Annotated in this window: 117 protein-coding genes, 5 tRNA genes and 5 pseudogenes (1 of these 127 cut by a window edge); 51 read left to right on the top strand and 76 right to left on the bottom strand. The window is 60.8% G+C overall.

The features are described 5' to 3' along the window. Positions 1-630 carry the 3' portion of a glutathione S-transferase family protein gene (locus tag G5V57_RS18910; protein WP_165169112.1) on the top strand. The gene continues 69 nt to the left of window position 1, outside the view, so only the last 630 of its 699 coding nucleotides appear in the window; its start codon lies beyond the left edge, outside the window; its stop codon occupies positions 628-630. Between the two features lie 167 nt (positions 631-797). After that, positions 798-2321, top strand: a complete 1524-nt coding sequence (locus G5V57_RS18905; RefSeq protein ID WP_206530072.1) for a class I adenylate-forming enzyme family protein — start codon at positions 798-800, stop codon at positions 2319-2321. Positions 2322-2338: 17 nt separating this feature from the next. Here the strand turns inward: G5V57_RS18905 and G5V57_RS18900 are convergent, their stop codons facing one another. Next, positions 2339-3811 carry a helicase HerA-like domain-containing protein gene (locus tag G5V57_RS18900; RefSeq protein ID WP_165169110.1) on the bottom strand — a complete coding sequence of 491 codons (1473 nt, stop codon included), beginning with the start codon at positions 3809-3811 and terminating at the stop codon, positions 2339-2341. A gap of 122 nt (positions 3812-3933) precedes the next feature. On the opposite strand from G5V57_RS18900, the gene G5V57_RS18895 reads away from it, so the two are divergent. Genes G5V57_RS18895 through scpA form a run of 3 tightly spaced genes read left to right on the top strand, consistent with a single transcriptional unit; the run spans position 3934 to position 7962 of the window. After that, positions 3934-4407, top strand: coding sequence for a DUF2780 domain-containing protein (locus tag G5V57_RS18895; protein WP_371744549.1), 474 nt, complete (start codon positions 3934-3936; stop codon positions 4405-4407). Beyond that, on the top strand, positions 4400-5818 hold the full coding sequence (locus G5V57_RS18890; RefSeq protein WP_165169108.1) for a methylmalonyl-CoA mutase family protein: 1419 nt from the start codon (positions 4400-4402) through the stop codon (positions 5816-5818). The genes G5V57_RS18895 and G5V57_RS18890 overlap by 8 nt, the downstream gene beginning before the upstream one ends. Then, complete coding sequence (scpA, locus tag G5V57_RS18885; RefSeq protein ID WP_165169107.1) at positions 5815-7962, top strand: methylmalonyl-CoA mutase; 2148 nt, start codon at positions 5815-5817, stop codon at positions 7960-7962. Before G5V57_RS18890 ends, scpA begins: the two co-directional genes overlap by 4 nt. Before the next feature lie 15 nt (positions 7963-7977). Here the strand turns inward: scpA and G5V57_RS18880 are convergent, their stop codons facing one another. Continuing rightward, positions 7978-8592: a M48 family metallopeptidase gene (locus G5V57_RS18880; RefSeq protein WP_165169106.1), complete on the bottom strand. Its 615-nt coding sequence runs from the start codon at positions 8590-8592 to the stop codon at positions 7978-7980. A gap of 106 nt (positions 8593-8698) precedes the next feature. Between G5V57_RS18880 and G5V57_RS18875 the strand changes: the two genes are divergently transcribed. Both G5V57_RS18875 and G5V57_RS18870 read left to right on the top strand, forming a co-directional pair. Then, complete coding sequence (locus tag G5V57_RS18875) at positions 8699-10036, top strand: TIGR03808 family TAT-translocated repetitive protein (protein ID WP_165169105.1); 1338 nt, start codon at positions 8699-8701, stop codon at positions 10034-10036. Between the two features lie 325 nt (positions 10037-10361). After that, positions 10362-11297: a transposase gene (locus G5V57_RS18870; protein WP_165169104.1), complete on the top strand. Its 936-nt coding sequence runs from the start codon at positions 10362-10364 to the stop codon at positions 11295-11297. 14 nt (positions 11298-11311) lie between these two features. On the opposite strand, the gene G5V57_RS18865 is transcribed toward G5V57_RS18870, so the two are convergent. Both G5V57_RS18865 and G5V57_RS18860 read right to left on the bottom strand, forming a co-directional pair. Beyond that, a complete protein-coding gene (locus G5V57_RS18865; protein ID WP_165169103.1) occupies positions 11312-12322 on the bottom strand; it encodes an asparaginase in 1011 nt (336 codons plus the stop codon). Further along, a pseudogene (locus tag G5V57_RS18860) lies at positions 12309-13550 on the bottom strand (MFS transporter). The gene G5V57_RS18865 and the pseudogene G5V57_RS18860 overlap by 14 nt, the downstream one beginning before the upstream one ends. 331 nt (positions 13551-13881) lie before the next feature. Between G5V57_RS18860 and G5V57_RS18850 the strand changes: the two are divergent. Continuing rightward, positions 13882-15108: a hypothetical protein gene (locus G5V57_RS18850; RefSeq protein WP_165169100.1), complete on the top strand. Its 1227-nt coding sequence runs from the start codon at positions 13882-13884 to the stop codon at positions 15106-15108. Between the two features lie 44 nt (positions 15109-15152). On the opposite strand, the gene G5V57_RS18845 is transcribed toward G5V57_RS18850, so the two are convergent. Then, positions 15153-15227 (bottom strand) — tRNA-Gln (locus G5V57_RS18845). 278 nt (positions 15228-15505) lie between these two features. Between G5V57_RS18845 and G5V57_RS18840 the strand changes: the two genes are divergently transcribed. Next, positions 15506-15582 (top strand) — tRNA-Pro (locus G5V57_RS18840). Between the two features lie 285 nt (positions 15583-15867). Here the strand turns inward: G5V57_RS18840 and G5V57_RS18835 are convergent. Further along, complete coding sequence (locus G5V57_RS18835) at positions 15868-17112, bottom strand: hypothetical protein (protein ID WP_165169099.1); 1245 nt, start codon at positions 17110-17112, stop codon at positions 15868-15870. 113 nt (positions 17113-17225) lie between these two features. Here G5V57_RS18835 and G5V57_RS18830 point away from each other — a divergent pair, with 113 nt between their 5' ends. After that, positions 17226-17375, top strand: coding sequence for a hypothetical protein (locus G5V57_RS18830; protein WP_165169098.1), 150 nt, complete (start codon positions 17226-17228; stop codon positions 17373-17375). 299 nt (positions 17376-17674) lie between these two features. On the opposite strand, the gene G5V57_RS18825 is transcribed toward G5V57_RS18830, so the two are convergent. Further along, a complete protein-coding gene (locus G5V57_RS18825) occupies positions 17675-18649 on the bottom strand; it encodes a PLP-dependent cysteine synthase family protein (RefSeq protein WP_165174182.1) in 975 nt (324 codons plus the stop codon). 31 nt (positions 18650-18680) lie between these two features. On the opposite strand from G5V57_RS18825, the gene G5V57_RS18820 reads away from it, so the two are divergent. Then, positions 18681-19136 carry a MarR family winged helix-turn-helix transcriptional regulator gene (locus G5V57_RS18820; protein ID WP_165169097.1) on the top strand — a complete coding sequence of 152 codons (456 nt, stop codon included), beginning with the start codon at positions 18681-18683 and terminating at the stop codon, positions 19134-19136. A 19-nt stretch (positions 19137-19155) separates the two neighbouring features. On the opposite strand, the gene G5V57_RS18815 is transcribed toward G5V57_RS18820, so the two are convergent. From G5V57_RS18815 to G5V57_RS18805, 3 genes are all read right to left on the bottom strand, one after another. Next, positions 19156-19995, bottom strand: a complete 840-nt coding sequence (locus G5V57_RS18815) for an imm11 family protein (RefSeq protein WP_165169096.1) — start codon at positions 19993-19995, stop codon at positions 19156-19158. 223 nt (positions 19996-20218) lie between these two features. After that, positions 20219-20527: a pyridoxamine 5'-phosphate oxidase family protein gene (locus G5V57_RS18810; RefSeq protein WP_246737288.1), complete on the bottom strand. Its 309-nt coding sequence runs from the start codon at positions 20525-20527 to the stop codon at positions 20219-20221. Between the two features lie 34 nt (positions 20528-20561). Next, entirely contained in the window at positions 20562-21512 is a 951-nt protein-coding gene (locus tag G5V57_RS18805) for a class I SAM-dependent methyltransferase (protein WP_165169095.1), read from the bottom strand. A 274-nt stretch (positions 21513-21786) separates the two neighbouring features. On the opposite strand from G5V57_RS18805, the gene G5V57_RS18800 reads away from it, so the two are divergent. From G5V57_RS18800 to G5V57_RS18790, 3 genes are all read left to right on the top strand, one after another. Beyond that, entirely contained in the window at positions 21787-22035 is a 249-nt protein-coding gene (locus tag G5V57_RS18800) for a hypothetical protein (RefSeq protein ID WP_165165508.1), read from the top strand. Between the two features lie 126 nt (positions 22036-22161). Beyond that, positions 22162-22238, top strand: a tRNA-Arg gene (locus G5V57_RS18795). A gap of 491 nt (positions 22239-22729) precedes the next feature. After that, positions 22730-23416 carry a hypothetical protein gene (locus tag G5V57_RS18790; RefSeq protein ID WP_165169094.1) on the top strand — a complete coding sequence of 229 codons (687 nt, stop codon included), beginning with the start codon at positions 22730-22732 and terminating at the stop codon, positions 23414-23416. 134 nt (positions 23417-23550) lie between these two features. On the opposite strand, the gene G5V57_RS18785 is transcribed toward G5V57_RS18790, so the two are convergent. The 7 genes from G5V57_RS18785 to G5V57_RS18755 form a co-directional block, all read right to left on the bottom strand. Beyond that, entirely contained in the window at positions 23551-23796 is a 246-nt protein-coding gene (locus tag G5V57_RS18785; RefSeq protein ID WP_165169093.1) for a hypothetical protein, read from the bottom strand. 3 nt (positions 23797-23799) lie between these two features. Beyond that, positions 23800-23940 (bottom strand): hypothetical protein, encoded by a 141-nt coding sequence (locus G5V57_RS18780; protein WP_165169092.1) that lies wholly within the window; start codon positions 23938-23940, stop codon positions 23800-23802. Between the two features lie 40 nt (positions 23941-23980). Further along, complete coding sequence (locus G5V57_RS18775) at positions 23981-24331, bottom strand: hypothetical protein (protein WP_165169091.1); 351 nt, start codon at positions 24329-24331, stop codon at positions 23981-23983. Beyond that, complete coding sequence (locus G5V57_RS18770; protein ID WP_165169090.1) at positions 24328-25047, bottom strand: N-acetylmuramoyl-L-alanine amidase; 720 nt, start codon at positions 25045-25047, stop codon at positions 24328-24330. Before G5V57_RS18770 ends, G5V57_RS18775 begins: the two co-directional genes overlap by 4 nt. Continuing rightward, on the bottom strand, positions 25047-25874 hold the full coding sequence (locus G5V57_RS18765; protein WP_165169089.1) for a trypsin-like peptidase domain-containing protein: 828 nt from the start codon (positions 25872-25874) through the stop codon (positions 25047-25049). Before G5V57_RS18765 ends, G5V57_RS18770 begins: the two co-directional genes overlap by 1 nt. Before the next feature lie 401 nt (positions 25875-26275). Beyond that, entirely contained in the window at positions 26276-27595 is a 1320-nt protein-coding gene (locus tag G5V57_RS18760; RefSeq protein ID WP_165169088.1) for a hypothetical protein, read from the bottom strand. Between the two features lie 202 nt (positions 27596-27797). Next, the gene (locus tag G5V57_RS18755; RefSeq protein ID WP_165169087.1) at positions 27798-27965 is read right to left on the bottom strand and encodes a hypothetical protein; all 168 of its coding nucleotides are present in this window, start codon (positions 27963-27965) and stop codon (positions 27798-27800) included. 318 nt (positions 27966-28283) lie between these two features. Here G5V57_RS18755 and G5V57_RS18750 point away from each other — a divergent pair, with 318 nt between their 5' ends. Next, positions 28284-28673: a hypothetical protein gene (locus G5V57_RS18750; RefSeq protein WP_165169086.1), complete on the top strand. Its 390-nt coding sequence runs from the start codon at positions 28284-28286 to the stop codon at positions 28671-28673. 25 nt (positions 28674-28698) lie between these two features. On the opposite strand, the gene G5V57_RS18745 is transcribed toward G5V57_RS18750, so the two are convergent. The 11 genes from G5V57_RS18745 to G5V57_RS18695 form a co-directional block, all read right to left on the bottom strand. Continuing rightward, entirely contained in the window at positions 28699-29193 is a 495-nt protein-coding gene (locus G5V57_RS18745; RefSeq protein ID WP_165169085.1) for a hypothetical protein, read from the bottom strand. 4 nt (positions 29194-29197) lie between these two features. Then, positions 29198-30175, bottom strand: a complete 978-nt coding sequence (locus tag G5V57_RS18740) for a tail fiber domain-containing protein (RefSeq protein ID WP_165169084.1) — start codon at positions 30173-30175, stop codon at positions 29198-29200. Next, the gene (locus G5V57_RS18735) at positions 30168-30611 is read right to left on the bottom strand and encodes an N-acetyltransferase (protein ID WP_165169083.1); all 444 of its coding nucleotides are present in this window, start codon (positions 30609-30611) and stop codon (positions 30168-30170) included. Before G5V57_RS18735 ends, G5V57_RS18740 begins: the two co-directional genes overlap by 8 nt. After that, complete coding sequence (locus G5V57_RS18730; RefSeq protein WP_165169082.1) at positions 30608-32131, bottom strand: hypothetical protein; 1524 nt, start codon at positions 32129-32131, stop codon at positions 30608-30610. The genes G5V57_RS18735 and G5V57_RS18730 overlap by 4 nt, the downstream gene beginning before the upstream one ends. A gap of 49 nt (positions 32132-32180) precedes the next feature. Then, a complete protein-coding gene (locus G5V57_RS18725) occupies positions 32181-32876 on the bottom strand; it encodes a hypothetical protein (protein WP_165169081.1) in 696 nt (231 codons plus the stop codon). 2 nt (positions 32877-32878) lie between these two features. After that, a complete protein-coding gene (locus tag G5V57_RS18720) occupies positions 32879-33622 on the bottom strand; it encodes a hypothetical protein (RefSeq protein ID WP_165169080.1) in 744 nt (247 codons plus the stop codon). 65 nt (positions 33623-33687) lie between these two features. Further along, positions 33688-33978: a hypothetical protein gene (locus tag G5V57_RS18715; protein WP_165169079.1), complete on the bottom strand. Its 291-nt coding sequence runs from the start codon at positions 33976-33978 to the stop codon at positions 33688-33690. 17 nt (positions 33979-33995) lie between these two features. Further along, positions 33996-34994 carry a phage major capsid protein gene (locus tag G5V57_RS18710; protein ID WP_165169078.1) on the bottom strand — a complete coding sequence of 333 codons (999 nt, stop codon included), beginning with the start codon at positions 34992-34994 and terminating at the stop codon, positions 33996-33998. A gap of 31 nt (positions 34995-35025) precedes the next feature. Next, positions 35026-36024, bottom strand: coding sequence for a hypothetical protein (locus G5V57_RS18705; RefSeq protein ID WP_165169077.1), 999 nt, complete (start codon positions 36022-36024; stop codon positions 35026-35028). A gap of 26 nt (positions 36025-36050) precedes the next feature. Continuing rightward, positions 36051-36455: a hypothetical protein gene (locus G5V57_RS18700; protein WP_165169076.1), complete on the bottom strand. Its 405-nt coding sequence runs from the start codon at positions 36453-36455 to the stop codon at positions 36051-36053. A gap of 17 nt (positions 36456-36472) precedes the next feature. Next, entirely contained in the window at positions 36473-36871 is a 399-nt protein-coding gene (locus tag G5V57_RS18695) for a hypothetical protein (protein ID WP_165169075.1), read from the bottom strand. A 384-nt stretch (positions 36872-37255) separates the two neighbouring features. Here G5V57_RS18695 and G5V57_RS18690 point away from each other — a divergent pair, with 384 nt between their 5' ends. Continuing rightward, positions 37256-38197, top strand: coding sequence for a RimK family alpha-L-glutamate ligase (locus G5V57_RS18690; RefSeq protein ID WP_165169074.1), 942 nt, complete (start codon positions 37256-37258; stop codon positions 38195-38197). Positions 38198-38199: 2 nt separating this feature from the next. On the opposite strand, the gene G5V57_RS18685 is transcribed toward G5V57_RS18690, so the two are convergent. The 7 genes from G5V57_RS18685 to G5V57_RS18655 form a co-directional block, all read right to left on the bottom strand. Beyond that, positions 38200-38880: a hypothetical protein gene (locus tag G5V57_RS18685; RefSeq protein ID WP_165169073.1), complete on the bottom strand. Its 681-nt coding sequence runs from the start codon at positions 38878-38880 to the stop codon at positions 38200-38202. Positions 38881-38891: 11 nt separating this feature from the next. Continuing rightward, a complete protein-coding gene (locus G5V57_RS18680; RefSeq protein ID WP_165169072.1) occupies positions 38892-39539 on the bottom strand; it encodes a hypothetical protein in 648 nt (215 codons plus the stop codon). Then, the gene (locus tag G5V57_RS18675; RefSeq protein WP_165169071.1) at positions 39539-39940 is read right to left on the bottom strand and encodes a hypothetical protein; all 402 of its coding nucleotides are present in this window, start codon (positions 39938-39940) and stop codon (positions 39539-39541) included. Before G5V57_RS18675 ends, G5V57_RS18680 begins: the two co-directional genes overlap by 1 nt. Before the next feature lie 7 nt (positions 39941-39947). Continuing rightward, positions 39948-42137 carry a hypothetical protein gene (locus tag G5V57_RS18670; protein ID WP_165169070.1) on the bottom strand — a complete coding sequence of 730 codons (2190 nt, stop codon included), beginning with the start codon at positions 42135-42137 and terminating at the stop codon, positions 39948-39950. 141 nt (positions 42138-42278) lie between these two features. Continuing rightward, positions 42279-42545 carry a hypothetical protein gene (locus G5V57_RS18665; RefSeq protein WP_165169069.1) on the bottom strand — a complete coding sequence of 89 codons (267 nt, stop codon included), beginning with the start codon at positions 42543-42545 and terminating at the stop codon, positions 42279-42281. A gap of 307 nt (positions 42546-42852) precedes the next feature. Beyond that, on the bottom strand, positions 42853-43350 hold the full coding sequence (locus G5V57_RS18660) for a hypothetical protein (protein ID WP_165169068.1): 498 nt from the start codon (positions 43348-43350) through the stop codon (positions 42853-42855). A 146-nt stretch (positions 43351-43496) separates the two neighbouring features. Then, positions 43497-43928, bottom strand: coding sequence for a hypothetical protein (locus tag G5V57_RS18655; RefSeq protein ID WP_165169067.1), 432 nt, complete (start codon positions 43926-43928; stop codon positions 43497-43499). A 147-nt stretch (positions 43929-44075) separates the two neighbouring features. Here G5V57_RS18655 and G5V57_RS18650 point away from each other — a divergent pair, with 147 nt between their 5' ends. After that, positions 44076-44705 carry a S24 family peptidase gene (locus G5V57_RS18650; protein ID WP_165169066.1) on the top strand — a complete coding sequence of 210 codons (630 nt, stop codon included), beginning with the start codon at positions 44076-44078 and terminating at the stop codon, positions 44703-44705. Between the two features lie 3 nt (positions 44706-44708). Here the strand turns inward: G5V57_RS18650 and G5V57_RS18645 are convergent, their stop codons facing one another. Then, complete coding sequence (locus tag G5V57_RS18645; RefSeq protein WP_165169065.1) at positions 44709-44960, bottom strand: hypothetical protein; 252 nt, start codon at positions 44958-44960, stop codon at positions 44709-44711. Positions 44961-45128: 168 nt separating this feature from the next. Between G5V57_RS18645 and G5V57_RS18640 the strand changes: the two genes are divergently transcribed. From G5V57_RS18640 to blaOXA, 3 genes are all read left to right on the top strand, one after another. Then, on the top strand, positions 45129-45326 hold the full coding sequence (locus tag G5V57_RS18640; protein ID WP_165169064.1) for a hypothetical protein: 198 nt from the start codon (positions 45129-45131) through the stop codon (positions 45324-45326). Beyond that, positions 45323-45583 (top strand): hypothetical protein, encoded by a 261-nt coding sequence (locus G5V57_RS18635; RefSeq protein WP_165169063.1) that lies wholly within the window; start codon positions 45323-45325, stop codon positions 45581-45583. Before G5V57_RS18640 ends, G5V57_RS18635 begins: the two co-directional genes overlap by 4 nt. Positions 45584-45663: 80 nt before the next feature. After that, positions 45664-46494 (top strand): class D beta-lactamase, encoded by an 831-nt coding sequence (gene blaOXA / locus G5V57_RS18630; protein ID WP_165169062.1) that lies wholly within the window; start codon positions 45664-45666, stop codon positions 46492-46494. Between the two features lie 21 nt (positions 46495-46515). Here the strand turns inward: blaOXA and G5V57_RS18625 are convergent, their stop codons facing one another. From G5V57_RS18625 to G5V57_RS18605, 5 genes are read right to left on the bottom strand one after another with little or no spacing between them, the layout of a single operon-like run. Further along, a complete protein-coding gene (locus G5V57_RS18625) occupies positions 46516-47313 on the bottom strand; it encodes an ABC transporter permease (RefSeq protein WP_165169061.1) in 798 nt (265 codons plus the stop codon). Then, positions 47310-48182 carry an ABC transporter permease gene (locus G5V57_RS18620; protein WP_165169060.1) on the bottom strand — a complete coding sequence of 291 codons (873 nt, stop codon included), beginning with the start codon at positions 48180-48182 and terminating at the stop codon, positions 47310-47312. The genes G5V57_RS18625 and G5V57_RS18620 overlap by 4 nt, the downstream gene beginning before the upstream one ends. A gap of 2 nt (positions 48183-48184) precedes the next feature. After that, a complete protein-coding gene (locus G5V57_RS18615; RefSeq protein WP_165169059.1) occupies positions 48185-49279 on the bottom strand; it encodes an ABC transporter ATP-binding protein in 1095 nt (364 codons plus the stop codon). Between the two features lie 10 nt (positions 49280-49289). Continuing rightward, positions 49290-50471: a PotD/PotF family extracellular solute-binding protein gene (locus G5V57_RS18610; protein WP_165169058.1), complete on the bottom strand. Its 1182-nt coding sequence runs from the start codon at positions 50469-50471 to the stop codon at positions 49290-49292. Between the two features lie 36 nt (positions 50472-50507). Further along, positions 50508-51374 carry a LuxR family transcriptional regulator gene (locus G5V57_RS18605; RefSeq protein WP_165169057.1) on the bottom strand — a complete coding sequence of 289 codons (867 nt, stop codon included), beginning with the start codon at positions 51372-51374 and terminating at the stop codon, positions 50508-50510. 161 nt (positions 51375-51535) lie between these two features. Here G5V57_RS18605 and G5V57_RS18600 point away from each other — a divergent pair, with 161 nt between their 5' ends. The 5 genes from G5V57_RS18600 to G5V57_RS18580 all read left to right on the top strand — a co-directional run bounded on the left by G5V57_RS18600 (position 51536) and on the right by G5V57_RS18580 (position 58198). After that, positions 51536-52582: a zinc-dependent alcohol dehydrogenase gene (locus G5V57_RS18600; protein ID WP_165169056.1), complete on the top strand. Its 1047-nt coding sequence runs from the start codon at positions 51536-51538 to the stop codon at positions 52580-52582. Positions 52583-52592: 10 nt separating this feature from the next. Continuing rightward, on the top strand, positions 52593-53018 hold the full coding sequence (locus tag G5V57_RS18595) for a GNAT family N-acetyltransferase (RefSeq protein ID WP_165169055.1): 426 nt from the start codon (positions 52593-52595) through the stop codon (positions 53016-53018). Between the two features lie 114 nt (positions 53019-53132). Continuing rightward, the gene (locus G5V57_RS18590) at positions 53133-56117 is read left to right on the top strand and encodes a caspase family protein (RefSeq protein ID WP_165169054.1); all 2985 of its coding nucleotides are present in this window, start codon (positions 53133-53135) and stop codon (positions 56115-56117) included. A gap of 59 nt (positions 56118-56176) precedes the next feature. Continuing rightward, the gene (locus G5V57_RS18585; RefSeq protein ID WP_165169053.1) at positions 56177-57511 is read left to right on the top strand and encodes a sensor histidine kinase; all 1335 of its coding nucleotides are present in this window, start codon (positions 56177-56179) and stop codon (positions 57509-57511) included. Between the two features lie 57 nt (positions 57512-57568). Beyond that, positions 57569-58198: a MarR family winged helix-turn-helix transcriptional regulator gene (locus G5V57_RS18580; protein ID WP_165169052.1), complete on the top strand. Its 630-nt coding sequence runs from the start codon at positions 57569-57571 to the stop codon at positions 58196-58198. Positions 58199-58271: 73 nt separating this feature from the next. On the opposite strand, the gene G5V57_RS18575 is transcribed toward G5V57_RS18580, so the two are convergent. Then, positions 58272-58574: a GYD domain-containing protein gene (locus tag G5V57_RS18575; RefSeq protein WP_165169051.1), complete on the bottom strand. Its 303-nt coding sequence runs from the start codon at positions 58572-58574 to the stop codon at positions 58272-58274. 20 nt (positions 58575-58594) lie between these two features. Next, complete coding sequence (locus G5V57_RS18570) at positions 58595-59263, bottom strand: cysteine hydrolase family protein (protein ID WP_165169050.1); 669 nt, start codon at positions 59261-59263, stop codon at positions 58595-58597. 107 nt (positions 59264-59370) lie between these two features. On the opposite strand from G5V57_RS18570, the gene G5V57_RS18565 reads away from it, so the two are divergent. After that, the gene (locus tag G5V57_RS18565; RefSeq protein ID WP_165169049.1) at positions 59371-60288 is read left to right on the top strand and encodes a LysR substrate-binding domain-containing protein; all 918 of its coding nucleotides are present in this window, start codon (positions 59371-59373) and stop codon (positions 60286-60288) included. On the opposite strand, the gene ureG is transcribed toward G5V57_RS18565, so the two are convergent. The 11 genes from ureG to G5V57_RS18510 form a co-directional block, all read right to left on the bottom strand. Continuing rightward, positions 60283-60903, bottom strand: a complete 621-nt coding sequence (gene ureG / locus G5V57_RS18560) for an urease accessory protein UreG (protein WP_165169048.1) — start codon at positions 60901-60903, stop codon at positions 60283-60285. The two genes, G5V57_RS18565 and ureG, sit on opposite strands and share 6 nt — an antisense overlap. After that, entirely contained in the window at positions 60900-61565 is a 666-nt protein-coding gene (locus G5V57_RS18555; protein WP_246737287.1) for an urease accessory protein UreF, read from the bottom strand. The genes ureG and G5V57_RS18555 overlap by 4 nt, the downstream gene beginning before the upstream one ends. Beyond that, positions 61555-62001, bottom strand: coding sequence for an urease accessory protein UreE (locus G5V57_RS18550; RefSeq protein ID WP_165169046.1), 447 nt, complete (start codon positions 61999-62001; stop codon positions 61555-61557). The genes G5V57_RS18555 and G5V57_RS18550 overlap by 11 nt, the downstream gene beginning before the upstream one ends. Before the next feature lie 2 nt (positions 62002-62003). Beyond that, complete coding sequence (gene ureC, locus G5V57_RS18545; protein WP_165169045.1) at positions 62004-63716, bottom strand: urease subunit alpha; 1713 nt, start codon at positions 63714-63716, stop codon at positions 62004-62006. Next, on the bottom strand, positions 63716-64021 hold the full coding sequence (locus tag G5V57_RS18540; RefSeq protein WP_165169044.1) for an urease subunit beta: 306 nt from the start codon (positions 64019-64021) through the stop codon (positions 63716-63718). The genes ureC and G5V57_RS18540 overlap by 1 nt, the downstream gene beginning before the upstream one ends. An 11-nt stretch (positions 64022-64032) precedes the next feature. Beyond that, entirely contained in the window at positions 64033-64335 is a 303-nt protein-coding gene (locus tag G5V57_RS18535; protein ID WP_165169043.1) for an urease subunit gamma, read from the bottom strand. A 17-nt stretch (positions 64336-64352) separates the two neighbouring features. Continuing rightward, on the bottom strand, positions 64353-65183 hold the full coding sequence (locus G5V57_RS18530) for an urease accessory protein UreD (RefSeq protein ID WP_165169042.1): 831 nt from the start codon (positions 65181-65183) through the stop codon (positions 64353-64355). A 142-nt stretch (positions 65184-65325) separates the two neighbouring features. Beyond that, entirely contained in the window at positions 65326-66003 is a 678-nt protein-coding gene (locus G5V57_RS18525; RefSeq protein ID WP_165169041.1) for a glutathione S-transferase family protein, read from the bottom strand. A 121-nt stretch (positions 66004-66124) separates the two neighbouring features. Further along, positions 66125-66544 (bottom strand): GNAT family acetyltransferase, encoded by a 420-nt coding sequence (locus G5V57_RS18520; RefSeq protein ID WP_165169040.1) that lies wholly within the window; start codon positions 66542-66544, stop codon positions 66125-66127. Beyond that, a complete protein-coding gene (locus G5V57_RS18515) occupies positions 66541-67956 on the bottom strand; it encodes an FAD-binding oxidoreductase (RefSeq protein ID WP_165169039.1) in 1416 nt (471 codons plus the stop codon). The genes G5V57_RS18520 and G5V57_RS18515 overlap by 4 nt, the downstream gene beginning before the upstream one ends. Next, on the bottom strand, positions 67953-68912 hold the full coding sequence (locus G5V57_RS18510; protein ID WP_165169038.1) for an L-threonylcarbamoyladenylate synthase: 960 nt from the start codon (positions 68910-68912) through the stop codon (positions 67953-67955). Before G5V57_RS18510 ends, G5V57_RS18515 begins: the two co-directional genes overlap by 4 nt. A gap of 28 nt (positions 68913-68940) precedes the next feature. Here G5V57_RS18510 and G5V57_RS18505 point away from each other — a divergent pair, with 28 nt between their 5' ends. From G5V57_RS18505 to G5V57_RS18485, 5 genes are read left to right on the top strand one after another with little or no spacing between them, the layout of a single operon-like run. Beyond that, on the top strand, positions 68941-69768 hold the full coding sequence (locus G5V57_RS18505) for an NAD(P)-dependent oxidoreductase (RefSeq protein WP_165169037.1): 828 nt from the start codon (positions 68941-68943) through the stop codon (positions 69766-69768). Further along, the gene (locus G5V57_RS18500) at positions 69765-70739 is read left to right on the top strand and encodes a histone deacetylase family protein (RefSeq protein WP_165169036.1); all 975 of its coding nucleotides are present in this window, start codon (positions 69765-69767) and stop codon (positions 70737-70739) included. Before G5V57_RS18505 ends, G5V57_RS18500 begins: the two co-directional genes overlap by 4 nt. Then, on the top strand, positions 70729-70977 hold the full coding sequence (locus tag G5V57_RS18495) for an exodeoxyribonuclease VII small subunit (RefSeq protein ID WP_371744545.1): 249 nt from the start codon (positions 70729-70731) through the stop codon (positions 70975-70977). The genes G5V57_RS18500 and G5V57_RS18495 overlap by 11 nt, the downstream gene beginning before the upstream one ends. Beyond that, entirely contained in the window at positions 70974-71711 is a 738-nt protein-coding gene (locus tag G5V57_RS18490; protein ID WP_165169034.1) for a TlyA family RNA methyltransferase, read from the top strand. Before G5V57_RS18495 ends, G5V57_RS18490 begins: the two co-directional genes overlap by 4 nt. Further along, the gene (locus tag G5V57_RS18485) at positions 71708-72766 is read left to right on the top strand and encodes a class I SAM-dependent methyltransferase (protein WP_165169033.1); all 1059 of its coding nucleotides are present in this window, start codon (positions 71708-71710) and stop codon (positions 72764-72766) included. The genes G5V57_RS18490 and G5V57_RS18485 overlap by 4 nt, the downstream gene beginning before the upstream one ends. A gap of 159 nt (positions 72767-72925) precedes the next feature. On the opposite strand, the gene G5V57_RS18480 is transcribed toward G5V57_RS18485, so the two are convergent. Continuing rightward, positions 72926-73498: a biotin transporter BioY gene (locus G5V57_RS18480; protein WP_165169032.1), complete on the bottom strand. Its 573-nt coding sequence runs from the start codon at positions 73496-73498 to the stop codon at positions 72926-72928. Positions 73499-73583: 85 nt separating this feature from the next. On the opposite strand from G5V57_RS18480, the gene G5V57_RS18475 reads away from it, so the two are divergent. The 5 genes from G5V57_RS18475 to G5V57_RS18455 all read left to right on the top strand — a co-directional run bounded on the left by G5V57_RS18475 (position 73584) and on the right by G5V57_RS18455 (position 77692). Next, on the top strand, positions 73584-74501 hold the full coding sequence (locus G5V57_RS18475; RefSeq protein ID WP_165169031.1) for an MBL fold metallo-hydrolase: 918 nt from the start codon (positions 73584-73586) through the stop codon (positions 74499-74501). Between the two features lie 95 nt (positions 74502-74596). Next, a complete protein-coding gene (fabI, locus tag G5V57_RS18470) occupies positions 74597-75421 on the top strand; it encodes an enoyl-ACP reductase FabI (protein WP_165169030.1) in 825 nt (274 codons plus the stop codon). Next, the gene (locus G5V57_RS18465; protein WP_165169029.1) at positions 75414-76043 is read left to right on the top strand and encodes a histidine phosphatase family protein; all 630 of its coding nucleotides are present in this window, start codon (positions 75414-75416) and stop codon (positions 76041-76043) included. The genes fabI and G5V57_RS18465 overlap by 8 nt, the downstream gene beginning before the upstream one ends. Before the next feature lie 33 nt (positions 76044-76076). Continuing rightward, on the top strand, positions 76077-77168 hold the full coding sequence (gene aroC / locus G5V57_RS18460; RefSeq protein WP_165169028.1) for a chorismate synthase: 1092 nt from the start codon (positions 76077-76079) through the stop codon (positions 77166-77168). Between the two features lie 146 nt (positions 77169-77314). Next, positions 77315-77692: a rhodanese-like domain-containing protein gene (locus G5V57_RS18455; protein WP_165169027.1), complete on the top strand. Its 378-nt coding sequence runs from the start codon at positions 77315-77317 to the stop codon at positions 77690-77692. A gap of 2 nt (positions 77693-77694) precedes the next feature. On the opposite strand, the gene G5V57_RS18450 is transcribed toward G5V57_RS18455, so the two are convergent. Both G5V57_RS18450 and G5V57_RS18445 read right to left on the bottom strand, forming a co-directional pair. Continuing rightward, complete coding sequence (locus tag G5V57_RS18450; protein WP_165169026.1) at positions 77695-78372, bottom strand: SOS response-associated peptidase; 678 nt, start codon at positions 78370-78372, stop codon at positions 77695-77697. Then, positions 78372-78974: a TetR/AcrR family transcriptional regulator gene (locus G5V57_RS18445; protein WP_165169025.1), complete on the bottom strand. Its 603-nt coding sequence runs from the start codon at positions 78972-78974 to the stop codon at positions 78372-78374. Before G5V57_RS18445 ends, G5V57_RS18450 begins: the two co-directional genes overlap by 1 nt. A gap of 119 nt (positions 78975-79093) precedes the next feature. Here G5V57_RS18445 and G5V57_RS18440 point away from each other — a divergent pair, with 119 nt between their 5' ends. Beyond that, positions 79094-80314: an MFS transporter gene (locus G5V57_RS18440; RefSeq protein ID WP_165169024.1), complete on the top strand. Its 1221-nt coding sequence runs from the start codon at positions 79094-79096 to the stop codon at positions 80312-80314. 13 nt (positions 80315-80327) lie between these two features. Here the strand turns inward: G5V57_RS18440 and G5V57_RS18435 are convergent, their stop codons facing one another. Beyond that, on the bottom strand, positions 80328-80525 hold the full coding sequence (locus G5V57_RS18435; RefSeq protein WP_165169023.1) for a DUF3606 domain-containing protein: 198 nt from the start codon (positions 80523-80525) through the stop codon (positions 80328-80330). Positions 80526-80625: 100 nt separating this feature from the next. Between G5V57_RS18435 and G5V57_RS18430 the strand changes: the two genes are divergently transcribed. The 3 genes from G5V57_RS18430 to truA all read left to right on the top strand — a co-directional run bounded on the left by G5V57_RS18430 (position 80626) and on the right by truA (position 82420). Continuing rightward, positions 80626-81054 carry an NUDIX hydrolase gene (locus G5V57_RS18430; RefSeq protein WP_165169022.1) on the top strand — a complete coding sequence of 143 codons (429 nt, stop codon included), beginning with the start codon at positions 80626-80628 and terminating at the stop codon, positions 81052-81054. A gap of 173 nt (positions 81055-81227) precedes the next feature. Beyond that, positions 81228-81488, top strand: coding sequence for a hypothetical protein (locus G5V57_RS18425; RefSeq protein WP_165169021.1), 261 nt, complete (start codon positions 81228-81230; stop codon positions 81486-81488). Positions 81489-81679: 191 nt separating this feature from the next. Next, complete coding sequence (gene truA / locus G5V57_RS18420; protein WP_165169020.1) at positions 81680-82420, top strand: tRNA pseudouridine(38-40) synthase TruA; 741 nt, start codon at positions 81680-81682, stop codon at positions 82418-82420. On the opposite strand, the gene G5V57_RS18415 is transcribed toward truA, so the two are convergent. The 4 genes from G5V57_RS18415 to G5V57_RS18400 form a co-directional block, all read right to left on the bottom strand. Next, positions 82414-83310, bottom strand: a complete 897-nt coding sequence (locus G5V57_RS18415) for a DMT family transporter (protein WP_165169019.1) — start codon at positions 83308-83310, stop codon at positions 82414-82416. The genes truA and G5V57_RS18415 overlap by 7 nt on opposite strands. A gap of 173 nt (positions 83311-83483) precedes the next feature. After that, on the bottom strand, positions 83484-84053 hold the full coding sequence (locus G5V57_RS18410; RefSeq protein WP_165169018.1) for a hypothetical protein: 570 nt from the start codon (positions 84051-84053) through the stop codon (positions 83484-83486). Beyond that, the gene (dapE, locus tag G5V57_RS18405) at positions 84050-85213 is read right to left on the bottom strand and encodes a succinyl-diaminopimelate desuccinylase (protein ID WP_165169017.1); all 1164 of its coding nucleotides are present in this window, start codon (positions 85211-85213) and stop codon (positions 84050-84052) included. Before dapE ends, G5V57_RS18410 begins: the two co-directional genes overlap by 4 nt. A 204-nt stretch (positions 85214-85417) precedes the next feature. Beyond that, positions 85418-85915 carry a DUF805 domain-containing protein gene (locus G5V57_RS18400; protein WP_165169016.1) on the bottom strand — a complete coding sequence of 166 codons (498 nt, stop codon included), beginning with the start codon at positions 85913-85915 and terminating at the stop codon, positions 85418-85420. Between the two features lie 221 nt (positions 85916-86136). Between G5V57_RS18400 and G5V57_RS18395 the strand changes: the two genes are divergently transcribed. After that, positions 86137-86607: an aminoacyl-tRNA deacylase gene (locus tag G5V57_RS18395; protein WP_165169015.1), complete on the top strand. Its 471-nt coding sequence runs from the start codon at positions 86137-86139 to the stop codon at positions 86605-86607. Positions 86608-86675: 68 nt separating this feature from the next. Here G5V57_RS18395 and dapD read toward each other — a convergent pair whose 3' ends face one another. The 7 genes from dapD to rpmH form a co-directional block, all read right to left on the bottom strand. Next, complete coding sequence (gene dapD / locus G5V57_RS18390; protein ID WP_165169014.1) at positions 86676-87512, bottom strand: 2,3,4,5-tetrahydropyridine-2,6-dicarboxylate N-succinyltransferase; 837 nt, start codon at positions 87510-87512, stop codon at positions 86676-86678. Positions 87513-87565: 53 nt separating this feature from the next. Beyond that, a complete protein-coding gene (locus G5V57_RS18385) occupies positions 87566-88267 on the bottom strand; it encodes a pyrimidine 5'-nucleotidase (protein WP_246737286.1) in 702 nt (233 codons plus the stop codon). Between the two features lie 188 nt (positions 88268-88455). After that, complete coding sequence (gene argB, locus G5V57_RS18380; protein ID WP_165169012.1) at positions 88456-89352, bottom strand: acetylglutamate kinase; 897 nt, start codon at positions 89350-89352, stop codon at positions 88456-88458. Positions 89353-89392: 40 nt separating this feature from the next. Beyond that, positions 89393-90040 carry a ribosome biogenesis GTP-binding protein YihA/YsxC gene (gene yihA / locus G5V57_RS18375; RefSeq protein WP_165169011.1) on the bottom strand — a complete coding sequence of 216 codons (648 nt, stop codon included), beginning with the start codon at positions 90038-90040 and terminating at the stop codon, positions 89393-89395. After that, positions 90037-91815: a membrane protein insertase YidC gene (yidC, locus tag G5V57_RS18370; protein ID WP_165169010.1), complete on the bottom strand. Its 1779-nt coding sequence runs from the start codon at positions 91813-91815 to the stop codon at positions 90037-90039. Before yidC ends, yihA begins: the two co-directional genes overlap by 4 nt. 12 nt (positions 91816-91827) lie before the next feature. Continuing rightward, positions 91828-92178 (bottom strand): ribonuclease P protein component, encoded by a 351-nt coding sequence (rnpA, locus tag G5V57_RS18365; protein ID WP_206530071.1) that lies wholly within the window; start codon positions 92176-92178, stop codon positions 91828-91830. Between the two features lie 13 nt (positions 92179-92191). Continuing rightward, complete coding sequence (gene rpmH, locus G5V57_RS18360) at positions 92192-92326, bottom strand: 50S ribosomal protein L34 (protein WP_137853823.1); 135 nt, start codon at positions 92324-92326, stop codon at positions 92192-92194. A gap of 264 nt (positions 92327-92590) precedes the next feature. Between rpmH and G5V57_RS18355 the strand changes: the two genes are divergently transcribed. The 4 genes from G5V57_RS18355 to G5V57_RS18340 all read left to right on the top strand — a co-directional run bounded on the left by G5V57_RS18355 (position 92591) and on the right by G5V57_RS18340 (position 95737). Beyond that, positions 92591-94081, top strand: a complete 1491-nt coding sequence (locus G5V57_RS18355; protein WP_165169009.1) for a sensor histidine kinase — start codon at positions 92591-92593, stop codon at positions 94079-94081. Further along, positions 94071-95099 carry a P1 family peptidase gene (locus tag G5V57_RS18350; protein ID WP_246737285.1) on the top strand — a complete coding sequence of 343 codons (1029 nt, stop codon included), beginning with the start codon at positions 94071-94073 and terminating at the stop codon, positions 95097-95099. The genes G5V57_RS18355 and G5V57_RS18350 overlap by 11 nt, the downstream gene beginning before the upstream one ends. A 312-nt stretch (positions 95100-95411) precedes the next feature. After that, positions 95412-95488, top strand: a tRNA-Arg gene (locus tag G5V57_RS18345). Between the two features lie 173 nt (positions 95489-95661). Beyond that, positions 95662-95737, top strand: a tRNA-Phe gene (locus G5V57_RS18340). Positions 95738-95842: 105 nt separating this feature from the next. On the opposite strand, the gene G5V57_RS18335 is transcribed toward G5V57_RS18340, so the two are convergent. The 3 genes from G5V57_RS18335 to G5V57_RS18325 form a co-directional block, all read right to left on the bottom strand. Further along, positions 95843-96792, bottom strand: a protein-coding gene (locus G5V57_RS18335; RefSeq protein ID WP_165173998.1) for an IS630 family transposase whose coding sequence is annotated in 2 segments (ribosomal slippage) — positions 95843-96456 and positions 96456-96792 — 951 coding nt in all. Because the reading frame shifts where the segments join, the coding sequence is not laid out codon by codon here. Between the two features lie 416 nt (positions 96793-97208). Continuing rightward, complete coding sequence (locus tag G5V57_RS18330) at positions 97209-98402, bottom strand: site-specific integrase (RefSeq protein ID WP_165169008.1); 1194 nt, start codon at positions 98400-98402, stop codon at positions 97209-97211. A 13-nt stretch (positions 98403-98415) separates the two neighbouring features. Continuing rightward, complete coding sequence (locus G5V57_RS18325) at positions 98416-98958, bottom strand: hypothetical protein (RefSeq protein WP_165169007.1); 543 nt, start codon at positions 98956-98958, stop codon at positions 98416-98418. 409 nt (positions 98959-99367) lie between these two features. Here G5V57_RS18325 and G5V57_RS18320 point away from each other — a divergent pair, with 409 nt between their 5' ends. The 4 genes and pseudogenes from G5V57_RS18320 to G5V57_RS35335 form a co-directional block, all read left to right on the top strand. Continuing rightward, on the top strand, positions 99368-100246 hold the full coding sequence (locus G5V57_RS18320) for a toprim domain-containing protein (protein ID WP_165169006.1): 879 nt from the start codon (positions 99368-99370) through the stop codon (positions 100244-100246). Further along, positions 100243-101760: a DUF3631 domain-containing protein gene (locus tag G5V57_RS18315; RefSeq protein WP_165169005.1), complete on the top strand. Its 1518-nt coding sequence runs from the start codon at positions 100243-100245 to the stop codon at positions 101758-101760. Before G5V57_RS18320 ends, G5V57_RS18315 begins: the two co-directional genes overlap by 4 nt. A 456-nt stretch (positions 101761-102216) precedes the next feature. Continuing rightward, positions 102217-102387: a hypothetical protein gene (locus G5V57_RS35340; RefSeq protein ID WP_371744544.1), complete on the top strand. Its 171-nt coding sequence runs from the start codon at positions 102217-102219 to the stop codon at positions 102385-102387. Next, positions 102372-102632 (top strand): annotated as a pseudogene (locus G5V57_RS35335) (hypothetical protein); the annotation flags it as partial. The gene G5V57_RS35340 and the pseudogene G5V57_RS35335, both read left to right, overlap by 16 nt. Here G5V57_RS35335 and G5V57_RS34465 read toward each other — a convergent pair. Then, positions 102602-102851, bottom strand: a pseudogene (locus G5V57_RS34465) (L,D-transpeptidase); the annotation flags it as partial. The pseudogenes G5V57_RS35335 and G5V57_RS34465 overlap by 31 nt on opposite strands. Before the next feature lie 330 nt (positions 102852-103181). Between G5V57_RS34465 and G5V57_RS18305 the strand changes: the two are divergent. Then, a complete protein-coding gene (locus tag G5V57_RS18305) occupies positions 103182-103346 on the top strand; it encodes a hypothetical protein (RefSeq protein ID WP_165169003.1) in 165 nt (54 codons plus the stop codon). Between the two features lie 70 nt (positions 103347-103416). Here G5V57_RS18305 and G5V57_RS18300 read toward each other — a convergent pair. Continuing rightward, positions 103417-104264 (bottom strand): annotated as a pseudogene (locus tag G5V57_RS18300) (PhzF family phenazine biosynthesis protein). After that, positions 104264-105931, bottom strand: a pseudogene (locus G5V57_RS18295) (IS66 family transposase). Before G5V57_RS18295 ends, G5V57_RS18300 begins: the two co-directional pseudogenes overlap by 1 nt. A 470-nt stretch (positions 105932-106401) precedes the next feature. On the opposite strand from G5V57_RS18295, the gene G5V57_RS18290 reads away from it, so the two are divergent. Continuing rightward, positions 106402-106884, top strand: a complete 483-nt coding sequence (locus G5V57_RS18290; protein WP_165169002.1) for a hypothetical protein — start codon at positions 106402-106404, stop codon at positions 106882-106884. 923 nt (positions 106885-107807) lie between these two features. On the opposite strand, the gene G5V57_RS18285 is transcribed toward G5V57_RS18290, so the two are convergent. Continuing rightward, positions 107808-109340 (bottom strand): hypothetical protein, encoded by a 1533-nt coding sequence (locus tag G5V57_RS18285; protein ID WP_165169001.1) that lies wholly within the window; start codon positions 109338-109340, stop codon positions 107808-107810. Between the last annotated feature and the right edge of the window lie 206 nt (positions 109341-109546).

Below are 109546 nucleotides of genomic sequence, written 5' to 3'. Positions count from 1 at the left end.
CTGGGCGAGCCCTACCGGCTGAGCCGCATCCAGATGCCGGAAGTGGTGCAGAGCGACGCCTTCCGCCGCATCAATCCGGTCGGCGAGACCCCGTCGCTCAAGACCGGCGACGGGAGGATCATCAGCGAGAGCCTGGCGATCATGAATCATCTCGGCGCTCGCGGCATCGGGAAGGGCCTGGGCTTCAAGCAGGGCACTATGGAGTTCGATGGACTCAATCAGCGGCTCGCTTATCTCAACACCAGCTTCTTCAATGCCTTCAGTCCGCTCTGGTACACGTTGGAGCATGAAACGCTGAAGCCCGAAGAGAAGCAGGCGCTCAGAGCCTACGGCGCGGCCGATGTCGCCAAGGTGCATCGCGAATTGGAAATGATGCTGGGCAAGAGCCCGTGGCTCCTAGGCAATGAGCGCACGCTGGCGGATGCCTATTTCATCGGCATCGCGCGGTGGACGAAATATCACGATGTGGTCGACCGCAAGGACTATCCGGCGGTGCAGGCCTTGTTCGAGCGGCTGGAGAACGATCCGGCGGTGAATTTCGCCCATGCGATCGAGCTCGGAGAAGATGTGAAGGGCGCAGGCGGCTTTGCCGGCCATGTCAGCCTGGAACAGGCGCTGAGCGAGATCTGACTCTTCGCTTGCGGAGAGAGGGGACTCAAGGCGGACAGCACTTTGGCTCGCCCCTCTTACCCAGCTCCGGCTCGTCTTTACCCCAGAAGAGTTGGAGAGTAGCCTAAGCAAAGATCTTGGCGAGAGCGGGCACCATGCGGCCAGAACCACGGCAGTCCGTCGAGCGTATGGCCAGCCTCCCCAATCGCATCAGCGATCTCCTCTGGGACTGGGCTGCCTGGACACCGCGCTCTCCCGCTCTCATCGACAGCGAGCACTTCTGGACCTACGGCGATCTTGCCACAGCGGTGAGGAGTGCGGAAGCGTTCCTGATAACCCTCTCTATCCGCGCCGGCGATCGCCTGATGGTTGTCAACGAGAATGGTCGGGCGACAATTTCCCTGTTCCTGGCCGCCTGTAATCTCGATGTGTGGATCGTTCTGGCGAACGCCCGCCTCTCGGCCGCTGAAATCGCTGCGATTGCCGGTCACTGCCAACCACGCCGCATTATCTTCACCGTCGAAGTTTCCGCCGAAGCCGCCGCACATGCTGAGATTTACGGTGCGAAGCTCCACGACCTTCCCTGGCTTGGCAAATTGGCGGCAGGACCTCTTCATGAAGTGGCAGAACCCGAGCCCGTGCACGCTTCATCCGAAGAGCAAGTTGCTGCCCTGCTGTATACATCCGGCACAACCGGCGCACCCAAGGGAGTCATGCTGACGCATCGCAATCTCCTGTTCAATGCCGCTATCGCGGGAGGTGTCCGCGGTTGTGTTTGCAACGATGTCGTGTATGGGGCCATGCCCATTTCGCACGTCTCGGCATTGGCCTCGATATTCCTGAGCTCCCTTTATGCCGGCGCCTGTTTTGTTTCATTTCCGCGCTTTGCTCCGGATCAATGCATGCGCGAAATCACTCGTGGACTAACGGTTCTGCAGGGCGTTCCGGCGATGTACAGCCGGCTGCTCGCGCACATCCACGAAACCGGAGCGAGTCTTGGCCCCCATCGCCTGCGCTTCACCTGGGCGGGCGGCTCTCCTCTCACCCAGGGCGTCAAGCAAGCCATTGAGAAACTGACCGGGCTCCCACTTCACAATGGCTATGGGACGAGCGAGACATCGCCATCTATCGCGACGACGAGATTCGGGGAGCCACGATCGGACTGCGCCGTGGGGCCGCCTATTCCCTTCGTCGAGGTCCGTATCGTCGGCAATGACGAGCAGCCTCTCGGTCCGGATGAAGTCGGCGAAATATGGTGCCGTGGGCCCAATGTAATGAAAGGCTACTACAAGGCATCCGACATGACCGCAAAAGCCATCACGGCGGACGGATGGCTGCGCACCGGCGACCTCGGCAAGCTCGACACAGAAGGCACCCTGCATCTCTGTGGGCGATCGAAGGAGTTGATCATTCGGTCAGGCTTTAATGTGTACCCCATCGATGTGGAGGCCGTTCTCATGACCCACCCCAAAGTGCAACAGGTGGCGGTCATCGGTATGCCCGCCGCGCATGGCAATGAAGAGGTCGTTGCCTTCATCCAGCCTGTCAAAGACAGGTCGCTCACGCAGGGCGAGCTTGCAGCCTTCTGCGCCGAAAGGCTCGCCCCATATAAGCGGCCGAGCCGCTACGTCTTCTGCGGAGCCTTACCCGCCAGCCCGACCGGCAAGATCCTCAAGCATCGCCTGGCAACCATCGCTTCCGCTCAGGCGTGAAACGATACGGGGCGCTTTCACCGTCGCGAGAAGCTGCCGAGAATCCCACGCACCAGTGAGCGCACCACCATGTTTCCGACCTGGCGTCCGACACTGCCGGCGACATTTTTGACGAAACGGTCCGTGGCGCTCTCGCGCGGCCGTGGCGCCGCGCGCGCCTCGCGCGCCGCCTGTTTCTCGGCCGTCGCTTGCTTCTGCGCCTCGGCCCGCTCGCCGGCGCGCTGGGTCAGCTTCTCATAGGCCGATTCACGGTCAATCGATTCATCATACTGGCCATACACGGGCGATGACTTGATGAGCTTGTCGCGCTCCTGTGGCGTGATCGGTCCCATGCGGCTCTCGGGCGGACGAATCATGGTGCGCTCGACCATGGTCGGCACGCCCTTGAGATCGAGAACAGAGACCAGCGCCTCGCCTTTGCCGAGCTCGGTGATGGCCTGGTCGGTCTTGAATTTCGGATTGGCGCGGAAGGTATCGGCCGCCGTTTTCACCGCCTTCTGCTCGCGCGGCGTGTAAGCGCGCAGCGCATGCTGGACGCGGTTGCCCATCTGCGCCAGAACGCTTTCCGGCACGTCCAGCGGATTCTGGGTCACGAAATAGACGCCCACCCCCTTCGAGCGAATGAGCTTCACGGTCTGTTCGATCTTTTGCAACAGACCGGGAGGCGCGTCGGTGAAGAGCAGATGCGCCTCGTCGAAGAAGAAGACGAGCTTCGGACGGTCGGGATCGCCCACTTCGGGAAGGTCCTCCAACAGCTCGGAAAGCAGCCAGAGCAGGAAAGTGGCATAGAGCTGCGGCGAGGACATCAGCCTGTCGGCAGCGAGGATGTTCATATAGCCACGACCATCGCGCGTCGTGCGCATTAAGTCCTTGATGTCGAGCGCCGGCTCGCCGAAGAACTTGTCGCCACCCTGCTCCTCGATCACCACCAGGCGGCGCTGGATCGAGCCGATGGTCATGGCGCTGAGATTACCGTATTCGGTGCGCAGATCCTTGCCGCGATCGGCGAGGTCGACGAGAAGGGCGCGCAGATCCTTCAGATCGAGCAGCGCAAGGCCCTCCTCATCGGCGATCTTAAAGGCGATGTTGAGGGCGCCTTCCTGCGCTTCCGAGAGGCCCATCAGGCGCGACAGGAGCAACGGTCCCATTTCCGAGACCGTGGTGCGGATAGGATGTCCCTGTTCGCCGAACAGATCCCAGAAGATGGTCGGCGTCGCCGCAAAGCCATAGTCCTCGAAACCGACCTTCTTGGCGCGCTCGAGGAGAAAATCCTGCGGCATGCCTTCTTGCGAGATGCCAGACAGGTCGCCTTTCACGTCGGCGGCAAAAACCGGAACACCGGCCTTGCAAAAACCCTCGGCCATGATCTGCAGCGTGACGGTCTTGCCCGTCCCGGTGGCGCCGGTCACGAGGCCGTGGCGATTGGCCATGGGGAGGTAGAGTTCCTCACGCTTGTCCGCCTTGCCCAGAAAGATCGTATCGTCAGCCATCGTCGCTCAGTTCCCCTAAAGCCTTGCCCCTTTTGATCGAATTCCTCGATTCGATCAAAAGGCGCAAAGGGCTCGATAACATCTAATCTCGAGCGCGTCCTCCTCGCCAAAGCCGAGGAACTTTGGCAGGAAGCGCCCTAGCAAGCGCCTTGCATGCGCGCCAATCTGCTATAAAAAGCGGGCGAGTTCAAACACCGGAGCCGCTCATGCAGGAGCTGATCGCCCGAATTGTGACCAAGACGGGGCTCGATCCCCAACGCGCCGAGAAGGCGCTGGGGATCATGCTTTCGCTGGTCAAATCGCAAGGCAATCAACAAAAGGTGGGCGAATTGTTCGCCAAGCTGCCAGGCGCTGAGGAGCTTGCCCGCAAATATGGAAGCGATGGCGCGCGCGGCGGCGGACTGCTCGGCATGCTGGGCGGTGGTCTGATGGGCGGGCCATTGGCGGCGATCACCAAATTGCAGGCCGCCGGCCTCAATATGGAGCAGATCAAGCAGCTCGGCAGTGAGACGCTCGGCTACGCTAAGGAAATTGCGGGCGAAGACCTGGTCAAGCAGGTGGCGGGCTCCATTCCGGGTCTCGGCAGTTATGTCTAGCGCCGGGTCATTGTCGCTCGCCTCCGAGTTTCCGGCGGCCAGCGAAGGTGACTGGCGCAGGCGCGTCGATGCAGTCCTGAAAGGCGCCGATTTCGAGAAGCGCCTCTTCTCCAGAACCCTGGATGGCATCGCCATCGCGCCTATTTATTCAGGCGGCGCGGCGGTCGAGGTCCGCCGTCCGGAGCAGACCCCCTGGACGGTGATGCAGCGGGCCGATCATCCGGATGCAGCCAAGGCCAATGCGCAGGCGCTCGACGATCTCAATCATGGCGCGAGCGGGCTTCACCTCGTCTTCGCCGACGCGCCGGGCGCTCGTGGATTCGGACTCGCCGCGCCGGAACGCAAGAGCATCGCACGGCTCATGAACGGCATCAGGATCGATGCGATTGACCTCCGCCTCGAAGCGGGGCCGCATGGCGATGGGGCGGCGATGGCGCTGGCGCAGTGGATCGCCGGCCAGCCAGTCGACCCGGAGCGACTGAAATTGAGCTTCGGCATCGACCCGATCGGCGGCGGCGCCGTTCAGGGCAAGGTCGACGCGGATTATTCCAGCACCCTGCGGCAATCGGTAACGGCGCTACGCCAAATGCATCTAATCGGCCCCTTCGCCGAGGCCTCGGGCGTCGTCTGGCATGATGCGGGCGCCAGCAGCGCACAGGAGCTTGCCTTCATGCTGGCGAGCGGAGTAGCCTATCTGCGCGCGCTGGATCACCTCGAAGATGGATATCTGAAACGCGCCGTGGCCCTCAGCCTGGCCGCCGGCCAGAACATGTTCCTCACGCTGGCGAAATTCCGCGCCGCGCGTCTGCTGTGGTCGCGCGTCCTCTCCGTTTCGGGGCTGGCAACAGACGCGATCATGGTCCAGGCCGAAACCTCCTGGCGGATGATGGCGGCGCGTGATCCGCATACGAATATCCTGCGCACGACAGCGGCCGTGTTCGCCGCCGCGCTGGGCGGTGCCGATCGGATCACCGTGCTGCCCTTCTCGCTGGCGCAAGGTCTTCCGGATGAATTCGCACGCCGCATCGCGCGGAACACGCAGACCATTCTGCAGGAGGAATCGCAGCTCTGGCGCGTCAGCGATCCGGCGGCGGGCTCGGGCTATGTCGCGCACCTGACGGCGAGCCTGTGCGGCAAGGCCTGGGCCCTGTTCCAGGAGATCGAGAAGCAAGGCGGCATCGTCCCCGCCATCGCCAGCGGCCGGGTCGCGGCGCTCATCGCGGCAAAGCGCGCGGAGCAGCTCGCCCGCATCGAAAGCAAAGCGGAAACCATCATCGGCGTCACCGCCTACCCGCCATCGAACGAGGCGGCGCCGTCGATCGAAGACTTGCCCCGCCGGGAAACGGCAAAAGGCCCCTTCGCCGCCATCCGTTTCGCCGAAGCCTTCGAGACGGCTGGAGCTGCCCCATGAGTCGCATCCCGGATTTCAGCAACATCGATTTCGCCGCGTCGTCTTCTGCCACGAAGCCCTCCAGCTGGCAGACGCCGGAAGGGCTTACGATCAAATCGGCCTATGATGCGGCCGATGTCGCGGGCCTCGATTTCCTTCACACCTGGCCCGGCATTGCTCCCTATCTGCGCGGCCCCTATCCCACCATGTATGTGGCGCAGCCCTGGACCATCCGGCAGTATGCCGGCTTCTCCACGGCGGAGGATTCCAATGCGTTCTACCGGCGCAATCTGGCGGCCGGTCAAATGGGATTGTCGATCGCCTTCGATCTCGCGACCCATCGCGGCTACGATTCCGATCATCCCCGCGTGGCGGGCGATGTCGGCATGGCAGGTGTCGCCATCGATTCCATCTATGACATGCGCACTCTTTTCGACGGCATCCCGCTCGACAAGATGAGCGTGTCGATGACGATGAACGGTGCGGTGCTGCCGGTGATGGCGCTCTATATCGTGGCGGGCGAGGAGCAAGGCGTTGCGCCCGAGAAGCTCTCAGGCACGATCCAGAACGACATCCTCAAGGAATTCATGGTGCGGAACACCTATATCTATCCGCCCAAGCAGTCGATGCGCATCGTCTCCGACATCTTCGCCTATACCAGCGAAAAGATGCCGAAGTTCAATTCCATCTCGATTTCCGGCTATCATATGCAGGAAGCGGGTGCCACGGCCGATCTGGAACTCGCCTATACGCTCGCCGACGGGCTCGACTATGTACGCGCCGGCATCGCCGCCGGCCTCGATATCGATCGCTTCGCGCCGCGTCTGTCCTTCTTCTGGGCGATCGGCATGAATTTCTTCATGGAAGTGGCGAAGATGCGCGCCGCCCGCATGCTGTGGGCCAAGCTCATCAAGCGATTCGACCCAAAGGACGAGCGCTCGCTGTCGCTGCGCACACATTGTCAGACATCGGGCTGGAGTCTTGCCGCCCAGGACGTCTTCAATAATGTCGTGCGCACCGGTATCGAAGCAATGGCTGCGACCCAGGGCGGAACGCAGTCGCTGCACACCAACTCGCTCGACGAGGCGCTGGCGCTGCCCACCGATTTTTCGGCCCGCATCGCGCGCAACACGCAGCTCTTCCTTCAACAGGAAGCGGGAACTTGCCGCGTCATCGATCCGTGGGGCGGCAGCTTCTTCGTCGAACGTCTTACCGGCGATCTCGCCGCCAAGGCTTGGCGCCATATCGAGGAAGTCGAGGCCATGGGGGGCATGGCGAAGGCCATCGAAGCCGGCATCCCGAAATTGCGCATCGAAGAGGCGGCGACCCGCACCCAGGCGCGCATCGACACGGGTGAGCAGACGGTCGTCGGCGTCAACAAATATATTCACGGCACCGACGCCGAGATCGACATCCTCAAGGTCGACAATTCGGCGGTCAGGGCCCGGCAGATCGAGAAGCTCACCCGCCTCAGGGCCGAGCGCGACGAGCGCGCCTGCCAGGCCACCCTCGATAAGTTGAGTCTCGTCGCCAGGAGCGGTGAAGGCAATCTTCTCGCCTCCGCGGTCGATGCGGCGCGCGCCAAGGCGACGGTCGGCGAGATCTCGTTCGCGCTCGAAAAGGCGTGGAGCCGGCACGCCGCCGAAAGCCGTGCCGTGAAGGGTATTTATGGAGCGGCCGCCAAGAACAATCAGAAACTGGAATCCGCCCGCCGTTCGGTCGAGGCGTTCCGCGAGGCTGATGGACGGCCGCCACGAATCCTCGTTGCCAAGATCGGCCAGGACGGCCACGACCGCGGCCAGAAGGTGATCGCGTCCGCCTTCGGCGACATGGGCTTCGACGTCAAGGTTGGCGCGCTGTTCTCGACACCGGAAGAAATCGCCGACCTCGCGGTCAAGAGCGATGTGCATGTCGTCGGCGTCTCGTCTCTCACCGCCGGGCATCTCACCCATGTGCCCCTGCTCAAGGCGGCACTCGAGGCTCTCGGGCGTCCCGACATCATGATTGTCGTCGGCGGCGTTATCCCGCCAGAGGATGTAGCGGCTCTGCTGGAAGCCGGCGCCGCGGCCGTATTCCCGCCCGGCACAGTTATCCCGGAGGCGGCGCAGAAGCTGCTCAATCGGCTCAATGAACGGCTCGGCTACGCGCAGAGAGCGGCGGAATAGCGCCGCGACGCGGATTTACCTCGTGCCTTGCTCTATGTGCTCGGAGAGTTCCTGGTACTCCTCGCAAGTCGTGCCGCAGCGATTGGCGATCTCTTTCAATTCGACCATCGCCAGATCGATGCGGCCGGCGGCCACGTAGCCTTCGCCGAGATATTCGCGGGCAAGCACGAAATTGGGATTGATAGCCAACGCCTTTCGGTAATGCTTGATCGCCTCGTCCAGCCGACCTGATTTGCGCAGGCTGTATCCGGTGTAGTTCAGGACATGCGGATCATCCTGGTTCCTGATCGCGCCCAATGCGCTCAGAGCCCACTCATACTCCCCTGCCTGCGCCAACTCAGCGCCTTGCTGATAGAGTTCCTCATCGGGAAGAATCCCGTAAGATAGTTTGACGCATTTATTGTTCCGCTTGTCGCGGACCTCGCCCTTCTTACATTTTTTGAGAATCTGCTCGGCCTTGCCGCCGCCTTTGCTGCTTCCGCCACTACTGCTGCTGCCGCCGCTGCTCGCGCCGCCGCTATTGCTGCCGCCACCGCCGCCGCTACTGCTGCCGCCTCCGCCCATTGCGAAGAGCGGTCCTGCGACCACCGTCAAAGCCAATATCGCTGTCAGAACCATGCGCGTTCTCATGGGAAACCTCCCGCATAGCGCCATGGACCGAATACGCTTTCGAAACGACCCGCATTCCCGGAAGATGGTATGGAGCTTGCGTAATCAGGCAGGGATTTGTGCCAAAATGGATTTCTCACGTCGTTTCTTCATATCTGCAGCACCGGCGCTAACCGCGGGGACGATCGCGGCCGGTTCCGCATCGGCAGCCGCCGCCACGGGCCTTATTTCGGCGACAGATCTGGGTCTCAAGCCCAATGTCAAAGGCGATCAATCAGCTGCGCTGCAGAAGGCCATCACCAAAGCGGGCGAGCGTGGGATGGCATTGCTGCTTTCAGGCGGGCGGTATGAGGTCTCCGCCATTCGTATCGATCGTCCTGTCGTCCTCCAGGGCATTCGCGGCCAGACACAGCTCGTGACACCGAATAGCGCCGGCATTTTTCTTCTCGAGACGGGTATGGCGACGCTCGACGGATTGAGCTTCGCGGGAGCGGACAAGTCCCTCGGTGAGGACGGCGCTCTTGTCACAGTTCACAACTGCGCAAGCTTGATGATATCCAATTGCGATTTCCGCGATTTTGCCGGTAGCGCGATCAGACTCGGCCAGTGCGCCGGACGTGTCACAGGCAACCGGATCGCGGAGATCGGCAAGACAGGCGTCTTCGCGCTCGATTCTGTCGGGCTCGAGATCGGCGCCAATCATGTCCTCGACATCGGCAATAATGGCATTCAGGTATGGACCAGCGAGCAGCGGCCGGACGGCACGATCGTTGCCGGCAACCGGATTGAGCGGGTTCGCGTCGACGATGGCGGCACCGGCCAGAATGGAAATGGCATCGTCGTGTTCCGCGCCGGCAATGTTCTGGTGAGCCATAACCGCGTGAGCGACTGCGCCTATAGCGCCATCCGGAACAATTCCGGACGCAACTCCCAGATCGTCAACAACGCCTGCTCGCGTCTCAGCGAAACGGCGATCTATGTGGAATTTGCCTTCGACGGCGCCGTAGTCTCGGGCAATATCGTCGAGACCGCGGCGGCCGGGATCTCGATCACCAATTTCAACGAAGGCGGCAGGCTGGCGGTCTGCGCCAACAATATTGTGCGCGAAATCACCGGCGGCGGATCGAACCCCCAGAAAAGGGGCACGGCCATCGGCGCCGAGGCCGACACGATCGTTACCGGCAACATCATAGAAAACGCCGCCGATATCGGCATTTCCGCGGGCTGGGGCGCCTATGCCCGCAATATCATGGTGAGCGGGAATCTCCTGCGCCAATGCCCCATCGCAATCGCGCCTTCGGTTAGCGCTGGCGCCGGCCCCATCAGCATCACGGGGAACATGATCGCGCAATCAGCCAAAGCCATTATCGGCATGAACTATCTCGACGAAGCGACGGGTGAGCTCGCCGACACCAAGGCAACGGTGCCGGCACACCTGACGGTCAGCGGCAACAGTGTAAGCTAGAGCATGATCCGGAAAGCTTGTGGTCGGGCTGGACCCGACCATGCGAAGCGATTTTCCGGAAAGATCATGCGCAAATAAGAAGATAAAGCGTGATGGCGACTCGTCCAAAGCCATCACGCTTGTCTTATGACTTTCTGTGCCCGATGGGCGACAAAGGAACCGCTGGGAGGGAGGTAACGCTCCCTCCTCAGCGGCGAGGGTCGGATCGTCATCACGCAGACCGTTCGACGGGTCGAGTTAAAGTTTGATCGGCCCTCGTCTTTTCCATTGGCCTGAACGGATACGCGCAGTGAAGCTGCGCATGACAAGCAGAGGCACGGAAAAGATGACAGACCATACCATCGGCATCGACATCTCGAAAGACCATCTCGACGCTCACCGGTTGATCGACGGCAAAAGCCGCCGTTTCGTCAACGACAGGAGCGGTCACAAAGCCCTCATCGCCTGGATCGGCTGTGATGCCGTGCGCATCGTCTATGAGCCGACCGGCCCCTATCACCGCAAGTTGGAACAGGCTCTGGCGGCGGCTGATCTGCCGCTCGTGAAGGTCAATCCGCGCCAGGCGCGCCGCTTCTTCGAGGGCGCCGGCCAGCTCGCCAAAACTGACCGGCTGGACGCCGCTATGTTGGCCACAATGGGATCGCTGCTGGCGATCGCACCGCGCCTGGCGCGCAGCCCGCTGCTCCACGAACTTAAGGATCTCCACATGGCCCGAACGGCCTTGGTGAAGGACAGGACCGCCGCGAAGAATAGAGCCAAGAGCCTTTCCATGCCTTTGCTCAAGCGCCACAATGGCGAGCGCCTCACGCAGATCGAGCGGCAGATGGAGGCCATCGAAGCTGAAATCATGCACCGCATCAAGGCCGACCCTGATCTGGCGCGCAGCTTCGCCATTCTCACCTCAATCCCGGGGGTCTCGGATATCACCGCCTTCCTCCTGATTATTGACATGCCCGAACTCGGTCGGCTCGAAGCCACAGAAGCTGCCGCCCTTGCAGGCCTCGCCCCCATCACACGCCAATCCGGCACGTGGCGCGGCCGCGCCTCCATTCGCGGCGGACGCGCCAATCTCCGTCAGGCCCTCTACATGCCGGCCCTCGTCGCAAGCCGCTTCAATCCCGATCTCAGCGCCAAATACCAACAACTACTAACCGCCGGGAAACCACCAAAAGTCGCCCTAACCGCGCTCATGCGGAAACTCATCGTCCTCGCCAACGCTCTGCTCAAAGCCAACCGAAAATGGACCTCTAAGCCTGCTTGACCAAAACGGATACTCTAGCTGGCGCCACCGATCGCGGCATGAACGTCGCCCACATGGACCTTGCGCCAATTGCTGAGGTCCGTCGCAGCGAAGCTCGCGAGCGCCCGGCGTTCCGCCTCGTTCCAAACCGGCAGTGATGCCATGAGCGCCGCCATTGCTGTTTCCGAAGCGCGATGGGCACCGTCATCGCACTTCAGCGCCAGTCCCAGGCCGGCATGCGGGACGGCGCCGCAGAAGACGCCCTCCGCCCCTGTCTTCACGAAAGCACGCGGCACTTCTTCCATGAGCCTCGTGCAGAAGCGGTTCGAGCCCGCCACCATGAAAGGATGAGCACGAACCGCCGCGACGATGCGCCGGCAAGCGGCGTCGCGCGCCTCTCCCAAGCCGGTCGCCGACCCGAAGCGCGCAAAGCCGAGCGCCAGATTACGCAAAGGTACGGCCCAGGTGGGCACCGAACAGCCGTCGATGCCATGCGGCTGGGCGTCGACAGTGATATCGCAGAACTCGCTCATCACCTTCGCGACTGCACGTTGAACCGGGTGATCGATCCGAGTGTAGCCTTCTGTCGGCGCATTCAGGTGGCGGGCGAGCGCCAGCATGCCGGCATGCTTACCGGAGCAGTTGTTATGGATAGCTCGGGGCTCCTCGTCGCGGCGCAGCATGTCGTGCTGGGTGCTCAGTTCATAAGGCCAATGCGCGCCACATTCATATTGCGCCTCGGTCATGCCTGCCTTGGCCAGCATGCCGCCAGCCACCCTGACGTGAGAGGCCTCGCCATTGTGCGACGAGCAGGCCAGCGCGATATCCTCTTCGGTAAAGCCGAAACGGTCGGCAGCACCGCTCTCGATCACGGGCAGGCATTGAAAGGCCTTTATCGCCGAACGCGGGAAGATTGCGCGATCGATATCGCCGGCCGATGCGACGAGTCGACCGTCCTTGTCCACCACCACAAAGGCGCCGGTATGCCGGCTTTCAACGATGCCGCCGCGGGTCACTTCAGCGATGACGGGGTTAGGGCTGGCCATAGGCAATCTCCGTGGATGGCAAGGGTCTCAAATACCAGGCAAGCGCCAGTATCTGCAAAACCAGGAAGAAACCGAAGGCCCAGCTGTAGGCTTCCGGCGCATAGCCGGTCGCCACCGGCGCAAACAGGCCAATGATCACGCCGATGATGCCCTGGGCAAGGAAAGCCGCCACGAACATGGCGACATTGAGCGAGGCGTTGGACCGGCCGGCCAGTTCGTGGCCGACACGCGCGGCGAACCAAGGAAAGGCGACAACGCCCGCCTGTCCTGTTGCCGCCAAAGTCAGCCACGCGAGGAAGCTGATATCGGTCAGGCGCAGGACAATGACGGCCTGGGCGACGAGATAGAGGAGAAGATAGACGAGCATGACGGCAAGGGGGCTGACACCACGCCGCCCCAGCCGGTCGACGGCAAGTCCGCTCGACAGGATGCCGGCCATGAACGCCACCGCCAGCCACAGAAGATGTCGCGCCACCTCGTCGCGCCCAAGCCCGAGGACATCGCGAAACCACGGTCCCGCCCACAATGTCTGTATGCCGATCTGCACGCCGGCGGTGAGCCCCAGAAGCGGCGCCATGCGCCAGTAGAGCGGCAACTTCAGCAGGCGCAGCAATTGCCCGATCTGATCGGCGAAACTTGCCGACACGCGCGCGCCGTCGCGGCGCGGCACGGCCGCGAAAATGAGGCAGGCGACGGCGAGAACAAGGCCCGCAAATAGGAGGAACGCGCCGCGCCAGCCGACCATCCGTAACAGATATTCGGTGGGCTCGGTCGCCGCGAGAATCCCCACCGCACCCGTCGACATGATGCAGGCATTGGCAAGCGCCTGCCGCTCCGGCGGAACTCACAGCGAGGTCGCCTTGAAGCCTGACATGAGACCGCCTGCAAAGCCAAGACCGATGACGGCGCGGGCGAGAAAGAGCGTGATGAAACCCGGCGCCAGCGCGAAGAGCACGCATCCCCCGGCGGCGAGCGTCAGCAGAGCGGCCTGAACGCGTCGTGGACCATAGCGATCAAAGAGAATGCCGAGCGGAAGCTGAAACAATGCAAATGAGAGGAGATAAGCGGAGGTCAGGAGGCCGAGTTGGGCCGGCGTCAGCGTGAAGTCGGCGACGAGATCCGGCGCCACGACCGCATTCACCGCGCGCAGGAGATAGGAGAGCAGATAGCCCAAGGCGAAGGGGGCGAGCGCCGTGGCGATGATGCGATGGGAGATCCCAGGCGTCATGGAAGGGGCCGAGGTAACCTAGAAACGCTTTGCGAGGTCATCACCACCCTCCAGTTGAGCGCAAACCACCAGCGGACCTCATAGCAGCATTCCGCCGGATATGGATAGCCTTGGATGCCGACTCCAGGCCCAGCAGAAAGTCATTGAAAGCCGGGTTCAATATCCGCAAAAGTCACGGCGGCGACCATGATCGGTTTTGGAAATGCGACGCATTCACTATCGTAGAGTGTTGAACCGCCACAAGCATGGGAGGCTTCTGATGCTCCGCAGCCTGCTGATCGCGATAGGTGCGGCTTTGATCCTGGTGACCATACTTTCGTGGGAGAGGATCATGTCGGCCGGCGTCAGCCAGATGTCGACCGGTTGGGACAGGTTGTTGGCCTATTATGATCAGACACCAGTCGTGGTTCCCGGTGTCGTCACCGACGAGTCGCAGATCGCGCCGCTGATCCCCAAGCTCGTCGATGCAAGTATCGGGCTGCTCAACTCTCCCTACCCGGAAACGCGGACGGATCATTCACGGCTGACCGAGCGCGTTGCGGAGTGCGAGACACCGCGGGCCAATCTCAATGAGACCGTTTTCTTTCTGCGCGCCAACCTGTTCGAGCCCCTGGCTCCCATCGCCATCCATCACCCGCGCGACGCCAAGCTGCCCGCCGAGCTGGCGACGTTCTTTCAGGACTATGGCGGGGCGGCACACAGTCTTACCACCAATGCGCGGGGCGAGCGCACCACACTGCCGATCTTGGACAGCCCCAGAAAGGTGCTCGTGACCGGCGATTCGGCCGCCTTCGGCACCTTGGTGGATGATGCGCGCACCCTCCCCTCCAGGCTGCAGGCCAGAGACCTCGCGCGCCAATATGTCAATCTGGGGATACCAGACGCATCAGCCCAGCAAATTCTCTGCAATCTGACGGAGGCAACGTCGCGATACCGGGGGCAGGTCGACGAGATCGTCTATTTCTTTTCCGAAGACGATTTCGCGCCCACCGAGAGATTCGGCTCGGCGAACGAAGCCGTGGCTGCGATCCGCGAGTTGGTCCAGAAGGAGTCGATCACCAAAGTCACGCTGGTCTATCTGCCGACGCTCTACAATATCGTGCCTGAGCTCACCCGTTACAGGGGGTATGCCGGCGAGCGGGCGCCCAATCCGCAGGGGGACAGAGAACTGCTGAAGAAGCTTGTCCTGGAGGCCGGCTTTAAATGGCTCGACATGGGCGAGATCGCAATGGAGCGCGCCAGGGCGCAGAGCAGTTCCTTCGCGGTGTTTGTCAATTTCGCGGATCCCAAGAATCTGTCGGCGCAGGGAATCGATAATCTCGTGGAGAACTTCACGCCGCCTGTTCAGCCGCTCGTCCCGACATCTCTCCCCACCGCCACAAACGTGGAGGATCAATCTATCGCGGAGGCAGGGCTGGAGGCCCAGTTCCGGAAACAGTCGGCTGCCCTGGACGATATCCGCGCTGCCACGGCTCGGGCTGCCAAGAATAATCGTCTGAAACGTGAAATCGGTGACATCCTGAGAACGCTTAAGGAAGAGCTCGCCGCTGGACCGTGATTTCCTTCTTGGGACCTATGTCTCCGGAATAGACCATCGAGGATTGGCTGGGGCGCCAGGATTCGAACCTGGGAATGGCGGAATCAAAATCCGCTGCCTTACCACTTGGCTACGCCCCATCGGCTGGCGGGGGACCATATACTGACTTGCCCGCCCCGCCGCAATGACGGCATTTCAGTTTTCCAAATTTGATTGTGAAAACCCACCCTTGGCCAGGACCGCGCGACCTCCGGATCGACCGCTGAAGGTGCCGCCTATGGGCGTAAACGTTGCAGGGCTTGAGACTGCCATTTTCCGGAAGCGAATTGGTGCATGTTCGGAAAATGTGGATGCCGGTTACATTCGAGGGCTTGACCGGGAGGCCTCAAAGCGGCAAAAGCCCTGGAAATTCAAATGTCGGAGTGTAGCGCAGTCTGGTAGCGCACCTGCTTCGGGAGCAGGGGGTCGGAGGTTCGAATCCTCTCACTCCGACCAATTTTCAAATCCCATTGATTTCATTAGGCTTTGTTCTGACTTGGCGGGAACAGAGGGGGAAATTCCCTTTATTTGCCCGCGCGTGCTGACGGGCCAGTGCCAGCCGCACCCGGCGGAGACGCAAGGAAGGGTCCAGGCCGCGCTGATGCCCAAAACACGCAAAGCCCGCCCCCTGGTTTCCCAAGGAGAGGGCCTAGGTCCGGCTAAACCTGATCGATCCAAAGCCCATCCGACCCCGCAAGCCGGGCTGAGCGGATCATTTCTCCCTGGATTGCTGCTCAGTTGTCATGCGTACACCCGCAGGAACATCCGCCAGTTCGCACCCGGATTAAAATTGCTGCTCGGAGATGTCTTCCACTTGACGACCACGAGGCCGACAAGAATCCATGCTTCCGTTGTCGAGGCTCCGCAGCAATGGCCGTATCCATTGCCGTTACCGTCGTTAGTATCAACGCCGCCGCTCCCCAGGGTGTAGATGCGATCGCCAACCGAGTAGCCTCCCTCGGCCGACAAGCATTGCATCACCGGCATGATCTGTGACGGATAGCGGCCGAGGCCATGGGTGACGGTACGGATAAGGGTGCTGCCCGCCAGGCCGGCGTCGAACTCCTTGAAGAACCCGATCGAGTCCCAACCAGTCGCATATGCGCGCTCCAATTGGATCTTCTTCGCCCCTGCGTCATCCTCAATCACCGAATAGGCGAAGACTGTCTGCGCGTTGGCGGTCTTGTCGAGATCAAGAACTGTTTGGCCGCCTGAGAAATCGAAGACGGCATTGGGCGTCAGGCCCCATCCCCCGGTCCCATCCTGTTGGATCACCAACTGGCCCCTCTGACCGGTATTGATATTGGTCGGCAGGCCTAGATTGCGCGAGGCGCTGAGGACGATCCGGACATCATTCGGTGCCGAATTCATATCCCAGGCGATCGTCGCGGCGTCGGCCAGCGTCGTCATCGAAGTTATGACGGGCTTTGAGAAAGTCACCTTGTCGACAAAAGTCGTTACCCAAGGATTGAGCAAGATGACGTCTGTCCCGCTGTAGACGCAGTCGCAGATGTGGCCGGCGCCGGAGATTTCTCCGGGTGCCAAAGTGGCGCCCGTCTGCTTCTTGATTATCTTTGCGCCGAGGCCGTCGATATTGATGGTTGGCGCCCCTACCGTGTTCGCCGCCGCTGCCGTGAAGCGGAATCGGATCTTGGCCGTCCAGGCCGTGAACGCCGGCGCGAATGTCGCCGTGATGGCATCGGCCGTACCGCCGACAGAGGCCGCATGTGCCACGATGGTGGACTGCACCTGCCCCAGATTTGCGCTGTCGCTGGCGGCGGAGCCGGCGCCCAGGCCGGTCAGCTTGTTCCCGCCCATCGGCTGGTTGGCCTGGAAAGGCGCCGTGCCCTGGACATTGACGCTATCGGTCAATGCCTGGGCCATATCGGCCACGACGGCGTTGTAATCGGCGCTTTCGATGGTCGTATTGGGCACAGCGGCGGTGCCAGCCGGCGAGCCGTAGACGCCTGAACCGTTTCTCGGCATGCGTAACTCCTGTTGTATCATTGCCAATGTGAATGCCCCGGCGACGGGTCGGGAGGACGGAAGGAGTGGATCGTGGGTGGCGCGACGGGCAACCAGGAAGTCAGCAAGCCGCGGTGGAAACGCTAAAGGGCGGCTATGACCACCACATGATTTTCAGCGGCGTCTATGCCAATTATGTCGGCGTCTTTGGCTATTGGCCTGCGATCAAGAACAACGACGGCTACGGCACAGTCTCGCGCCCATGGCCACAATGCCTATGTTAGCTGTCGATCCATAACCGGGCGCCTCAATATCTTCTGAATATCCGTGCCTCGGCGCACAGCAATTTCGCATCGGTCCATATGTCATTTCATTCCGCCCCAAGGCCAGAGTCGAAATGTAACACAATTGCAACAACTCGCCACAAAGCGCCATCGCAGCCGCGCGCTTCTCTGACTCTCGCGCGAATCTGTGATATTCGGCGCCGCAGTTCCAGACAAGGACATACGCATTACACCTTTCAGGCACGCAAGACCTTCGGCCTATGCGCCCTCACCGAAGGTCCTGCAAGCGACGGGCCGGCTTATGCCGGCCCGTTTACATTTGAGTTTGAGCTTTCGCCATAAAGCGCAGTGCTCAGATATTTGATGCCTGAATCGCACATGACGGTCGCCACTGTCGCATTGCGTCCCAAACGCATACCGATATCGATGGCCGCCAAAAGATTGGCGCCGGTCGACGTGCCGGCGAATAGCGCTTCCCTGTGCGCAAGGCGGCGCGACATGGCCATGGCATCCTCAGTCGTGACCTGAAAGATCTCGTCCACCAGATCCGGACGCCACAGGGGGACGACGAAGCCTGCGCCAACTCCCTCTATTCTATGAACACCGCTCCTGCCTCCCGAGAGAACGGCGGACTCCTTCGGTTCGACCGCTACGATCCGGACGCTCTTCTGGCGGCGACGAAATCCCTCGGCGATCCCGCGCAACGAAGCCGCCGTCCCGGTCGCCTGTACGAATGCGTCAATGCGGGCTCCGGTCTGTTCGAGAATTTCATCGGCCATGAGGTGGTAGGCCTTCAGTTGGTCTTCATTGTTGAGCTGATCCGTCCAGAAGCCTCCGGTCCGCTCAGTAATCTGGCGGGCGGCCGCAATCATGTTCCGGGTCAACGCCGCGTCCATGCCGCCACCATGGCTCGGAACGAGAGTCAATTCGGCACCAAGGGCGGCCATGTGGCGGCGCTTCTCGATACTGAAGGCATCGGAAGTCACGATGCTGAGTTCATAGCCTTTAGCGGCACAAACAAGGGCAAGGGAGACTCCCGTGCTGCCGCCGGTATATTCGACGACGCGTCCCTGCGGCCCCAGACGCCCAGAACGTTCCCCTGCTTCGATCATCGCCAAGGCCATGCGATCCTTCATGCTGGACGTCGGATTCTGGCCTTCGAGCTTAATCAGCAAACGCGCGCATCCGGGCGGCGCAATGCGCCGCAGTTCCAGCATGGGCGTGTCGCCTATGCGGTCGAGGATAGAGCTCGCGATCAAATTTTCATTTTCCATGTATATACATTTAATGTATATACATATAACTATGAGGAAGCACAGACAAGCCCCCAAGAAGACACTAATCAGCGATGCCCGCTGGGTCGCCAGACACTGTGCCGGGCTGAATATCAGGCTGGCGGCGCGCCAGATCACACGCTTCCTCGACAGGAAACTGGCCGAGACGGGCCTGAGCCTGGCGCAGTTCGGCCTTCTCACTCATATCGCCAGTGCGGCGGACGATACGATCGGCGCACTTGCCGAGCGTTCGGGCCTCGATCAATCCACCTTGTCGCGCAATCTGCGCATACTCGAGAAAGCCGGACTGATCGAGATTGCCGCCGTCGAGGCGGATCTCAGGCGCCGCGCCGTGTGGCTTACGGAGCGAGGTGCCCTCAGGCTGGAAGAAGCGATGCCGGCCTGGCGGGAGGCCGACCAGACGCTGTCGGAGATCATCACACCACAACGGATCGAAGAGCTCGCCGACAAGGCCAGCGCGCTTTGACCGCCAAGAAACGGGCCGCTCAAACTTGCTTGCGCACCGCTCCTACCTCAGCCAGATAGAGTCCGCGCGGCAGGAACTCGCCCAGCTTCATCATGAGCTCGGCCGATATGAAACAGCCGGACTTGGCCCGTCTGTCATGGAAGAAGTGACGCGTTCCGACCCGCTCCATGTCAAGGAACACCTTGTCGTCTCCAGAGGACCGCACCCAATAGGTCGAGCCGTCCTGGCGCATGCCCTTGCGAAAGCCGCCAAGCTCGGGAACCGTGCAATCGGTATGCTCCAGGAACTGCATGAAGTGGTAGCGATGGCAGACCGCGCCATCAGCCGAAACGACATCCAGGGGGTAAAATGCGTGGCGCCCCTTCTCGAGGCCGGCAATCACTTTCATCGCACGGTCGGAGACGACCGTGACATGGAGGATTTGCGAATAGTCTGGCAATGGTCCTGGCAGGTCGACCTTGAGCGTCACACTCTTGATCACGTGATCAGGATCAACGGCGCGATATGGCCAGAGATGAAAGACGTCATGCGGCTGGAAACCGGTGGCATTGCGCAGCTGGTAGGCTTCCACGCGCAATGCCTTCAGGCGCTTCTCTTCCTCAACATCCCATGTCACGTGGTCGTGAAGTGGGCGCAAACGGGCCTGATAGCTTTCGAGTATCTCAAAAAAGCGTCGATCTCTGCAGGCGACGAAGCCCGGTGCGATGATGGCTGTGCCGGGCGATGGCGGAGCCGCCACACCGGCGTTCACTACGGATGCCGGAACGGGTGACGGCATTTTTGTGCCGAAGAGTGTTTTCAGAAACCCCATCGTCAACCCCCGCGACAAGTGGTCAAAGGACGCCAAGGCGGCGCGCATCAGTTCCTGACGGCATTATCCTCCGCAATTTTTGACCAGGAGTTAACAGGCGATCCCCAGCACGATTTTCCAGAAATGCGGTGAGGCCCCTCAGCTGGCGAGATCAGGACCCGTCCTGAAATAGGACATATCCCTCGCGACCGTGCTCTCGGGTACGATCCGTATCATCAGATCGAGTGGTTCCACGACATTGATCTTGAACCAGGGATTCCATTTGTCAGGGTCAGGCCCCAGATAGCGCGCCAGCAGCCGACAGTCTGGCATGATCCATGGGGAGAACTTCGGCACGGCCTCTGATTCCAACATGACGAAGGATGCCGCGCGCCACATCGAAGTCGACGACACTGACCGCGCAACGCGGCTCGGCTCGAAGCCGCTTCGGGAAGCTGTCCTCCTCGTTTCCGATTAGCCACAGAGTACCGTTCTCCCATAGAAACCAGACTGGAGAAGAACGCGGCCCCTCCGGGCTGCCGGTGGCAAGATAGGCCAGCAGCGGTTTCGCAAGCATATCGACCGGATCGAATTCGATCATGGTACCCCGATGACAAGGGGGCTGATATTACCTCTCAAGTCGGAGCGGCAGCCACCTGAATTTCCGCGGGCGAACGAGCGCCCAGCGATAACGCCGAACCGACCGGGGCAGCGCCTTTAGGCTTGGACAAGACGGCCATCAGGTAGCTCTTAACGCCGGTCTGGAACTGCTCGCGCTCCTCATCGCGCCCGTCCGACAGTCCGGCAAAACCGCGCACAATGCCGCGCAGCGGCAAGGCAACATGGCGATCGATCAAATTGCGCTTGCGCTCGAAACCAAACTCCAGACCGCGCACGATACCGGGAGTGATGTCCTCGATGACCTCGATGTCGTAGGCCATCTCGATCAACGACCGGCGGAGCTTCGCGACCTTGTCGCTGCGGCGATAGTCGGCAAACAGAAACGATCCCCCCGGCTTGAGCACGCGATCCACTTCGCGCAGGAAGGCCGAGAAATTCGGGTAGTTGAGCGAGGATTCGACGTTGATCACGATATCGAAGCTTTGATCGGCGAAGGGCATGGCCTGGGCGTCACCGATTTCGAAGCGCAAGGACGATCCGCCAAAACGCCGCCGGCAGGCTGCGATCGACGCCGCCGAAATATCGAGACCAGTCATCGTACGCGGCCGGTAGCTGCGTTCCACATACATCATGCCGCCGCCAAGACCGCAGCTGATCTCGAGACCATCCTTGTCGTGCCAGTTTCTCAGCCTGGCAAGGAGATCATAGAGCTGAATGGCATAACGATGAGGTTCGAGATCGGGCGGCATGTCGACGATGCGCGACCCCGGCTCAGGCCCGGAATAGCCATGATTGAGAAAGAGCAGGTCGTCACCTGTATTCATCCTCGCCACAGTGTCGTACCAGTAGACCATTGCGCGTTGCTTGAGCGCACGCGGCAAATACCGCTTCCATAAACCGAACATGGATCCTGCTTTTTCCCGAAAGCCCCGTCCAACGTCCAGCCTGCTTGCTTGAGCGCGCATGCCCCGTCAATGGGAGAGATGTCGCAAAATGTAACAAACCTCCGTGGTGCGCGGACTTCCCTCCGGAAATTGACGGTGAAGTGATTGTTCGTAAAATGTCGAGAGCGTCGAAATCCGCGATGCGGGCGAATGTCGCGCCACCTTGATTCCAAAGCGTGCGTGACTCATTTTACTGAAGAACGGACACGCAACGGGTTTACCCATCATGGCGACAACAAAGATCTCGGAGCCTCCCGATTCCCCTTCCCGGCAACTTGCTCGCGAAAGAGGGCAATTGGATTTCCCGAAGGTCGCGGCCGGCACAGTGTTGCTCGCCGTTTTTACAGTTCTCGGGACCTATTTCTTCGGTGGGTTCACAGGATTGAGCACAGGCGGGGTGATCGCCCTCATTCTGGGCGTGACGCTTTCTTATGCTCTGGGCGTCGGATTGATGGCTGCCGTCTTCCACAGCAGCCGCTTCTACGACGACAACGCCCACGATGCCGCCTTGGACCAGTTCAAGGACCGACGGAAAGATACCTGAACCGGCCCCCCCGGGTGATCGGTCACATAATTAATCGACCAATCAATCAATTAAACTGAAAAAGAATTCTGATCCTGTTCCTCCCGCATTGCGGGAAGCAGGTGAGCGGATTAGATCAATGGTCGGGGCCCCGTAGCTCAATTGGATAGAGCATCAGACTTCGAATCTGAGGGTTGCGCGTTCAAATCGTGCCGGGGTCACCAACAATCCGGTTATTCAATCTGCTCCCATGCATCAGGGGATTCTTCCTTCCCGTCTTCGAATGCCCCTATCGCCTCGCCCTGAAGGGCGTCGATCATGCCAGTTCCGTCATCTCAGTTTCATGCGTTTTTTCCCAGCGCGCCAGATCGTTATAGCGAATTGTTGGGATGCGGGAACACTTTACGACCGGCCGACATCTCCAACACCGACCTCAGCCAAAGGCCATGACGGCGCGTTTTGCCTCATCTCCGCCGCCCGAATCAGTTAGACTGCTTGTCAGATATTCAGTGGAACATCAAGCCTGCGCGCCAAAGTTTCGCCACAGCGCCAATGGAAAGAGGCATCCGTGATTGATGTTTATTTGAGTTTCTCGTTGTTTTAGTAAGATTATATTCTTCCGCCTACTGACGAGCAGCGAGAATTCCCTGGCAGAGGGCTCGACACTGTGAAACTTGACAGGCCCGCAAGGCATCTATGGCTATCCTCCGCGGCGGTGGGTTTCGGCCTTTTCGGCTTGATAACAGCTGCCCATAGCGAATGTGTGAGTCCCTCGATAGAGTCGGGCATCGCCGCCACGACCGTTTACCGCTGCCCCGAGAATCAGGCGGTCGTCGCCCCTAAGCAGCCTCTTTTGGTCCCTCCAGACAAGACGACTGTCGTTGAGCGCGGTTCGGCCGATGTTCCGTGGTTCGAACCCAAACGAGCGGAAAGCCAAGTCGAACCCATAGCTGCGGCTGTTCCGCCTTCGCGGCCGAGCCACACAGTCAAACCAGTAGCTGCGGCCGATCCGCCTGCGCAGCCCGAGCGCCAACCCGAGTCAACAGCTGCGGCTGTTCCGCCTTCGCAGCCCGACCGCGAGGCCGTGCCGGTAGCTGCGGCCGCTCCGCCACCGCAGGTCGAAATACTGGACCAAAAGATCGAGAACAAGCCCCTCGCCAAGTCCAAGACTAAGCCGGTCCTCAAGAAGGTGGTAAAGGCGAAGCCTGCCAAGACGCCCCTCCCCAAGGTTACCGCCAAAACAAAAACACCGAAGGCCACGGCGTCGAAAGCGAAGGCGAAGCCAGATTCAACGGCGTCTGAAAGCAAGATTACGAGCCTGAAGCCTGACGAAAATACCGTCGTCTGGACCAAAGAGGATATGCCACTCGGAACTCGCATCGTGAATTGGCTCGGCTTCTAGAGCATGATCCGGAAAAGTGCGAAGCGGTTTTCCGAAAGGATCATGCGCAAATAAAATGATAAAACGTGATGGCGACTCGTCCTAAAGCCACCACGCTTTAGCGCGTGGATATTTCGCCCGGTTCGCGCTCTTGCTCATTGATGGATGCGCCGCAGACCTGCTCGCCAAAGAATGCGGGTTATGGTCCTTTCAGCCTTGGCGACCGATTTCTCGTCGGCATCCGGAAAGGCCATATGCACCGCCTCATGAACCAGCGTCGAGAGCCACTGGCGCGGTGCGAGTCGCGGATCGATCTCGATCAGCCCATCTTCGGGAAATGCCTGTCCCGCGGCACGTTCGCGACCTAGATTGCGCTCGGTGAGTATAAGTTTCTTCGGCATGCCCTATCTCTTTTCACGCAGGTAGCGGTAAAACTTCTGCCAGTCGCGACGCTTGCCCTCGCATGTCTTGAGCGCGGCCCGGCTTTGATAAAGAGCCATGACCGCATCCTGGCCGACCACGACATTCGGAAAGTCGCAACGCATTTGCAGTCTCGTCGGGGGATCTGGAAGCGGCACTCTCATGTCAGGGGGCCTGGTCGATCCGACGCAGGCCGTCAACATGCTCGCGAGTAAGAGGACATGACCTGACGTCCTGAAGCGCATCGATGAGTTCCTTTAGCTTGCGTTCCTCAGCTTCCGCGGCGCGAGCTTCGATCTCGGCCTGGCGGATTACGGTCTCATTTGCGACGAGTTCCTCTTTGATCCGAGCGATCGTCGCCTCGAGCGACTTGATCCGCTCGGCATGGAGACCGGCAACATAGAGCTTGGCCGCAAGACCTGCCGCCAAGAGCAATCCTGATAGGATGAGGATGAGGGCGGCCAGGCTCTTGAGCCCGATGCCACCCAGCCCCAAGCGGGCGAGAAGCGTCATCATCCGAACAGCCTGTCCCAGAGCTTCTCCCGTCGCTCATGCCCAATGGCGAGGAGAACACCGCAAGTGGCGGTGGTGAGACCCAGCATGAAGATGAGGAGACTGAGCCAGTCCATGCCATAGCCGACGCCGGCCAAAGAACCGACGCCGCCGGATCCTGCTATCGCCGTCAGCCATTTCCCCGGACCAGTTTTAGCGATTGCTTCCGTCTCGTCGGCCTCATCGCCGTCCTCGGTCTCGCGCCGGATGGCACGCAGCACGGAGGCCGAGACGGGGCGAAACCGCGGCGCGGCGCGGAATCCATTTTTCCCCGCCCACGCGATCGCGTCAAAACACGGGCATGCTTTGGCGACATCAGGAAAATCGCGATGGCCGATGACCAGACTATGCGGATAACGCGACTGAAGTTCAGCCAGAAGCCGCCGAAGCGCAGACCATTGTTCGTCGGTGAAATTGTTCCTTGGCCTTTGCCTGGTGTCGACTCCGCCAATGAGACACAGGCCTACGGAAATGGCATTTTGGTTCTTGACGTGGCTGCCGATGTCACCAGCCGGCCGCCCCTCCTCGATATCTCCGTTTCGACGGATAACGAAATGATATCCGATGTCGCTCCACCCCTTGGCTTTGTGCCAGCGGCGGATTTCCAGGACGCCGATATCGGCGGTGGGCGGCGTGGCCGAACAGTGCAGCACGATATAGTCTGTCGAGCGGCGCCGCATCAGCGCGTCTCCGGCGCGATGCGGTCGTGCTTCTTTACCTGGGAAAATGCCAGGCCGGCGAATCCACTCCGGCGTAGCAGGGCCTTCGTCGCCGAGATCGGCACAGCGAAGTTGATGCCCGACCCGCGCAACCCCGCATCAAGCGTTCCGACGAGCTCTCCTCGTTCGTTCAGCACCGATCCACCCGAATTGCCGCCGATTGAGGCGGCATCGATCTGGAAGACCTTGAGCAGTTTGCCGCCGATGTTAAGCGTCCGCTCGGTCGAGGAAACGATGCCTTTCGTAACAGAGTTGTCGAGCACGACGCCCGGGTTCCCGACCACGTAGATGGTCTGACCGCGCATGAGCCGATGGCTATCCGGCGCCAGCGGTGCTTCCATCTGGGCCTTGAATTCGAGATCGAGAATCTGGAGCAGCGCGACATCGTTCTGGCTATCGTTGCCGACGATCTTCGCAACGTAACGGCGAGATGAAATCACCTGATAATCCCGGGTGACATTCTGCCAGATCTCGAGGTCGAGTTTCTTCTCGATCGTCTTCTTCGTGACCTCGCCGGTCACCGGATCCACGAATTCCTGTGTCTCACGGGTGACGCGATCCGTCACGCAATGGGAGGCGGTGAGCACGAGACGGAGCTGTTTCGAGATGATCGTGCCCGAGCAGAAGCCGTCACCGTCGGCTCCGACGACAACATTGGTCTGGTCAATCTGCTCGGCCATCTTCGTCAGATCCCAGATTTCCTGCGCCCGAACGAAGCGGGCTTCGGTTGCGGGTAGCAACAGGCCGAGCGCGCAGCCGACCGCGACAAGCCAATGGAAGGCTCTCATGACAATGCTCCTTCTGTGGTGGAATATTCAGACTGCTAAGATTCGAGCGGCAGGAACCGAGTGGGCCGGTTCGCCTTACGGCTTGTCTCTGCGCCCGAGCTTGATCATCTGCATGATGACGAGCGCAATGCCGAAGAACGGCATCAGCGCGGCGGCTATCTGGGAAACCTCCTTGAGGATGTCGAGCCATGCGGGACTGATGATCGCGGGGAAGCGATCGCATAGTTGAGCTTCGTCGTGGTCATTCGAACACCCGCAGGATCAGTTTCCACTTGGTGCCATCGACGCCGACGACGAAACCGCTCAATCGGCAACAAATCAGCTGGCCGCGCTAGGGGCAGAGGGCATTGGCGTTTTCCGCATTGTTCGGGTTCTGCTGGCCCCGCTAAAGGTCCCCTTGATTACTCTCGACCTGCCGTCGTCGGTTGAGACTGATTGGCCGTTCCCATTGTCAGCGCTGCACCTCCGCCCAGAGCGATGAGGCTGATCTTGCCGCGAATAAAATCGCGCCAGATCTGGTCCGGTGGGACGCCATAGGCCTTTGCGGTCTTGTTCACTCTGTCCTGGACGATCTCGACGAATGGCTTGAGCCCGTCACTGGCCACTCCGGTAAGCGAACCGCCGCCGATCCATGCAGAGGCTTGCGTCTGCGACGGCGGCATGCCCAACTCACGCCCCAAGCCGGTGTAGTAGTCTTCCAGAGCGCCATATTCGGTTTTCCTCGGAATGGCCTGCCAGTGTGCCGGACGCAACCCGGACATCTGCATTTGGCCGCTTTCGACTGCCTGTCTGACGTTAAGTCGGGGGGCGCCCTTGATGCCGGTTTTATACGCTGTGACCAAATAGCGGGGATCCTGAGCAAGAATGGCGGGTAGCTTGAAAGCGTGCATGTCGATAGTTACAGGCGTCGGGTTGCCGGAGAGGTTCTCCAAGAACGACGCAGTCTTTGGATGAGTAAGTGGGTTCAGGCCTCCCGCCGCCACCCGATGCGCGTTCATCTGGTGCCGTCGCTGAAACGGGTTTCCATAGGGTTGGGGGTTCGTCTCGCCGACAATGGGCAATCCTTTGCCGCTGACGTCTCGCATGTAATAATACGACCCATTGCGGACGCTCTCTGCGACCCGCGCCTTTGGTGATGCCGCGGCGACATATCCTATGAATTTGCGGAACGCTTCGTAGCCTCGGCGCCTCCCTAAGATCTCAACAAATTTCTCTAGCAGAGGTTCGGTATTGTACCAGTTCGCGCCGCCCATACTCAGGCCGCGATCGATCGTTTCGAGCATCCCTCTTCTGACGTCCGGATTCGCTCTCAGGTCGATGGTGCGTTGCGGAACGCCCCGAGGTGGCACATAGCGAAGAAGTCCATGCTGTGGCTGCTTTGACAACTCACCAAGGCGGCTGTAATCGAAGAATTCGCCAAGCTTCTCGGCCGTCTTCACGGTTTTCTCCGCAGCCTCTTTGACGACCTTCCTGCCGGGGACCAAAGCAAGTGCGGCCGTCATCGTCGCGCCTTTGAGATTGCCGCTAGCGGCCATGCGCCCGGCATCGTAAACCTCGGTGGCGGCGCTTAGCGGCGAGTTGTCCCACAGCATGCCCAGGTCGTGGGCCTTCTCCTCACCGAACGCGGCGCGCAGAGCCTCCGCGAGGCGCTCCCTGAGGGTCGGCGTGTATGGTGCGAGCGTGCCAAAGCTGTCGAGCAACGGATCCATCTTTCTTGGCATGTCATTTACCTCCTGGTATCATTTCGTTTGAAACTGGCGACGGCCACATTTTCGCAGTGAAGAAAAATTGGCGCCGATGCCCCCTCGACAAACGCCTGTCGACGTCGGGTCGACCTAATGCCTTGCGAGCAGGGGAGATGGTTCTATGGCGAGCGCCCACCGGCGCCCTCGCTAGCAGATAGCGAGGCCGTGTTGTCGGGGATTACTTTTTATCTCGCCCGAGCTTGATCATCTGCATGATGACGAGCGCAATGCCGAAGAACGGCATCAGCGCGGCGGCTATCTGGGAAACCTCCTTGAGGATGTCGAGCCATGCGGGACTGATGATCGCGGCGAAAGCGATCGCATAGTTGAGCTTTGTCGTGGTCATTCGAACACCCGCAGGATCAGTTTCCACTTGGTGACGCCGACAATGAGGCCGCTCGGCGCGGCGGATATGCCGGCGGGCGGACGATAGATGCCGGATCCGTTCCCGGGCATGGACGACCTCTTGTAGCCGGACTTCCGGAGAAGGTTGACATGGCGCCTGGATGTGCTGAGCGCGGCCTGGGACCAAGTTGGCTCGGCAAAGACAATGACAGTTGAAGTCTTTGACGCGGGGAGGCCGGAGCCCCTATAGACTGACCTTGGACAAGGCAGTGAAAGCTGCCCAGCGTGTATAGTCGAAACATTCGAGAAGAGACGTATTATGACCGCTTTCGAGCCCAATGGCATTGGCGAGGCAAGGGTTGCCATGGACGGCAAGATGATTTCCATCACCTTCGAGACCGCCGATTCGGGCCTGGCGACCCTCAATTTACCTTTGTCTTTGAGCGGCCATCTGATCCGCATCCTGACCGCCAGAACCCGCGAAGCGCATGAGAAGCTGCAGAAGGCTGGTACGAACACGGACTTCTACAGCGAGATCGCCGATGTCAAAACCTTGAGCGTCGGTGGTGCGAAGGGCTATCGGGATCCGATCCTCAGCCTCGAAACCAAGGACGGCGTGGTGACCGCCTATCAGGTTCCGGCGAATATTCTGCAACGACTGGCCGCGGGCTTGACGCAACTCTTCTCCGGCGAATCCAAACGGAAGTAAGCGCCTATACGGCGTTTCGTTTTAGCTATGGCCGGCGCTCAGGATTGGCTGCCCGCATCTCCCGTTCGATGTGCATCAGAAGGACGCTCTTCTGCTCCGGCGATGTCCAGGGATCGGCATAGACCTGGAACAGTTCGTTGAGGGTGGCCCCTCCTGTCTGAGCAGAGCCGGCGGGCTGAGCATCACCGGCAGGCGGGAGGTTAGGCGCGCCATCGGTCCGCGACACGACCTCCGCAGTCCCAGAGACTCCCGGGGTGCCTAACGGGGCTGCGTCCTTCGGCCCAAAGAGCGCGTTGAAGCGGTCCGTGGCCGCGCCGCGCCCGGTCGCCTCCGCCTGGTCGAGGCGATTGCGCTCGACGCGTTGCCCGATCGCTTCCGCAATCGAGTTCAGGCCCTCCCAGACATTCTGGGGGACCCGGCCAGCTGACTGCGCCATGGCCTGGCGCGCCAGGGCGCGGCGCTGCTCCAGCTCATCCGGGCTGTGAATGCCCGTGTTGCCGCCGAAAATGAAACCGACCATGGGCCTACGCTCCGAGATGAAGGGCTTTGCTGTAATCCACAGCTTTGTAGCCGCCGACATCGACGACCGCGTCGGGATGCTTTTTCTCGACCTCCTGCGCCATGAGACCGAGATGCATGCGTTTGTCGCCGCGATAGCGATATGAATAGATGTTCTGGCCGTCGTCGGTCCTGCCGACCTTATTGATGTCGGTCTTCAGCCGTCGATCCGAATATTTGATGAAGTTGCCGGCGATGCCAAACATGCCGCCGAGCGCCTGATTGAGGCTTTGGTTCTTCTGTTGCCAAGCCCCGAGCTGGTTCTGATAGTTCTGCATCCCAAGGCCAATATGATCGACCGTCGGCAGATTGCTCTGATATTGCGGTGCGACGGGCGCCGCGGCGGGCTGCCCCATGCCGAGAAAGCCGGCGATCTCGCCAGCACGCTGCGCGCGCTCATTCATCGCCTGCCCACGGCTGTTCAGGGCGAGCTGGGTGTAAGCATCGTTTTCCTGCTGGCCGACATCGCGCATCAGCACGTCAAAGGCAGCCGAGCCCGGCCGAATGCCGCGATTAACGGCATTGGTTTCGGCGCGCCGGCGCGCCTCATCCATTCGAGGCTGCACGCGCTTGAGCCCCATATCGTAGATCCGATTATCGATATCGTTCTCGAAGTCGCCGGCCTGGGCAAATTGCCTACCGAGGGTATCGGCGATGCCGGCCGCGGTGAGCTTCGCCGAGTCGCTCTTGTCCTTGATCGCCTGCTGCGCCGCCGAGAGCGACGTCGTCGACTTCATCAGCGGGATGGAATATTTCTTGCCCGAGACTGGATCGGTCCAATCATAGATGCCGCTCTGCGAATAGCTCACCGAGCCGTCCGGCGTTTCCATGCCACCGCCCATATTCATCATTCTCTCGGTGAGGGCAGTGCCTATATTCGCTGAAGTCTGCGCGTTGGCGAGCTTCGTCATATCAGGCGGTTTGGGCGCCTTGCCTTTACCCATGTCTGTGCTCCTTGTGGAATCCGTTCGCCCGCCAGTCCTCGACGGTGAGCGTGGAAATGACGCCGTCTTCGTTACGCCCGAAGAGGCGTGGGATAGTCACCTGCTCAAAGCCATAGGCGCGCGCGATGCGGACAGCATGCCTCAGCCTCGCCGGCATCTGAGCGATCGCCATCTGGCACCCGACGCCGTCGAACACATACGAGAAGGCCGCGTAGAGCACCGGCCGCGTCAGCCAGCGACGGCCGATGCCGGCATAGCTGATTTCGATGGTGCCGGTTTTGGGCGACCAGCTGGTGAAGATGAAGCCTCCGACCAGGAGGCCGCCATGATCGACACCCATGGCGGTAAAATTGTCGCCGAAACCGCGAGCGGCGGCCGGTATCAGGCTCGCCACCAGCTTGGCCACCGCCTCGTCCTGCCCATAGACCGGTCTCATACGGCCATCCCGCCCTGCTCATAGAGAAGATCGATCGACACCAACTCGGCTTCGGGCGGTCCGGCATATGAATGGGCAATCTGGATTACCGGCGCCACCGCGAAGCCCTGCCCCGACACGGATACCCAGCGTGTGGTCACCTGCTCCGCGATGCCGGCATCCCAGAGGGCTACATCCCACAGACCGACGTCCCAGACGTCGAGGCTGGGATGCGCCGCTGCGTTCGGATATGCCGGCAGCTTCGGGACGTAATCGAAACTGAACGACAGCGCTGGCTTGAACGGTTTACGATGCAACCATGTCGAGCGCGCCATTTTTACGGTTTTCACCGCCGGGCTGTTCAAGTGCTCGTACAGGCCGATATAGGTCGAAAAATATGGCTCGCCGTCATCGGTGCCGCTTGCTTCCGCGATCATGACGCCGCCGCCCGGCGTGCCGAAGAAGATCAGATTGCCCATTTCCGCCAGGGCCGCGATGTCCCAGCCCGTATACTTCGCCCAGGCGCCAGTCAGAAGATTGACGACATAAGCGCATTTCTCGCTGGCACCGACCGTCGGCAAGCCGATGATCGCCATATTTCTGGCGACCCACTTCGCGCAAGACCATTGTCGGGATGTCTGCCGCGCCACGGCTTGGCGCTTCCATTCATCCTCGATCGCGCGGGAGACCGCAGCGAGGGTCAGCGCCGCGGGATCCTTGTTCATGGCAGCCGAGAGCGGGACCATACCATCAGTCGTCGCAATGATGAGATCACCACCGGCGCGCAAGTAGGCATTCGGCCCCAGAGGCTGGCCGATATCGTAGCGGCCCTCCATGCTCCAATTGACAGGATCAGCGGGATCGCTGCCGGAAAATGCGACGACCTCACCCAGCGAGCTGATGAAGACACAGATATCATCGAGGCCGTCGCCGGCATCGACCGACCAGCTGTCGCCGAAGAGCAGCGAGCCGCCTTTCTTGAAGACGCCGGACAGCGAGATCTGGGTGGCCGCCCCGCCGATTGCATCGACAGCCAGGCACCAGGCATTCATCGTGTTCTTCTGGACGAAGAACAGCCGATTCTTGAAGACCCAGACATGCGAGAGCGAAGATGACGCCACCCCGGTGATCGCCGGCGCTGTGGTCCAGGCTGCACCGTCATAGAGGCGGCGGTCATTGGCGCCATTGACGGCCACCAGGAAGTCGCCAGCGGTGCCGGCAAACATGACCGAGGAGAAAAGGCCGCTGCTCAAGCCTGACGCATCTGCGGCCGGCTGCACAGTCGCGCTCGCCGGGCTGGTGATGTTGTAGATGGCGGTGCCGTCGGTGGCGAATAGTCGCTCGGATGTCCCGCTGCGCCACACCATCAGGCTTTTGACGCCAGCGGCGATGGTCGCGTGCCGCAGCGAGCCCCCGCGGGGCCGGATGCCGCGCGTCGTCGGGAAGAAGTTTTCGAGGAGTGAGGCGCCATTCGGTTGAGCGGCGGCCAGGCTTTCGGACTGCACCCAGCCGCGGACCGGAGCCAGGAAAGTCTTCGGCACCGTTCTGGCCTGCGCCTGAGGGGGATGGAGCGGCGGCGGAAACTGGTCATCAGGGCACGATCGAGACTGGATAAGTCGAGGTCATGCCGCGGAGACGGCGCGCGCGGCCGACCGAGATGATGCGCGAGCCCTTATCAGCAGCCTGCAGTTTCTCCTTTGCGTCTTCGTAGTTGTCCTGGTCCTGCGCATAGGGCAGCCCCTTCTGCGCCCGCCACTTCCAGATCATGCAGAGCTCGAGGATCTTTTCGGAGAGCTGGAAGGTGTCGCTGTCCTTGGTGAAGCCATCCTTCAGCGTGCCCTGGTCATCCTTGGCCCAGAGCTTCGACATGTAAAAGAACTTCACCGCCTCGCCGGCCGCCGGCGCCGGGCGGATATGGATCTGCCCGCCATGGAGCGTCCACATGCCGGCGATCTGGTTGAACTGGCGGATTTCCATGTCCAGCCAATGATCGCTGTCGATGATATGCGTCAGCGCCGTGATGTAGCGGCTGGAACGGAACTCGGCCTCCTTCAGCATGCGGTCGTAATCCGCCGGCAGGTCGAAGGCCGTTTTCGTGCCGTCGCCGGTGAGCGTGCCGACGACCCTGAGCGCCTGCCACTCGTAGTCCTTGGCGATATAGAGCCCGGCCGTGTTCGCCAGCACCTGCAATTCAAAATGCTCGCGCTCGGTCGAGCTGAAGACGGCTTCCGGCCGGTTGAGAGCGATCGCAGCGGAGACATTCTGAATTGCGGTGAGGATAGTCATGGTCAGGCGGCCTCTTTGGCGTTTGCTTCCTCGGCCAGGCGGACGAGCGTGGCATGGCTGGGCTGGCCCTTTGGCGCGGCGCCGGTGCGCTCCTTGATGAAGACGCGCAGCACGCTGTCTTCCCAGCCTGAGAAGATCGAGGAGGCCTGCTCGTCATCGCCAGCCGGCTCGGCGCCCGGAAGTGTCATCGGGCCTGGCGTCGGGACAGGCTGCATCGCATGCACCTGCAGCGTCAAAGCCTCGAGCTGCGCCTTGAGCGCCGCATTCTCAGCCGACAGCCGGCTTTCGAGCGCCGTCTCCTTGGCCCGCTCGATATAGTTCTTGGCCTGCTCCTTGAGCTCGCGGCCGAACATGCCGAGGCGCGACAGGTTCGCGCCCTCGAGCTGGGCCAGGCCCTCCGCGGTATGGATATGGAGCGCCCTGAGCTCGGCGCGGCGCGCTTCGGTCAGGAAAGGCAGCTCGGAAATCGGCGTCCCCTCGCCGATCGCGGCCTCGCCCGATTTGAAGGCCTCGTAATGGCGGTGATAGAGCTGGGCATAGCTCACCCACAGATTGGTCGCGGGATCGCGGATGCACTTCTCATGCGCCGGAGCGACTAGCTCCTTGCGGGTGTCGCCGACGAACTTGATATGGACCTGTTCCTGCTGGTCGAAGATCGGCCGGCCTTCTTTCAGAGACTTGGTGCGGTTCTCGACGGCGACGTTCTTGAACTCGATATGCAGATGCTTGGTGCTCGAGGCATCCATGGTGAAGGTTCCTTTCTGAGAGGGTGCGGAAGAAAGGCGGGACCGGGGCCCCGCCTTGTAGCTGTCTAGATGGCGTTGCTCTCGACCCAGGCACGGTCACCCGTGCTGAGAGCGCCGGACCGCGTGGTCCAGGCGCCGGCACCGCCAGCGACGGTCATCGCGGGCTCAGTCAGGATCACCGTCGTATTGTCGGCGATGCCGGCCGAGGCCTGGGCCAGGACATACATCCGGCCGTTCTTGGCGCGCACCACGGTGCCGAGGCTCGGCAGCTCGTTGTAGAGCGGATCGGAGGGCGGATAGATCGCACCCAGATTGACGCCCAGCGTGGGGCTGATGCTCTTGGAGGGGTTGGACATGTGTTCGCTCTCCTCTCTTACGGCGTCGAATCGTAGAGCTTGGCCATGTGCAACGGGTTGTTCATGGTCAGCTCGCCGAAGAAGCCGATATGCTGGACGATGGCGTCCTGGTTTATGGGCATTTGCTTTCCACCGAAGCGGACGAAGTTGCGATCCGGGTGATAGCGGAAGCGTAAGGCCGTGGTGTCGATGAAGTAGCTGGTATTGGCGGGCATGGCGGAGCCGATGCCGCCTTCCAGCACGACATCGACCTTCTTGTTGGCGCTGTGGAGGCGCAGCGACGTGAAGCCGAGGGCGCCGAGCTCGTTCTCATTCGTCACCTGCTGGATTGCCACGAGTGCCCCGGCATAGGCCGTATAGTGCTCCTGCGAGGACAGGATCAGGTTCGGGCCCTTCGGCCCGCGGCTGCGCTGGATCATGATGTTCTCGAAGATCCGCCGCACCGTCGTGCTGTCGACCTGGGTGATGCCTGGGAAGGCCGAGTTGGCGTCGAAGGCCGAAGTCTGCCAGATGGCGTTCGACCGGGCGATACCGCCATAAGTGCCGGAGTTCACCACCGTGGGCAGGACCAGCTGCAGGCCGCCGATCTGATTGGCGGCGGTGCCGTTGCTGTGGAGGTCTTCCACAAAACGGTCGGTGAGCTCCTGCTCGGCCGCCGTGATGTGCTCCTCCATGATGTCCTTGAGCTGGCTCGTCCCTGAGTTCTTCAGGATGTCCTCGTTCGACAAGGTCACCGACACGGCGGCGAGCTTGGGCGTGAACTCAGCATCGTTGAAGAGTTCGGCCGGCTGCGGGTTGAGGAACTCGTAGCCGGAATAGCGGGTATAGGTGCCGCTTTCGTTGTAGAGCAGACGCTCGCGGATCGTCGGACCCGAGAAGGTCTTGAACTGGTTGCGCTTCTTCATGACGAAGAGCAGCGCGTTGGAGTTCGACACAAGGTCGGCATAACCCTGCGACCGATCCTCCAAGGCCAGCGAGAACGCCTCTTGCAGGCGCTCATTGGTGTTCAGTGCCATCGCGACATCTCCTTAATGGCAATGTTGGGGATCACCCGAGGCCGAGCGACGTAAAAGCGCTGTCGACACTTTCCCGGGCGGATGACGGGGCCTTGCGCTTCGCCGGGTTTGAGCCGGAGCCTGGAGCACCTGTTACAGACAAGTTGCCGTTGCGGGTCTGAGCCGCGCCGGCCCTGCGATTTGCCGCCACCGGGGCGGCAAGTGGAGCGCCGGCAACCGGTGCGGGAATGAGCCGCTCCGCCATTTCGTAGGCGCTCTGAAGCGTGTCGGCCATCTGCGTCTCGAGGAGCCGCACGATCATCAACTGGAGGTCCGACTCATGCAGTCTGGGATTCTCCGCGGCGAACGCCTCGACCTGCCTCAAGGCATCGTCCGCGTGGCGCTGCTGAATGGATCTGGAGACGCCACCCAGCTGATTGCGCAAGTCAGCCAGCTCCTGGCGCAAAGCGCGGATGGTCTGATCGCTTCGCGCCTGTGCTTCGTCGGGCTTCTGGTTCAGGATATACTGGGCATAGTCGTGTGGCGTGACGCCCGCATAGCCGAGGACGCTCTCGATCGCGCGCAGGCGCTCCTCGGGCTTCTCGGAAATCAACGCACCATCCAGTGCGGTATATCGCTCGAGAGCCTCTTGTATTGTGGTCTCGGATTGCTGAGCCATCTGAAAGTAGGGTTTCAGCGGCTCGAAGGCCTGCTGATATTGCATGAGCCCACCCTCGAGCTCACGTATTGCACGGCCGACTTCACCTTTTACCGCATCCGGCACATCGTTCCAGACAGCCCTGGCATCGATCGAGAAGCGCGCCGGCGCCTCGGCGCTGGACACCGACTGACTGACCTCGCCCGCCGGCGCTCTCTTTCCTACGGATCCGGAAGGCTCGTTCTCTTGCGCGTCGATCACGGCGAAGGCACGATCGAGCGAGCTGCGTGCTGTCTCTTGCGAACGCTCGACGGCGGTCTCCTGGGAGGCGACATCATTCTGAAAATACGTAGGTTCGGTTGCGGCGGGCGCCGCTCCGGCATCATCAATCATGAACATATCCTCTGTCTGAGAGAGAGCTAGACGCCAAGTCCGGCGCGGGAGAATGCCCGGTGCACGGCGGCCTTCACGGAACCGCGATCGGGTTTCGGCGACGAGCGACGGCGGAACATGGCGGGGTCGTTGCCAACCTCGACCAGGCCGTGCGCCCGTGTCACCTCGCGAAACTTTCGCTTCGAGGTGTAGAATCTGCCGTCGGCCATGTTCTTCGTCGGCGGCATCTCGTCGACAATCACGTTCGGCGTCCCCAGGATCGAGCGCTTACTGAAGGCGGGCTGGGAACCATGCGAAATCCGGAAGATAACGGTCATGTCCACTCCTGGAGCCTTTCCCGTTTTGATCGAATCAATGGATTCGATCAAAATGGGATGAAAAGGCTCGATTGCATAAACCTGGAGCGCTTCCTTGTCGCGAAAGTCGAGCAACTTTCGCGGGAAGCGCTCTAGGAGGCCACCAGCAAAATGGCGATCGCTTCCTCTTCCTGCAGACGTTCCTGCTCGGCGATGAAAGCCTCTGTCCTCGCCTGGTCGAGCGTCAGGGCCCGATGGATCAACTCGCCGACGACGGCACTGTGATCCGGCGGCGGGATCGGCTCAAAGGTGATTGGATTGATTTCACCATTGGCGATGCGCCAGGATCGATCGATGATCAGGCGAAGCTGTTCTTCCCACTCGCGCTGCCGGCACTCGTATTGGACCCATGCGTCGTCGCCGCCGCGGCGCAAGTACCAGGTCGGCATGAGCGCCGATAGGGAAAGCGTGTCCTCCTCTTCCGCAATCGACAGGGAGGCGGCAATGCCGACGGCGCCCGAGGCGTCGATGATGTCGCCTTGCTCCCCCACGTCGCGGATGCAACGATGGCGAGCGCGCCGCCGGCGGATGGATCATCGTCACCTTCCACGGCCACGAGGCGCGCGGCAGTGCCCAGCGTCGCCGCGGCGGCGGCGACGTCATTCGCCTCAGCAATGGTCGCTGAGCCGGCGAGGCCGACGGCGCCGGCTGCTGGGGCCACGTCGTCACTCTCCGTCGTCGCCCCATTCGCGACGATTTCCAGAACGGCCGAAGCCGATAGCGTGTCATTGGCTTCCGCTTCAGCGAGGTCTCCCTCGACCGGCCCAATGACACCGCCGTTGAAAAGCAGCAGGAGGGACATTGTTTAACTATCCAAACGTTGCTGCGGATATGCTACAAGCTAAAACCATGTCGCTATAACCCCAATAAGAGCCATGACGCATAGGCGCAATCTTGTTATTCTGCACGTTCCGGAAAAACAGAAGCTTACGGACTTTCTGACAGTCCGCGAGCTGATCGCCGTTCGAGCGCCTGATATCCAGGTTCATATTGGCTCGCTCGCGGCGAAACTGCTGTTTGACTTTTGGTCTAAGGCCGCACAGTTGCCGAGCCTCATCTTCTCGCCCGTCGCAGTCCATATTGACCATCCTGGCGTTCGGATCAGAGGCGCCAGGCTGATCTCCACTCCTCTAAATAAGCTCGAAGAGATTCAACTTCTGTCACGCGTCGGCGCTCTGGTCCCCGAAACACATGTGATTAAGCCCGACATGCAGATCGATGAGACCAAATGGGGGCCTTACACTGTAATCAAGCCTATCCTGGGCAAACAAGGTCGCGGCGTCCGTCTAATTCGTACCACCGATCTTCATTTGTGGACTGACACATCAGTATTACCCAAATATGACCCGCGCCACGGTCAAAGCCTTCTCGCGCAGCGTTATGTGGATACTGGTCCGTTTGTGACGTCTTACCGGGTGATGACGGTTCTTGGTCGGCCCATCTATTCTATCGTCTCGAAGGCGCTTGAAAGAAGGCCAGATCTTGCAACTTCGGAGGACACGGAAATGGAAGTGGCTGCCAACAGCGTCGATCGCAGCGTAACTCTCAACTACGACTCAGAGGTTATAGACCTCGCGAAGAGCATTCACTCCAAATTGCCTCAGCTTCCAGCTATGGGCATCGACATCATTCGCGAGGTAAAAACTGGCCAACTCTTTACCCTTGAATTTAACTCCGGCGGCCGCTTCTGGCACATTTCTTCAGACTACGGACTGGCGCAACAGCAGAAGTATGGACTTAACTATGGCAGCCAATTCAAGGCGCTTGATACCATCACTGACGCACTAATAGAGGTAACCCGAAAACTGGCGGTGTAGCCTCACCACCCCATCCATATAGCGTCCATGCCTGAGTCGTTGGCTCCGACAATTGAAAGATCGCCGCTGAAGGCAAGAGTTGCCGCCGCTATACGGGTACCGCCTTCGACAAACACGTCAGTCTGCTCCGCCGTTCCAGCCCCGGAAAACGCGAAAACGTCGGAACTGGCTGTATTGATATTCTGGCTATGAATGCTGATGAAGCCTGCACTCGGAACCAGCACCGTCCCGAAAATATCATCCAGTCCTGTCGCGGTTAGGAGCCCAAATAGGGGCGGCATCAGACGTGGCGCAATGGCCGATGCGAGGATGCAGCCGCAGCGTCGTACAGTGAAACCGAAAGTTGGAGCGACGGTAGCCGTTGCTCCTCCGGGAACGCGGGCAGCAAATAGAGCCACACAGCAGCTTGACGTTGCGACTACGCGAGAAAACTGCGACACAAGTGCGGCGGGAATACCACCTATCGTACACCCGGTCGGCTCAGTCTGCGCCGGCGTTGTGTTGCCAATACTGCTGAATATCCAAGCATAGAGATTTCTATGTGTGTCTGGCGGCGTTACAACCGTAAGGCCCGTGAACGAATAGGACGTGGCGTCTGTTCCAGTAACAGCACTCGCGCCGAAGAGTATGCGTGACGGAGGCTTCTTCCGTGTTGTCATCCGCACGCGATTGCGCAGGTACATGAGCACCTCCGCTAAGTGAGCCGTTGAATCTTCAAGCGAAAAGTGAATACTTCGCCGCTGGCCGGAACATAGGTGTTCTTGGCACGCAAGAGAAAGCGTAGATCGGCGGATCCCACGCAAGTGAAGCCGATATTGATACCCTGCGCGTGGAAGAACTCGTTGTTGCCGATGTCCTCCAGCATGAAGGGTATCTTGCCGATGCACTTTCTCGCATCGGCGTCCGAAACTTGAAAGGCGGCGTTGTCGTTTGGTGAAATAACGGCGCTGTCGAACAGGAAAATCTCTCCCTGCAGCGCGGCAAGCGGATCATTATTGGAGAGGACGGTCATATCGGTGATGAGGCCCGACCCACCCGAGGCCTTAGCAGCATTGGAGATGGTGAATGTCGTGGGGGCCGATGTGCTGTTGGAGATACAGTCGTCGACCGCATAGGCGGTGGTGTCGGCCGGCCGCGTCACATCGACGGTCACCGTGACAAATTCGTCGTTCGGGCCGACAACAGGCAGGCTGTTCGCGCTCGCCTGCGCGCCAGAGACCACCGGCGCCGATGCGCCATTGGCGCCGCCGTCAAGCTTGACCAGCTGGATCTGCCGGCCGCCGCCGACATCGTCAGTGACGATGACCGCGCCGGTGCCAGGAAGAGTGACATCGTCCGCCATCAGGGATTCCCCGCCGTCAGCGCGAAATTCACCACCGTGAAGACCTGACCGATGGCGAAGTTCGTATTGTCCAGGATCATGTCGCCGCCACCGCCAGTCATGGAACATGTGCCCTGCATATGACAGGCGCCGCCCTGCTTGAGCCGGAAATGGCCGGCAGTGCCCGCGGCGTCAGCCGAGAGATCCTGCCAGGTGCCGGATTTGGACTTCGAACCGGCGGAAGCCGCCAGCATCCAGTCGGATGGAAGGTTCACCGTGGCGAGCACGGTCCCGCTATCGGCCGCGGCGCAGTTGACCGGCGGCGCGCCGGAGCGGATTTCCAGCACCGGGCTCACGCCGATCGTGGTTTCAACGACGTCTAGGCGCGCATTGCGCACCGCGACCGAGTATTGCATGGTCATGGTTGGTTCATCCCTGCTGAGGTAGGGCGGGTTGCGTCGAGTAGATGCGGCCCTCCGGCGTCGTCACCGTCTTCGGCGCCGCGAGCACTTGGGCGATCATCGCCAGGGCCTGGAGAACTTGGGCGTTCTGCTGGGCCAGTTGGGTTATCACCTCGGACATCGAGTAGGCCGCCGGCTGCCCGGCCCCGTCGCCGGCGAGGTCCCCCTCGAGCCGCGCCTTGCGGATCTCGCGATCATTCGTCTGGTCGAGCTCCTTCGCGCGCAACGCCATTTGATCGACATGCTTCTGCTTCTCGAAGTCGAGCTTGGCCGCCTCGGCTTGCGCCAGGACCAGCTCGGGACTCGGCTGCGCGCTCGCCGTGGCTTGCTGCGCCTGGGTGCGGATCGCGTCGGTAAACTCGTCGATCACCGCCGTCATGGCGCGTCCGGCGCGGAACGGCGCCACAGCGAACTTGATCATCTCGGCCGCGAATGGTCCTGCCGCTGGTTGGGTCTGAACCAGCGGTGTCAGCTGCTGGATGACACTGGCAAGCGACGCCAGGAACTCGGTGCGCCGCCGCTTCTCGCTGTCTTCATCGACCTGAATGGTGCTGTCGGTCTCGATCTCGAGCACGAAGGGCCGAATGCGCTGCTCGCGCAAGAGGGCCACGACCTGCTCGATCGTCACCGTCGCGGCGAGTTCCCGCAGCCTGGCCTGCGCGTCTGCTTGTAGCTGCTGAAGCTGCTCTGGTGCATTTGCCGTCGCCTGATCCTGCGGAATCTTCAGCTGCTGACCGGCCTGCGTGGTGATCTCTTGAGCCTGGCGCTGCAGGGTCGCCGCTGTCGGCAAGTTCATCTGCGTCATCGCAACGAATGTTTGCGGCGTGAAATTCTCCGCCATGATCTCGCCGGCGATGCGGACTAGATCTCGGGCGAACCGGACCAGTTCGGCCTGGCGCTCCCTGATCCGCACCGATCCATACTGGCTTTTCAGTTCCTGCGCCGTAGCCGTCTCGGCGGGTTCCGTCGCCCCGCGCATGATGTCGCTGAGACCGGTGATCTGATAGGCATCGTCGATGATCTGCCGGCGCAGGAAGATCAACTCCTTGATGGTCGCAGCGACTTCGGCGAGCGGCAGCCAGAGGATGGTGTCCCGCAGGGCAGCACCGCCCAGCGCCGCGAAGTTCGCAACCGGCACGAGGATGGCATTGTTGTCCTGCTGGCGCAGCGCCGTCTCTACCGCTTCGGCGAGATCGCCGGCGCCCGCGGCATAAAGGCCCTTCATCCGCAGAGATTCGGCAAGTGCGGATATGCGCGCCGTCAGCTCGTTGATTTCATCGAGCTGATCTCTACTGAAGTAATAATCGGGCACCGGAATCAGCTTGCGCCGCTCCAATGTCGCATAGGCCGGCTTCGGACATGGAAAAAAGCCTTCGATCCTGAGGAACGGCTCGCGAATATCCAAGACTTCGTCGAGCCCCTCCGCTACCCAAACGACGACATTCCTGGTCTTCGACCAGATTTCCCACACCTCGCCCTTGCGCTCGCCCTGATAATCGGCACCGTCGCCATTAGCCGAGACTTCCTTGCGTTCCTTGAGATCGACGGTGGCGAAGATGTCTCCAAAACGGGCCAGGCCCTGGTCGCGCGTCAGCCAGGCGCGCTTCGCCACCCAGCCCACCTCCTGCCACTTGCGCGCGGGCTCATGAAGAAAGTCGGCACGGTCGACATGTTCATAGGGAACACGCTGGTTCTGTGGTTCCGCGGGAGCCTCGATGCTTGCTCCGTCGACCGGGTCGATATCGTCTTCGTAGCGGACCCAGGCGACGCCGCGGCCATTGATGAGCATGTCATCCCTGACGAGCAGCATCACGGAATTGATGTCTTCGAGCTCGAAATTGACGGTGAGCGCCCGCTCGAGCGTTTCGGAGGCGGCGCGGGGGAGCGGCGCCATGTCGTTGAAGCGGGTCGCCACGGCGGGCCGCGGCGACCTCGAGTATAGCGACGGCTTCATGATTTCCAGATTGGCCCAGAACATCTGGAACTCGCGATCGCCGCTTGAGTCGGCGAGGCGCTTCAGATCCGCATAGAGGCTGTCAATGCTGTCACATTTGTCCTGCCAGACCTGAAAGTGCTTCCTGGCGTCCGCGATGCATTCTTGCCAGGGACGCGCATCGCGGAACACCGCGCCGTCGTCGGCGGGCTCGTAGTCATTCATGTGCGCGTTCTCCGCATTGAAGGATTGCATGCCACGGAAAGTGATGAGTGATCCGTTGCTTGCCGGGGTCTCGGATTTTTTCCACCACATGTGCCCTTGTTGCGGCTTGGGACGAGCAGCGGCTGGACGGCGCGCGCGACATCAACGTCGAGGATCGATAGCGCGGAAATCTATAGCGGAAGCGTCGTCGAGCCTCTCTTCCCTCGCCCCGCCATGCGCCACCAATGGCGTGAAGCTCGACAGATCCGGCACCGCCTTCATGAGCAGTCCAAGGGCTGCGGCAACCTGGCTTGACGACATGTCGCGCTTGCCTTCGACATATTGGATCAACGCCTCGAGGACGCCGCTCTCACGGATCTTGCGGCGTTCGTGGCGGAAGAGGTCAACGGCGCGTTTTCTTTTCGGCATGCTCGCCTCCATCGCCTGGAGTGATAACAACAACGCCCGGAACGGTAACGTCCGGGCGCACATGCTCTCATCTTGATATTTCCCAACTCTCACGCTTCGGCCCATGTAGTCAACACTGTGTGGGCCGAAAGAAAGCGCCCGGCGGCTTGGGAAGCTCCGGGCGGACAATGATCCATGTTGATATTTCCAAACTCTCATGGCTTGGCACAGAGAGTCAATGGGGGTCGCAATATTATGCGCTTGCGTGGCTCCTGGAGCAAATCCGCCAATGTTGAAGACTTCGGCGATCGGGATTTGCTCCAAGATACTAATTTGGCGCGAATCCTTTTTGGCGAAGTGATTCCACTTCGCCGGGATGCGCGTTAAGTCGCGGCGATGAGACGATGCCGCGATGTTGTATCCGGCAGATGGCATTGAGGCCGGAACGCAAGAGTCCCAGCTCGCGGCTGCGCATGCGATCATTCTCCGAGATGCAGACATCCCACACGATACTGGTTGCCGAAGGTGATGTGGGATCCAGACGATCGACCTCGTGCAAAGCCTCCATATAGGCGCGTGCCTTGTCCTGGATCTTTACTGGCATGCCTTGACCATTTGAGCTTCCCTGAGCGGGAAGGAAGCCGGCCCTGCCCTGACTTGGTCGCTGGCCGCCGCTGGCTGCCAGATAAGCCCGGATTGTCTGCGCAAAATCATAGCCGGCGTCGGCCTGCGCCGCGGTGATGATATTCCAATGCAACAGACGTCCTAGAGGCGAGCCCATCGCGTCGCTTCCGGCCATTTCGAGACTGACACCGAATACGCGCATTCGCGCCTCGAGAGCCACCCGCCGCGCCTCATCCTGGCGCGCCACCTTTGTCCTGTTGCCAGAGGCGTAGCGGCGCCCCGGCTTGCGTTTGCGTCCGGCTTTCATCGGCTTTCCTTTCAAGTTCGGAAGGGACTGGGATCAATCGGCTATGGGTGCGGCCGCTTCATGCGGTAACGGCCGGAGACCGTGATGCCGGGAACAAAGGGAAGCGTCGGCAGCATTCCCTCCTCATTCGCGAGCACATTCTCGTCCTGTATCGTCCGGCGTGTCCGGCTGCGTCGCTGATCCTCATATTCCGGGTCGAGCCAGCGGCGCACCGTATCGGGATTGACGGCAAGCGCCCGGGCAATCGCCGAGAAGCGTTCTCCGCGCCGATACAGGGTGCGTACCTGGTTCACCAAGGCCGGCGTCTTGCGCCTTGAGAAGTACTGTGCCCGTGTCTTGCGGGCGGAACTGGAAAGGGTCGGGCCGGGAGCCAGCTCTGGGGAGGGTTGCGGCTCGACCGGCCCTGCCGCCGCGAGCGTTACTCGAGCGGCGGTTTTGCGATCATTCAGTGCTTCCGAAAGAAAGATGATCATGCAGGTATTTATACGCTAAAAACGTACAAATGTCAAGTTGATTGCGTACAGTATTTACGCTATAAACGTCACATGACATTCATTCACGTCACTCAGCGCTTGAAGGCGCTACGCAACCGCGCCGGCGTGAGCATGAGGGAGGCCGCAATGGCACTCGGCCTGAAAACTCCTTCCGGCTACCAGCACTATGAGGACCCGAAGAAATTCACCCGGGATTATCTGCCACCAGAAGTCATCAAGGCTCTCATCCCTTTGTTCGTGGGCCGTGCGATATCGGGTGAAGCGCCCGTGAGTGAAGAAGAGATCCTTGAGCTCGGTGACCCCTTCTATCCTCGGCCCCGCCCCCTGGAAGAACCTGTCATTGTACCCGATGGCAGCACCGGAAGCCGACGCCTGCCGATCGTTGCCGCAGCCCAAGGCGGCACAGGACATCTCATCATCGATCACACGCCCATCGATTATTTGGTGGCGCCGGACGAACTCCTACATGTCCGGGATCCCTATGGGATCCTCATCGTCGGCGAATCCATGGTTCCCGCCTACCGGCCCGGCGACATCGCTTGGGTCAACCCGCATAAGCTGCCCGAGCGCGACACGGATGTCGTGCTCTATCACGTGCCGCCCCATGGACTGGCAGAGGCGATCATCAAGACGCTCGTCAGTTGGTCGCCACGGGAGTGGAAACTGCGGCAATATCAGCCGGCGCGCGATTTTATGGAGCCGGTCGCCGATTGGCCGGTCTGCCATCGAATCGTGGGGAAAAAGAACGCGCGCTGAAATTCAGGCCGCGGCCTGATCCTCATCATCGGGCACCCGCCCCCAGCGCAGCAGCACGATCGCCTCCTCATAGTCGCCCGCCTCCGGGTCGACGCGCCGCGAAAAGGCTACCGCCCCGACCGCGCCTCCGGCCTGGCGTGAAACAAGCCGCCGTGCGTGATCGGCGTCCCTGGCTTGTATCGGCGGCAATGCGACAAGTGCCCCCCTCTTGGTTTCGAGATAAGGCTGAACGACAAAATAAGTCTGCATGCTCATTTGCTTCCTCCCAGGCGCGAGAGCCTAACCCAACATGCGCAACTCCTTAGAACATATCAAGAACTAAATTCAAGTCAGGCAGGCAGCGTTTCGCAATTTTATACGTTTTTTGCGTTGACATTTTTCACCTATAACGTATAGACAGACTGTCGTCAGGAAAGGGACGACATGATGATCTTCACCGAAGCCGAAGCCCGCCGGCGCCGCAACGCGCTTTACATAGAGGCCTATGCCAAGGCCTGGGCAGAAGCGAGCCCGGCAGAGAGGGAACTCGCCGACCTCACCATGAAGGACAGGTGGAATGATGCCGATCGGGCGCGCCATGCCGAATTGACCCGCGGACTCGCCGACACCTCCGCCCGATGATCGTCACGGCGCATATTCCGTTGCGCGAACGCGATATCGTGGTCGGCGATCTCGAAGTGCGCATCCGCCCCATTCATGACGAGGCGTTTCCGGACGACATGGCCTGCGATGTCTTCTTCATCGGAGCCGATGACAAGGCTTATGCCTTCACCGACCACCGCGCCCGCGAGGTCCTTGCCGAAATCAGGCGTGACTTTCCCGCCACCTGGCACGAGATCCGGGAAGCCGCCGAGGAGAATTACAGAGGCAGAGAGTGAACCGACAGCAAAGTTGCCTAAGATAGGTATGTTGCCCGCCCGCAAACACGATCAGACTCCGCCTGTGCTATTGGTCAAGAATGATTCGTTTCCTCACGTCTTCGCGGCTGTTCGTCATCGTTATCCTGGTTGGGATCGGATTCGTTTCTGGCGCCGCTACAGCAGAGCCGAAGCCCAGGGCCTGCACCCTGATCCTCGATGCCTCGTCCGGCAAATCTATCCATCGCGAGGGCATCTGCGCGGAACGCTTCAGTCCCGCCTCGACTTTCAAGGTTCCTCTCGCGGTCATGGGCTTCGACGCCGGCATCCTGAAAGGCACCCATGACCCGGCCTGGACCTGGCATGAAGGGATCGATGCGCCAAAGCGCGACCGCAAGACTGTCGATCCGATGGCGTGGGAGCGCGATTCCGTTCTCTGGTATTCACGCGAGGTGGCACGTCGCCTGGGCCTTGAAAAGTTCACCTCCTATGTGACGGCCCTCGATTACGGCAACAAGGATGTGTCGGGCGACCCGGGCAAGGACAATGGCCTGACCCACGCCTGGCTCGCCTCGTCGCTGGTGATCTCTCCTGACGAGCAGGCACAGTTCATCCACAGGCTTTTGTCATACGCGTTGCCTGTGGCCAAGGAAGCCCACGCCAAGACGCGCAAGATCATCCCCGGCTTCGACGCTCCGGGCGGATGGCGAGTCTATGGCAAGACCGGCAGCATCTGGCTGCGCAACAGCAAGGGCCAGTTCGACCGCACGCAGCCGATCGGCTGGTTCGTGGGCTGGGCCGAGAAGCGCGGCCAGCGCGTCGTCTTCGCCCGCCTCGAGGTCGGCAAGGATGACTCTTCACAAGGTCCCCGGGGACCTGCAGTCAGAGCGGTCTTTCTCAAGGAATTGCCCCGGCTTATGCGTCAGCAATAACGCCTGTCGAACCGCGCGACATCATGTCCGGCGCAACCGATTAGCTAGGATCACCAGCAGAATTCCGGGTATGAAAACGATTGTCGCGATCGCCGGATAAAGCGGCGATGAGCCTATGGCGATGCCCGAAAAAATAAATGTCGGCAGAGTTCGGGTCGATCCGGCAAGACTGTAGGTCAGATAGAAATTTCCCCAGCTCAGGAGGAAGGCGAATATCGCCGCCGAGAAGATGCCGGGCCACAGAAGCGGGATGGTGACATAGCGATAGACTTCGAAATTGCTGGCGCCACAGTCACGCGCCGCATCCTCGACGGTCGCATCGAAGTTGAAGACCTGCACGGCGACGATCACCATGGCGAAGGGCGTGATGTAGACAATATGGCCGATGATCGCCGTGGTGAAACCCGTTGAGAAGTCGAGCGCGCGTCCCAGAACCGAGAACCACAAGAGCAGCACGATGCCCAAAAGCAATTGTGGAAAGGCCAGGGGAACGCCGGCAAGGAGCCGGAAGGCATCCCTGCCTTTGAACCGGTAACGCACAGCGACGATTGCCGCCATCGTGCCGATCGCGGTCGCGATCACCGTGGTCGCGACCGCGATCACCGTCGAGTTCCATAGGGCATTGAGCGCGTTGGCATTGCGGAACAACTCGCCATACCAGCGTAGCGAGATGCCTTCGAAGGGCAAAGTCAGGAATCGCCCTTCCTGAAAGGAGAAGGCGATCAACGTAAAGATCGGGACATAGAAGAAGATCAGAATAGCGGCGAGACTGCCCCACAGCACGATATCGATGAACCTGCCCTCAAGCCTGGCGGTCATGCGGCAAGCCCTGCCCGTTTGAGGCCGATCAGCCGGGTGAACAACAGCACGATGAAGACCGACACGACCATCAGCACAAGGGTGAGTGCTGCGCCAAGCGGCCAGTTCACCCGGGTCTCGAAGGTCTGGCGGATGAGTTCCGCCGACATCGGCGATTTGCCGCCGCCGAGAACCTTGGGCTCGAGAAAAGCGCCGACGCTCAGCAGGAATATCAGCACGCTGCCGGCCCAGATGCCGGGCTTGCACAGAGGCAGCGTGATCTCCCAATGCGCCCTGAACTTGCCGGCGCCGGCATCATAGGCGGCCAGGATCAAAGAGCGGTCGATATTGCTGATCGAGAGATAGAGCGTGAAGATCGCGAAGGCGGACAGCGAATAAACCATGCCGAGCAAGGTCGCCCAGTCCGTATAGAGAAAGGCGACCATCTCGGGCGGCAGGCCGATGGAGCCCAAGGCATAGTTGGCCATGCCGTTCTTGTCGAGGAACAGCGCCCAGCCATAGATCTTGAGCGTCGCGTCGGTAATGAAGGCGAAGGTTATGAGCACCTTGATCTCGTTCTCCCAGCGCTTGAAGCGGGTGGCGAGCCCATAGGCGATGGGAAAAGCGATGATCAGGCATATCGCGACAGTGGCGGCCGCCATGACGATCGTATGACCGAGGATCGTCCAGTAATGCGGCTTGGAGAAGATGTCGGTCCATGTCCACAGATCCCAGCTCCATTGCAGCTGGAAGTTCCGGCTGCGTTGAAAGGTGAGCAGGAAGGTCATCACCAGAGGTGCCAAGAAACAGGTCGTCTGCAGGATCACCGTCGGAAGAGCCTTGATCAGCAACTCCGGGTCACGCCAGCTTCTCGGGACCTCCTCCGCCATGGTCAGGCCTGCGCCTCGAAAACATAGATATCCTTTTTGGTGAAGCCCAACTTGACCTTGTCGCCAATGCGCATCGGCAGCGACGACGTGCCGGGGATTTCGACGACGAGCGTCTGGCCACTCGCGGTCGAGGCGCGATACTGCACCGTGCCGCCCTTGCCGAACATCTCGGTCACTTCGGCACCGATCACGCCGTCGGCCGGCTCACCCGCTGACAGCACGCGCAGCAATTCGGGCCTCAGCATGAGAATTGCCGGTCCCTTCGCCACATTGCCGGATACAAGATTGGCCGCGATCCGGCCGTCGCCATCGGTAATATCGATGGCCTTGTAGGAGATTCCCGTCGTGGAGCGCTCCGTCACTGTGATCGGCAACAGATTGGTTTCACCGATGAAGCCCGAGACGAAGCTGCCGGCGGGGCGATAATAGATATCGGCGGGCGTGCCGAGCTGCAGGACGCCGCCGTCCCGCATGACGCAGATGCGGTCGGCGAGCATCATCGCCTCCTCGAGATCATGCGTCACATGCACGAAAGTCACGCCGACGGAGCGGTGCAGGCGCTTGAGCTCCGCCTGCAGCACCTTCTTGAGCTTCACGTCGAGGGCCGAGAGCGGTTCATCGAGCAGTAGAAGCTTCGGCTGCGAAACCATGGAGCGCGCCAGCGCCACGCGCTGCTGCTCGCCGCCCGAGAGCTGGCGTGGATAGCGCGTCAGATATTCGCCCTTGAGCTGCATCAGCTCGATCATCTGGCCGACGCGCCTTCGGATCTCGGCCGGGTCGGTCCGGCGCAGCTTCAGCGGAAAGCCGATATTCTCGGCCACCGTCATATGCGGGAAGAGCGCCAGCTTCTGGAATACCATGCTGGTCGGCCGCCTTGCCGCCGGCACACCGGCCATGTCGGCTCCGGCAATCGCGATGCGTCCGGCATCCGGCTCCTCGAAGCCGGCGATCTGTTTGAGCAAGGTCGTCTTGCCGCAGCCCGACGGGCCGACCAGGGCGATGAACTCGCCCTGGTTGACGCTCAAGGATACGCCTTTCAGCGCGGCATAGCTGCCGTAGGATTTCCGTACATCCTGGATGTCGAGAATGGCGGACATGACGATAGAGCTATTGCGCCGCCGCCAGTTCCTCCTGCCAGATAGCCAGCATCTCGTCGATATTCGGCGCGATGCGGTGCATCTGTGAGTTGTCCCAGGCCGTCCACATATAGTCGACCTGCAGAATATCGCGCTCCTCCGGCGTATAGAGTCCCTCGACCGCCTTGTTGGTCACGACGTTGCAGGTGGAATCGAGGAGCGACAGGATGTGCCCGGACTCCTTGGAGACGACATGCTTCAAGAGCTTCTGCGACAGCTCCGGCTGATCGGTATCCTTGAGGATCGCCGTCGCCTCGACCCAGATGATGCCCTGCTTCAGGCCATTCTTAGGCTCAGGCACCACCGCAATGATGTTCTTATGACCCTGCTTGCGCACGGCGGACGTCAGATATGAACCGGCGCCAATGCAGCCAAGCAGCGAGCCGTCGAGCAAGCCCTTCTGCGCCTGGGTCAGGTCGGCCACCAGCGTGCGGGTGTTCTTGAACATCGCCCGCAGCACCTTGCGCACTTCCTCGAGCGCATTCTGGTCAAGCTCCTCGTAGGGATTGATGCCGGCATGGAGCGCCATCGGCAGGATCGGCCAATCACCCCAGTCCATCACGCAGATCTTGCCCTTGTTGGCATCGTCGAAAACCGGATCATAGCTCTTCCAGATCTCCGGCTTGGTGAGGTCGGTGTTGACGCATGGTCCTACCCAGCCCCACCGCGTGGCGACGCCGATCGTCTTGCCGTCATGGATCAAAGGCTCGAAGGGCGGTTTGAACTGATCGTAAAAGGTTGCATAGACATCAGAATAGTCGTCGGGGTTGAGTTCCTGCGCCAAACCTGCAGGCCCCAGGCGGGTGATCCAGGGCATGTCGCTCGAGACGATGTCCACCTCGCGCGAGGCGCCGGCCTGCAATTTGGCAAAGCCGCCGGGACTGTCGACGATCAGGTCGAAAGCGATCTCGACGTCATTCGCCTTGTTGAACGGATCGATAATGCGGCGATCGTTGTAGCCTTCCCAACACATATAGGTCATCTGGCTTGCCGCCTGCGATGGGCGTGAGGACAGCCCGGCCATCGTAACGCCCGCGCTCGCGGCCATGCCCTTCAGCAGGCGGCGACGGGTGAGGCCCGCCTCGTCGAGGCCCGCGGCCTTGATCTGGCGTTGATAGAATTGCGGCAGATCGCTGTACCAGCTTTTCGTCATGTTTCCCTCCCAAGTGTTTTCTAGCGCGGTGGCCGATTATCGGAGAGATGGCCGCCGCTTTGTATATCCCCCAGGGAATAGGCCGGTGCTATCGCCACGGGACTGAACAAAGGCCAGATATGCGGCAAAAAGCTCGGCCTGGGTCGAGATATTGAGTTTCCGATACACGTTCTTGCGGTGGATCTTCACCGTACCCGGGCTGATATCGAGGTGATGCGCGAGAGACTGGGTAGAATGGCCTTGCAGGATCATGGTCATGATCTGCCGCTCCCGCGCCGAGAGGATGCCACCGGCAAAATCCTCGAGCGCCGAGACCGCATTGGCGCTGGCCGCGTGGTCCGCAACCAGCGTGGCCCGACTGATCCGGCTCCAATGGCGACTGCAGAAGGCGCCGATCGCCGGCCCGATGGTCTGCAGAAGTTCGAGCTCGTCGCGCGCAAATCCCGGCGAAGACCTCCAGCGGGCGACTGAGGTAACTCCGGTGACGCCGCGGCCGGCGTCGAAAACGAAGCCGACTTCCTCGCCGATGCCGGTGCGCTTGTAATGAGTGCGATAGTACTCGCTTTGGCGGAACCGGTCCGGGGCGATGTCGTGCAGGCGGAAACAGCCTTCTCGCCGCCCGTCCTCGACCAACTGATAGAAGGGATCGAGCAGATAGGGTCCGTTGATGTAATCCTCGGCGATGACCCTGTGACGCTCGCGGTCGAGCGTATCGCCCAGAAGATTTGGCTGATCGGAACCTCGATAGCCGAAGACCATGACGAAATCGGCATGAACGATGCGCTGCACCGCCCCCAGGAGGGCGGGAACAAAATTGCTGGTCTCCAGCGCCTGCGTCAGCTCGACAGCGCTGCGGCTGAAGCTGTCAAGCAGCAAATGGCGGCGTGGTGCTTGGTTTGTCACCAATCGAACCCCTCTCTGATGGCGCATTGTATTTGGCTTTCCCGACCAGAGATAGCAGTTTGGTTTTCCGCATCCCCCTATCGCTTTGGGGATATGGTCACTTGGCGGTCGGAAAATCTAGTTTGCTTCCTCACAATACACAGAGCGGAGGGGAACAGATCATGGCGAAGACGATGAAAGCGGCAGTCCTGCACAAGATCAAGGACAGACTCGCGATCGAAGATGTCGCCATCCCCGAGGCTGGCCATGGCGAAATCCTGATCAAGGTGAAGGCCTGCGGCGTGTGCCACAGTGATCTGCATGCGATCGAGGGCGACTGGTCGCCGTTGCCCAATCTGCCGCTCATTCCCGGTCATGAAGTGGCCGGTCATGTCGCCGCCCTCGGCCCGGGCGTGACGGGCTTCAAAACCGGCGATCCGGTGGGCGTGCCCTGGATGTATTCCTCCTGCGGCGCCTGCGAATTCTGTCTCGCCGGCATGGAGACGATCTGCAAATCGGGCGAGGCGACCGGCTATTCGAAGCCCGGTGGCTATGCGGAATATATGGTGGCACCCGCCGCCTATGTCGGCCGCCTGCCGGCCGATGCCGATTTCTTCGAGCTGGCGCCGATCCTTTGCGCCGGCGTCACCACCTATCGCGGCCTGAAGCGCACCGGCGCCCGGCCCGGCCAATGGGTCGCGGTGCTCGGCATTGGCGGCCTCGGCCATATCGCTGTTCAATATGCGCGCGCCATGGGATTGCGCGTGGCGGCGGTCGATGTCGCGGAGGACAAGCTCGCACTCGCCAAGTCGCTGGGCGCCGAGGTTCTGGTCAACGGAGCGCGGGAAGACGCCGTTGCCGCGATCCAGACGAAGATCGGCGGCGCCCATGCCGCGGTGGTCACCGCGGTGGCGAGCAAGGCCTTCGAGCAGGCGATCCTGATGCTCAGGCCCGCCGGCACCGTCGCCTATATCGGGCTGCCCGGCGGCAAGTCGGATGAGATCCGGACCTCGATCGCGGCGATCACCAATTGGGAATTGACCATCCGCGGCTCGAATGTCGGCACCCGCGCCGACCTCCATGAGGCGCTCGATTTCGCCGCCAATGGCCTCGTGCGCGCCAAGATCAGGACGACGTCCCTCTTCGATGTCAATGCGGTCCTCGAGGAGATGCGCCAGGGCAAGATCGTCGGCCGCGTGGTGCTTGATCTGACCCGGGGGGCGGCCTAAGCCCGTCCCCATGGACGAGATCACCAGTCATCTCTGCGCGCCGGGCGATGAAGGCCTGTTCGAGAATATCGCCGAGGACGTCTTCGACGATCCAATCGCGTGTGCCAAGCTCAGCCGATATCTGGCTCTTCCCGGGCACCATCTCTTCGCCGCCATCGAGAAGAGCGTCATCGTCGGGCAACTGACCGCCCTGTCCTATGAGCATCCGGAAAACCGTCCGGGCGACCTGTTCATCGATGAGGTGGGCGTCACCGCCTCAGCCCGTCGTCGGGGCGTTGCAACACGGCTTATGCAGGCCGCCTTCACTCTTGGCCGGCAGCTTGGCTGCGGCGAAGCCTGGCTTGGTACCGAATCGGAAAATCTCGAAGCCCGGGCCTTCTATGAGAGCTTCAGACGCAGGGCGGAGACGGCAATGCTCTACTCCTTCAAACTCTAGACACCTCGATACTGCCGTTTCGTCAAAATCCGGCCATCCGAAAGCACAAAATCAGGCTTGCGGCCGCCTTATTGGCGTGGTGTCTTGCGGCCCGATAGATCCGGGAGGCTCCTCGTGCTGCGCATTACTGCGACCGCATTCTTCATTCTCGTGACCCCACTCCACGCGCTTGCCGAAAAGCGCGTCGCGCTGGTCATGGGCGCCGACGATTACAAGACCATCCGCCCGCTCTCGAATGCGGTCAATGACGCGCTCAGCATCGAAAAGACTCTCGAGAATCTCGGCTTCGAGGTCACGCTCGAATCGAACCGCGACTTGAAGCGCATGCGCCGTGCGCTTGAGGATTTTCGCGAGGATGCGGCAGGCGCCGACGTGGCGCTGGTGTTCTTCGCCGGCCATGGCGTCGAGATCTCGGGGCAGAACTTCCTGCTTCCTACCGATGCCGCGGCGCATACGGTCGACGCGCTCAGATCCTCGGCCATGCCGCTCGATGAGATCCGCGCCGTCGTCGCCGAGATCGGTAAGGTCGGCATCATCATGCTTGATGCCTGCCGTAATGATCCCTTAGGAGGCGGAAGCGCCGACGGAACGAGCCGCGGCGCCATGGTGGTCGAGGAGCCGCAGGCGCAACTCGATGTGAGGCCGGGACTCGGCCGGATGGGCCGCGCTGAAAACGTGCTCTTCGCCTTCTCGGCTGCTCCAGGCGCCACCGCCTCCGACGGCCAGGGCCCCAACTCGCCCTTCACCACGGCGCTTGCCAAATATCTCGGCACCGACGGTCTGGAGATCCGCTCCGCCCTCACCCTTGTCCAGCAGGAAGTCTATGATCAGTCGCGCGGCAACCAACTGCCCTATATCGAGAACGGCCTGCCCAAGCTGTTCTTCGCGGCCACGACCGCCGACAAGCTCCCGGAACGCGAAAGACTGCTCCTCGCCATGGCGGACGTCACGCCGGATCTGCGCGACGAGATCGAGCGGCTGGCGCTTGAGAAGGACATGCCGCTGGCGCCGCTTTATGGCGCGCTGATCTCCTCGGACGCGAAGGACCTGACATTGGAGCAGCGTACCCGGAAGCTGGCCGATGCGGCCGATGCCTTCGTGACGACGCGCAACCAGATGCGGACGCTGTCATCGACCGATCCGGCGGTAACGAAGCTGCGGCAGGAAGCGGAACAGCAACTGGCGCTCGGTGCCTTCGACACGGCGCGCGGCAAGCTCGCGGCTGCGGCAACCATCGATTCCACCTCACGGGATGCGCTGAAGGCAAATTTCCTCGAGCGCACTTTGTCGGAAGCGACCACACATGCGATCAGCGGCGGCGCCTCGCGTGCCGATCTCAAATATGACCTCGCCATTGCCAGCTATGAACAGGCGACGGCGCTTTATGGTGAAGTCAGTCGCGAAGCATTGCCGGATGAGCAGCGTGAACAGCAGTTGCAGACACTCAATGACTTGGGCGACCTTTATGTGACCGTCGGCGATCTGGCGAAGGCCCGAAAGGCGTTCGAGGCGGGACAAGCCGCGGCGACGCACCTCGCCGATGCGCAGCCGGATGGTCGCACCTGGAGTCACCAACTCGCTCTCAGCACGCTCAAGCTGGGCGATGTCCTGCGTGACCAGGGGGATTCCAACGGCGCTCTTGCCGCCTATGAACATGGGCTCTCCTTGCGCAGGAAGCTCGCCCAGGCCCACCCCGCCGATGGCGCCGCACGCGGTCTGGAAGCTGCCGCCTATCTCAAGGTCGGCGCCCTGCATAAGCTGCAAGGCAATCCGCAAATGGCACTGGCCTCCTATGAGGCCAGCCGCGACATCGTGAAAGGCTTGGTTGCGAGCGATGCGGCCAATGACGATTGGGAGACTACGCTGGCGCGCAGTCACCGGCTCATCGGTGAGCTCCAGCAGGAAGGCAAGAAGCTCCCCGAGGCCCTCCAATCCTATCAGGCGAGTCTCGACCTTGCCCGGAAGCTGGCGGATGCCAGGCCGGACGATGCCTTGCGGCAATTCGACCTCGCAAGCGCCTATGAAGCGATGGGCGCCATACAATTCGATGAGGCCCGGGCCCACAAGCAATACAGCGAAGACGGCGCCAAACCCGCTTTGACGTCACTAGAGTCGGCAGCGGCGATCATCAAGCGCCTCATCGCGGCCGATCCCAAGAATACGGCGTGGCAGCGCGGTTTTGCCGGCGTGCTCGAAAGGATCGGCGAGACGACGTATTTCGGCGACAACCTCATAACCAAGGAGGATGCGGAGAAATCGCTCGCCGCCTACAAAGCGGCCAACGAAATTCGCCAGACACTGGTGAACGCCGATCCGACGAACAAGCTGTGGGTCGCGGATCTGGTCACCTCCTATGAAAGGATGGCCACCTGGTACGAGTTCGTTCCCGACGACGTGACGGCCATTGGCTACAGCAAGAAAGCTCACGAGGCAGTGCTCAAGCTCGCGAGCCTCGATCCCGAGAACGTCGAGTGGCAACGCAACGCTACCCTCTATCATACCAAGCTTGCGGGATCCTACGTCCAGCTCAAGGACTATGCGAACGCGCTGACCTATGATCAAGCCGGCCTGGATTATGCGATCAAAGTGGCCGAGGCGCATCCGGACAAGCAGGTCTATCAGAGTGACGTCATCGTCTTCCATGGCCGCGTGGCATTTGACAAAAGCAAGCTGAATGACTGGCAGGGCTTCTTCGCGCAGAACGATTTGAAACTCGAGGCGGCAAAGGCATTCAATAAGCGTTTCCCGGACAACACCAACAGCCTGCGCGACCTGCATCAAGCGTATATGGATGTCGCCAACTCCTATACGAAGAACTTCCCACAGGATGCGTTGAAGCTGTTCGAGGCGGCAAAGAAGCAGGCGGTAAAGGCGTCCGGCCTCGAGCCCGAGAATCCTGAGTTCCTCTATGACATCTACAAGGCAGAGATAAACAGCGGTTATGTCCTCGAGGAACAAGGCGACAGAAAAGGCGCAAAGGAGGCTTATGAAGCCGCCCTTGCGATGATCGAAAGGGCTGTGGCGTTGAAGCCGAACGAGGTCACCTACACGGCCAGCAGGGATCACGCATTGGCCCGGATCGGCGGTGTTCGCGACTGAGCTTCGGACATAGCGCTTCTCTGCCGTCGTGATATGGTTCCCTCAGCAGGGAGAGAGCGGTGTGGATTGACAGACGGCTGCCGTCGCTGAGGCAGCGTCCGGGCTATGGTTTCACGGCGGCAGCGGCATTCGTCGTGATCGCTGCTGGCATTCGTCTGGCGCTGCCCGGCATGCCGCCATTTCTCACGCTCTACCCGGCCGTTCTGCTGAGCGCCTTTGTCGGGGGACGGCGAGCCGGAATTGCCGCCCTGATCGCTTGCACCGCTCTTGCTGTCTATTTCATAAGTACCTCGGAGACCGCGCCGCACTCACTCCTATGGGACATCGCCGCGGTGATCGGCTTCGTCATTGTCTGCAGCCTGATCCTCTTCGTCGTAAACCTGCTTGATAAATCAGTACAGCGACTCGAGCGCGAACGGCGAACCTTGCAGCTCGAGCGGCGGCGTCTCGAGCTCGCGTTCAAGGCTGCCGATATGGCGAGCTGGGAGATCGCCCCCGATGGGCGATTGACCTGGGACGACAATTTCTATCGCCTGATCGGCCTCGATCCGGCCAATGACGCGCCATCGGCCGAGCGCTTCCTGTCTATGGTGCATCCGGAAGACCGTATACGCATGAGCGAAGCGCGCAAACGCATGAAGGATGGCGAGCCGCCGCCGCCGCGTGATGAATATCGCTTCTATCGCCCCGATGGAAAAATGATCTGGCTGGAGAACCACCGCGTCTCGGTGGACCAGGACGGCCGGCACTTTATCGGCATTACCCAGGACACCACGCGCAGAAAAAAGGCCGAGGCGCGCATCACAATGCTGATGCGGGAACTCTCGCATCGGGTGAAGAATCAATATGCCGTCATCCTCGCCGTGATCCGCGAGACCAGCAAGCAAGCTCAGTCGCGCGACGAATTTGACGCACTGATCCAGTCGCGGATCACCGCGCTATCGCGCTCGCACGATCTGCTCGTCCACGGCGAGGAGGACGGCGCCGATCTGCAGGAACTTCTGATCGCCCATCTCGACAACTTTGGCGTGCGGGACAGGCTCAGCACGCATGGGCCGCAAGTGCGGCTATCGTCGACGGCGGCACAGTATCTCGGCATGGCCTTTCATGAACTCGCGACGAATGCCACCAAGCATGGATCCTTCTCGCTGCCGCATGGCCAGGTCAGCGTGACGTGGCGGCTCGATGGTGAGCCTGGCGCGCAGCGGTTCAGCTTGCGTTGGGAGGAAACCGGCGGCCCCAGAGTCGACAACGCTGTGTCCAGGGGCTTCGGCACCAGGGTGCTCGAACAGCTCACCCCGTCAGCGCTTCGTGGCGAGGCCTCCATCAAGCGCAATGTTTCGGGCTTGATCTGGGACCTGACGGCACCCTATTCCGGTCTTGGGATGGATTGACCAGACACTCAGATTGGGTCCCGCTGGATTAACCTTCAAAGCGGACAGCGACAATCATTGAAACAGGAAAGTATTCGCGCACTTCGCCCCGAAGCCAGCGATTCCCGCCACTTGTCCGAATACCGCATGGTTAATTGCATTTATCCAATTTTCCGCTTTGCCCTTTCGAAGCATTATAACCTCGCGCGGTACATGCTGTTGCGAAAGGAACACAGACGAATGAACTCATCTGCCGCGGTCAATAGCGATTATGACGAGATCGATCTCGTTCACAAAAACATGCATTTTTCTCAGATGCTACAATCAGTTGAGATATTGCACCGGCGCTATCCGGATGACCGCCGAAACAATGCCTTGAACGCCGAACAGGCACTGATCCTTTGTCATGCCAGCGAAAAGCCCGTATCTCTCGGGCAGCTTCAGGCGCTAGGACAGTTTGAAGGAACGAACCTTAGCCGCAACATCACAAAGCTGACCGAAGGCGGGTATGTCAAACTATCCAGACCGCAATGGGACAAGAGATCGAGTCTCATCGAGTTGACCGAACAAGGCCGCCAGGTATCTCAAGTCATACTCTGCGCTCTCGACATCCATGCCGACTCGCTCTCCGGGAATGGAATCACAACGCAAGAGCTTGCCCTGCTTACACAGGCACTCAAGGACACTCACCACCTTTGGTCGAATTGAAGGCGGCGTGTATGGTCTTCATTCTTGCCGGCGGGAGATGACGAGGCAGTCGGGCGCCTGCACCTCCGCCCTCCTATTTGCCGAGCTTGAGTTTGTCGACGATACCCGACCATTCGGACGCGTCGAAGGCCGGGAGAATCAGCGGTTCGACATGGCCATCACGCCGCGCAGTCATCACATATTGCATCATGCTGGCCTCGTCGGGCATCTCGAAGACCTGCACGAAGTCATAAGTCCCCATCGTGGCATAGAGGCAGATGCTACGGCCGCCGAGGGCTTCGACGCGCTCCTTGCTGATGCGCCCGCGCTCAGGTGAATTACCAAGCTCATCGAGGCCCTTCTGGGTGAGCCGCATGAGGGAAATGAAATAAGGCATGGACTTCTCTCGTTGCCGCCTCAGCGGCGTACGCCCTTCAGACCGGTGATGACATCCTCAGTCTTGGCGACGACGCCAAAAATGCCGTCCTCCACAGTGACCATATGGACCGCCGCTTCATGGGCATAGGCATCGCCGCTGGCGCAGGCGTCCTCGATCAGCAGATTCTGGAAATTGCGATCCTGCGCCTCGCGCAGTGTCGTATGCACGCAGACATCGGTGGTGCAGCCGGTGAACAGTAAATGGGTGATGCCGCGGGCACGCAGCACGTGCTCGAGATCGGTGTAAGTGAACGCGCCGTTGGCCGTCTTGTCGACGATGATGTCTGCGGATTGAACGTCGATCTCGGGGACGATTTCGTAGCCGGGCGATGACCGCAGCAGAACCTGCGTGTTGTCGATTCCGGCGCGCTGCCGGCGCCACACTTCATAAGGCGTCATGTCGGCCCGATCGGCACGGTAGCCTTGGCGTGTATGCACGATGGTGCAACCCGCTTCGCGCGCCGCGGCGATGAGAGCGTTCACATTGGGGATGATCGCGCGCAACGGCGAGGGATCGTAACCCTTGCGGGCGAAATAACCATCGGCTGAGAGGAAGTCGATCTGCAGATCGATGACCAGCAAGGCGGTAACGGCGGGGTCGAGATTGCCGTCATACGGATAATTGAAGGGTCTGGCGTTGATGGACATGGTTCATCCCTGAAGTGACGGGACGAGAGCTTAAGGAGGGGTCAACGTGTTGACAAACTATTTGATTTGCTGAATTTCTATTTAGAATGACTAAACAGACATATCCCATGAACAGGCTTGAGCTCGGCTATTTGCGGGCTTTCGAAGCGGTCGCACGCCTTGGCCATGTCGGCGCGGCGGCGCTCGAACTCAACCTCACGCCCGGGGCCGTCAGCCAACAGCTCCGCAAGCTGCAATCCTCGCTCGCCGTCGACCTGTTCGAGCGCGACGGGCGACGCATCAGGCTTACGGCGCGTGGGAATGAACTGCGTCGGACCGTTACCGCCGCGCTCGACGATATCGGCAGCTGCGTGAGCGAGCTTGCGGCGCATCCGGACCTGAAAGAGGCTGACAGCCTTCGCCTGTCCGTGCCCCCGGCGCTCGGCGTCGCATGGCTGTCCTCGTTGATGTTCGAGTTCTGCCAGAGCTTCGGGCTCTCGTCCTTCAAGATGACGGCGGCGCTGGACATGGCGCAGGTGGATTGGCGGCAGACCGATGTCGCCATCGTCTATGGCACGCCGCCCAAGGAGGGTTTTGGCTGGCGCCTGATCGCCACGGTCAAATTGCGGCCGCTCTGCAGCCCGGCGCTCCTCAATTCCGCCGACGGTCTGCGCTCCCTCGCCGACATCACCGACCAATGGTTGCTGCACGAGGATGACGGCACTGAGTGGCGGCGCTGGCTGTCGGCCGCCAGGATCCGCCGCGCTCCCAGGCATAACGCCTATTTCGGCACTTTGATGATGGCGATCGCGGCAGCCTTGGAGGGCAAGGGCCTCGCCCTCGTCAGCGATCTCCTGGCGCAGGATTATCTGAAGTCGGGGCGCCTCGTGCGCCCCTACAGCATCGGCATCGAGGCGGCACGCAGCTATTACTGCATCTGCCCGGAAGCCCGCGCAGGTGAACCGCTGATCGAGCGGTTCATGGATTGGATCACCTCGACCAGCCAGGTGGAATTCGCCCTTCGCGGTCAGTCACAGGATTCATGACAGCGTCATGCCGCCCAACTCTTCGATTGTCCTCACAATCTCAATCACACCCTTGTGGCGCAGGAGATCGGTAAAGACATAGGGCCGCTCACCACGCACGCGTCGCGTATCCGCCGCCATGATCTCGAGATCGGCTCCGACATGCGGAGCGAGATCCATCTTGTTGATGACGAGGAGATCCGAGCGGGTGATAGCCGGCCCACCCTTGCGCGGGATCTTCTCGCCCTGGCACACGCTGATGACGTAGAGCGTCAGATCGGCGAGCTCGGGCGAGAAAGTCGCCGCCAGATTGTCCCCGCCAGATTCTATGAAGATAACATCGAGATCGGGATGCCGGCGATTGAGCTCGGCGATCGCCCCGAGATTGATTGAAGCATCCTCACGGATCGCTGTATGTGGACATCCGCCGGTCTCGACCCCCATGATGCGATCCTCCGGCAGCGCCTGCAGCCGGTTGAGGATCAACGCATCTTCCTTGGTGTATATGTCGTTGGTGACGACGGCGATCGACCAGCGCGCGCGCATCGCCTTGCAGAGCTTTTCCGTCAATGTCGTCTTACCAGAGCCGACAGGGCCGCCGATACCGACGCGCAAAGGTCCGTGCATCCGACTCATGAGCGAAACACCCTGACGGGCAGAATTTCATGCCGCATCGAGGCCATGTCGACGGCGAAGGTGGCGCTGCCGAGATCGGCCAGCGAGGACCTGGCCGCCTTACCTGCAACAGCTACGATCAGGTCTTCCAGACCTGCCATGATCAACGTTCCCTCCGTTTGACCGAGCGGAATGAGGCGCACTCCGGCCGAGATGAGATTGCCTGCACAGGCCTGGAGATGCGCTGTGCAGGCATTTTCCAAGCTTGCCTTCAGGCGTGCCGCGACGCCCCCAACTGCCACCGGGTAGGGCATCTGCGAGCAGTCGCCAGGCGTATTACCCCAGGCCCGCGCCGCCTTGAGGAATGAACGTCCTTGCTCCATGGTTTCCAAATGACGCTCTGCGCTGACCGCCATCGCCTCGCCCCACTGCGCGACCTGACGCAACCGCCGCAAGTCGCCGTCAACGGTCGCGTGCCAGGCTTCAGCGAGCAGCACGGCGTCATTCCAAAGGCTGCCATGCGAGATCATATCCTCGATCCACTCTGCGAGGTCATTCCGCGAAGCGATGATGCCCTGATGAACAGCCTGTTCCAGGCCGTGCGAATAGCTGAAGGCTCCGATCGGAAATGAAGGCGACAGCCACGTCATCAGCCGCACCAAAGTCAGGGTTTCAGTGCTCATGACCATGATGCGCCAAATAGGCACCGCCTTCCGGACTGAACGGCTCCCGCACACGCGTCACCCTGGCGCCCTGATGCTCCAGCATATGGGCGACCACAGGATCGTGGCGGATGAGAATGCGATCCGCCTCGATCTGCGCGGCGAGGTGCCGGTTTCCCAGATGCCAGGCGAGGGTGGTCAGATGCCAAGGGTCACGGCCGCGAATCTCGGCAAGCTCTTCGCTCTTGACCCGGACTTCGACCAGACGTCCGTCTTCGAGAACCACCGCATCGCCTTCCCGCAAATAGGGTGGCGCCGCGAGATCGAGAAGGAAACTCAAGCCGCCGTCGCTCTTCATGGCAATACGGCGCCGGCAGCGATCATCAAAATCGAGCGTGATACGATCGGACGGCGGGCCCGCCCATGTTCCGTGTCTTTGGATCTCCAGCGCACGCATGGTCAGAACAGGAAGTAGCGTTGCGTCATAGGCAGCACCTGCGCCGGCTCGCAGGTCAGCAACTCGCCGTCGGCACGCACTTCATAAGTCTCGGGATCGACTTCGATCCGGGGAGTGACCGCATTGTGAATCATCGCGGATTTGCCTAGCCCGTACCGCGTGTTGTCAACCGCGATCAGCTTCTTCGCCAAGCCATAGCGTTCACCGACACTTTGGCCCAGCGCCGCCTTCGAGACGAAGTTCACCGCGCTCCTCGCCGCCGCCCTGCCGAAACTCCCGAACATAGGGCGATAATGCACCGGCTGCGGCGTGGGTATGGATGCGTTGGGATCCCCCATGGGCGCGGCGGCGATCATGCCGCCGACGAGCACCAAGTCCGGCTTGACCCCAAAAAAGGGAGGCGACCACAAGACAAGGTCGGCACGTTTGCCCGCCTCGATGGAACCCACATGCCGGGCGATCCCATGCGCGATCGCCGGATTGATCGTGTATTTTGCGATATAGCGCCTGACTCGGTAATTGTCGTTATCGCCGTTCTCATCGGCCAGACGGCCGCGCTGGACGCGCATTTTGTGCGCGGTCTGCCAGGTTCGGATGATAACCTCGCCGACCCTCCCCATAGCCTGGCTGTCGGAGGAGATGATCGAAAAAGCGCCCATGTCATGCAGAATGTCTTCCGCCGCGATCGTCTCTTTACGGATACGGCTTTCAGCGAAAGCGATGTCTTCAGAGATGCGCGCATCGAGGTGATGGCAGACCATCAGCATATCGAGATGCTCGGCGACCGTGTTGACCGTGTAAGGCCTGGTCGGATTGGTCGAGGATGGAATGACATTGGCAAGGCCGCAGAGCTTGATGATATCGGGCGCATGACCGCCACCGGCGCCTTCCGTGTGAAAAGCGTGAATGGTGCGACCGTCGATGGCGGCAATGGTGTCCTCGACAAAGCCCGACTCATTGAGCGTGTCGGTGTGGATCATAACCTGGACATCGTGCTCATCGGCAACCGTGAGGCAGCAATCGATCGCCGCCGGCGTTGTGCCCCAGTCCTCGTGCAGCTTGAGCGCGCAGGCGCCGGCCGAGATCATTTCGACGAGTGCTCCGGGCATCGATGCATTGCCTTTGGCGGAGATGCCGATATTCATCGGCGAGCCGTCCACCGCCTGGAGCATCCGCTCGATATGCCAAGCGCCTGGCGTGCAGGTGGTTGCCAGCGTGCCATGTGCCGGCCCCGTGCCGCCCCCCAGCATCGTGGTGATCCCCGACATCAGTGCTTCCTCAATCTGCTGCGGGCAGATGAAATGGATATGCGCATCCATGCCACCCGCGGTGAGAATGCGTCCCTCGCCCGCGATCACCTCGGTTCCCGGCCCGATAACAATATCAACATTCGGCTGCGTATCGGGATTGCCGGACTTGCCGATCCCACTTATGCGACCATCGCTCAAGCCTACATCGGCTTTGACGATGCCCCAATGGTCGACAACGAGAGCATTGGTGATCACCGTGTCGACGGCGCCTTCTCTGCGCGTCTGCTGACTTTGGCCCATACCGTCGCGAATGACCTTGCCGCCGCCGAATTTCACCTCTTCGCCATAATAGGTGAAATCTTTCTCCACCTCGATGATGAGATCTGTATCGGCCAGTCGCACGCGGTCGCCAGTGGTCGGACCGTACATCTGCGCATAGGATGATCGGGAAATGCGCGCCGGCATCAGAGAGCTCCCATTATTTTCTGACGAAATCCGAATATGCGGCGCGCACCCGTTATCGGGACCAGAGGCACGTCACGTGTCTGGCCAGGCTCGAAGCGTATCGCGGTACCGGCTGGAATATCGAGGCGGCGGCCATAGGCCTTGTCCCGATCGAAGACGAGACCCGGATTGACCTCATGGAAATGATAGTGCGAGCCGACTTGAACCGGCCGATCGCCGCTATTGGCCACCCTGATCATCACTATGGCGGATCCTGCATTGAGCTCGATATCGCCGGTCGCGGTGAAGATTTCGCCTGGTATCATTGTCTCCCCCTTCATCGGATCGGCTGATGCACGGTGACGAGCTTGGTACCATCCGGAAAGGTCGCCTCTATCTGCACATCGGCGATCATCTCCGCCACCCCTCCCATCACCTGTTCGCGGGTGATGATGTGAGCGCCGGCATCCATCAGATCGGCAACACTGCGACCATCACGCGCGCCTTCGACTACGAAATCCGTGATGAGGGCCACGGCCTCGGGATGATTGAGCTTCACGCCGCGCTCGAGACGACGGCGGGCAACGGACGCCGCCATGGCAATCAAAAGCTTGTCCTTCTCGCGTGGCGTCAACTGCACGACCGCCTCTTTTGTGATCAAACCGCCCAAACTTTCGGCAATGCATTTCCATTCGACAGTTTTTCGGCCAAAGGAATAAGCACTCTCCGAAGATCCTGAGCCCCAGTCGCAGTCATCCTAGCAAGAAGCTTGCCAGCAAAGGCTGAGCATGCGATATCGGGAAACTCCTCGCGTATCAGGCTCAGATACCGCTCCGCATTGGGCGCGATGAGCGCAACGGTCGCCAAGGCACGATCCCCCTTTGCGACCGCGCGACGCCGCAAACGATTGTCCACATCATTCCCCGTGAATCTCACCGCATCCGCAAACACGAGCTGTCCTCCACGGCGGACCGTCCAGCGATCCTTGACATCCGCCTGGTTCACGATCTCGCCCATTGCGGTCCGCCCGAAGACAAAAGCTTCGACGATGAGGAGGCTCGCGCTGGGCGCCAGATCAGCATCGAAGCTGCGTTCCAGCGCGCAGCCGTCGAACAGGATCGTCTCCTGCGGCAGCCAGTCCAGCCGTGCATTATCGCCGACGCTGATCCTGACCGACAGCCGCGCCGGTTCGCTGTCCCGCGACCGATAAATGCGTTCGCAGGCCTGGCTCGTGCAGACGAGTTTCGTTGCGGTGCCGGCATGCAGTATCCAGTACAGGCGATCGCCTCCGGTCAGCCCTCCGGCGGTATTGATCAGAACCGCTTCGCAAACGGTTTTGTCCGAGGGCGACGGAAACCGGATCTTGGCTGCACCCGACTGATAGAGCCGATCAATGACCGATCCGCGCGCGGCACGCTTGACCGCGAGCCTGCCTTCGGCCTCGACGCGCTGAAGCCTCGCGGACGCTGTGCCTGATGAACGTTCCACCGGTCCAAACTATCGAAGCGGAGCAAAATCGCAAGCACCTATCGAACGAGGCCGCGCTTGCTCAATACAATCGCGTCGCGGATAAATGTCCGAGTGCGGATTGAGCATGGACTCACTGAGGCGCCGCGCACGCAATGTGCGGTCAGGCGATGACGCCGCCGGGTTTCCTTTTTATCATCTCTGCATAGGCCTCTGCCATCCGCTCGGTCTCCGCGAGATAGGGGATCGTGCTCTGGCGTGATCGAACGAGGCCGTACAGCTTGGCGATCGCAGGAAACTCATTGCACACATAGTCGCGGTCGAGATACGCGATCCAGAAGCTCAAATAGAAATCTGCAAGAGAGAACCGGGTTCCCAGGACATAGGGCCCCCTCTTCGCCAGCCTCGTATCCATCACGCTCAAACGGCCAAGCACAAGCGATTTTGCCAGGTCCCGAACGCCGGCATTGTCCTCCGCCCTCAGCGAGAAACGGTGCGGAAAGTGGAAGCGTTTCATCTCAGGCTGTATTTCGCCGGCAATATGGAGAACCGTCGACAGAAAAAGCCCCCTGTCCGGATCGGTCAAGGGAGGGGAAATATCCTTGAGCTGATGCCGGTCGGCCAGGTAGAGCATCAACGCGGCCACTTCGTAGAGCGCGTCGCCTTCGGGGGTGATCAGCACGGGCACCAAGCCCGCCGGATTAATGGCAAGGAAATCCGCCGAGCGGTGCTCGCCCTTCAGTATGTCTATCTTTCTGAGCTCGTAGTCTATTTTCCCTTCTTCCAGCACCCATTGAACGAGCGGTGCGCGGGTGAAGTCTCCTCCATAGAGAATGTACATCGGCTTTCCCCGTCGTGAGTTGCACGTTTGCACAGTCTTGGCTTGAATCCCGAACGCATATAATGGCAGACAGGCCGCCCCGCGCCCCTACCATACCATATGCCGTTGCGGATTGGAGATCTTAACGATCGAGGTCGCGCTTACCCATCACGATGACATCGCGCATGTCATAACCAAGCGCCGCATAGAAGTCCCGCACGGCAGCGTTCTCGGTGCGGATCATCAGATTGACCGACCAGACGCCGCGTTCCTTGAGCCAGGTCTCGGCTGCGGAGACCGTCGCGCGGCCCAGACCCTTTCCCTGACGCGCAGGCGCCACCGACAGGTAATAGAACCAGCCGCGATGGCCGTCATGGCCCACCAGAATCGAGGATACAATCTCACCGGCTTCAATGCCGATGAGAATTTCGGAATTCGCCTTGCCGCGCGCAAAATCGATATCGCGGCGCGCATCGTTCCAGGGTCGGACCAGATCGCAGGCCTTCCACAGCTCGACAAGCCTCTCGACCTCGCCGTCTTCGATCGGACGGAAGGCGATCACGGCGGCAGCACCTTGTTCGGATTGAGAATGCCCTTGGGATCGAAGATCTTCTTCACGTCGCGCATCATCTGAAGTTCGACAGGCGATTTGATCTTGCTCATCATGTCGCGCTTCAGCCGGCCAATGCCATGCTCGGCGCTGATCGAGCCACCATGCTTCAGCACGACGTCGAAGACGACGTCGTTCATCGCCTGCCACTGGGCGAGGAACGCGGCCTTGTCCATGCCGACCGGTTGACTCACATTGAAATGCAGATTGCCGTCGCCGACATGGCCGAAAGGCATGGGCCGCGCCCCAGGCATGAAGGCGCGGATCGCCGCAAGCCCCGCTTCCACGAAGTCGGGCAGCTCGGAAATCGGCAGCGATATGTCGTGCTTGATCGAGCCGCCCTCGCGCTTCTGCACTTCGACGATGGCTTTGCGGATGAACCAGAGATCCTTGCGCTGCGTCTCCGACTGGGCGATCGTCGCATCCTTCACGATGCCCTGTTCCGCCGCTTCGCCAAGGATATCCGTCAGCAGCGTGGCGAGATCGCCCGCCCCCGACAGTTCGATCAGCACATACCAGGGCGAGGCCTCGCCGAACGGATCGCGCACCTCGAAATGCTTGATGGTGAACTCGAAGCCGTTGCGCGGGAACAGCTCGATCGCGGTCACCCGGCCGCCGCTTCTTTGCCGCGCCAACGCCAGCAGATCGAGCGCCGCCTTGACCGATGGCAATGCCACAAAGGCGGTGGCGTGGTCGCTCGGCAGCGGGAACAGCTTCATCACCGCGCCGGTGATCACGCCCAGTGTGCCTTCGGCGCCGATAAAAAGGTTCTTCAGATCATAACCGGTATTGTCCTTGCGCAGACCGCGCAGGCCGTTCCAGATGCGGCCGTCGGCGAGAACGACTTCGAGCCCCAGGCACAGGTCGCGGGTATTGCCATAGGCGAGGACACCGAGGCCGCCGGCATTGGTCGAGAGATTCCCGCCGATCCGGCAGGATCCTTCCGATTCCAGGCTCAACGGAAAGAAACGTCCGGCCTTTTCCGCCTCGCCCTGGACCGTCTGAAGCGTCACACCGGCATCGACGGTAATGCTGTTGTTGAGCGGATCGACATTGCGGATGCGCGTCATGCGGTCGAGCGACAGCAGCACCTCATCGCCGGTCTCGAAGGGAATCTGCCCGCCGACGAGGCCGGTATTGCCGCTCTGCGGTACGATTGCGGTGTCCGTCTCATTGGCGATCGCCAATATCCTGGAGACTTCCTCAGTCGAGGCAGGCCGCAGCACTAAGGGCGACTTGCCGATCCAGATCTCGCGCCATTCCGTCATATAGGCGGCCATCGCGGCGGGATCGGTGATGGCATATTTGTCGCCGACCACTGCCGCAAGGCGGGCCAGCGTTTCGAGGGAGGGTTTCGTCGTCATTCGCTCTCCGCTGGGCGAGGTGCCGCCGCGCGGCTCAGCCGATCATTCATCGCCTCACCCAGCCCGTGGCGAGGTATGGGCGCCACGGCGATAGCGGCAACACCGGTCGCGTCGATTTCATGAAGCAGGCGAAAGAGATTGGCGGCCGCTTCCAGCAGATCGCCGGAAGGGGAAAGATTGTAGCGAGCATCCGGAGCCTCGCCGAAGGCGAGATAAGCCTCTCCCTCCCGTGCGGCCTTCGCATCGAGCCGAATATGGGCCTTCGGGGCATAGTGGCTTTCCAACTGGCCGGGAGCCGAAGGGGCCTTAGAATCTCCGCCCGAGACAAGCTTGTGGCCGAGCGCGCGCTCGATTTCCTCGCGGGCCAGGCCTCCCGGACGCAACAGGCTCGGCCGTCCGTCAAGGAAGCCGATGATGGTCGATTCGAGCCCGATGGCCGAAGGTCCACCATCGAGGATCACGCTGACCTTGTCGCCGAGCCCGGCGTGCACATGCGCAGCCGTAGTCGGGCTGATGCGGCCCGAGGGATTGGCGCTGGGCGCCACCACCGGCCGGCGCACCGCCTTGAGCAAAGCTTGCGCCACGGGATGCTTCGGCACCCTGATGGCAAGACTGCCTAGGCCCGCCGAAGCGAGCAACGATACGGGGCAGCCTTGACGGCGCGGCACGACCAGGGTCAGCGGTCCCGGCCAGAACAGCTGGCCGAGCTCGCTCGCCTCGGCATTGAACTCGCCCAGCGCCGCGGCCTCCTCAAGCGACGATACATGCACGATCAACGGGTTGAAGGCCGGCCGGCCCTTGGCGGCGAAGACCTGGGCGACGGCCTTGTCCTGCGTCGCATCGGCACCGAGCCCATAGACGGTCTCGGTCGGGAAGGCGACAAGCTTGCCTTCGATCAAAGCCTCGGCGGCCAAGGTGACGGATTGGGTCAGAGGAGTTTCCCGGTTGCAATTCAAGGAGGGTCTCTATAGCAGCTAAGGAAGGATGACGTCACTGAAAGGTCTCACCCTTTTTGTCACCGGCGCTTCGCGCGGCATCGGCCTCGCCATCGCGCTCAGGGCGGCACGCGACGGGGCGAATATCGCCGTCGCCGCCAAGACAGTCAGGCCGCATCCCAAGCTCGATGGCACCATTCACAGCGCCGCCGAAGCCATAGAGGCAGCCGGCGGCCAGGCCCTGCCGATCCAGACCGATATCCGCGACGATGCGCAGGTCCAGGCTGCGGTAGACGCAACCCTCAAGCGCTTCGGCGGCATAGATATATGCGTGAACAATGCATCCGCCATCGCGCTCACCGACACGCTCGCCACCGATATGAAGCGCTATGACCTGATGCAGGCGGTCAATGGGCGCGGAACGTTCCTGGTCTCGAAGCTGTGCCTGCCGCATCTCCTCAAATCGGCCCGTCCGCACATCCTCACCCTGGCGCCGCCGATCAATCTCGACCCCACGTGGTTCGCGCCGCATCTCGCCTATACGATGGCGAAATATGCCATGAGTCTCGCCACTTTGGGCCTGGCGGAGGAATATCGCGGGCGCGTCGCCGTCAATGCGCTGTGGCCACGCACCACCATCGCCACCGCGGCGATCCGCAACATCGTCGGCGGCGAAGAGATGATGCGGCGCTCGCGCAAACCCGAGATCATGGCGGATGCCGCTCATCTCATTTTGACGAAACCGGTGGATTTCAGCGGGCATTTCCTCATCGATGACGAGGTGCTTGCCGCCCATGGTGTGACCGATCTCGATCGCTACAACAATTCCGCCTCGGTTGACCTCCAGCCCGATTTGTTCGTAAGCCAGACATCATGACGACCCTGCTGCTGCACCATCATTCGAGCCTCGCTCATGAGAACCCGCCAGGCCATCCCGAACGGGTCGACCGCATCAAAGCCATCAATCAGATCCTCTCACATACGCATTTCAAACCATTGCGGCGCAAGCAGGCGCCCTTGGCGCGCGACGAGGATATCATCCGCGCCCATCCCGACGGATATCTGAACCTGATCCGCGAGACCTCGCCGGACCAGGGCTACGCCCAGATCGACATGGATACTTTCATGTCGCCCGGTACCCTCGAGGCCGCGCTACGAGGTGCCGGCGCTGCGGTCGCCGGGGTTGATGCGGTCTTCACTGGCGAGGCCGACAATGTCTTTTGCGCCATGCGCCCGCCGGGGCACCATGCCGAAGCGCGCCGCGCCATGGGCTTCTGCCTCTTCAACAATGCCGCCATCGCTGCCCTCTATGCCCGCCAGCGTTACGACGCCGAGCGCGTCGCGGTTGTCGATTTCGACGTTCATCACGGCAATGGCACGCAGGACATTTTCTGGGCCGACGGCGATCTCTTTTATGGCTCGACGCATCAGATGCCTCTTTATCCCGGCACGGGTGCCGCCTCGGAAACCGGCGTCGGCAACATCTTCAACGCGCCCTTGCAGGATGGCGATGGCGGGCCGCAGTTCCGGTCCGCCATGAGTACGGCGATATTGCCCGCCCTCGACGCCTTCGGACCCGACCTCGTCGTCATCTCGGCGGGCTTCGATGCGCACCTCCAGGATCCCCTGGGCGGACTCAATCTTACCGAGGAGGATTTCGTCTGGGCCACGCTCAATCTCATGGACATCGCCGATAAACATGCCGAGGGCCGCGTTGTATCGGTGCTCGAGGGCGGCTATGACATACGCGCGCTGGCCGCTTCGGTCGCCGTCCATGTCCAGGCGCTGATCCGGGGCAGCGGCGAGCCGACACTATTTGATCATGAGGACGATGCAGATGGCGAATGAGAAGAGCCCGATCGCGGGCATGAATTTCGAGACGGCGCTGGCCGAGCTTGAGGATATTGTCGAGAAGCTCGAATCCGGCAAGGTCGATCTCGAAGCCTCGATCGCCATCTATGAGCGCGGCGAAGCGCTCAAGAAGCACTGCGAGAAACTGCTCAAGGATGCCGAGGCGCGCATCGAGAAGATCACGCTCAAGGCGGATGGCACGCCTTCCGGCACGGAACCACTGGACGCGGGGTGAGCCGGGAGAGGCTCGATGAGGCGCTGGTGGCGCGCGGGCTCTATCCCACGCGCTCCCGCGCCCGCGATGCGATCAAGCGCGGCACGGTAAGCATCGACGGCTCGATCGCCACCAAGCCGGCGCAGCCGATAGCGGCGGACGCCGTCATTACCCTGGCGGACGAAGCGCGCCAATATGTGGCGCGCTCGGCCCTCAAGCTCAAGCACGCGCTCGATCACTTCGCGCTCTCGCCGCAAGGCCTCAACTGTCTCGACATTGGTGCCTCGACCGGCGGCTTTACCGAAGTCCTGCTAGAGCGGGGTGCCGCCCATGTCACCGCCATTGACGTCGGCCATGATCAGTTTGCTTCGTCCTTGCGCGACGATCCGCGCGTCACTTTGTGGGAAGGCCTCAATGCCCGGGATCTCGCCGCGGATCATGTCAAGGCGCCGCTTCACTTCATCGTTTGCGATGTGAGCTTCATTTCGCTGAAACTCGCACTGCCGGCGGCGCTCGGTCTCGCCACGGCCGGGGCGAGGCTGGTGGCGCTGATCAAGCCGCAATTCGAGGCCGGCCGCGAGGCGGTCGGCAAGGACGGCATCGTGAAGGACGAGACGTTGCGTCAGCGGATTTGCGACAATATCTCGTCTTGGCTTGAGGACCAGGGCTGGGTTCGAATAGGCTTGATACCGTCGCCCCTCCAAGGCGGCAGCGGCAATACCGAATATCTGATCGCGGCGGAGAAGACCGGATGACTCCCCTCCATAGCCTCGAATATGCCGGCAGACAGGGCGCCCGCGTCGCCTGGTATATGGGGCATTACATAGCCTCGCGCCGCTTCCGCGACTCCAGGCCCGCACAGGAGCATAGGCCCAGCGGCAGAGGGCCTGGGCGCGACTACATCTTCGCCCGAATGGGCGAGCTCTTCGCCCGCGATCTTGCCAATGTCGGCAAGGGATATTACCCGATGCCGCGCGATCATGATGGCAACCTGCACCAAGTCGTCGAAGCAAGCCGGCGTTACTTTGCTGATCTGCCGCGCGCCGCCGAGCGAAAGGCGCAAGGTGGAAGCGCGGAAGTCTACTCGCCCGAACTCGTTGAGAAATTCCCCGCTTATTTCCTGCAGAATTTCCACTTCCAGACCGGCGGCTATCTGACCGAAGAATCAGCGAAGCTCTACGACACGCAGGTCGAGGTGCTGTTCTCCGGCACTGCCAATGCCATGCGCCGACAGTGCCTGGTGCCGATCGCCCGGCATCTGCGCCACAAGGACCAGCGCCGGATGGCGCTCCTCGATGTGGCCTGCGGCACGGGACGCTTTGCCCGCTTCGCCAAGGAGGCCTTTCCGCGCCTCGCCGTCACTGCCAGCGATCTCTCGGAGGCCTATCTCGACGAGGCCCGCGGCCACGTTCGGCCTTACAAGATCGGCTTCCAGCAAGCCGCGGCCGAGGCGCTGCCCTTCGCCGACGCCTCCTTCGACATCGTCACCTCGATCTTTCTCTTCCATGAAGTACCGCCGCTCATCCGCCGCGAGATCGCCAAGGAGTTCGCGCGTGTCCTGAAACCAGGGGGGCTGCTGGTCTTCATGGATTCGCTGCAAACCGGCGACACGCCTGAGGTCGACGCGATGCTCGAGGCCTTTCCGGCGAACTTTCATGAGCCCTATTATTCTTCCTATCTGCGCGAGGATCTGAGCCGGATCTTCGGCGATGCGGGTTTCACGAATGTCAGCGCCGAGCCCGTCTTCCTATCGAAGCTGGTGACGGCGACGAAAGCGCCAGTTCAAGGCCGCGCAGATACAGCGAATTAACAGGGAAAACTTGGAAGATCTATTTCTCGTTTCAAAAACACCACGCTCGACAAGGTTAGAAAGAGAATGGCGCGGAACTCACGATTTGCGCCCTGACCATATCAAAAAGGCGCGGGAGATGTTCCCCGCGCCTCGATCGATCAGCGACAGTGTGCTGCGTCAGCGCTTGGAGAAGAAACTCCAGGCAGCCGGGAACGCCACCGCGGCCAATGCCGCCTTCAGCATGTCGCCCCAGAGGAAGGGATAGAGACCGAGCTCGAGCACTTTGTCGAAGCCGGTGAACATCTGGCCAAGCCAGAGAAGGCCCGGAATATAGAGGACTGCGGCGCCGAGCATCATTACGCCGAACATGGTGAGCACGCGGCGGTCATAGCCCCGCTCGGCGAACCAGCCGACCACGGCGGCGGCGAGGACGAAGCCGATGAGATAGCCACCGGTCGGTCCGAGCAGAACGGGAATGCCCGAACGGAACTCGGCGAAGACCGGCAGACCGATTGCGCCCTGGATCAGGTAGAGCACCACTGTCGCGGCGCCGAGACGCATGCCGAAAGCAGCGCCGATAGTGAGAACGGCGAAGGTCTGCAGCGTCACCGGCACGAGCGGCAGGTAGATGGTGACCTGAGCGCAAGCAGCGATGAAGAGGCTGCCCAGCACGACGAGAAGCGCCTGCTTCTTCCAGGATCCGGATAGCTGCCAGACGTGGCTTGCCAGTGTAGTCGTCGATGTGGTCATCTCTGCCCTCTGCTTTGTTTAACCCTGCGAACGCTGCGGAATATAAAACGGATGCGTTTGCCTCACAATCGGTTCTTTCGGCTCGATGGCCCCGCTCAGCTTCGATCGCAATTTCGACGTCCCGCCCGGCAAGGTCATGACATTGTCGCCGCTCGTCCGTCGCGTCATCGCAGACAATCCAGGCCCCTTTACCTTTAAAGGCACGGCAAGCTTCATTGTCGGGCGCGGTGAAGTGGCGATCATCGATCCTGGACCCGATAGCGGCGCGCATCTCGCAGCCTTGCTCGCTGCCGTGCAGAGGGAGTCCGTCAGTCACATTTTGGTAACTCATAGTCACCTCGACCATTCGCCGTTGGCTCACCGTCTCCAACGGACGACGGGGGCGGCAATCGTCGGCTACGGTTCGGTCAGCCCTTCCGAACTATCCGATACCGGACTGCCCAGGCTCGATGCCAGTATCGACAGAGATTTCGCCCCCGATATCAAGCTCGCCCATGGCCAGCTTATCGCCGGCAAGGGCTGGAGTCTCGAAGGGGTATTCACGCCGGGTCACATGTCCAACCACATGAGCTACGCGCTCAAGGAGGAGAAGACGCTATTCTGCGGCGACCACGTGATGGCCTGGGCGACGAGCGTGATTGCGCCGCCCGACGGCAATATGGGCGAATATCTTGCCTCGCTGAGGCTACTGCTGCAGCGTGAGGACGAACTGTACCACCCGGCTCATGGCCCCCCGAGCACCGAGCCGAAATCATTGGTCCGAGCCTACCTGGTGCACCGGAAGATGCGCGAGGAGGCCATACTGGCGAGGCTCAGGGCCGGGGACCGAACCATCGAGGAAATCGTAAAGGCCAATTATGCCGATATCGACCCTCGCCTCCACATAGCGGCGGGGCTTTCGACACTGGCCCATATCGAGCACCTGATCGAGCGCGGCCTGGTGCGTCAGGAGCCGCAAGGAGCTTCCATCACCCATTATTTCGCAACACAATTCGCAACATAAGTTGTATGTCTTTAAAGGTAGACCTCTGAGAGCATCTGTGCCAGAAACGCGCCGCCGGGGAATCCTCGGCCCCTCACGCGCAACCAAGGCGAATCATGAGTGAATCCAAAGGGTTAATGGCCGGCAAGCGCGGCCTTATCATGGGTGTGGCCAATAACCGGTCAATCGGTTGGGGCATCGCTCAGGCCTGCGCGCGCCACGGTGCCGAGCTGGCTTTCACCTATCAGGGGGAAGCGCTCAAGAAGCGAGTCGAGCCCCTGGCCGCCGGCATCGGCTCCAGGCTTGTGCTGCCCTGCGACGTCACCGATATGGCGTCCGTCGATGAAACCTTCGCGGCCATAGGTGCTGCATGGGGCGATCTCGATTTCGTTGTCCACGCCATCGCCTTCTCCGACAAGGACGAGTTGACCGGCCGCTATGTCGACACGACGGCGGACAATTTCACCAAGACCATGTTCATCTCCTGCTACAGCTTCACGGCCATCGCGCAGCGTGCCGAGAAGCTGATGAGCAAGGGCGGTTCCCTCCTCACCCTCACCTATTACGGGGCGGAGAAATGGATGCCGCATTACAATGTGATGGGGGTCGCCAAGGCGGCGCTCGAAGCTTCGGTGCGTTATATGGCGGCCGATCTCGGCCCCAAGAACATCCGCGTCAACGCCATCTCGGCCGGGCCCATCAAGACGCTTGCCGCCTCCGGCATCGGCGATTTCCGCTATATCCTGAAGTGGAACGAATATAACTCGCCGCTGCGCCGCACGGTGACCATCGACGAGGTCGGCGATTCGGGCCTCTATCTCCTGTCGGAACTCGGGCGCGGCGTAACCGGCGAAATCATGCATGTCGATGCCGGATACCACATCGTCGGCATGAAGAATCCCGAAGCCCCCGACATCACGGTCGCGCAAAACGGTGATTGAGCCCAATCCGCCGATCTATTTCATCCGTCACGGCGAAACCGACTGGAATCTCGAAGGCCGTATTCAAGGTCAGATCGATATTCCGCTCAACGATACGGGCCATCAGCAGGCGGTCGCCATATCGCGCGGCCTCAAGAGCTTTCTCGGCAAGACGAAGGTGGATCTCTTCGTCGCCAGTCCGCTGACGCGCACGCGCCAGACCATGGGCCATCTGTCGCGCGAATTCGACCTGCCGGAATCAAAGATCGAAATCGAGCCTGCCATGCTCGAGCTCGCCTTCGGCATCTGGGAAGGTCATTACTTCAAGGACCTCAAGACCAGTCAGCATTATCCGAAGGACCTGACCGAGCGCTTCCGCTGGCGCCCGCCCGAAGGCGAGAGCTATGAGGAAGGACTCGAGCGCGTCAGGCAATGGATCGGCCGTCTCGACGGGCCGACCGTCATCGTCGCCCATGGCGCCATCGGCCGCTGCCTGATCGGTCTCGTTTCGAGCCTGAAGCCTGCCGACATGGTCAAGATGCCTATCCCGCAGGGCCATTTCTGCCGCCTGCAGGATGGACGCATCGACTGGTTCGACAGCGCAGCCCATTTGGTAAACAATCCCGCGGGCGGCGGCATTTGACGCCACCGCCGTTGCGCCTTAATCAGGTGGCTCATGTCATATAATACCTTCGGCCATATGTTTCGGATGACCACTTTTGGTGAAAGCCATGGGCCGGCGCTCGGTTGCGTGGTCGATGGCTGTCCGCCCGGCATTCCCCTTACCGCCGCCGAGATCCAGACCTATCTCGACAAGCGCAAGCCTGGCCAATCGCGTTTCACGACACAGCGGCGTGAGCCCGACGAAGTGAAAATTCTTTCCGGCGTCTTCGAGGACGAACGCAGCGGTGGCCAGGTGACAACAGGCGCTCCGGTCGCCCTTGTCATCGAGAATGTCGATCAGCGCTCCAAGGACTATTCGGCGATCCGCGACAAGTTTCGTCCCGGCCACGCCGACTTCACCTATCTCACGAAATATGGCGTGCGCGATTATCGCGGCGGCGGGCGCTCCTCGGCGCGCGAGACGGCCGCCCGAGTTGCGGCCGGCGCCATCGCCCGCAAGATCATTCCGCAAGTGAGCGTGCGCGGTGCCCTCATCCAGATCGGTCCGCATAAGATCGACCGTACGCACTGGAACTGGGACGAGGTCGACCACAATCCCTTCTTCACGCCCGACGCGTCAGTCGTCCAACCCTGGGCGGACTATCTCGACAAAGTGCGCAAAGGAGGCTCCTCCGTCGGCGCTATCATCGAAGTGGTGGCGACTGGCGTTCCGCCCGGCTGGGGTGCCCCGATCTATGGCAAGCTCGACCAGGATATCGCCTCGGCAATGATGAGCATCAATGCGGTCAAGGGCGTCGAGATCGGGGCCGGCTTCGGCTCCGCTCTGCTTTCCGGCGAGGAGAATGCCGATGAGATGCGGATGCGCCACGGCAAGCCCGAATTCAGCACCAATCACGCGGGCGGCGTATTGGGCGGCATTTCGACCGGCCAGGAGATCGTGGTGCGCTTCGCGGTGAAGCCGACCTCGTCGATCCTGTCGCCGCGCAAGACGGTGACGGCAACGGGCGAGAACACCGATATCGTGACCACCGGACGTCATGACCCTTGCGTCGGCATCCGCGCGGTGCCGGTGGGCGAAGCGATGCTCGCCATTGTGCTCGCCGACCATTTCCTCAGGCATCGCGGCCAGACTGGCGCGCAGTAGGACCGAAGCGAACAACCCACCGGCTTATTGCGAATGCACGGCGGCCGTCATCGCGCAACTCACCTGAAAGGTGGTGACGATAGACCGGAACTTTGTCACTATGCGCCTCGAACAGAGGACGCGCCGCCAGATCAGGAGAGAGAGTGATGTCCGTTTCCGTAAAGCAGCTCATGGCTGCCGCAAATGACGCCGTCCCGAAGATCAGCGCCGAGGAAGCCCGCAAGCTCGTGGCCAAGGGCGCTCTCCTCGTCGATGTCCGCGACGGCACCGAAGTCGCCAAGAGCGGCAAGCTCAAGGGTGCGGTACATGTCTCGCGCGGCATGATCGAGTTCCGCGCCGATGCCGAGACGCCCTATCACGACCCGCAGTTCAGCAAGGATCGCCCGGTCATCCTCTATTGCGCCTCGGGCGGGCGCTCGGCGCTCGCTGGCAAGGTGCTGAAGGACATGGGCTACATGAATGTCCATAATCTCGGCGGCTTCAAGGATGCCGCCGACGCGGGCCTTGAGGTCGAGCCGGCATAGAATCAAAACAGCGTCATCTGATCCGGCTCCGGCGGCGGAGGTTTCGGCGCCGGCGCCCGGCGTTCGAGCGTCACTGGCTCGAAGCTGAGCGTGGTGTCAGGGTTAGCCTTCACCAGTGCCAGGGCTTTCTCCGCCTCAAGCCTGTCATTGGCGAGCCAGGCTTCGTGAAGATCCGGCATTACGATCACCGGCATGCGGTGATGCAGCTGGGCGATCGGCGGCAAGGCTTCCATCGTGACGATGGCCGCCGTTTCGAGCTCGCTGCCGTCGGCGCCCTGCCAGTGCTCCCAGATCCCCGCAAAGGCGAAGGGGCCGCCGTCGCGGCGCGCGATGTGATAAGCCTGCTTGCGCCCTTCCGGTCTCGACCATTCATAGAAGCCATCCGCCGGAATTAGGCAGCGCCGACGACGTATCGCGTGCTTGAACGATGCCTTCTCGAGGATCGTCTCGCCGCGCGCATTGGTGAGCGGCTTGCCGGGCGCCACTTCCTTCGCCCAGGACGGCACGAAACCCCAGCGCACCAGAGCCGGATGGCGGACGCTGTCTCTCTCCGCTCGGATGATGGCAATGGGGCTACCGGGTGACACATAGGCGCGTGGCGGAAAATCATGCTCCTCGATATAGCGCAGGAGCTCGCGCAAGTGATCGGGCTTGGCGGTGAGCTTGTAGAGATTGCACATCAGGAGGCCTTGGGTTCTGCAAGGAGACCGTCGAGCAAAAGCGTCATAGCGCGCACCGCCTCTCGCGATGCCCGCTGCTGATCCTCGGCATTGGCGATCGAGAGCGATGCGTAGAGCATCGTGCCGTTGAGAAGATGCGCTGTCGCCTGTGGATCGAGTACCCGGACCGTCCCCTCCTCGACCAGCTTCTCGAGCGTCGCGGTCATATTGCGGATGCAGGCATTCTGGGTCGGCCATTGCGATGGATCACCCAGAACGGCCGGGCCGTCACGCAGGATGATGCGCTGGATCTCGGGATCGAGCGCCATTTCGACATAGGTCACGCATTCATCAACGAAGCCCTGCCAGCGCGAGGGCGCCTTGCGCGTGGCGGCGCTCATGCGCGCCCACATCTCGCCGTCGATCTCGGCGATCACCGCCTTGAGCAGTCCCTTCTTGTCGCCGAAATGATGATAGAGCGCGCCGCGGGTCAGGCCGGCGGCGGCGGTGAAATCGTCCATGGAAGCTTCCGCATAGCCGACTGTGCCGAAGGCCTTGCGAGCCGCCGTCACCAGCTTCGCCCGCGTCTCAGCGATCATCTCCGCCCGGGGTTTATGAGCCATGCGCTTCTTCATTCACATACATCTCGTATGTTAATTGACATACGATCGGTATATTTCTATATGGAGTCACATACGCCACGTATGTAAATGACGGGCTCCTTAGAATCCAGGAGATTGTCTTGTTTTCCCCCTATCGCGACATTTTCCGGGCGCCCGGCACGATCGCGTTCGCCATGGCCGGCTTCATTGCCCGCCTGCCCATGGCGATGGTGCCGATGGGACTGGTCGCGATGCTGTCGCAGACACATGGCGAATACTGGCTGGCGGGCGCCGTCTCCGCGGTTTTCGCGCTCACCAACGCTTTGATATCGCCTCAGATCTCGAGGCTGGTGGACCGCTTCGGCCAAGCCCGAATCCTGGCACCCGTCACCACCGCCGCCGTATTGGCCTTCGTCCTTCTGCTCGCCGCCACCTATTGGCGCTGGCCGAGCCCTCTGCTTTTCGTCTTCGCGACACTCGCCGGCCTCATGCCGAGCATGCCCGCGATGATCCGCGCGCGCTGGACGGAGATTTATCGCGATACGCCCCAGCTCAAAACGGCATTCGCCTTTGAATCGGTCTCCGACGAAATACTCTATATGACGGGCTCGGTGCTCTCGATCGGCCTGAGCGTGTCGCTGTTCCCGGAAGCTGGGCCGCTTTTCGCCACCGCATTCCTCGCCATCGGCACAATCCTCTTTCTGATCCAGAAGAAGACCGAGCCGCGTATCCATGCGGCGACACGCAACGTCGGCCCGGCGGTGATCTCCTTCCGCCCGCTGCAGCTCATCACTTTCGTCCTGCTGGCGCTTGGTACACTTCTGGGCACGGCGGAAGTGGCGGTCATCGCACTGACCAAGGAGCTCGGGCAACCCGCCGCGGCCAGCTTCGTCCTTGCCGGTTACGCGGCCGGCTCACTCGTGGTGGGCCTCGTCTTCGGCGTGCTCAAGCTCAAAGCCAGCCTGGCACAGCAATTCGTCGTCGCCACTCTGATTGCGGCGCTGACCGCGCTACCGCTGCCCTTTCTCAGCGACATACCGACGCTCGCTCTGGCGCTCTTCATCGCGGGTGCCGCGGTTTCGCCGAGCTTCATCACCGCCTTTGGCCTCATTGAGCAGCGCATTCCGGCCGCCAGGCTCACCGAGGGCATGACCTGGGCCATGACCGGCATCGGGATCGGCATGGCGGTCGGCTCATTCGGCGCGGGCTACGTCGTCGACGCCTTCGGTCCCTCCAGCGGCTTCTGGGTCTCCGTCACTGCCGGCGTCAGCGCCCTCATTGCCGTAGCGTTCGGCTACCGCGTCATCGCGGATAGCCGCCGCAACCTGTGCCCGGCGTCGATCGACGTTGCGTGCGAATGAATCTGGCGGGAGTCTATCTCTTCTTTTTTGCCTTCAGTTTTTCCGCGGCCTTGTTGAGCTTGTCGCGGCTGTTGCCGACCTTGTCGATCAAAGAGCGGGTCTCGGCGGCGGTGATGCCGTGCTTTCTGGCGAAATAGGCCACTTCATAGGTTTCGCCTTTCGCCACCTTCGCGCGATCGGCCTTGCCGCGGGCCTTCTTGTTGTCAGCCATTGTTTCTTCCCCATTGTGACGTGAGAAGTCGTCGACTCACATAAGCAGATTACAGTGACTCCGGATTGAATCAATCACGCCCAAAGGGCTACGATAGACCATGAGCGACCTCAAGCCTCTCCCCCGAATCGGTGTCAGCGCCTGCGTGTGGCGGGACGGCAAGGTCCTGTTGGTCGAGCGCGGCAAGGATCCGTGGAAGGGCAAATGGAGCCTGCCGGGCGGCGGCCTCGAATTCGGCGAGACGGTGCGCGAAGCGGCAGCGCGTGAACTCGCAGAGGAGACCGGCGTCGCCGCCGATCTCGTAAAACTCGTGGACGTCGACGATGCGATCATGCATGACGAATCCGGCCGCGCCGTCGCCCATTATTTGATCGTCTGTTTCACCGGGCACTGGCTGCATGGCGAGGCGGAAGCCCGCGACGACGTGACGAATATCCAGTGGGCGGAACGGGCCGCCCTCGACGAGCTCGACATGACGCCCGGCACCGCCGACTACATCCGCCAGGCTTGGCAAATGTTAACGACTTGATTCAAAAAGAGCCGCCGGCGTTAACCCTTTCCTAAGGATCAAATAGTCCGGCCGCATTGCTCTGATAAGTTTCAAATCGTGCTGATTCGGTTGGTGGGCTCGCCGGCTCCGGTGTACCGGGCGTCGGCTTCGCAAGCGCTTCCCTGCGTTCCGGGAACTGCAAGGTGGATGGAATGGATAGAGAAGCTCTGAAGACACCGGCCCCCGCGCCGCATACCGAGCCCAAATATGTGGCGCTACGCTATATCATGGAAGCCTGGGAGGAGGCCGTGTATGACGGCATCGATCCCGATTGCGTGGCGACGGCGGCGATTTTCGCAGCCCTTTCCGACCTCATCACCACCTATGGCGAGGAACCGGTGGCGCGCATGGCGGAACGGTTGCCGGAGCGCATCCGTGCGGGGGAGTTTACCCTTAACAAGACCCGGCAATAGGTCACGATCGCCTCAGACCTTGACGGCCCTCTAGATCACGATGAGTTTGGATTGAATCAATCCAAACTCATAAACGTGATCGATTCCTATATTGGCGCGGGATTCTTGCGAAAAACCGGTGTCCACTTTTTCGCATCCCGCGCCAGGCGAAATCGCTTTCATCCGGGGGGTGCGTGCGGGCATAAGGTGCCATGGCGCGCTACAAGATGATCATCGAATATGACGGCGGACCTTTCGCCGGCTGGCAGTTGCAGGCCGATGCGCTGACGGTCCAGGGCGTTCTCGAGGACGCCGTTTCCGTCCTGGCCGGCGGCGAGCGGCCGGTAGTCCACGCCGCCGGCCGCACCGATGCCGGCGTCCACGCCATAGGACAGGTGGCGCATGTCGATCTCGAGCGCAGCTGGCAGACACGAATCCTGCGGAATGCCATCAACGCCCATTTGCGCCCGCATCCGGTGAGTGTGCTGGCGGTCGAGGAAGTGGGACCGAATTTCCACGCCCGCTTCAGCGCCATACGCCGGCACTATCTCTACCGGATCGTCAACCGGCCCGCGCCTTTGGCGCTCGAACAGGGAAAGGCCTGGTGGCATCCCGTCCCCCTCGATCACAAGGCCATGCACGAAGCAGCCCAGGCGCTCCTCGGCAAGCACGACTTCACCACCTTCCGTGCCTCCTCCTGCCAGGCGCAGTCGCCGGTCAAGACGCTCGACCGCCTCGATGTGACGCGCGACAGTGACGTCATCGACATCTTTGTCGAGGCGCGCTCCTTCCTGCATCATCAGGTTCGCTCGATGGTGGGCTCGCTCAAGCTGGTCGGCGAAGGCAAATGGCCGGTCGAGGAGATCGGAAACGCTCTTCACGCGCACGACCGCACCCGTTGCGGACCGGTGGCGCCGCCGACCGGTCTCTATCTCACCCAGGTTGATTATTGAACGCTGGTCTGGCTCTGTGCCTTGGTCGTCATGATCACGCCCATGACGATGATGGCCGCGCCGAGCCAGGTCAGCAGCTGATAGTGTTCGCCGAGGAACAGGACACCGGTGGCAAGGCCGATCGCCGCCGCCACATAGCCGATCTGGCTCAGATAGACCGGGCCGCCGACCGCCTGCAGGCGAAAATAGAAGGCGAACATCGCGGCGGCCGAAAGGACCTGCAACACCACCAGCCACGGCACCTCCGAAAGGGTCGCGAAGGCGCCGGCCTGGCCCATGCCGACCGCCCCCGCGATCAGCATCGCCGCGGTGGCTAGATGGCTGCCGGCGGCAAGCTGGATCGGTCCCGTATCTTTCGGCCAGTCATAGCTGCGATAGACATTGCCGGCCGCCAGGCAAACCGGCATCAGAAGCCCGATCGCGACCCAGAATATGTCCGCCGGCCTATCTGCGACACCGCGCGTGGTCGCCACCATGACCGCGCCGATGAAGCCGACAACAATTCCGGCAATGCCGAGGGCATTGGGCCGGCGCACGCCAAGCAGAATCGACAATACCAGCGTGACGATCGGCGAGAGCGTATACATGATGCCGGCATAGCCCGCTCCCAGATGCGGAATGGCCGAGAACAGCAGCAGATTGGGAATGGCGTAGGAGATCGCCGCCGCGATGATGAAATAACGCAGACGATGCCGGGTGAGCGCGATGGGCTGTCGGCGCGCGAGCAGAACCAGGAAGAGGACGCCGCCCGCCCCGCAGGATATGACAAAAGCCCATAGAATGGGAGGGACTCCCGTTGCGGTCGCGAGCTTGCCGAAAGGCAAAGTCAGCCCCAGGAGGCCGCCGGTCACGATCAAGAGTCCCAGAGCTGAATTCCACAACGGCTTCATGGCCAGCGCTTCTAGATCAAATCCCGCCAAAGTTGAAGACTTTGGCGGTGAGGATTTGCTCCAACATATTGATCTGACGCGAATCCTTTTCGGCGAAGTGATCCCACTTCGCCGGGATGCGCGCTAGAGGATATCCCGCCTCAGCTGAAGGGCCCCCTTCGCCGGGCGTCACGTCAACGCATTAGGGTGTCGAGACTGACGGTCAGCGCGAACTCGGCGAGCACGAACGCAATGGCGACCAAAGTTGTTGTCCTCAGAGCCGTCTTGGCGATGAACCAGCTCACATAGATCAGAAGCAGGAACACGATCTCCGCCAGTATGACAGCCGGATAGACCGTGCCGGAGGCGAGGTGAAGGAGATGCGGCAGCATCGCCAGGGCGGTGGCGGGCAAGGTCATCCAGTTATAGATGATCATATAGCGGATGTAACTCTGGCCGACGCCCAGAAGCTTGGCCTGAAGGGCCGCCGCGAACGGCCAGGCGAAGACGAAAATGAGCAGATAGGCATAGTCGCGGCCGATGTCCATCGGCGGCACTTCCGCATTCTCCGCGGCGAGTTCACCGGCAAAGCGATGATCCGACACGAAGATCGGATACATCATGGCAAGAAGCGGCACGACCATCGCGAAGGATCGCAAGAAGCCGTCGACGGTCAGGTTGAAATCCTCATCCGCCCGCGGATCGCGGCAGATCAGGCGCCAGCACCCTCTGACCGCGGCAAGGCCCTCCTGGACTATCGTCACCCTGGCGCCCGTCCGACATAGGCCTCGATGATGCCGCGGTAGATGTCGGCCAGATTGCGCAGATCGGCGACGGCGATCCGCTCATTGACGTGATGGATGGTCGCGTTGATCGGGCCGAATTCGAGCACCGGGCAATAATTCTTGATGAAGCGCGCGTCCGAGGTGCCGCCGGAGGTCGAGAGCTTGGCCAGCACACCGGTTTCCGCCTCGATGGCATCGAGCACCACGCCGACAAATGCGCCGGGCTCGGTGACGAAGGCGTCCGCGCGATTGACCGCGTCGATGGTGAAGACGCCACCGAGTTCCTCCTCCACGCCGGCGCAGGTATCGCGTACTATGGTCGTGAGCGTCTCGCGTGTATGCTCGGTGTTGTAGCGGATATTGAAGCGGGCGTTAGCGTGGCCGGGAATGACGTTACCGGCCGGATTTCCGACATCGACGGTGGTGAAGGCGAGTGTCGTCGGATCGAAGCGATCATTGCCGTCATCGAATTTGTAGGCGGCGAGACGATCGATCAGGCGGGCGAGCTTAGGTATCGGATTGTCGGCCTTGTGCGGATAGGCGACATGACCCTGAACGCCGCTGACCGACACATCGAAGCTCATTGAGCCGCGCCGGCCGATCTTGATCGTATCGCCGAGCCTGTCGGTCGAGGTCGGTTCACCGACCAGACAGTGGTCGGGAATGTGGCCCTTCTCCTTCATCCAGGCGAGGACCTTGGCGGTGCCATTGAGGGCGGGCCCCTCCTCGTCGCCCGTGATCAGCAGCGACAGCGAGCCGGTGAATGTACCGGCACGCACCGCATCGGCAGCGGCGGTGGCGAAAGCGGCGACAGAGCCCTTCATGTCGGCGGCGCCCCGGCCATACAGAAAGCCGTCGGCCTGATAGGCGGTGAAGGGCGGTGCCGACCAATCTTCAAGACGTCCCGGCGGCACGACATCGATATGACCGGCGAAACACAGATGCGGCCGGCCCTTGCCGAAGCGGGCGAAGAGATTGTCGACGTCGGGCGTCCCCTTTTCAGAGAAGACAAGCCGCTGGCACTGAAATCCCGCGGCGCTCAGATATCTCTCCAGAACGTCAAGCGCGCCTGCCTCGCTGGGCGTCACCGAAGGGCATCGAATCAAGTCGGCAAGAAGCGGAAGCGGGTCTGTGTCCATCGGCGCAATCTATCCATTGGCAAAGAGCCCGGCCATATCACGGCCGGGCGCCTCAAGAGAAATATATCTTGCGCGAGAGGAGACGGTCCGTCGGCGATCGGCCACACACTGTCTCTAGGGCAGGCTAGTGTGCTGAACGCGAAGTTCCTGATATCAGTCGCTCGGAAGGTCCCGCCGGCTGTGGCGAACTTCGGATTCGGGACACTAGACACGCTTGCCGAAGACCGGGCGGCTGTTCGCATAGTGCGCGTGAGGTTGCGGTGCTGCGGTCCTAGCCACGGCGGTAACGGCATTCCCCGCGCCATGGCCGGCCTGCCGCCGCAGCGCCTCGATGTCGCCGGCGACATTGAAGGAGAAGGCGGGGTCGGGACCATAACCATTCGTCCCATCATCACCGCGCAGCAGGCCGAGTTCGATGAACTGCCAGATTCCACCGACGACTGGGATGAGGCAGATGAGAATCCACCAGGCCGATTTCCCGCGATCGTGATAACGCTTGCCCATGACGCAGATGGCGATCCACAGGCTGAAAGGCAGAAGAGCGATCGGAACCAGAAGCAGCGGAATGCTCTCATTGCCCAGGCCCGCAAAGAGGGCCAGCCAGGACACCACGGCCAAGGCCAGCAGCACGAGATAGCCCAGCCAGTATTGCCCGCGGCCGATGCGGCCGTGAAGACTGAACAGCAGTGAAAGCAGATTCATGGATCGTCGCCCCGTTTGATGAAGCGCGACGCTTACCTCAGGGCGCTTTAAACCCGCGTAAAGTCTTGAACTGATTTTTCGTTCCGTCACGCAACGGTCTGTTAATGACCACTTGGTGCCATCCAACGGTATCGCCGACATCGTTGACAATGACGACGGTTGGGCGAGAATAGCCGTCTTCGTTCTGCTCCTTTACCCGCATTTCCGCGAGGAGGCCGACGATGACAATCGCAAGCAAGCTCCGGCAATATCTGGATGGCAAAGGCGTTCACTACGACGTCGTCACCCATCCGCGCACCTCCACCTCAAGCCAGTCGGCCGAGTCGGCGCATATTCCCGGCGACCGGGTGGCCAAATCCGTCGTGATCCACCACGAGCTTGGCTATGTCCTCGCCGTGGTTCCGAGCACCAACCGGGTCGAACTGGGCACGCTGCAAGACCTCCTGGACAAGAGGCTCGGGCTGGCGACGGAAGACGAAGTCTCAACGCTTTTCGACGACTGCGATACAGGCGCCATCCCACCCGTCGGCGCGGCCTATGGCGTGCCGGTGATCCTCGACGACAGCCTGAATGGTGCCCCCGACCTCTATTTCGAAGGCGGAGACCACAAGAGCCTCGTGCATGTCAGCGGCGATGCCTTCAGGGTCCTGACCAAGGACGCCCGCCGGGCCCGATTCAGCCACCACGCGTAGCGGCTGCAGGATGCTTCGAGGGCCGCTTCGCGGCCACCTCAGCGTGAGGTGGGGGCGCGAATCTCGCGTCAGTCGCGCAGCAACTCGTTGATGCCGGTCTTGGAGCGCGTCCTCTCGTCGACGCGCTTGACGATCACCGCGCAATAGAGGCTGGGACCCGGCTCGCCATTGGGCAAGGGCTTGCCCGGCAGACTGCCCGACACGACCACCGAATAGGGCGGCACCCGGCCCATGAAGATCTCGCCGGTGGCGCGGTCGACGATCTTGGTCGACTGTCCGATATAGACGCCCATGCCGAGCACCGAGCCTTCGCCGATGATGCAGCCCTCGACCACTTCCGAGCGCGCACCGATGAAGCAATTGTCCTCGATGATCGTCGGACCGGCCTGCATCGGCTCGAGCACGCCGCCGATGCCGACGCCGCCCGAGAGATGGACATTCTTGCCGATCTGGGCGCAGGAGCCGACCGTCGCCCAGGTATCCACCATGGTCCCCTGATCGACATGGGCGCCGAGATTGACGAAGGACGGCATCAGCACCACGCCCGGGGCGATATAGGCGGAGCGGCGCACAATGGCGCCTGGTACCGCACGGAAGCCGGCTTTGCGATACTGTGCGGCGGTCCAGCCATCGAACTTGGACGGCACCTTGTCCCACCATTTGGCCTTGCCGGGAGCGCCGCCGATGAGCGCCATGTCGTTGAGGCGGAAGGACAACAGCACGGCCTTCTTGAGCCACTGATTGACCACCCACTGATCGCCCTGCTTCTCAGCAACCCGCGAATTGCCCTGGTCGAGCAGGGTCAGCGCCTGATCCACTGCTTTGCGGACAGCACCTTTCGTCTTGAAGCTGATCTTGTCGCGCTCGTCCCAGGCTGCTTCGATGGTGGACTGCAGGTCGGCCATGTTCTTCCCTCTAGATCGTCATCCGGCGGAAACTAGCGCGCACCGGTTCGAAGTCAATTGCGATCGGCGACCAGGCGGCTGAGGAAAGCGGCGATATCGTCGGTGACATGGTGGACATGGGCGCCCGCCCCGCCATCCAGGCTATTGAGGTGCTTGGCATCGGTATTGTCTGGGGACGTCACCAGCACGGTCGTCATGCCGAGCTCATGCGGAGCCTCGAGATTGCGGGCGATGTCCTCGAACATGGCCGAGCGGGTCGGGTCGATGCCGGTCTGGCCGATGAATTTGCGATAGGGCCCGATGGCCGGTTTCGGGATGTAGTCCGAATGGACGATGTCGAATATGTCGCCAAAATGATGAGTGACGCCGATGCGGGCCAGCACCTTCCGGGCATGGGCGACGGTGCCGTTGGTGAAGATCAGCTTGCGGCCGGGCAGCGCATGGAGGGCTTCGTCGAGAAGCCGGTTGGCCGGCACCGGGGAGTGGTCGATGTCGTGCACGAAGTCCAGGAACTCCTCCGGCGCTACCTTGTGCTCACTCATGAGGCCACGCAGCGTCGTGCCATATTCGTAGAAGTAGGCTTTCTGGATGCGCCGCGCCTCGGATGGGTCGATGCCCAAGAGGTTCGAGACGAAGGCGCCGATCTTGACATCAATCTGATCGAACAGCCGGCAGCTCGCCGGATAGAGCGTATTGTCCAGATCGAAGATCCAGGTGTCGACGTGGTCGAAGCCTCTGGTGTGTTTGTTCGTCAAGTTGCAGCACCTTCTCTCATACCCTCGCCCCCAACGGGGGAGAGGGAGGGGCCTAATGCAAAGCATTGGGAGGGTGAGGGGGAACAGACGACAGGGACCTTTTGCATCTGTCAGAGTTTCTCCGTCGGTTCCCCCTCACCCTAGCCCTCTCCCCCGCAGGGGGAGAGGGGATAGTTGGGATACATCACTTACATCCCCGAGCGCGACACGCGGGTGCCGACGCCATGCGGGGTGAAGAGCTCGAGCAGCACGCTGTGCGGCACCCGGCCATCGAGGATGATGACGCCCTCGACACCCGATTCGACCACCGACACGCAGCTTTCGATCTTGGGGATCATGCCGCCGGTGATGGTGCCCTCGGCAACGAGCTTCGGTATGTTGGACAGAGTGAGCTCGTGGATGAGCTCCTTGTTCTTGTCGAGCACGCCCGCCACGTCGGTCAGGAGCAACAGGCGCTTGGCGTGAAGCGCCGTGGCGATGGCGCCCGCCGCCGTGTCGGCATTCACATTGTAGCTTTCGCCGTCCAGGCCGATGCCCACGGGAGCTATGACCGGAATGGCGTCACTCTTGATGATGGTGGTGAGGATCTCGATATTGACCCGGTGCGGCTCGCCGACGAAGCCGAAATCGATCGTCTCGGTCTTGCCTGTCACGGGGTCGACCTTGGTCTTGGTGAAGCGCTCGGCGATGAGCAGATTGCCGTCCTTGCCGGAAATACCGACGGCACGCCCGCCCGCCGCCTGGATCAGGCCGACGATCGACTTGTTAATCGAGCCGGCGAGCACCATCTCGACAACCTCCATCGTGTCCTTGTCGGTGACGCGCAGACCCTCGCGGAACTCCGACTTGACCTGAAGCTTGTCGAGCAGCCGGTTGATCTGCGGACCGCCGCCATGCACGACCACCGGATGGATGCCGCACAGCTTCAGCATCACCATGTCGCGGGCGAATTTGCGGGAAAGCTCGGGATCGACCATGGCATGCCCGCCATATTTCACCACCACGACCTGATCGTCATAGCGCTGCAGGAACGGCAAGGCTTCGGAGAGAATGCGGGCGGTTTCAGTGGAGGAAGTTTCGGACATGGTTGAGAAGTCCCGGATTAAAAACCGATGCGCTTATACTTCAATTGCGCCCGCTCACAAGACCCGCGATCTCGGCGCGCAATTCCGGATAGCCGCGGCCCGTCACGCTCGAGGTCAGATGCACCTCGGGGAAGGCGGCGGGGCGTTTCTTGGCGATGGCGCGGGTCTTTTCGAGGAGAGGCGGCTCGTCCTTGGCGTGAATCTTGTCACCCTTGGTCAGCACGATCTGGAAGGTGACGGCGCTCTCATCGAGCAGATTGAACATCTCGAGATCGGTCGCGGTGACGCCGTGGCGGGCGTCAACCAGCACGAAGACCCGGGTGAGGCCGGGCCTGCCCCTGAGATAGGTCTTTAGCAATCCCTGCCACTGCTTGACGTCCGACTTGGCGGCCTTGGCATAGCCATAGCCCGGCATGTCGACCAGCGTCAGCTTGCCGGCGCCGATGTCGAAGAAATTGAGCTCGCGGGTGCGGCCCGGCGTATTGGAGGCGCGCGCCAGTTCCTTGTGACCCGTCAATGCATTGATGAGCGACGACTTGCCGGCATTGGAGCGCCCGGCAAAGGCGATCTCGACGCCCGTGATCGCCGGCAGCTGATCGGGCTTGGCCACGCCCATGACGAATGAGGCAGGCCCCGCGAAAAGGAGCCTGCCCCGTTCAAGCTGATCGGCTGTCCACTCGACCGTCACCCGGTGCTGCTCTTGCGTTTGAGGAAGGGCAGGCTGTCGCGGATATTGCCGAAGAAGTTAACCTCAACGCCCTGACGCCGCATGATGTAGCTCTGCTGCAGGATGGAGAGGAAGTTGTTCCACGCCCAATAGATCACCAGACCGGCCGGGAAGGCGGCGAGCATGAAGGTGAAGATGAGCGGCATCCAGTTGAAGAGCTGAGCCTGGATCGGATCGGGCGGCGTCGGGTTGAGACGCATCTGCAGCCACATGGTGATGCCCATGATGATCGGCCACACGCCGACCATCAGGAGATGCGGCGGGGTGAAGGGCAGAAGCCCGAACAGGTTGAACAGGCTGGTCGGATCGGGCGCCGAGAGGTCCTGGATCCAGCCGAAGAAGGGCGCGTGGCGCATCTCGATGGTGACATAGATCACCTTGTAGAGCGCGAAGAACACCGGGATGGCGATAAGGATCGGCAAGCAGCCCGACAAGGGCGAGACCTTCTCGCGCTTGTAGAGCGCCATCATCTCCTGCTGCTGCTTCATCCGGTCGTCGGGATTCTGCTGCTTGATCTTCTCCATCTCGGGCTGCAGCTTCTTCATCTTGCTCATCGACTCGTAGGACTTGTTCTGCAGCGGGAAGAACAGGAGCTTGACGATGACGGTGACGATGAGAATGGCGAGGCCGAAATTGCCGACGATGCCCTTGATGTATTCGAGGAGCCAGAAGAGCGGCTTGGTCAGGAAGTAGAACCAGCCCCAGTCGATCATCAGGTCGAAGCGGTCGACACCGTATTTCTCGCCGATGGCATTGATGTTCTGCACCACCTTGGCGCCGGCGAAGAGGCGGTCCGTATAGGCAGCACTGCCACCGGCCGGAATGGTGATGGCGGTCTTGCCGAGATAGTCGGTCTGATAGACGTCGGAGGTACCTTGCGTGATGTGCTGGAACGTCCCGGCGAGGCCCGTGGCCTGGTCAGGAATGAGCGCCGAAGCCCAATATTTGTCGGTGAAGCCCAGCCAGCCGCCGGTGCCGTCCTTGGTGATCTTCTTGGTCTCGTCCTTGAGGTCCTTATAATGGATCTCGTCGAGTTCGCCATTGAGGACGCCGATCAGGCCCTCGAACAGCACATAGATGCCGGCGACCTTGGGCGTGCCCTGGCGCTGAATGCGGGCATAGGGGAAGAGCGAAATCGGTTCGGCGGTCTTGTTGTGGACCTCCTGCTTGATCGAGAAGAGATAGTCCTCATCGACCGAGATGGTGCGGGTGAAGACAAGTCCCTCGCCATTGTCCCAGGTGAGGGTGACGGGCTTGCCGGGAGCGAGCACCGCGTCCGCCGGCGCCTGCCATTCTGTTTTGGGACCGGGCAGATTGGCCGTGGTGCCGGTCGCGGCGACGAAGCCCTGCTCGGCGAAATAGCCCTGTGGCGTGCCCGAGGGGCTGAGCAGCGCGATTTCGGGGCTCTTGGGGTCCACCGTCTCGCGGTAGTTCTTGAAACGGATGTCGTCGAACTGGGCGCCGATGAGGTTGATCGAGCCGTCGATGACCGGGGTCTCGATCGTGATCCGCTTGCCGGCGGCGATGGCGGTCTCGCGCGGGACGATCTGCGCCTCGGTGCTGCCCGGCACCGACGAACCCGGTTGCTGCTGGCCGCCCGTTACCTGAGTCTGCTGCTGCGGGGGCTGCTGCTCGAGCTTCTTCTGCATCGGCGTGGCGTAGAAATATTGCCACCCGAAAATGATCGCCATGGATAGGACGATGGCGATAATGAAGTTCTTGTTGTCATGCTGCATGGGCAGTCCCGTTCACCGGTCGGTGGTGTGCAGCCTTTTCAAGGCTGTCCTAATGTCGTTTTGAAGGCTTGAAAACGGCCTTTCGAGGCCCTTGGCCCTGCCGATCAGCACATAATCACGGCCCGGTTCGGCAAGCTCAGGCAGCGTGAGGCGGGCCGCCTCGCGCAAGCGCCGCTTGATCCGGTTGCGCGTCACCGCGCCACCGAGTTTCTTGGTGACGGTAAAGCCGGCGCGCGCCGGCTTTTCATCCTTGCGGTCGCGCATCTGCACGACCACGCCCCTGGCAGCGAATGAACTCGATTTCGCCGCGGCGAGAAAATCCTGCCGCTTGACGATGCGTTCGATCGGCTGGTTGGGGCTCAATGCCCCGCCCGCTTTAAGCGGACAGCCGCTTGCGGCCTTGCGACCGGCGGCGCGCGATCACCTTGCGACCGCCTGTCGTGGCCATGCGGGCGCGGAAGCCATGGCGGCGCTTGCGGACAAGCTTCGAGGGTTGATAAGTGCGCTTCACAGTCTTTCTCCGTCGTCAGCCCCCCGCTCTGGCGCTCAATCCTTGGACCGGGCAGCCGGCCCGGAGGGCGCCGCGAGGGGTTAATCTCTCTCGCTTATGGAATGGCGCGGCATATAGGGTGAAAAAGCAAGCAAAGTCAACTTCTAACGCTGCCCGTGTGATCGTCCGTTCCGGTCCTCGGAAAACCATGGGAATCAGGCGCTTAACTGTGCTGCCGGGGCAACTTGGCGGAGCCGTGCCCCGGGTGTTAATGTCACGCCACTCATGACGGACGCCGCCAAGACATCCAGCGCCAGGACGCCGGGCCTGTTCCAGGGCCTTTCCGGCAAGCTGCTGCGCCTGACGCTCTTGTTCGTGATGCTGGGCGAAATCATGATATTTTTGCCCTCGATCGCGAATTTCCGGCTGAACTGGCTGAAAAACCGGGTGGCGCAGGCCGAAATCGCCGCCCTTGCCGTCGAGGCCGCACCCGACAAGATGCTGTCGGATGATCTCAAGACCGAGTTGCTCGCCGGGGCGGGTGTGCTGGTCGTCTCGCTCAAGAAAGGCGATTCGCGCCAGCTCATCCTGCGCAGCGACAGCTACGACATGATCGATGAGAGCTTCGACCTGCGCGAGAGCTCGATCATTCCCGCCATCTTCGATGCCTTCAGCGCCCTCATCGCCGGCAGCGGCCGGGTCATCGGCGTCACCGACACGCCGCCCAACAGCTCGGGCGAGACCATCGACGTGGCGCTGGAAGAGGCGCCCTTGCGCGCCGCGATGCTGCGCTATGCGCTCAACATCTTCCTCCTGTCGCTGTTCCTGTCCGCCCTCGTCGCCGGCCTCGTCTTCCTGGCCCTCAACCAGGTTCTGGTGAAGCCGATGCGCCGGCTGTCCGCCAATATGGAGGAATTCGCCGGCGCGCCGGAAAATCCCGGCCGCATCATCGCGCCCTCGCAACGCAGCGACGAGATCGGCATCGCCGAGCGCGAGCTGCGCCACATGCAGATCGAGCTCGCCACCGCGCTCAACCAGAAGAACCATCTGGCGGCGCTGGGCCTGGCGGTCAGCAAGATCAGCCATGATCTGCGCAACATGCTGTCCTCGGCGCATCTCATTTCCGACCGATTGTCCATGGTGAACGATCCTACGGTGCAGAAATTCGCGCCCAAGCTCATCGTCTCGCTCGACCGGGCGATCTCGCTGTGCGTGCAGACCCTCAAATATGGCCGCGCCGAGGAGCCGCAGCCGCGGCGCGACAAGTTCATTCTGGCGCTGCTGGTCGATGAGGTGATCGAGAGCATCGCGGTCGAAGCGTCGAGCCGCATCGTGCTTTACAACAACGTGCCGCAGACACTGTCGGCCGATGCCGACCGCGACCAGCTGTTCCGGGTCCTGACCAATCTCGTGCGCAATGCGGTGGAGGCGCTCGAGCAGCGCGACAAGGAGACGCCGGCCGGTCAGGAAGGCATGGTGACGATAAAGGCCTGGCGCGAAGGCTCCGTCGTCACGGCGAGCGTCAGCGACAATGGTCCCGGTATTCCTGAGCATGTGCGGGGCCGCTTGTTCGAGGCGTTCCAGAGCACGGCGAAGCCCGGCGGCACGGGTCTCGGCCTCGCCATCGCCTTCGACCTGGTGCGCGCCCATGGCGGCGAATTGTGGCTCTCGACCACCGGCACCGAAGGCTCGACCTTCATGATGACACTGCCCGACCGGGTGAGCGAATTGCGCAGCGGCAAACGCGGCGAACGCAGGTCCGCCCTTGACGGCTAAGCCCGACGACATAAGGCCGGGCCCGCGCAATCTCATCACCGATGTGGCGGGCTTGCGCGTCGGCAATGCCGAGAACTGGCTGGCGCTCACCGGCACGACCGTGATCCTGCCCGAGGAGCCCGCGGTGGCGGCGGTCGAGATCGGCGGCGGGGCGCCGGGCAGCCGCGAGACGGCAGCACTCGATGCCGCCAATCTGGTCGAGCAGGTGCATGCGGTGGTGCTGTCGGGCGGCTCGGTCTTCGGCCTCGATGCGGCATCGAGCGTCGTCATCGAATTGTCGAAGCGAGGAGTCGGCTTCACCTTCGGCGCGCAACCGGTGCCCTGCCCCGTGGTGCCGTCGGCCATCTTGTTCGACATCATGAATGGCGGGGCCAAATGGCCGGACAAGGAACCGCCCTATCGCGATCTCGGCCTCGAGGCGCTGAAAGCGGCGAAGACCGAATTCGAGATCGGCAACAAGGGCGCCGGCCTCGGCGCCATTGCCGGGAGGCTCAAAGGCGGGCTCGGCAGTGCCTCGGCGCGCTGGCGCGATTTCACAGTGGGGGCGATCGTGGCGGTCAACTCCGTCGGGTCCTGCGTCATTCCCGGCACGGCGCGCCTGTGGGCGCGCGACCTGGCGCTGGGCGACGAAATGGGCCCCGACACGCCGCGCGACGGCGCCAGGCCGGACACTTCGCCGCTGGCCGACAGCAAGTTCGAGCCCAAGCCGCTACAGAACACCACCATCGCGGTAGTGGCGACGGACGCCATCTTGAGCCGAATCGAGGCGAAACGCTTCGCCGTCATGGCCAGAGACGGCATGGCGCGGGCGATCCGGCCGATCCACACGCCCTTCGACGGCGACACGGTCTTCGCGCTGTCGACGGGCAGGAAGCCCCTGCCCGAGCAGCATTCCCTGGGCGTGGCGGCCCTGGGGAGCATCGCCGCCGATACGCTGACCCGCGCTATTGGCCGGGCGCTGTGGGCGGCAGAGACGGCAGGCGGATTTACGGGCTACCGGGAGAAATTCCGGCTCTGAGGGCCGGGCTCCCGGGTTCAGGGAATACCAGCCCAGGCTACAGGGGATTTAACAGGGGATTAGCAGCGGATTTGCAGGGATTTGCAGGGATTTGAGCAGAATCAAGCCTTCGCCTCGACATATCCTCCGTTTCATTTCCATTCATTTTCACCTTTCGACCACGGCCCGTTACCAATCCAGCGCCAGAAGATCGCGCTTTTGCGGCCAAAAAGGCCAGAAAAAAGATCGGCGAAATCCGTGGCTTGCCTTTGCCGAAAAGCCGTATTAGAGACTGCGCCCGCGGGCGGCCTTGCCGCCCCCTTATTCCAATGCGCGCCCGTAGCTCAGCTGGATAGAGCACCAGACTACGAATCTGGGGGTCAGAGGTTCGAATCCTTTCGGGCGCGCCATTAATTAAATCAATAAATTAGCTGGTATCTGTGCGCTAATCTCGCGGGTTGCGAAATAGGCTTGGGGTTCCATTGGGGTTCCACTCGCGCGTATCAAAGGCAGTAAATTGCTTTGTGTACGACGCGCCCTAAATTCTGAGACGGCCGCCGTCCCCCTGCGGCGAGGCTTCAGCGCCCAGGTAGCTCAGTTGGTAGAGCAGCGGACTGAAAATCCGCGTGTCGGTGGTTCGATTCCGCCCCTGGGCACCAGAATTCAATCACTTAATTACCTCTTCTTCTACGCGGGCAATTTGCCAGTGTAAGTTTCGTGTAATTGTGCATTTGAAAGACAGATGAGGTTCAACTAGAGCATTTTCATAGTTGATGGCGATAGCCAGCGGCGCGGATATAGTTTTCGCACTCTTTCAGTGTGAAGGTGTTGAGAGTGCGGGCGATAGCCTGGATGAGGGTTTCGAGAGTACGGGCAGCTTCCTTTCGCAGGTGTGATTTGAACTTGGCGATTGCCTGCTCGATGGGGTTGAGATCGGGTGAGTAAGGGGGCAGGTAACGCAGAGCAGCACCGGCGGCTTCGATCGCATCCTTGATGCCGGGAACCTTGTGGCTGGCGAGATTGTCCATGATGACGATGTCGCCGGTTGAGAGTGTGGGCGCAAGGATCTGTTCGACATAGGCGCGGAAGCACTCGCCATCCATCGGACCATCGAAGACGGCAGGTGCGGTGATACCGTCGCATCTGAGAGCGGCGACGAAGGTTATCGTTTTCCAATGTCCCCACGGGACTTTGCACAGCAGGCGCTGTCCGCGGGGAGCGCGGCCATAGCGGCGTGCCATGTTAGTTTGAGCGCCGGTCTCATCGATGAAGACAAGGCGCGCCGCGTTTAGATCGCTCTGAGCCTCGTGCCAGGCTCGGCGCGCTTCGGCGATGTCTTCGCGCTCCTGCTCGGTGGCGCGTTGTGTCTTTTTTTGAGCGGCAGCTTCAACTGCTTGAGAGCATTCCAAAGGCAACCAACACTGACCTCGATACCATGCTCAGCCAGTAAGAAGGTCCGGATCTCCGCTAGCGTGGCATCACAGTTCTCACTCACATGCTGGCGTAGAACTTCATGATGGCCCTTGAGCTTGGGCTGGGGACCACCAGCCCACGGCAGCGCTGTCGTCATTCCGCTGGTCCGACGCCGGATCAGAATCTTATAGACGTAGGACACATCGACATGAAACAGCTCAGCCACCGCGCCGGGCTTCAGCCCGCCGTCAACCGCCGCCAACACGCGATCACGTAAATCCTGGGAATAGGGCTTGCCCATGGGGTCCTCGTGCCGAATCAACCACAAGAACAAGGAATCAGAAAACCCTCCCCCTGAGAATCCCCCAGATTCCATCAATCACGAAAACGCTCTAAGCCCTCAAACTTGCCATTGGCCTGCCCGTAGGCAGTTCTGAAGAAATCCATGCTAGCGGCGCCCATAGACAGTTTGTGCGAAACCTCGCGGGTCTTGAAGCGCGGCATATAAAGGTAACGCAACGCGTCCTCGAAGAACCTGGGTGCGCTCGTGGCGTTTTGACCGCCTTCCAGTAGAGTTCCTTGGGCTTCGCAAAAGGGAGCGAGCGACACTGCAAAACGGGCGGTTGGGGAAATGCCCGCATTCTTGGCCTCAGGACAGCTGACTGAGAATAATTTAATGCTTCGGGTTCCACCCCCTTACAGGAAGGTAAGGCAGAACTATGCTGTCCGTCGATAACGGCTGTCCAATTTGTCCATTGCTGTCTTGATATGTTCCCCGTTTGCGTGGGCGTAGCGCTCGACCATTGCCAAGGTTTTGTGCCCACTAATCCGCTTGACGGTCGGAAGGTCAACGCCGGCCTGTACCAGGTGCGTTATTGCAGTGTGGCGCAATGTGTGGCGGACGACTCGATCTGGGTCGAGGCCCGCCGCAGCCACCACGCGTCGGAACGGCTTGCGTACAGTGACCGTGTGACCGTCTTTTGCAGAGATGGAAGGAAAAAGCCAGGGGGTGCCAGCGGGAAGTGCATCCAAATGGGCCGCCAGAAACTCCGAAAGATGTGCCGTCATCGGCTGTGTCCGGGGGCCTGCCTTGGCATTTGGGATGTAAATCGTTCTCTTCTCGATGTCGATGTCCTGTGTGCGGATTGAGAGAATTTCCATCGCCCGCATTGACGTCTCGAGCCCAACGACAATGAAAGGATAAATTTGTGGATTGGCGTCGGCCTTGGCGCACTCGACGAGCCGCGCAATCTGCTCCACAGTGAGGTACACGATGCGCCCGCTTTCCTCTTTGAACCGATTGATCTTAACCGGGCGCTGGAGGATCCAACGCCATTCGATTGCTTTGTTCAACAGGTGAGAGAGGACCGCAAGTTCGCGATTTATTGTGCCGGGCGCCGCGCCGAAGCTCCTATGCGTAAGCCGACCTTTTCCGCGACTGTTGCTCTTGACAGCCGGCTCACCGCGACGATGGCGCTTGTATCGTTCAAGATCAAACCCGGTGATCTTGGTGAGTGGCAAGTCGCCGAAGAATGGAACAAGGTGCTGATTCAAACGGACGCGCTTCATCCTAAGGTCTCTGCCGCCCTCTTCGACCAACCGCCCGAGGTATCTCTCGGCAGTAACCCGAAACGATAGTGCCGTTTTTCTTCCGCGAGGGAGATCGAGACGATCAAGCTTGGCGTCGTTGCGCACTTTGGCAATGAACTCCTCGACCTGCGTGCGGGTAGTCCCGTCAGACTCTCGACCCACAACCCTGTGAATACGCCGACCATCGACCATGATATTGACTGCGAAGACGCCATCGCCGTTGGATAGCCTCTCGAAACTGATCCCGTGCTCGTTGATCCTCCCGTTCGCGGGCAGTTTGCGCATGCAGGGTCTGGTCATCTTGATGAAGGTCTTGGCCATGATCTGAACTCCCTCAAATCCGATCGCTGTCTCTCTTGTCCCAAGTGGGAAGCGCCGATTTCGCAGCATTCCCTTTGGCGACCGCGCAGAAGATCTCCCAATGCTCGCGGAGTCTTTCGAAACGCATACTCCTTTCGTCAGTGGTCCACGACCATTCGTGCGTGACCGCGGGGTAATTGCCACGCCAAAGATAGCCGTTCTCGCGAATTAGCTTCCAGAGAACCTGCTCCTCGTGTGTCAAGAGTTCAGGCCAACTAAGTGCCAGCTTCACAAAACGATCAGGCTCGTCCACGTCCCAAAGTCGGGAGGCTTGACCTGCAACGCTGGTGTTGACGTTATCGCCGGCCTCTACCGTCAGAAAGACGCGCTTCAAGCCTTCCTCGATCACCCACTCTATAAAACTGGATACTGTTCGACGCTGTCTCCTTGCCGCGAGCTCTGTGAGGTATCGAAGCTTGGGATCAAGGCGAACCGTCACGATTTCAGATCGCGATAGCTTGCCTCCCCCACCTGCACGTTTGCCAGCTGGCCCACGGCCCTTGTGTTCTGTGATCATAATGTCCTTTGGATCAAAGTTTCTCGGATGTTCCGCATTATTCTATCGCATGTGTATTCTATTGCAATACATTTTGTTTGGAGTTATTCTTGTATTATCTAACACCACACATGAGTTAAGTATGATGAGAGAAATCAAGAGCTTAGATGTTCTGGTTCTACCGGACGGCCGCATGGACCGAAGAAATGCAGCGCGATACCTCGGCATGTCCGAGAAGACGCTTGCTATGCACGCCTGCCGAGGGACTGGTCCACGCTTCGTGAAGCTCGGCCGAGTATTTTACTTCCGAGAAGACCTGGACTTGTGGGTCAACGCCGGGGGCCGCGTAATCAGCACCGCCCAAGCCCAGCAAATAGGCTGAGGTAGGTGATTTCGTGGGACCTCACAGGTCATCGGGAAGGGGCGCGCAATGAGAGCTGAGTTCATCGCCAAAGCGCTGCGCGGGCACAAGGCGGGCTACGCCTGGATGGCGTGCTGTCCGGCTCATGACGACCAAAAGCCGAGCCTTGCGATTAGCGAGGGAAACGACGGCACGGTACTGGTACACTGCTTTGCCGGCTGCGGTCAGAGCCGGGTCATCGCTGCACTTTGCTCACGCGGACTATGGTACGAGATTGGCCGGCACCAGCGCCGGTTCGCGCCCCGCAGGCCAGTTGCCGCCAACTGCGCCCACCTGGATTACGACGCCGCCAAGCGCAGCGAGGATGCACTTGCCATTTGGCGGTCTGCGATGGATGCGGTAGGCACTGCAGTCGAAGTCTATCTCCGCTCACGCGGTCTGGACCTGGTTCCCCCGCTGACACTTCGGTACCATGCCGGACTGAAGCACCCCACGGGTACCGAATGGCCGGCGATGGTGGCGCTGGTGACGAGCGGCGCTGATGGCAAGCCCACCGGCCTTCACCGCACATTTTTGACAAGCGACGGAAGTGCGAAGGCGCCGGTTCGGCCGGCGAAGATGATGCTCGGGCTATGTCGCGGCGGCGTTGTCCGTCTCGCCGTACCCGGAGATGTCCTGATGGTCGGCGAAGGCATCGAGACATGCCTATCTGCGATGCAGGCGAGCGGCCACGCCGCGTGGGCTGCACTCTCAACCTCGGGTCTTCGCACTCTCGACCTCCCGGGCAAGGTTCGCGACGTGATCGTGTTGGCCGACGGCGACGATGCCGGCGAAGCTGCAGCGCGTGATGCCGCTTTGCGCTGGTTCAGGGAGGGGCGGCGCGTGCGTATTGCACGTCCGCCGCGAGGTACTGACTTCAACGATCTGCTTCGGGAGGCGGCTGCATGACCGGAGAGAAGGACATAGTGGCGGCCATCGACACGGCCGCGAACGTGGAATCCGCCGCGGAAACGCCTCAGGAGAGTTTTGCGAGGCTCGCTGCACTGCCGCTTTTCGAATACGATCGAGTCCGCCAGGACGAGGCTGACCGATTGAAGGTTCGGGTTGGCACCCTTGACAAGGAGGTAGACAACCTCCGCGGTCATCAAGCCAGTGCCAACGAGCCGAGTGCTGTGGGCTTCCTGGCCGATCCAGAGCCGTGGCCATCGCCGGTATTGCTCGGCGACCTTCTAGATAGCCTTACTAGCACGGCTGACAGATATTTGGTGCTTCTGAGCGGCACCGCCGAGCTCATTGCCCTTTGGGTGATTCATGCCCATGCCCATGACTGTTTTGGCATTAGCCCGGTGCTCGGCATCACAAGTCCGACTCCCGAATGCGGCAAGACCACTTGCCTAACCCTTCTTAATGCGCTGGTACCGCGTCCGTGTCCGGTTTCCAATATTACTGCCGCGGCGCTTTTCCGTGTAGTCGAGAAGTATAAGCCGACGCTCTTGATCGACGAGGCCGACACCTTCCTGCGGGACAGTGATGAGCTTCGAGGTGTGCTCAACAGTGGTCACCAGCGGGCCAACGCATATGTTCTCCGGACCACGGGGGATGATCATGAGCCGAGGCCATTCCGCACTTGGGCGCCAAAGGCGATAGCACTGATCGGCAAGCTGCCGGCGACCCTGGCAAGCCGGACCATTCACATCGAGTTGCGGCGGATGTTGGGGAGCGAAAGTGTCGAACCGCTTCGTCCAGATCGCCTCGATCACCTTGAGCCGTTACGCCAAAAGGCGGCACGTTGGGTCGCAGACAATCATATCAATCTGAGTTCCGCTGATCCCATGATGCCCACGACTCTCCGACGGAGAGCCGCCGACAACTGGCGGCCACTGATAGCCATTGGCGATCTGGCCGGCGGCGAGTGGCCAGCCCGGGTCCGCAGGATTGCCCAGGAACTCAGTGGCCAGAATGAGCAGACATATAGCATCATGCTGCTTGAAGACATAAGGCACATCTTTGCCTCCAGCGGCGGTGACCGACTTTTCTCTGCAGAGGTGGCCCAAGAATTGTCGAAGATGGAGGACCGGCCCTGGCCAGAATGGTCCAAGGATAAACCCATTACGCCACGACAGATCGCGAAATTGCTGGAGCCATTCGGCATCAAACCGAGTGGGATACGTGAGGGCCACAAGACGGCCAAGGGCTACAAGATGGACGATTTCAACGACGCCTTTGGGAGGTATATCCGCGACACATCCGTCACACCGTCACAACTCAATGAAATTAAGGGGAGCCAGAGTGTAGGTGCCGTCACACCTGCGAACGTTGTGTCGGATCAAACGGGGCTGAAAGTCAACAATCACCGGTCTTGTGACGCTGTGACGGCAAGTAGCGGCCGTAACGCGCAGCAGACCAATGACTGGCCGGAACTGCCGGATGTTTTTCGCCGAACGTCCAACAGAACGGTGTAAGAAAAGCGAGGATGAACTGGATCAAATCAGAATACTTAGCAGAGGAATTTGAGTCGCGACTGCTGGCTGCCCCGTCAGGCTGAAACGGCAAATGCCAGTTTTCAAAGACACGATCATGATTTGAACCGGCTCGGTGAGCGCGCGTTCGAGGTGGAAGCGCCGGGGGCGATGGCCAGATTTACGGAGGTGCAAGGGGCGTTTCGCTCAGGACCGATGTCTCGAGGATGACACTGAAAGACATCTGGGAATATCAGCACGCTATGATAACGGCAGGCTCGGAATCGACCGCATGCGGGGGCTATCAGTTCATTCGCAGGACGCTCATCGCGACCATGGCCGGATCATGGCGGTGGACGACGGCCGCGAGCTCGCTCGCATCTCGCAGGTCCGTGCGGTAGCGTTCAGCCCGGATGACAAGCTGCTCCTACCGCCAGCGAGGACAAGACGGCGCGGATCGTGGCGGATGGCCGCGAGCTCGTCCGCGTCACCCACGACGCTGTGGTCATGGCAGTGGCGTTCAGCCTGGATGACAAACTGCTCGCTACCGCCAGCCGGGACAAGACGGCGCGGATCGTGGCGGGGCGGATGGCCATGAGCTCGCCCACGACAATTGGGTCTGGGCAGTGACGTTCAGCCCGGACGGTAAGCTGCTCGCCACCGCGTGCGATGACAAGACGGCACGGCTCTGGAACACCAATCTCGATGACATGCTCCAACAGCTCTGCACTGGGCCCGGCCGCAATCTGTCCCCCAGCGAGTGGCGCCGCTACGTCGGCGATCTAACCTGGCAGCCCACTTGCGAAAGCTGGACCACCCCGCCTGGCGGAGTGTGGCTCGATTACCACTTGAAGCCGTCCCGCCCGACGACATAACTGATCGCCGTCTTGTTCTCCATGATCATGTGGAGCATGTGGTGGAACGTTCCGACGACCATCGTGCCCAGCGGCTCGGAGCTGAACTATTTGACGACCTGCTTGTGCCACTTCTTGTTGACCTTGCTTTTTGGTCGTCCCGTAGGTCACGCCGTTGCCGACAGCGGTCCCGGCGAAATGCGAGCTTGCTTTGCAGCCCACGCCGGCGCGCCGCCGCAGCCGTTACAAATACCGCATACCAAGCGCATGATTCGATATCTCTCCGTTGCTTGCCGCGTACCGAAATCATGATTCGTCATGGCTGGCGGAGCAAGGCGGCGATTGCGGAGCGAAGGCGAAACGCCGAGACCAAGCGGCATTGACAGCAGCAGGCGCCGGACGACGTTGAGGTTCACGAGCCGACGCTGGCGACTATCAATCTGGATGCCCTCAAGGGCAAGCTTGCGACGATCGAAGCCGGGACGGCCGCGAGCGACCCAGGCGCTCCGAGCCGAGATCGCGGCGCTGAAGCGGCAGCTCGCAGAATTAAATAAAAGTCCAGAACCGCACATGCCCGACCCGAAGGCGATCGAGGAAGCCGAACGCCGTGGCTTTACCGCCGGACGGAATGCCAACCTGTGCGGAAGCTTCGGCCAGCTGAGCGAAGGCATCCACAACTCGATCGCGGCATTCCTCCGCCAGCAAGCACCTGCGCCGGTTGCCCGCCCTGCGTAACCATCCGGCGAAGGCCGCAGGTAGGCTGCCTCTCTGGCAGAGACTTCGATGCTGCCAGTACTAGTTCAAATTAAACGGCTGCAACTCCCTCGATACACGTCGTAACGTCGCCGCCGATCCAAACCTGGTTCTCGACCTGCTCGACATGAACACGGCCTTTCCTTCCAAGGACGGTACCCTGGCTGGCAATGTACGACGAGGGCGCGATGCCATTTCCTATCAACCATTGCGCGATGCCAGCGTTTAGGCTGCCGGTTACAGGATCTTCAAAACCGGCCGCGGAAAAGGCGCGCATCTCGAAATCCGCATCCCGCCCATCCTTCATAGGATCCCAGGGAGCAACGACACCGACCCGCAATCCGGACAGCACGGCAAAATCCGGGCGCAGCGCCAAGACGTCAGCCCTGGAGCGTAGCAGGACAGCAAGCCAACCTGGGCCATTGTCCACCCAGTTGGCGTCGACGATGACATCAGAGGTCAATCGCAGACCTTCGATGGCTCGCGTCAGCGTGTCGAGTTCCACTGGGCCCGAGCGGCGTAGCTTGGGGGCTTCGAAAGATAGCCGCTCATTGTCACGCCGAATTCGGATAAGTCCTGCATCGCACTCTTGGATAATGTCACCACTCTTTGGCCGCCCACCGGAAGACAGCCAGACGTGACAACTCCCTAAGGTAGGGTGGCCCGCGAAGGGCAATTCAGAAACAGGCGTAAAGATTCGAACGCGGTAGTCAGCATCCGCCGACTTCGGCTGTTGAAGGAAGGTCGTTTCGCTGAGGTTGTCCAACTCGTGAAAGCAGCCATCTCAGACGCGGTCAAGGTATCTGCTCCGATGACAACCGCCAACGGGTTACCTAGCAATGCTCTGGAAGAGAAAACATCAACCTGCTGGAATGAAAATTTTGTTGTTCCGGGTCTCACTATAACAATCCTGGCGTTCTGAGTTTACGCGGCCTTTCCGCATTTGGCGTAACTTTGGCTGACTGCCAATTCCACGGAAGTAACACCTCAAGTCGTGTGATAGGCATGTCAGCGATGCGAGCGAGCACATCGGCGAGCCAGGCTTGCGGATCGACGTCGTTGAGCTTGGCGCTCATGATCAGCGTCGCCATGAAGGCGGCGCGATCGGCACCACGATCGGAGCCGGCGAAGAGCCACGATTATCTGCCGAGAGCGAAGCCACGCTGCGCCCGTTCGGCGACATTATTCGTCAGGCAGACCCAGCCGTCGCCGAGGAAGGCTGTAAACCCGTCCCAGCGCTTCAGCATGTAATCGATCGGCTCGGTGACCGGTGAACTGCGCGACAGCTTTCCTCGCTCAGATCGAAGCCAGGTCTGAAGCTCATCAACGAGCGGACGACTGTCCTTCTGACGTCGTTGCAGCCGCTCGTTGGCTGAAAGACCATTAACGTCGCGCTCGATGTCGAACAGCGCGTCGATGCGCTTGACCGCCTCCAGCGTAACCGGCGAGATCGTGGCAGCATTGTTTCCGCGTTTGGCATTGCTGGCGATATCAGCAAGCGCGAAGAATTTGCGCCGTGAATGGGCCCAGCACAGCGCCTGCGTCAGCGGAACAGGATCGCGGTCCACCTTGAACAGCGGGTTGTAGCCGCCATAGGCGTCCGCCTGCAGAATGCCGGTGAAGCTCTTCAGATAGCGCTCTGGATGTTCCTGCCGCCGATCGCGCGAGGCATAGTAGAGCGCCGCCGGCGGCGATTGTCCGCCGAACGGCCGGTCATCTCTGACATAGGTCCAGATGCGCCCCCTATCGGTCTTGCCCTTCGCCAGGATCGGCACAGTGGTGCCGTCACCATACAGCCGTTCGGCAGCAAGCACATGCGCCTCGATCAGCGCATGCACCGGCTTCAGTGCCGCGGCGCAGGCCCCGACCCGGTCGGCAAGCGTCGACAGGCTGAGGTCGATGCCTTCGCGGGCGTAGCGCTCGCTCTGCCGGTTCAGCCGCTGGTGCTGACCGAACTTCTCGAACAGGATCATCGCCAAAAGGTTCGGCCCGGCAAAGCCGCGCGGCGTCACGTGGAAGGGTGCCGGCGGCTGGGTGATCTTCTCGCGTTCGCGGCAGGAGAACTTCTCGCGCACCGTCTGGATCACCTTCCACTGGCGCGGGATCACCTCCAGCGTCTCGGTGACTTCTTCACCCAGCTTCGCCAGTTCGGCCGAACCGCAGCACGGGCAGTTGGCTGGTGAGGCAATGACGACACGTTGGCGCGGCAGATGCTCTGGGAAAGGCTTCCGCGATGGACGCTTGCGCTCGAAGGCCCTGACCGCCGGGGAGCGTGCCGCGAGCTCCGCCGCCAGTTCGTCTTCGCCGGCGTCGGCCTCCAGTTCCTCGAGCTGCAATTCCATCTGTTCAAGAAGCCGAGCTTTGCGCTCCGAGCGGCTGCCATTGATGTCGCGCTTCAGCTTCTCGATCTCCAGCCTGAGCCGGGCGATCAGCGCATCCGAATGCGAGTTCACCGCCTGGGCGCGGGCGGCGAGCGCCTCCGCTTCACGACGAGCCGCACGCTCGACGAGGATCATCGCATGCGCACTGGCAAGGCCATGAGGAAGCTGATCGGCCGCATCGGTCATGTCCGGATGGAATCATATTCGCTCCCGCCATGCCAGCGGTTTTGCTCATCCCGCATGACATGTCGAGCGTCTCCTTGTGTTCGGATCACTCACCTATAATCACCGTCTGTACCGTAATCAAACAGCGCCCGTCCCGCACTACTCGGCGATGGCGAATTCGGATCAGCGTATTGACTCCAATTAGAGTCAAGCGCATCATTAACTTACCGTAAGTCTGCATACTGACAAAAGCAGCGCTCCACACGCGTCGGGCATGTTTATCCAATCTTGCTCCAAGGGGGGAGGGATGCACGTGGTTGACCTTACCTAAAACAACGACCAGAGCCGACGGAGGCAATGATGGCCGACGCCGCAACTATTGCGGTAGCGCTCAAGGCCCCCTCTTTGTGTCGGCGGGGAGAATCGAGGTTGAAGCTGCCAAATTAATTTCAAACTTGCGCAGTGCGGAGGGCAAACAGGGGAGGGATAATATGTCGGGCTATCGTATAATCATGTCCATTGGGGTGGTGCTTGTGCTTGCAGGATGCACCTACACCCCGAAGGAGGTTGCCGATCCACGGGCTATAACGCTCAAGTCAGCGATGATCCAAACAGCAGACAGCCTGGATGAATTACATCGCCGGACGGAAGGTCGCCAGCGCTTCGGACAAATCGTTGACGAAGTTACCGTGGTATTCAATATCAGCGCCCACGCCACAAACACCGGCAAGCTGACATTAAATCCGGCCAGCATACCGCTTACTGGCGGGTTACTGGGTGGGGGAACACTCGGAGCTACTGCCGAAAATACGCTAGTCGCCGATTCGAATAGAGGAAATCAGATCACTATAAAGTTGAAGAACTTTGCGACCGCTGATACGTCCAAACTAAGCAAACTTGCGTTGGAGGCTTGCAATAGGAAGCCCCGGCCAGATTGGTGCACAATCATCTTGAGTACTCCACCCGCAAAGTAAGGTAACGAGCGCGTTTTCATCGAACGGGCCATGTGTTGCAGCCCGAGTGCGTTAATTTTGGAAACAGAGAAGAGCCAATTTGTCGGCAGCTGTTCTCCCTTTTCAGAAAACTGATGGGATAAAATCTGCAACTTCCAGGTCATTCCAAGTAGATGAGCTCTGCTCGGATAAAAGGTTGTTGAGCATTACGGACTTGCAATACCTAGCAGGATGTGAGTCAGCCAAATAGACTGAGATACGAGCCGTCGAGAATCTCAACCGCGAGTTGCGAGACCGCGGCATTTGAACCGCCGACCGAGGATTCGCCGAAGCTAGGGCTGCTCGCTGGCGGGCGCAAAATCGGTGAGAACGCGATAGCCTCGGAGGATGGTTGTCAGGGTCTACGAAGATCCGAAAGAGTGCCTTGCTGGTCTCACGTGATCCAAGGACCGGGAGCGGTGCAAATCTGCTGAGGCTCAAATGGCCACCGGTGAAACGTCAATTGTAGGTCACCGCGAGACTAACGCCCGTAGTTAGGCGTTGCACAAGTTTCTGTAAAGTGTGTTCCCTCCAACATCAAGTCCTCAGGGTGACCAGATTGGACAATTGCGGCCCATTCATCAGCATGGGTCATACACGTGATGTAAGTCTCACGATCATATAGTTCCTGTTTCGGGTCGAAAGCACACAACATAAATCGATAGTTTCTTTTCAACCATGCCACTTGCCAGGGCGCTCCCAAGAATTCCGCTGTGAATGATGACATTGGGCGAACCCGAATGTGCCTAAGCATCGCTTGATCTGCAATGAACTTATTTACAATCGCGCGCGATTCCACTGGATAGTAGCTTTGAGTCGCGATTCGAGGACAAAGCGGCAGACGCACCGATGACACCAATGGACCTGTTGCGCATCCGCCTAGAATGACCGCCACAATGCAGATGCTAAGCCTTTTTTGCACGCACTCTGCGCCCGTTCTTTTTTGCACGCACTCTGCGCCCGTCCTTTTGCCCGTCCGAGTCCTTACCTTCCCAAGTAGCGCTTGCAAAGACATTCCCCAAATGTTTTTTCTGGAAGTCACTGATTGCCGCACGCATTACAGTATTTTGCAGGACCGCAAATCCCACAAATCGGATGGTGGATGGATCGTCCTTAATAGTCAGACTGGTATTTTGCTGATCGACCTGGTGCTGATGCTCGTCCTTACTGTAACTGGAGCTTCCTCCGAAGCCAATTCCAAATGCGTTGAAGCCACCACCTCCGGAAGCACTAAAATGGCTCTTATAGTCATAAGTCCAGTTTTGCGTTGAGGTGAAGGTTATAGAGAACCCTCTCACTAGAATGAGCGCTGTTGGGTAATACCTCAGTGAGCCGTTTTCGCCAAAGAAATCGAGGAATACCTGAGGATTCTCTTTTACATAATGACTGGAAAACAAGGTTGGATTAAACCACGAAGGATACGAAATATTTGCTCGGAATGCCGATTCCGCTGAAAGCACCATGCTTACACCACGGTTGAATTCGTCCTGGATTGCGGTGTGTTGACTTACCGATGCACTCACCCTGACATAGGCATATGATGCACTGGCTGAGCCACCCCAGTCGGTGGAAATCGATGTTGACTTCGTTGTGGTCCGATCGAAGGTAGCGCGGAAGGCGCCTTGGACTCCCGTCTTGATGTAGGAAAGGGTCTTATCTGTTCCAATTGCCCATCTGTCTTCATACTGAGCAGTTGACCCAGGGGGGAGAGCTCCCAAATACCCGGGGCTGAAGATGTCGCCTTCCGGATATTCGTAGTCTGGGAAGGTAGGGTACCTAAGCTTCATACCTTGGCTATTGAAAAGAATCTCTGTATCAACAATCGTTTTGTCATGCGCGTCGCCATACTGACGATTCAAAATAGTCCTGCGCCTGTAGTCCTTTGTGCCAATTTCGCCCATTTTTGATTGGATTTCATTCAGTCTGCCGTAGGCGCTGCTCCACTGAACATAAGCGGAGGTATTTCCTATCGCCAATTGATAGGCGGTAGCGTAAACCTCCCAATCCACTCGATCAGCCAACGCTAAATCCATTGCCTGGCGACGAAGATAATTTATGTCAGTTGTGATATCCGCAACCTCCTTCTGTTCCGGCCCAGTCAAATCTCGCACCGTGGCAAATTCTCGAAGCTTTTGCAGAAACTCGCCGTAGACTTGAGTGAGCCTCGCCATTGCGGTCATGATCTGGCCCGATACTGGCACAGGCTCAATGGATAGATCACATCGTCTTGCAACGTTGTGATAAGAAAGCCATTTATAGCCGTGCTGGGAGGCTAGTTTATCTTCTGAAATGTCGATGCTATCCGCAACTAGCTTCAGTTGAAGGTATTCTTTAGCTGAAAGACCACCAGTCTGGGTTTTGAGGAGGTCGTAATAGTTATCCAGTGAGATTTGCAGAGCTTGTCCGAAGGTGACATCATTGATCGGCGAAGTTGCCATGATTAGTCCCTACCGCTTAAGCCCCCTCAATTGCCGTGAGGGTATATCAATTGGTATGGTTGTCAATCTTCATAATGCTATTTCTAGTTGTGGGGTTGGAACAAGCGCAATCGACACTTATCGATACCCTCTCCTTCTCATTTAAAGAACGAATTCCATAAAAATAGGCGCACGCGCGACCAACAGATTAGGTGGTAGGGCGGTGA

The organism is Nordella sp. HKS 07 (genome assembly GCF_011046735.1).
Classification (GTDB): Bacteria; Pseudomonadota; Alphaproteobacteria; order Rhizobiales; family Aestuariivirgaceae; genus Taklimakanibacter.
Note: the sequence above shows the minus strand (reverse complement) of the source record. Positions and strands in the feature narration are given on the sequence as shown.

What these genes read in the sequence shown, in the direction of transcription:
- G5V57_RS18905 (WP_206530072.1), top strand. Translation starts at nt 798, where the DNA reads ATGGCCAGCCTCCCCAATCGCATCAGCGATCTCCTCTGGGACTGGGCT.
- G5V57_RS18900 (WP_165169110.1), bottom strand. Translation starts at nt 3,811, where the DNA reads ATGGCTGACGATACGATCTTTCTGGGCAAGGCGGACAAGCGTGAGGAA.
- G5V57_RS18890 (WP_165169108.1), top strand. Translation starts at nt 4,400, where the DNA reads ATGTCTAGCGCCGGGTCATTGTCGCTCGCCTCCGAGTTTCCGGCGGCC.
- scpA (WP_165169107.1), top strand. Translation starts at nt 5,815, where the DNA reads ATGAGTCGCATCCCGGATTTCAGCAACATCGATTTCGCCGCGTCGTCT.
- G5V57_RS18880 (WP_165169106.1), bottom strand. Translation starts at nt 8,592, where the DNA reads ATGAGAACGCGCATGGTTCTGACAGCGATATTGGCTTTGACGGTGGTC.
- G5V57_RS18875 (WP_165169105.1), top strand. Translation starts at nt 8,699, where the DNA reads ATGGATTTCTCACGTCGTTTCTTCATATCTGCAGCACCGGCGCTAACC.
- G5V57_RS18870 (WP_165169104.1), top strand. Translation starts at nt 10,362, where the DNA reads ATGACAGACCATACCATCGGCATCGACATCTCGAAAGACCATCTCGAC.
- G5V57_RS18865 (WP_165169103.1), bottom strand. Translation starts at nt 12,322, where the DNA reads ATGGCCAGCCCTAACCCCGTCATCGCTGAAGTGACCCGCGGCGGCATC.
- G5V57_RS18850 (WP_165169100.1), top strand. Translation starts at nt 13,882, where the DNA reads ATGTCGGCCGGCGTCAGCCAGATGTCGACCGGTTGGGACAGGTTGTTG.
- G5V57_RS18835 (WP_165169099.1), bottom strand. Translation starts at nt 17,112, where the DNA reads ATGCCGAGAAACGGTTCAGGCGTCTACGGCTCGCCGGCTGGCACCGCC.
- G5V57_RS18825 (WP_165174182.1), bottom strand. Translation starts at nt 18,649, where the DNA reads ATGGAAAATGAAAATTTGATCGCGAGCTCTATCCTCGACCGCATAGGC.
- G5V57_RS18820 (WP_165169097.1), top strand. Translation starts at nt 18,681, where the DNA reads ATGAGGAAGCACAGACAAGCCCCCAAGAAGACACTAATCAGCGATGCC.
- G5V57_RS18815 (WP_165169096.1), bottom strand. Translation starts at nt 19,995, where the DNA reads ATGCGCGCCGCCTTGGCGTCCTTTGACCACTTGTCGCGGGGGTTGACG.
- G5V57_RS18810 (WP_246737288.1), bottom strand. Translation starts at nt 20,527, where the DNA reads ATGATCGAATTCGATCCGGTCGATATGCTTGCGAAACCGCTGCTGGCC.
- G5V57_RS18805 (WP_165169095.1), bottom strand. Translation starts at nt 21,512, where the DNA reads ATGCGCGCTCAAGCAAGCAGGCTGGACGTTGGACGGGGCTTTCGGGAA.
- G5V57_RS18785 (WP_165169093.1), bottom strand. Translation starts at nt 23,796, where the DNA reads ATGCCGAAGAAACTTATACTCACCGAGCGCAATCTAGGTCGCGAACGT.
- G5V57_RS18780 (WP_165169092.1), bottom strand. Translation starts at nt 23,940, where the DNA reads ATGCGTTGCGACTTTCCGAATGTCGTGGTCGGCCAGGATGCGGTCATG.
- G5V57_RS18775 (WP_165169091.1), bottom strand. Translation starts at nt 24,331, where the DNA reads ATGATGACGCTTCTCGCCCGCTTGGGGCTGGGTGGCATCGGGCTCAAG.
- G5V57_RS18770 (WP_165169090.1), bottom strand. Translation starts at nt 25,047, where the DNA reads ATGCGGCGCCGCTCGACAGACTATATCGTGCTGCACTGTTCGGCCACG.
- G5V57_RS18765 (WP_165169089.1), bottom strand. Translation starts at nt 25,874, where the DNA reads ATGAGAGCCTTCCATTGGCTTGTCGCGGTCGGCTGCGCGCTCGGCCTG.
- G5V57_RS18760 (WP_165169088.1), bottom strand. Translation starts at nt 27,595, where the DNA reads ATGCCAAGAAAGATGGATCCGTTGCTCGACAGCTTTGGCACGCTCGCA.
- G5V57_RS18755 (WP_165169087.1), bottom strand. Translation starts at nt 27,965, where the DNA reads ATGACCACGACAAAGCTCAACTATGCGATCGCTTTCGCCGCGATCATC.
- G5V57_RS18750 (WP_165169086.1), top strand. Translation starts at nt 28,284, where the DNA reads ATGACCGCTTTCGAGCCCAATGGCATTGGCGAGGCAAGGGTTGCCATG.
- G5V57_RS18745 (WP_165169085.1), bottom strand. Translation starts at nt 29,193, where the DNA reads ATGGTCGGTTTCATTTTCGGCGGCAACACGGGCATTCACAGCCCGGAT.
- G5V57_RS18740 (WP_165169084.1), bottom strand. Translation starts at nt 30,175, where the DNA reads ATGGGTAAAGGCAAGGCGCCCAAACCGCCTGATATGACGAAGCTCGCC.
- G5V57_RS18735 (WP_165169083.1), bottom strand. Translation starts at nt 30,611, where the DNA reads ATGAGACCGGTCTATGGGCAGGACGAGGCGGTGGCCAAGCTGGTGGCG.
- G5V57_RS18725 (WP_165169081.1), bottom strand. Translation starts at nt 32,876, where the DNA reads ATGACTATCCTCACCGCAATTCAGAATGTCTCCGCTGCGATCGCTCTC.
- G5V57_RS18720 (WP_165169080.1), bottom strand. Translation starts at nt 33,622, where the DNA reads ATGGATGCCTCGAGCACCAAGCATCTGCATATCGAGTTCAAGAACGTC.
- G5V57_RS18715 (WP_165169079.1), bottom strand. Translation starts at nt 33,978, where the DNA reads ATGTCCAACCCCTCCAAGAGCATCAGCCCCACGCTGGGCGTCAATCTG.
- G5V57_RS18710 (WP_165169078.1), bottom strand. Translation starts at nt 34,994, where the DNA reads ATGGCACTGAACACCAATGAGCGCCTGCAAGAGGCGTTCTCGCTGGCC.
- G5V57_RS18705 (WP_165169077.1), bottom strand. Translation starts at nt 36,024, where the DNA reads ATGATTGATGATGCCGGAGCGGCGCCCGCCGCAACCGAACCTACGTAT.
- G5V57_RS18690 (WP_165169074.1), top strand. Translation starts at nt 37,256, where the DNA reads ATGACGCATAGGCGCAATCTTGTTATTCTGCACGTTCCGGAAAAACAG.
- G5V57_RS18685 (WP_165169073.1), bottom strand. Translation starts at nt 38,880, where the DNA reads ATGTACCTGCGCAATCGCGTGCGGATGACAACACGGAAGAAGCCTCCG.
- G5V57_RS18680 (WP_165169072.1), bottom strand. Translation starts at nt 39,539, where the DNA reads ATGGCGGACGATGTCACTCTTCCTGGCACCGGCGCGGTCATCGTCACT.
- G5V57_RS18675 (WP_165169071.1), bottom strand. Translation starts at nt 39,940, where the DNA reads ATGACCATGCAATACTCGGTCGCGGTGCGCAATGCGCGCCTAGACGTC.
- G5V57_RS18670 (WP_165169070.1), bottom strand. Translation starts at nt 42,137, where the DNA reads ATGAATGACTACGAGCCCGCCGACGACGGCGCGGTGTTCCGCGATGCG.
- G5V57_RS18665 (WP_165169069.1), bottom strand. Translation starts at nt 42,545, where the DNA reads ATGCCGAAAAGAAAACGCGCCGTTGACCTCTTCCGCCACGAACGCCGC.
- G5V57_RS18660 (WP_165169068.1), bottom strand. Translation starts at nt 43,350, where the DNA reads ATGCGCGTATTCGGTGTCAGTCTCGAAATGGCCGGAAGCGACGCGATG.
- G5V57_RS18655 (WP_165169067.1), bottom strand. Translation starts at nt 43,928, where the DNA reads ATGATCATCTTTCTTTCGGAAGCACTGAATGATCGCAAAACCGCCGCT.
- G5V57_RS18650 (WP_165169066.1), top strand. Translation starts at nt 44,076, where the DNA reads ATGGCACTCGGCCTGAAAACTCCTTCCGGCTACCAGCACTATGAGGAC.
- G5V57_RS18645 (WP_165169065.1), bottom strand. Translation starts at nt 44,960, where the DNA reads ATGAGCATGCAGACTTATTTTGTCGTTCAGCCTTATCTCGAAACCAAG.
- G5V57_RS18640 (WP_165169064.1), top strand. Translation starts at nt 45,129, where the DNA reads ATGATGATCTTCACCGAAGCCGAAGCCCGCCGGCGCCGCAACGCGCTT.
- G5V57_RS18635 (WP_165169063.1), top strand. Translation starts at nt 45,323, where the DNA reads ATGATCGTCACGGCGCATATTCCGTTGCGCGAACGCGATATCGTGGTC.
- blaOXA (WP_165169062.1), top strand. Translation starts at nt 45,664, where the DNA reads ATGATTCGTTTCCTCACGTCTTCGCGGCTGTTCGTCATCGTTATCCTG.
- G5V57_RS18625 (WP_165169061.1), bottom strand. Translation starts at nt 47,313, where the DNA reads ATGACCGCCAGGCTTGAGGGCAGGTTCATCGATATCGTGCTGTGGGGC.
- G5V57_RS18620 (WP_165169060.1), bottom strand. Translation starts at nt 48,182, where the DNA reads ATGGCGGAGGAGGTCCCGAGAAGCTGGCGTGACCCGGAGTTGCTGATC.
- G5V57_RS18615 (WP_165169059.1), bottom strand. Translation starts at nt 49,279, where the DNA reads ATGTCCGCCATTCTCGACATCCAGGATGTACGGAAATCCTACGGCAGC.
- G5V57_RS18610 (WP_165169058.1), bottom strand. Translation starts at nt 50,471, where the DNA reads ATGACGAAAAGCTGGTACAGCGATCTGCCGCAATTCTATCAACGCCAG.
- G5V57_RS18600 (WP_165169056.1), top strand. Translation starts at nt 51,536, where the DNA reads ATGGCGAAGACGATGAAAGCGGCAGTCCTGCACAAGATCAAGGACAGA.
- G5V57_RS18595 (WP_165169055.1), top strand. Translation starts at nt 52,593, where the DNA reads ATGGACGAGATCACCAGTCATCTCTGCGCGCCGGGCGATGAAGGCCTG.
- G5V57_RS18575 (WP_165169051.1), bottom strand. Translation starts at nt 58,574, where the DNA reads ATGCCTTATTTCATTTCCCTCATGCGGCTCACCCAGAAGGGCCTCGAT.
- G5V57_RS18570 (WP_165169050.1), bottom strand. Translation starts at nt 59,263, where the DNA reads ATGTCCATCAACGCCAGACCCTTCAATTATCCGTATGACGGCAATCTC.
- G5V57_RS18565 (WP_165169049.1), top strand. Translation starts at nt 59,371, where the DNA reads ATGAACAGGCTTGAGCTCGGCTATTTGCGGGCTTTCGAAGCGGTCGCA.
- ureG (WP_165169048.1), bottom strand. Translation starts at nt 60,903, where the DNA reads ATGAGTCGGATGCACGGACCTTTGCGCGTCGGTATCGGCGGCCCTGTC.
- G5V57_RS18555 (WP_246737287.1), bottom strand. Translation starts at nt 61,565, where the DNA reads ATGAGCACTGAAACCCTGACTTTGGTGCGGCTGATGACGTGGCTGTCG.
- G5V57_RS18550 (WP_165169046.1), bottom strand. Translation starts at nt 62,001, where the DNA reads ATGCGTGCGCTGGAGATCCAAAGACACGGAACATGGGCGGGCCCGCCG.
- ureC (WP_165169045.1), bottom strand. Translation starts at nt 63,716, where the DNA reads ATGCCGGCGCGCATTTCCCGATCATCCTATGCGCAGATGTACGGTCCG.
- G5V57_RS18540 (WP_165169044.1), bottom strand. Translation starts at nt 64,021, where the DNA reads ATGATACCAGGCGAAATCTTCACCGCGACCGGCGATATCGAGCTCAAT.
- G5V57_RS18525 (WP_165169041.1), bottom strand. Translation starts at nt 66,003, where the DNA reads ATGTACATTCTCTATGGAGGAGACTTCACCCGCGCACCGCTCGTTCAA.
- G5V57_RS18515 (WP_165169039.1), bottom strand. Translation starts at nt 67,956, where the DNA reads ATGACGACGAAACCCTCCCTCGAAACGCTGGCCCGCCTTGCGGCAGTG.
- G5V57_RS18505 (WP_165169037.1), top strand. Translation starts at nt 68,941, where the DNA reads ATGACGTCACTGAAAGGTCTCACCCTTTTTGTCACCGGCGCTTCGCGC.
- G5V57_RS18500 (WP_165169036.1), top strand. Translation starts at nt 69,765, where the DNA reads ATGACGACCCTGCTGCTGCACCATCATTCGAGCCTCGCTCATGAGAAC.
- G5V57_RS18495 (WP_371744545.1), top strand. Translation starts at nt 70,729, where the DNA reads ATGGCGAATGAGAAGAGCCCGATCGCGGGCATGAATTTCGAGACGGCG.
- G5V57_RS18485 (WP_165169033.1), top strand. Translation starts at nt 71,708, where the DNA reads ATGACTCCCCTCCATAGCCTCGAATATGCCGGCAGACAGGGCGCCCGC.
- G5V57_RS18480 (WP_165169032.1), bottom strand. Translation starts at nt 73,498, where the DNA reads ATGACCACATCGACGACTACACTGGCAAGCCACGTCTGGCAGCTATCC.
- G5V57_RS18475 (WP_165169031.1), top strand. Translation starts at nt 73,584, where the DNA reads ATGGCCCCGCTCAGCTTCGATCGCAATTTCGACGTCCCGCCCGGCAAG.
- fabI (WP_165169030.1), top strand. Translation starts at nt 74,597, where the DNA reads ATGAGTGAATCCAAAGGGTTAATGGCCGGCAAGCGCGGCCTTATCATG.
- aroC (WP_165169028.1), top strand. Translation starts at nt 76,077, where the DNA reads ATGTCATATAATACCTTCGGCCATATGTTTCGGATGACCACTTTTGGT.
- G5V57_RS18455 (WP_165169027.1), top strand. Translation starts at nt 77,315, where the DNA reads ATGTCCGTTTCCGTAAAGCAGCTCATGGCTGCCGCAAATGACGCCGTC.
- G5V57_RS18450 (WP_165169026.1), bottom strand. Translation starts at nt 78,372, where the DNA reads ATGTGCAATCTCTACAAGCTCACCGCCAAGCCCGATCACTTGCGCGAG.
- G5V57_RS18445 (WP_165169025.1), bottom strand. Translation starts at nt 78,974, where the DNA reads ATGGCTCATAAACCCCGGGCGGAGATGATCGCTGAGACGCGGGCGAAG.
- G5V57_RS18435 (WP_165169023.1), bottom strand. Translation starts at nt 80,525, where the DNA reads ATGGCTGACAACAAGAAGGCCCGCGGCAAGGCCGATCGCGCGAAGGTG.
- G5V57_RS18430 (WP_165169022.1), top strand. Translation starts at nt 80,626, where the DNA reads ATGAGCGACCTCAAGCCTCTCCCCCGAATCGGTGTCAGCGCCTGCGTG.
- G5V57_RS18425 (WP_165169021.1), top strand. Translation starts at nt 81,228, where the DNA reads ATGGATAGAGAAGCTCTGAAGACACCGGCCCCCGCGCCGCATACCGAG.
- truA (WP_165169020.1), top strand. Translation starts at nt 81,680, where the DNA reads ATGGCGCGCTACAAGATGATCATCGAATATGACGGCGGACCTTTCGCC.
- G5V57_RS18415 (WP_165169019.1), bottom strand. Translation starts at nt 83,310, where the DNA reads ATGAAGCCGTTGTGGAATTCAGCTCTGGGACTCTTGATCGTGACCGGC.
- dapE (WP_165169017.1), bottom strand. Translation starts at nt 85,213, where the DNA reads ATGGACACAGACCCGCTTCCGCTTCTTGCCGACTTGATTCGATGCCCT.
- G5V57_RS18400 (WP_165169016.1), bottom strand. Translation starts at nt 85,915, where the DNA reads ATGAATCTGCTTTCACTGCTGTTCAGTCTTCACGGCCGCATCGGCCGC.
- G5V57_RS18395 (WP_165169015.1), top strand. Translation starts at nt 86,137, where the DNA reads ATGACAATCGCAAGCAAGCTCCGGCAATATCTGGATGGCAAAGGCGTT.
- dapD (WP_165169014.1), bottom strand. Translation starts at nt 87,512, where the DNA reads ATGGCCGACCTGCAGTCCACCATCGAAGCAGCCTGGGACGAGCGCGAC.
- argB (WP_165169012.1), bottom strand. Translation starts at nt 89,352, where the DNA reads ATGTCCGAAACTTCCTCCACTGAAACCGCCCGCATTCTCTCCGAAGCC.
- yidC (WP_165169010.1), bottom strand. Translation starts at nt 91,815, where the DNA reads ATGCAGCATGACAACAAGAACTTCATTATCGCCATCGTCCTATCCATG.
- G5V57_RS18355 (WP_165169009.1), top strand. Translation starts at nt 92,591, where the DNA reads ATGACGGACGCCGCCAAGACATCCAGCGCCAGGACGCCGGGCCTGTTC.
- G5V57_RS18330 (WP_165169008.1), bottom strand. Translation starts at nt 98,402, where the DNA reads ATGGCCAAGACCTTCATCAAGATGACCAGACCCTGCATGCGCAAACTG.
- G5V57_RS18325 (WP_165169007.1), bottom strand. Translation starts at nt 98,958, where the DNA reads ATGATCACAGAACACAAGGGCCGTGGGCCAGCTGGCAAACGTGCAGGT.
- G5V57_RS18320 (WP_165169006.1), top strand. Translation starts at nt 99,368, where the DNA reads ATGAGAGCTGAGTTCATCGCCAAAGCGCTGCGCGGGCACAAGGCGGGC.
- G5V57_RS18315 (WP_165169005.1), top strand. Translation starts at nt 100,243, where the DNA reads ATGACCGGAGAGAAGGACATAGTGGCGGCCATCGACACGGCCGCGAAC.
- G5V57_RS18305 (WP_165169003.1), top strand. Translation starts at nt 103,182, where the DNA reads ATGCCCGACCCGAAGGCGATCGAGGAAGCCGAACGCCGTGGCTTTACC.
- G5V57_RS18290 (WP_165169002.1), top strand. Translation starts at nt 106,402, where the DNA reads ATGTCGGGCTATCGTATAATCATGTCCATTGGGGTGGTGCTTGTGCTT.
- G5V57_RS18285 (WP_165169001.1), bottom strand. Translation starts at nt 109,340, where the DNA reads ATGGCAACTTCGCCGATCAATGATGTCACCTTCGGACAAGCTCTGCAA.